Annotated in this window: 111 protein-coding genes, 2 tRNA genes and 4 pseudogenes (2 of these 117 only partly in view); 69 read left to right on the top strand and 48 right to left on the bottom strand. The window is 55.5% G+C overall.

Translation table 11 applies throughout. From position 1 onward, the window contains the following. The 5 genes from uxaC to AC559G_RS23530 form a co-directional block, all read left to right on the top strand. A protein-coding gene (gene uxaC, locus AC559G_RS23550; RefSeq protein WP_498915074.1) for a glucuronate isomerase crosses the window boundary here: on the top strand, nt 1-442 show its 3' portion. Its footprint begins 974 nt before the window's first position; 442 of the gene's 1,416 nt are visible here — the last part of the coding sequence; its start codon lies beyond the left edge, outside the window; it ends in the stop codon at nt 440-442. Nucleotides 443-566: 124 nt separating this feature from the next. Further along, complete coding sequence (locus tag AC559G_RS23545; protein ID WP_498915073.1) at nt 567-1,358, top strand: GntR family transcriptional regulator; 792 nt, start codon at nt 567-569, stop codon at nt 1,356-1,358. 81 nt (nt 1,359-1,439) lie between these two features. Continuing rightward, entirely contained in the window at nt 1,440-2,381 is a 942-nt protein-coding gene (ghrA, locus tag AC559G_RS23540; protein ID WP_498915072.1) for a Rossmann-fold NAD(P)-binding domain-containing protein, read from the top strand. A gap of 107 nt (nt 2,382-2,488) precedes the next feature. After that, entirely contained in the window at nt 2,489-3,226 is a 738-nt protein-coding gene (locus AC559G_RS23535) for a phosphatase (protein WP_498915070.1), read from the top strand. A gap of 43 nt (nt 3,227-3,269) precedes the next feature. Further along, on the top strand, nt 3,270-3,830 hold the full coding sequence (locus AC559G_RS23530) for a TorD/DmsD family molecular chaperone (protein WP_498915068.1): 561 nt from the start codon (nt 3,270-3,272) through the stop codon (nt 3,828-3,830). 73 nt (nt 3,831-3,903) lie between these two features. On the opposite strand, the gene AC559G_RS23525 is transcribed toward AC559G_RS23530, so the two are convergent. From AC559G_RS23525 to mdtH, 3 genes are all read right to left on the bottom strand, one after another. After that, the gene (locus tag AC559G_RS23525) at nt 3,904-4,467 is read right to left on the bottom strand and encodes a YceB family lipoprotein (protein ID WP_498915066.1); all 564 of its coding nucleotides are present in this window, start codon (nt 4,465-4,467) and stop codon (nt 3,904-3,906) included. 200 nt (nt 4,468-4,667) lie between these two features. Further along, nucleotides 4,668-5,312, bottom strand: a complete 645-nt coding sequence (gene grxB, locus AC559G_RS23520) for a glutaredoxin 2 (RefSeq protein WP_498915064.1) — start codon at nt 5,310-5,312, stop codon at nt 4,668-4,670. A 159-nt stretch (nt 5,313-5,471) separates the two neighbouring features. Further along, nucleotides 5,472-6,677 (bottom strand): MFS transporter, encoded by a 1,206-nt coding sequence (gene mdtH, locus AC559G_RS23515; protein ID WP_498915063.1) that lies wholly within the window; start codon nt 6,675-6,677, stop codon nt 5,472-5,474. 382 nt (nt 6,678-7,059) lie between these two features. Here mdtH and rimJ point away from each other — a divergent pair, with 382 nt between their 5' ends. The 4 genes from rimJ to murJ all read left to right on the top strand — a co-directional run bounded on the left by rimJ (nt 7,060) and on the right by murJ (nt 10,873). Next, nucleotides 7,060-7,644 carry a ribosomal protein S5-alanine N-acetyltransferase gene (gene rimJ / locus AC559G_RS23510; protein ID WP_095848856.1) on the top strand — a complete coding sequence of 195 codons (585 nt, stop codon included), beginning with the start codon at nt 7,060-7,062 and terminating at the stop codon, nt 7,642-7,644. An 8-nt stretch (nt 7,645-7,652) separates the two neighbouring features. Further along, complete coding sequence (locus tag AC559G_RS23505) at nt 7,653-8,294, top strand: YceH family protein (protein ID WP_498915061.1); 642 nt, start codon at nt 7,653-7,655, stop codon at nt 8,292-8,294. After that, the gene (locus AC559G_RS23500; RefSeq protein ID WP_498915059.1) at nt 8,291-9,211 is read left to right on the top strand and encodes a Gfo/Idh/MocA family protein; all 921 of its coding nucleotides are present in this window, start codon (nt 8,291-8,293) and stop codon (nt 9,209-9,211) included. Before AC559G_RS23505 ends, AC559G_RS23500 begins: the two co-directional genes overlap by 4 nt. A gap of 123 nt (nt 9,212-9,334) precedes the next feature. After that, nucleotides 9,335-10,873 carry a murein biosynthesis integral membrane protein MurJ gene (gene murJ / locus AC559G_RS23495; RefSeq protein WP_498915057.1) on the top strand — a complete coding sequence of 513 codons (1,539 nt, stop codon included), beginning with the start codon at nt 9,335-9,337 and terminating at the stop codon, nt 10,871-10,873. A gap of 113 nt (nt 10,874-10,986) precedes the next feature. Here murJ and argS read toward each other — a convergent pair whose 3' ends face one another. Further along, nucleotides 10,987-12,717 (bottom strand): arginine--tRNA ligase, encoded by a 1,731-nt coding sequence (gene argS, locus AC559G_RS23490; protein WP_498915055.1) that lies wholly within the window; start codon nt 12,715-12,717, stop codon nt 10,987-10,989. An 870-nt stretch (nt 12,718-13,587) separates the two neighbouring features. On the opposite strand from argS, the gene AC559G_RS23485 reads away from it, so the two are divergent. Further along, a complete protein-coding gene (locus tag AC559G_RS23485) occupies nt 13,588-14,151 on the top strand; it encodes a VOC family protein (protein WP_498915053.1) in 564 nt (187 codons plus the stop codon). Here AC559G_RS23485 and AC559G_RS23480 read toward each other — a convergent pair. Next, nucleotides 14,148-15,296, bottom strand: a complete 1,149-nt coding sequence (locus tag AC559G_RS23480) for a MalY/PatB family protein (RefSeq protein WP_498915051.1) — start codon at nt 15,294-15,296, stop codon at nt 14,148-14,150. The genes AC559G_RS23485 and AC559G_RS23480 overlap by 4 nt on opposite strands. A 106-nt stretch (nt 15,297-15,402) precedes the next feature. Between AC559G_RS23480 and cutC the strand changes: the two genes are divergently transcribed. Then, entirely contained in the window at nt 15,403-16,161 is a 759-nt protein-coding gene (cutC, locus tag AC559G_RS23475) for a copper homeostasis protein CutC (RefSeq protein ID WP_438598129.1), read from the top strand. A gap of 52 nt (nt 16,162-16,213) precedes the next feature. Here cutC and cmoB read toward each other — a convergent pair whose 3' ends face one another. The 5 genes from cmoB to AC559G_RS23450 form a co-directional block, all read right to left on the bottom strand. Further along, nucleotides 16,214-17,185, bottom strand: a complete 972-nt coding sequence (gene cmoB / locus AC559G_RS23470) for a tRNA 5-methoxyuridine(34)/uridine 5-oxyacetic acid(34) synthase CmoB (protein WP_498915049.1) — start codon at nt 17,183-17,185, stop codon at nt 16,214-16,216. Then, on the bottom strand, nt 17,182-17,925 hold the full coding sequence (gene cmoA, locus AC559G_RS23465; protein WP_498915047.1) for a class I SAM-dependent methyltransferase: 744 nt from the start codon (nt 17,923-17,925) through the stop codon (nt 17,182-17,184). Before cmoA ends, cmoB begins: the two co-directional genes overlap by 4 nt. Before the next feature lie 241 nt (nt 17,926-18,166). Beyond that, a complete protein-coding gene (locus AC559G_RS23460) occupies nt 18,167-18,562 on the bottom strand; it encodes an MAPEG family protein (protein WP_438598126.1) in 396 nt (131 codons plus the stop codon). Between the two features lie 102 nt (nt 18,563-18,664). After that, complete coding sequence (locus tag AC559G_RS23455) at nt 18,665-19,480, bottom strand: DUF72 domain-containing protein (RefSeq protein WP_498915045.1); 816 nt, start codon at nt 19,478-19,480, stop codon at nt 18,665-18,667. Between the two features lie 71 nt (nt 19,481-19,551). After that, entirely contained in the window at nt 19,552-20,124 is a 573-nt protein-coding gene (locus tag AC559G_RS23450) for a YecD family hydrolase (RefSeq protein ID WP_498915043.1), read from the bottom strand. Between the two features lie 140 nt (nt 20,125-20,264). Here AC559G_RS23450 and AC559G_RS23445 point away from each other — a divergent pair, with 140 nt between their 5' ends. The 7 genes from AC559G_RS23445 to ruvB all read left to right on the top strand — a co-directional run bounded on the left by AC559G_RS23445 (nt 20,265) and on the right by ruvB (nt 25,981). After that, nucleotides 20,265-20,633: an FmdB family zinc ribbon protein gene (locus AC559G_RS23445; protein WP_438596564.1), complete on the top strand. Its 369-nt coding sequence runs from the start codon at nt 20,265-20,267 to the stop codon at nt 20,631-20,633. A gap of 16 nt (nt 20,634-20,649) precedes the next feature. Then, a complete protein-coding gene (gene aspS / locus AC559G_RS23440; protein WP_498915042.1) occupies nt 20,650-22,431 on the top strand; it encodes an aspartate--tRNA ligase family protein in 1,782 nt (593 codons plus the stop codon). Beyond that, complete coding sequence (gene nudB / locus AC559G_RS23435) at nt 22,431-22,877, top strand: dihydroneopterin triphosphate diphosphatase (protein WP_095844539.1); 447 nt, start codon at nt 22,431-22,433, stop codon at nt 22,875-22,877. The genes aspS and nudB overlap by 1 nt, the downstream gene beginning before the upstream one ends. Nucleotides 22,878-22,896: 19 nt before the next feature. Beyond that, complete coding sequence (locus AC559G_RS23430) at nt 22,897-23,640, top strand: YebC/PmpR family DNA-binding transcriptional regulator (protein ID WP_438596562.1); 744 nt, start codon at nt 22,897-22,899, stop codon at nt 23,638-23,640. 64 nt (nt 23,641-23,704) lie between these two features. Next, nucleotides 23,705-24,226, top strand: coding sequence for a crossover junction endodeoxyribonuclease RuvC (ruvC, locus tag AC559G_RS23425; protein ID WP_095844537.1), 522 nt, complete (start codon nt 23,705-23,707; stop codon nt 24,224-24,226). A 113-nt stretch (nt 24,227-24,339) separates the two neighbouring features. Then, nucleotides 24,340-24,954, top strand: a complete 615-nt coding sequence (gene ruvA, locus AC559G_RS23420; protein WP_498915039.1) for a Holliday junction ATP-dependent DNA helicase RuvA — start codon at nt 24,340-24,342, stop codon at nt 24,952-24,954. A 19-nt stretch (nt 24,955-24,973) separates the two neighbouring features. After that, complete coding sequence (gene ruvB / locus AC559G_RS23415) at nt 24,974-25,981, top strand: Holliday junction branch migration DNA helicase RuvB (RefSeq protein WP_498915038.1); 1,008 nt, start codon at nt 24,974-24,976, stop codon at nt 25,979-25,981. A 50-nt stretch (nt 25,982-26,031) separates the two neighbouring features. Here the strand turns inward: ruvB and znuB are convergent, their stop codons facing one another. Together znuB and znuC are read right to left on the bottom strand one after the other, a co-directional pair. Beyond that, nucleotides 26,032-26,817 (bottom strand): zinc ABC transporter permease subunit ZnuB, encoded by a 786-nt coding sequence (gene znuB, locus AC559G_RS23410; RefSeq protein ID WP_498915036.1) that lies wholly within the window; start codon nt 26,815-26,817, stop codon nt 26,032-26,034. Continuing rightward, the gene (gene znuC / locus AC559G_RS23405) at nt 26,814-27,572 is read right to left on the bottom strand and encodes a zinc ABC transporter ATP-binding protein ZnuC (RefSeq protein WP_279027599.1); all 759 of its coding nucleotides are present in this window, start codon (nt 27,570-27,572) and stop codon (nt 26,814-26,816) included. The genes znuB and znuC overlap by 4 nt, the downstream gene beginning before the upstream one ends. Before the next feature lie 77 nt (nt 27,573-27,649). Between znuC and znuA the strand changes: the two genes are divergently transcribed. From znuA to lpxM, 3 genes are all read left to right on the top strand, one after another. After that, nucleotides 27,650-28,609, top strand: a complete 960-nt coding sequence (gene znuA / locus AC559G_RS23400; protein WP_438596565.1) for a zinc ABC transporter substrate-binding protein ZnuA — start codon at nt 27,650-27,652, stop codon at nt 28,607-28,609. Nucleotides 28,610-28,630: 21 nt separating this feature from the next. After that, a complete protein-coding gene (gene mepM, locus AC559G_RS23395) occupies nt 28,631-29,953 on the top strand; it encodes a murein DD-endopeptidase MepM (RefSeq protein ID WP_498915035.1) in 1,323 nt (440 codons plus the stop codon). A gap of 133 nt (nt 29,954-30,086) precedes the next feature. Beyond that, on the top strand, nt 30,087-31,055 hold the full coding sequence (gene lpxM / locus AC559G_RS23390) for a lauroyl-Kdo(2)-lipid IV(A) myristoyltransferase (RefSeq protein WP_498915033.1): 969 nt from the start codon (nt 30,087-30,089) through the stop codon (nt 31,053-31,055). A gap of 59 nt (nt 31,056-31,114) precedes the next feature. On the opposite strand, the gene pyk is transcribed toward lpxM, so the two are convergent. Both pyk and AC559G_RS23380 read right to left on the bottom strand, forming a co-directional pair. Beyond that, nucleotides 31,115-32,557, bottom strand: a complete 1,443-nt coding sequence (gene pyk / locus AC559G_RS23385; protein ID WP_095844529.1) for a pyruvate kinase — start codon at nt 32,555-32,557, stop codon at nt 31,115-31,117. A gap of 251 nt (nt 32,558-32,808) precedes the next feature. Continuing rightward, entirely contained in the window at nt 32,809-33,681 is an 873-nt protein-coding gene (locus AC559G_RS23380; protein WP_279027593.1) for a MurR/RpiR family transcriptional regulator, read from the bottom strand. Nucleotides 33,682-34,035: 354 nt separating this feature from the next. Here AC559G_RS23380 and zwf point away from each other — a divergent pair, with 354 nt between their 5' ends. From zwf to mdtI, 4 genes are all read left to right on the top strand, one after another. Next, nucleotides 34,036-35,511, top strand: a complete 1,476-nt coding sequence (gene zwf / locus AC559G_RS23375) for a glucose-6-phosphate dehydrogenase (RefSeq protein WP_438597959.1) — start codon at nt 34,036-34,038, stop codon at nt 35,509-35,511. A 126-nt stretch (nt 35,512-35,637) separates the two neighbouring features. Beyond that, complete coding sequence (locus AC559G_RS23370; RefSeq protein WP_498915031.1) at nt 35,638-36,279, top strand: bifunctional 4-hydroxy-2-oxoglutarate aldolase/2-dehydro-3-deoxy-phosphogluconate aldolase; 642 nt, start codon at nt 35,638-35,640, stop codon at nt 36,277-36,279. A 620-nt stretch (nt 36,280-36,899) separates the two neighbouring features. Then, nucleotides 36,900-37,268, top strand: coding sequence for a multidrug/spermidine efflux SMR transporter subunit MdtJ (mdtJ, locus tag AC559G_RS23365; protein ID WP_121525935.1), 369 nt, complete (start codon nt 36,900-36,902; stop codon nt 37,266-37,268). Then, entirely contained in the window at nt 37,255-37,584 is a 330-nt protein-coding gene (mdtI, locus tag AC559G_RS23360) for a multidrug/spermidine efflux SMR transporter subunit MdtI (RefSeq protein ID WP_438598073.1), read from the top strand. The genes mdtJ and mdtI overlap by 14 nt, the downstream gene beginning before the upstream one ends. 52 nt (nt 37,585-37,636) lie before the next feature. Here mdtI and AC559G_RS23355 read toward each other — a convergent pair whose 3' ends face one another. Continuing rightward, nucleotides 37,637-37,981 carry a RidA family protein gene (locus AC559G_RS23355; RefSeq protein ID WP_498915029.1) on the bottom strand — a complete coding sequence of 115 codons (345 nt, stop codon included), beginning with the start codon at nt 37,979-37,981 and terminating at the stop codon, nt 37,637-37,639. 137 nt (nt 37,982-38,118) lie between these two features. Here AC559G_RS23355 and yoaA point away from each other — a divergent pair, with 137 nt between their 5' ends. From yoaA to rnd, 5 genes are all read left to right on the top strand, one after another. Continuing rightward, nucleotides 38,119-40,023: a DNA repair helicase YoaA gene (gene yoaA, locus AC559G_RS23350; RefSeq protein ID WP_438598075.1), complete on the top strand. Its 1,905-nt coding sequence runs from the start codon at nt 38,119-38,121 to the stop codon at nt 40,021-40,023. A gap of 78 nt (nt 40,024-40,101) precedes the next feature. Further along, nucleotides 40,102-40,803 carry a tRNA (adenosine(37)-N6)-threonylcarbamoyltransferase complex dimerization subunit type 1 TsaB gene (gene tsaB / locus AC559G_RS23345; protein ID WP_416262425.1) on the top strand — a complete coding sequence of 234 codons (702 nt, stop codon included), beginning with the start codon at nt 40,102-40,104 and terminating at the stop codon, nt 40,801-40,803. 103 nt (nt 40,804-40,906) lie between these two features. Next, nucleotides 40,907-41,497: a Slp family lipoprotein gene (locus AC559G_RS23340; RefSeq protein WP_462616074.1), complete on the top strand. Its 591-nt coding sequence runs from the start codon at nt 40,907-40,909 to the stop codon at nt 41,495-41,497. 205 nt (nt 41,498-41,702) lie between these two features. Beyond that, on the top strand, nt 41,703-43,394 hold the full coding sequence (gene fadD / locus AC559G_RS23335; protein ID WP_498915102.1) for a long-chain fatty acid--CoA ligase: 1,692 nt from the start codon (nt 41,703-41,705) through the stop codon (nt 43,392-43,394). Between the two features lie 111 nt (nt 43,395-43,505). Continuing rightward, on the top strand, nt 43,506-44,627 hold the full coding sequence (gene rnd / locus AC559G_RS23330; RefSeq protein WP_498915026.1) for a ribonuclease D: 1,122 nt from the start codon (nt 43,506-43,508) through the stop codon (nt 44,625-44,627). 237 nt (nt 44,628-44,864) lie between these two features. On the opposite strand, the gene minE is transcribed toward rnd, so the two are convergent. The 3 genes from minE to minC are packed head-to-tail and all read right to left on the bottom strand — an operon-like array spanning nt 44,865 to nt 46,667. Further along, on the bottom strand, nt 44,865-45,134 hold the full coding sequence (gene minE, locus AC559G_RS23325; RefSeq protein ID WP_095844519.1) for a cell division topological specificity factor MinE: 270 nt from the start codon (nt 45,132-45,134) through the stop codon (nt 44,865-44,867). A gap of 3 nt (nt 45,135-45,137) precedes the next feature. Continuing rightward, nucleotides 45,138-45,950, bottom strand: coding sequence for a septum site-determining protein MinD (gene minD, locus AC559G_RS23320; RefSeq protein WP_438598924.1), 813 nt, complete (start codon nt 45,948-45,950; stop codon nt 45,138-45,140). A gap of 24 nt (nt 45,951-45,974) precedes the next feature. Beyond that, nucleotides 45,975-46,667 carry a septum site-determining protein MinC gene (minC, locus tag AC559G_RS23315; protein WP_462616081.1) on the bottom strand — a complete coding sequence of 231 codons (693 nt, stop codon included), beginning with the start codon at nt 46,665-46,667 and terminating at the stop codon, nt 45,975-45,977. Between the two features lie 136 nt (nt 46,668-46,803). Between minC and AC559G_RS23310 the strand changes: the two genes are divergently transcribed. From AC559G_RS23310 to AC559G_RS23295, 4 genes are all read left to right on the top strand, one after another. Then, entirely contained in the window at nt 46,804-47,076 is a 273-nt protein-coding gene (locus AC559G_RS23310; protein WP_438598922.1) for a YcgL domain-containing protein, read from the top strand. 206 nt (nt 47,077-47,282) lie between these two features. Further along, nucleotides 47,283-47,939 (top strand): fumarylacetoacetate hydrolase family protein, encoded by a 657-nt coding sequence (locus tag AC559G_RS23305; protein ID WP_095844515.1) that lies wholly within the window; start codon nt 47,283-47,285, stop codon nt 47,937-47,939. Nucleotides 47,940-48,266: 327 nt separating this feature from the next. Continuing rightward, nucleotides 48,267-48,713, top strand: coding sequence for a cysteine cluster protein YcgN (ycgN, locus tag AC559G_RS23300; RefSeq protein WP_438598487.1), 447 nt, complete (start codon nt 48,267-48,269; stop codon nt 48,711-48,713). A 133-nt stretch (nt 48,714-48,846) separates the two neighbouring features. Then, nucleotides 48,847-49,335, top strand: coding sequence for an OsmC family protein (locus AC559G_RS23295; RefSeq protein ID WP_498915022.1), 489 nt, complete (start codon nt 48,847-48,849; stop codon nt 49,333-49,335). A gap of 79 nt (nt 49,336-49,414) precedes the next feature. On the opposite strand, the gene AC559G_RS23290 is transcribed toward AC559G_RS23295, so the two are convergent. Both AC559G_RS23290 and dsbB read right to left on the bottom strand, forming a co-directional pair. Beyond that, a complete protein-coding gene (locus tag AC559G_RS23290) occupies nt 49,415-49,561 on the bottom strand; it encodes a hypothetical protein (RefSeq protein WP_165906990.1) in 147 nt (48 codons plus the stop codon). A 90-nt stretch (nt 49,562-49,651) separates the two neighbouring features. After that, a complete protein-coding gene (dsbB, locus tag AC559G_RS23285) occupies nt 49,652-50,182 on the bottom strand; it encodes a disulfide bond formation protein DsbB (RefSeq protein WP_095844512.1) in 531 nt (176 codons plus the stop codon). A 311-nt stretch (nt 50,183-50,493) separates the two neighbouring features. Between dsbB and fadR the strand changes: the two genes are divergently transcribed. Further along, nucleotides 50,494-51,213 carry a fatty acid metabolism transcriptional regulator FadR gene (gene fadR / locus AC559G_RS23280; RefSeq protein WP_438598485.1) on the top strand — a complete coding sequence of 240 codons (720 nt, stop codon included), beginning with the start codon at nt 50,494-50,496 and terminating at the stop codon, nt 51,211-51,213. Nucleotides 51,214-51,257: 44 nt separating this feature from the next. Here the strand turns inward: fadR and AC559G_RS23275 are convergent, their stop codons facing one another. After that, the gene (locus AC559G_RS23275) at nt 51,258-52,793 is read right to left on the bottom strand and encodes a SpoVR family protein (protein ID WP_438598484.1); all 1,536 of its coding nucleotides are present in this window, start codon (nt 52,791-52,793) and stop codon (nt 51,258-51,260) included. Nucleotides 52,794-53,446: 653 nt separating this feature from the next. Here AC559G_RS23275 and AC559G_RS23270 point away from each other — a divergent pair. Further along, the gene (locus tag AC559G_RS23270; protein WP_498915019.1) at nt 53,447-54,751 is read left to right on the top strand and encodes a D-amino acid dehydrogenase; all 1,305 of its coding nucleotides are present in this window, start codon (nt 53,447-53,449) and stop codon (nt 54,749-54,751) included. 63 nt (nt 54,752-54,814) lie between these two features. Further along, the gene (gene dadX / locus AC559G_RS23265; RefSeq protein ID WP_498915017.1) at nt 54,815-55,888 is read left to right on the top strand and encodes an alanine racemase; all 1,074 of its coding nucleotides are present in this window, start codon (nt 54,815-54,817) and stop codon (nt 55,886-55,888) included. Between the two features lie 3 nt (nt 55,889-55,891). Here the strand turns inward: dadX and AC559G_RS23260 are convergent, their stop codons facing one another. The 6 genes from AC559G_RS23260 to AC559G_RS23235 form a co-directional block, all read right to left on the bottom strand. Next, complete coding sequence (locus tag AC559G_RS23260) at nt 55,892-57,085, bottom strand: multidrug effflux MFS transporter (RefSeq protein WP_498915015.1); 1,194 nt, start codon at nt 57,083-57,085, stop codon at nt 55,892-55,894. A 100-nt stretch (nt 57,086-57,185) separates the two neighbouring features. Further along, nucleotides 57,186-57,746: a 3'-5' exonuclease gene (locus AC559G_RS23255; RefSeq protein ID WP_498915013.1), complete on the bottom strand. Its 561-nt coding sequence runs from the start codon at nt 57,744-57,746 to the stop codon at nt 57,186-57,188. A 63-nt stretch (nt 57,747-57,809) separates the two neighbouring features. Next, nucleotides 57,810-59,537: an ABC transporter permease family protein gene (locus AC559G_RS23250; protein ID WP_498915011.1), complete on the bottom strand. Its 1,728-nt coding sequence runs from the start codon at nt 59,535-59,537 to the stop codon at nt 57,810-57,812. Then, a complete protein-coding gene (locus AC559G_RS23245; protein ID WP_498915009.1) occupies nt 59,534-61,030 on the bottom strand; it encodes a periplasmic substrate-binding domain-containing protein in 1,497 nt (498 codons plus the stop codon). Before AC559G_RS23245 ends, AC559G_RS23250 begins: the two co-directional genes overlap by 4 nt. 18 nt (nt 61,031-61,048) lie before the next feature. Then, nucleotides 61,049-61,819, bottom strand: coding sequence for an ABC transporter ATP-binding protein (locus tag AC559G_RS23240; protein ID WP_498915007.1), 771 nt, complete (start codon nt 61,817-61,819; stop codon nt 61,049-61,051). A gap of 2 nt (nt 61,820-61,821) precedes the next feature. Further along, the gene (locus tag AC559G_RS23235; protein ID WP_498915005.1) at nt 61,822-62,628 is read right to left on the bottom strand and encodes an ABC transporter ATP-binding protein; all 807 of its coding nucleotides are present in this window, start codon (nt 62,626-62,628) and stop codon (nt 61,822-61,824) included. A 147-nt stretch (nt 62,629-62,775) separates the two neighbouring features. Here AC559G_RS23235 and AC559G_RS23230 point away from each other — a divergent pair, with 147 nt between their 5' ends. Further along, nucleotides 62,776-62,934 carry a hypothetical protein gene (locus AC559G_RS23230; protein WP_438598860.1) on the top strand — a complete coding sequence of 53 codons (159 nt, stop codon included), beginning with the start codon at nt 62,776-62,778 and terminating at the stop codon, nt 62,932-62,934. Between the two features lie 44 nt (nt 62,935-62,978). Here the strand turns inward: AC559G_RS23230 and AC559G_RS23225 are convergent, their stop codons facing one another. Further along, complete coding sequence (locus AC559G_RS23225) at nt 62,979-63,155, bottom strand: GhoT/OrtT family toxin (RefSeq protein WP_095844502.1); 177 nt, start codon at nt 63,153-63,155, stop codon at nt 62,979-62,981. Nucleotides 63,156-63,437: 282 nt separating this feature from the next. Between AC559G_RS23225 and AC559G_RS23220 the strand changes: the two genes are divergently transcribed. Continuing rightward, complete coding sequence (locus AC559G_RS23220) at nt 63,438-63,599, top strand: YqaE/Pmp3 family membrane protein (protein WP_095844501.1); 162 nt, start codon at nt 63,438-63,440, stop codon at nt 63,597-63,599. 88 nt (nt 63,600-63,687) lie between these two features. Here the strand turns inward: AC559G_RS23220 and nqrE are convergent, their stop codons facing one another. After that, entirely contained in the window at nt 63,688-64,284 is a 597-nt protein-coding gene (nqrE, locus tag AC559G_RS23215) for an NADH:ubiquinone reductase (Na(+)-transporting) subunit E (protein WP_438598859.1), read from the bottom strand. A 425-nt stretch (nt 64,285-64,709) separates the two neighbouring features. Here nqrE and AC559G_RS23210 point away from each other — a divergent pair, with 425 nt between their 5' ends. The 7 genes from AC559G_RS23210 to AC559G_RS23180 all read left to right on the top strand — a co-directional run bounded on the left by AC559G_RS23210 (nt 64,710) and on the right by AC559G_RS23180 (nt 70,163). After that, a complete protein-coding gene (locus AC559G_RS23210) occupies nt 64,710-65,213 on the top strand; it encodes a flavin reductase family protein (protein ID WP_462616089.1) in 504 nt (167 codons plus the stop codon). 44 nt (nt 65,214-65,257) lie between these two features. Continuing rightward, nucleotides 65,258-66,325 (top strand): LLM class flavin-dependent oxidoreductase, encoded by a 1,068-nt coding sequence (locus AC559G_RS23205; protein WP_498915002.1) that lies wholly within the window; start codon nt 65,258-65,260, stop codon nt 66,323-66,325. A 108-nt stretch (nt 66,326-66,433) separates the two neighbouring features. Continuing rightward, complete coding sequence (locus AC559G_RS23200; RefSeq protein ID WP_095844497.1) at nt 66,434-67,261, top strand: transporter substrate-binding domain-containing protein; 828 nt, start codon at nt 66,434-66,436, stop codon at nt 67,259-67,261. A 39-nt stretch (nt 67,262-67,300) separates the two neighbouring features. Next, nucleotides 67,301-67,963, top strand: a complete 663-nt coding sequence (locus AC559G_RS23195; RefSeq protein WP_095848852.1) for an amino acid ABC transporter permease — start codon at nt 67,301-67,303, stop codon at nt 67,961-67,963. 3 nt (nt 67,964-67,966) lie between these two features. Beyond that, entirely contained in the window at nt 67,967-68,623 is a 657-nt protein-coding gene (locus AC559G_RS23190) for an amino acid ABC transporter permease (RefSeq protein WP_498914999.1), read from the top strand. Continuing rightward, nucleotides 68,620-69,378, top strand: a complete 759-nt coding sequence (locus AC559G_RS23185; RefSeq protein ID WP_498914997.1) for an amino acid ABC transporter ATP-binding protein — start codon at nt 68,620-68,622, stop codon at nt 69,376-69,378. The genes AC559G_RS23190 and AC559G_RS23185 overlap by 4 nt, the downstream gene beginning before the upstream one ends. 23 nt (nt 69,379-69,401) lie before the next feature. Beyond that, nucleotides 69,402-70,163 (top strand): SDR family NAD(P)-dependent oxidoreductase, encoded by a 762-nt coding sequence (locus AC559G_RS23180; RefSeq protein ID WP_498914995.1) that lies wholly within the window; start codon nt 69,402-69,404, stop codon nt 70,161-70,163. A 40-nt stretch (nt 70,164-70,203) separates the two neighbouring features. Here AC559G_RS23180 and AC559G_RS23175 read toward each other — a convergent pair whose 3' ends face one another. Further along, entirely contained in the window at nt 70,204-70,932 is a 729-nt protein-coding gene (locus tag AC559G_RS23175; protein ID WP_498914993.1) for a GntR family transcriptional regulator, read from the bottom strand. Between the two features lie 290 nt (nt 70,933-71,222). On the opposite strand from AC559G_RS23175, the pseudogene tolA reads away from it, so the two are divergent. The 6 genes and pseudogenes from tolA to AC559G_RS23145 form a co-directional block, all read left to right on the top strand. Continuing rightward, nucleotides 71,223-71,507 (top strand): annotated as a pseudogene (gene tolA, locus AC559G_RS23170) (cell envelope integrity protein TolA); the annotation flags it as partial. Nucleotides 71,508-71,584: 77 nt separating this feature from the next. Next, nucleotides 71,585-71,773, top strand: a complete 189-nt coding sequence (locus tag AC559G_RS23165; protein WP_498914991.1) for a hypothetical protein — start codon at nt 71,585-71,587, stop codon at nt 71,771-71,773. Further along, a pseudogene (gene tnpB, locus AC559G_RS23160) lies at nt 71,770-72,116 on the top strand (IS66 family insertion sequence element accessory protein TnpB). The gene AC559G_RS23165 and the pseudogene tnpB overlap by 4 nt, the downstream one beginning before the upstream one ends. 31 nt (nt 72,117-72,147) lie before the next feature. Further along, a pseudogene (locus AC559G_RS23155) lies at nt 72,148-72,345 on the top strand (IS66 family transposase); the annotation flags it as partial. Beyond that, a pseudogene (locus tag AC559G_RS23150) lies at nt 72,322-72,490 on the top strand (IS66 family transposase); the annotation flags it as partial. The pseudogenes AC559G_RS23155 and AC559G_RS23150, both read left to right, overlap by 24 nt. A 167-nt stretch (nt 72,491-72,657) precedes the next feature. Continuing rightward, nucleotides 72,658-73,284, top strand: a complete 627-nt coding sequence (locus AC559G_RS23145; RefSeq protein WP_498914989.1) for a YagU family protein — start codon at nt 72,658-72,660, stop codon at nt 73,282-73,284. A 343-nt stretch (nt 73,285-73,627) separates the two neighbouring features. On the opposite strand, the gene AC559G_RS23140 is transcribed toward AC559G_RS23145, so the two are convergent. Together AC559G_RS23140 and yeaG are read right to left on the bottom strand one after the other, a co-directional pair. Beyond that, nucleotides 73,628-74,896, bottom strand: coding sequence for a YeaH/YhbH family protein (locus AC559G_RS23140; RefSeq protein ID WP_462616098.1), 1,269 nt, complete (start codon nt 74,894-74,896; stop codon nt 73,628-73,630). Nucleotides 74,897-74,962: 66 nt separating this feature from the next. Further along, nucleotides 74,963-76,897 (bottom strand): protein kinase YeaG, encoded by a 1,935-nt coding sequence (gene yeaG / locus AC559G_RS23135; RefSeq protein ID WP_438597926.1) that lies wholly within the window; start codon nt 76,895-76,897, stop codon nt 74,963-74,965. Nucleotides 76,898-77,331: 434 nt separating this feature from the next. Between yeaG and AC559G_RS23130 the strand changes: the two genes are divergently transcribed. Then, nucleotides 77,332-78,096, top strand: coding sequence for a MipA/OmpV family protein (locus AC559G_RS23130; protein ID WP_498914987.1), 765 nt, complete (start codon nt 77,332-77,334; stop codon nt 78,094-78,096). 188 nt (nt 78,097-78,284) lie between these two features. On the opposite strand, the gene AC559G_RS23125 is transcribed toward AC559G_RS23130, so the two are convergent. After that, on the bottom strand, nt 78,285-79,163 hold the full coding sequence (locus AC559G_RS23125) for a D-hexose-6-phosphate mutarotase (protein ID WP_498914985.1): 879 nt from the start codon (nt 79,161-79,163) through the stop codon (nt 78,285-78,287). An 86-nt stretch (nt 79,164-79,249) separates the two neighbouring features. Continuing rightward, nucleotides 79,250-80,245: a glyceraldehyde-3-phosphate dehydrogenase gene (gene gapA, locus AC559G_RS23120; protein ID WP_438597923.1), complete on the bottom strand. Its 996-nt coding sequence runs from the start codon at nt 80,243-80,245 to the stop codon at nt 79,250-79,252. A gap of 347 nt (nt 80,246-80,592) precedes the next feature. Between gapA and msrB the strand changes: the two genes are divergently transcribed. Together msrB and AC559G_RS23110 are read left to right on the top strand one after the other, a co-directional pair. Continuing rightward, a complete protein-coding gene (gene msrB, locus AC559G_RS23115; protein ID WP_498914983.1) occupies nt 80,593-81,006 on the top strand; it encodes a peptide-methionine (R)-S-oxide reductase in 414 nt (137 codons plus the stop codon). Between the two features lie 62 nt (nt 81,007-81,068). Beyond that, nucleotides 81,069-81,341, top strand: a complete 273-nt coding sequence (locus AC559G_RS23110) for a YeaC family protein (protein ID WP_095844478.1) — start codon at nt 81,069-81,071, stop codon at nt 81,339-81,341. Nucleotides 81,342-81,405: 64 nt separating this feature from the next. On the opposite strand, the gene pncA is transcribed toward AC559G_RS23110, so the two are convergent. The 3 genes from pncA to sppA form a co-directional block, all read right to left on the bottom strand. Beyond that, nucleotides 81,406-82,038 carry a cysteine hydrolase family protein gene (gene pncA, locus AC559G_RS23105; protein ID WP_498914981.1) on the bottom strand — a complete coding sequence of 211 codons (633 nt, stop codon included), beginning with the start codon at nt 82,036-82,038 and terminating at the stop codon, nt 81,406-81,408. 20 nt (nt 82,039-82,058) lie between these two features. Next, nucleotides 82,059-83,075, bottom strand: coding sequence for an asparaginase (gene ansA, locus AC559G_RS23100; RefSeq protein ID WP_498914979.1), 1,017 nt, complete (start codon nt 83,073-83,075; stop codon nt 82,059-82,061). A 201-nt stretch (nt 83,076-83,276) separates the two neighbouring features. Next, nucleotides 83,277-85,130 (bottom strand): signal peptide peptidase SppA, encoded by a 1,854-nt coding sequence (gene sppA / locus AC559G_RS23095; protein WP_498914978.1) that lies wholly within the window; start codon nt 85,128-85,130, stop codon nt 83,277-83,279. 162 nt (nt 85,131-85,292) lie between these two features. Here sppA and AC559G_RS23090 point away from each other — a divergent pair, with 162 nt between their 5' ends. Together AC559G_RS23090 and AC559G_RS23085 are read left to right on the top strand one after the other, a co-directional pair. Beyond that, nucleotides 85,293-85,844 (top strand): nitroreductase family protein, encoded by a 552-nt coding sequence (locus AC559G_RS23090; RefSeq protein ID WP_498914976.1) that lies wholly within the window; start codon nt 85,293-85,295, stop codon nt 85,842-85,844. A gap of 290 nt (nt 85,845-86,134) precedes the next feature. Then, nucleotides 86,135-88,060, top strand: coding sequence for a DNA topoisomerase III (locus AC559G_RS23085; protein WP_498914975.1), 1,926 nt, complete (start codon nt 86,135-86,137; stop codon nt 88,058-88,060). A 91-nt stretch (nt 88,061-88,151) separates the two neighbouring features. Here AC559G_RS23085 and AC559G_RS23080 read toward each other — a convergent pair whose 3' ends face one another. From AC559G_RS23080 to AC559G_RS23050, 7 genes are all read right to left on the bottom strand, one after another. Further along, the gene (locus AC559G_RS23080) at nt 88,152-88,547 is read right to left on the bottom strand and encodes an NUDIX hydrolase (protein ID WP_498914973.1); all 396 of its coding nucleotides are present in this window, start codon (nt 88,545-88,547) and stop codon (nt 88,152-88,154) included. A 42-nt stretch (nt 88,548-88,589) separates the two neighbouring features. Then, nucleotides 88,590-89,396 (bottom strand): exodeoxyribonuclease III, encoded by an 807-nt coding sequence (gene xthA, locus AC559G_RS23075; protein WP_498914971.1) that lies wholly within the window; start codon nt 89,394-89,396, stop codon nt 88,590-88,592. 98 nt (nt 89,397-89,494) lie between these two features. Beyond that, a complete protein-coding gene (locus AC559G_RS23070; protein WP_498914969.1) occupies nt 89,495-90,067 on the bottom strand; it encodes an LOG family protein in 573 nt (190 codons plus the stop codon). A gap of 176 nt (nt 90,068-90,243) precedes the next feature. Beyond that, a tRNA-Tyr gene (locus AC559G_RS23065) sits at nt 90,244-90,328 on the bottom strand. A gap of 92 nt (nt 90,329-90,420) precedes the next feature. After that, nucleotides 90,421-90,505 (bottom strand) — tRNA-Tyr (locus tag AC559G_RS23060). 209 nt (nt 90,506-90,714) lie between these two features. Continuing rightward, nucleotides 90,715-91,563, bottom strand: a complete 849-nt coding sequence (purU, locus tag AC559G_RS23055; RefSeq protein WP_279023142.1) for a formyltetrahydrofolate deformylase — start codon at nt 91,561-91,563, stop codon at nt 90,715-90,717. A gap of 70 nt (nt 91,564-91,633) precedes the next feature. Beyond that, nucleotides 91,634-92,098, bottom strand: coding sequence for a YchJ family protein (locus tag AC559G_RS23050; RefSeq protein ID WP_498914968.1), 465 nt, complete (start codon nt 92,096-92,098; stop codon nt 91,634-91,636). Between the two features lie 173 nt (nt 92,099-92,271). On the opposite strand from AC559G_RS23050, the gene rssA reads away from it, so the two are divergent. The 5 genes from rssA (at nt 92,272) to AC559G_RS23025 (ending at nt 97,813) form a co-directional block, all read left to right on the top strand. After that, nucleotides 92,272-93,186: a patatin-like phospholipase domain-containing protein gene (gene rssA / locus AC559G_RS23045; protein ID WP_498914966.1), complete on the top strand. Its 915-nt coding sequence runs from the start codon at nt 92,272-92,274 to the stop codon at nt 93,184-93,186. 105 nt (nt 93,187-93,291) lie between these two features. Continuing rightward, the gene (gene rssB, locus AC559G_RS23040) at nt 93,292-94,305 is read left to right on the top strand and encodes a two-component system response regulator RssB (RefSeq protein ID WP_498914964.1); all 1,014 of its coding nucleotides are present in this window, start codon (nt 93,292-93,294) and stop codon (nt 94,303-94,305) included. Between the two features lie 184 nt (nt 94,306-94,489). Further along, on the top strand, nt 94,490-95,407 hold the full coding sequence (gene galU / locus AC559G_RS23035; RefSeq protein ID WP_498914962.1) for a glycosyltransferase family protein: 918 nt from the start codon (nt 94,490-94,492) through the stop codon (nt 95,405-95,407). Between the two features lie 42 nt (nt 95,408-95,449). Then, nucleotides 95,450-96,793, top strand: a complete 1,344-nt coding sequence (locus AC559G_RS23030) for a UDP-glucose dehydrogenase family protein (RefSeq protein ID WP_438598431.1) — start codon at nt 95,450-95,452, stop codon at nt 96,791-96,793. A 9-nt stretch (nt 96,794-96,802) separates the two neighbouring features. Next, nucleotides 96,803-97,813, top strand: coding sequence for an NAD-dependent epimerase (locus tag AC559G_RS23025; protein ID WP_498914960.1), 1,011 nt, complete (start codon nt 96,803-96,805; stop codon nt 97,811-97,813). Nucleotides 97,814-97,988: 175 nt separating this feature from the next. Here the strand turns inward: AC559G_RS23025 and hns are convergent, their stop codons facing one another. Then, nucleotides 97,989-98,396, bottom strand: coding sequence for a histone-like nucleoid-structuring protein H-NS (gene hns / locus AC559G_RS23020; protein ID WP_279023148.1), 408 nt, complete (start codon nt 98,394-98,396; stop codon nt 97,989-97,991). Nucleotides 98,397-99,092: 696 nt separating this feature from the next. Between hns and AC559G_RS23015 the strand changes: the two genes are divergently transcribed. Continuing rightward, the gene (locus AC559G_RS23015; protein ID WP_438598429.1) at nt 99,093-99,683 is read left to right on the top strand and encodes a thymidine kinase; all 591 of its coding nucleotides are present in this window, start codon (nt 99,093-99,095) and stop codon (nt 99,681-99,683) included. 214 nt (nt 99,684-99,897) lie between these two features. On the opposite strand, the gene adhE is transcribed toward AC559G_RS23015, so the two are convergent. Continuing rightward, the gene (gene adhE / locus AC559G_RS23010) at nt 99,898-102,585 is read right to left on the bottom strand and encodes a bifunctional acetaldehyde-CoA/alcohol dehydrogenase (RefSeq protein WP_498914958.1); all 2,688 of its coding nucleotides are present in this window, start codon (nt 102,583-102,585) and stop codon (nt 99,898-99,900) included. A gap of 540 nt (nt 102,586-103,125) precedes the next feature. Here adhE and AC559G_RS23005 point away from each other — a divergent pair. The 6 genes from AC559G_RS23005 (at nt 103,126) to oppF (ending at nt 109,970) form a co-directional block, all read left to right on the top strand. Next, nucleotides 103,126-103,770 (top strand): YchE family NAAT transporter, encoded by a 645-nt coding sequence (locus AC559G_RS23005; RefSeq protein ID WP_095844459.1) that lies wholly within the window; start codon nt 103,126-103,128, stop codon nt 103,768-103,770. 626 nt (nt 103,771-104,396) lie between these two features. Beyond that, a complete protein-coding gene (gene oppA / locus AC559G_RS23000; protein WP_498914955.1) occupies nt 104,397-106,034 on the top strand; it encodes an ABC transporter substrate-binding protein in 1,638 nt (545 codons plus the stop codon). 79 nt (nt 106,035-106,113) lie between these two features. Next, nucleotides 106,114-107,034 (top strand): oligopeptide ABC transporter permease OppB, encoded by a 921-nt coding sequence (oppB, locus tag AC559G_RS22995; protein ID WP_095848849.1) that lies wholly within the window; start codon nt 106,114-106,116, stop codon nt 107,032-107,034. A gap of 13 nt (nt 107,035-107,047) precedes the next feature. Then, the gene (oppC, locus tag AC559G_RS22990) at nt 107,048-107,956 is read left to right on the top strand and encodes an oligopeptide ABC transporter permease OppC (protein WP_498914953.1); all 909 of its coding nucleotides are present in this window, start codon (nt 107,048-107,050) and stop codon (nt 107,954-107,956) included. Between the two features lie 8 nt (nt 107,957-107,964). Continuing rightward, a complete protein-coding gene (locus AC559G_RS22985; protein ID WP_498914952.1) occupies nt 107,965-108,972 on the top strand; it encodes an ABC transporter ATP-binding protein in 1,008 nt (335 codons plus the stop codon). Further along, nucleotides 108,969-109,970, top strand: coding sequence for an ABC transporter ATP-binding protein (gene oppF, locus AC559G_RS22980; RefSeq protein ID WP_498914950.1), 1,002 nt, complete (start codon nt 108,969-108,971; stop codon nt 109,968-109,970). Before AC559G_RS22985 ends, oppF begins: the two co-directional genes overlap by 4 nt. Nucleotides 109,971-110,037: 67 nt before the next feature. Here the strand turns inward: oppF and AC559G_RS22975 are convergent, their stop codons facing one another. Both AC559G_RS22975 and cls read right to left on the bottom strand, forming a co-directional pair. Further along, nucleotides 110,038-110,361 carry an HI1450 family dsDNA-mimic protein gene (locus tag AC559G_RS22975; RefSeq protein WP_095848845.1) on the bottom strand — a complete coding sequence of 108 codons (324 nt, stop codon included), beginning with the start codon at nt 110,359-110,361 and terminating at the stop codon, nt 110,038-110,040. 56 nt (nt 110,362-110,417) lie between these two features. Next, nucleotides 110,418-111,465, bottom strand: the 3' portion of a protein-coding gene (cls, locus tag AC559G_RS22970; RefSeq protein WP_438598734.1) for a cardiolipin synthase. The gene runs 413 nt beyond the window's last position; the window shows 1,048 of its 1,461 coding nt (coding positions 414-1,461); its start codon lies off the right edge, out of view — the gene reads right to left on this strand; it ends in the stop codon at nt 110,418-110,420.

Below are 111,465 nucleotides of genomic sequence, written 5' to 3'. Positions count from 1 at the left end.
CGGCACGATCGCCTGGCCGCTGGCGCGCCTGCTCGATAGCCTGGACGTTACCGATGAGCTGCCGAAAACCATTCTCTACTGCCTGAACCCCCGCGACAACGAAGTGCTGGCGACGATGGTAGGCAACTTCCAGGGCGAAGGCGTTGCCGGCAAGGTGCAGTTTGGTTCAGGCTGGTGGTTTAACGATCAGAAAGACGGCATGCTGCGCCAGTTGGAACAGCTGTCGCAGATGGGGCTGTTGAGCCTGTTTGTCGGTATGCTGACGGATTCACGCAGCTTCCTTTCGTATACTCGCCATGAATATTTCCGCCGCATCCTGTGCAATCTGATTGGGCAGTGGGCGGAAGAAGGGGAGATCCCCGACGATAGCGCGATGCTGGGCGAACTGATTCGGAATGTTTGTTTCAACAACGCGGCGCGTTATTTTGCTCCTGCCAGTTAACGGCCGGGCGTTGGCACGTCCACAGAAACGGTGGGCGTAATCTGGCCGTGCGCCTGTAATTGGCAGACCAATCGTGCCATAATTGCACCACTTTTTTCACTGCCGGCCCCAGCGCAAAGCAACGATGAAAATACAGCCTATAACCACGCAACCCGCGGCAGCGCTCCAGCGGCCTTATCAGGAGGTCGGGGGCATACTGCGTTCAATGATTTCGCAACAGCAGTATCGCATCGGCCAGCGCCTGCCGCCGGAGCGTGAGTTGGCGGAGACGTTGAACGTTTCACGCACCGTGGTGCGCGAGGCGTTGATCATGCTGGAAATAGAAGGGCTGATTGAAGTCAAACGCGGGGCGGGCATTTTCCTGCTGAAGAACCCGCTTGAGCATGCGCCCGGTGCGGCGCTCGACGCGCAGAGCAATAATGCCGGCCCGTTCGAAATGCTCCAGGCGCGCCAACTGCTTGAAAGCAATATTGCGGAGTTCGCCGCGCTGCAGGCCACGCGGGAAGATATCATCAAAATGCGTCAGGCGCTTCAGGTTGAGGAGTATGAACTGGCGCACAACGGCAAGGAAAGCGGCGATATGCAGTTCCACCTGGCGATTGCCGAGGCGACGCATAACAGCCTGATGGTGGAGCTTTTCAAGCATTCCTGGACATGGCGTGAAAATAACCCGATGTGGATGCAACTGCACAGCCGCCTGATCAACAACGATTACCGCAAAGAATGGTTGACCGATCACAAACAAATTCTCTCTGCCCTGGTGAAAAAAGACCCCGCTGCCGCCAAGCTGGCCATGTGGCAGCATCTGGAAAACGTGAAAAACCGCCTGCTGGAGTTTTCTGACGTCGACGACATCAACTTTGATGGCTACCTGTTCGAGTCCTGGCCGCTTAGCAACGCGGGTTCTGCTGACTGATGCCGGCCGGTATGAATGTGCTTGCATTGGTACTGAAATCAGGGAAGGCTAAAAGGCATTCGACGCGCAGAGATTCTGGTTATGGACATCATTTTCTACGATCGCACCACCGATCCCGATATCTGGTTTGCCGGGTTAACCCGGCGTTTGCCGCAGGCTAACGTGCGCCAATGGCTGTCCGGCGATCGGCGCCCGGCCGATTACGCACTGGTGTGGCGGCCGCCGTTCGACATGCTGGCGGGCCAGGCGCAGTTGAAAGGCATCTTTTCATTAGGCGCCGGGGTTGACGCCATTTTGCAGCAAGAGCGGGAAAACCCTGGCCTACTGCCGGAGGGCGTGCCGCTGTTTCGGCTTGAGGATACCGGCATGGCGCAGCAGATGCAGGAGTATGTGTTGAGCTATGCGCTGCGCTACTTCCGGCGCCTCGATGAATACCAACTGCAGCAACAGCAGGGGTGCTGGCAACCGCTGGCGCCCCATACCTACGCTGATTTTACCGTGGGGATACTGGGGGCGGGCGTGTTGGGTAAACGCGTTGCGCAGGCATTGGCGGCATTGGGGTTTAACGTGCGCTGTTGGAGCCGCAGCCCCAAGCAGATTGCGGGGGTGGCAAGTTATGCGGGTGAGGAACAGCGAACGGCTTTTCTGCACGGCGTAAAGTTGCTGATCAATCTATTGCCCAACACGCCGCACACTGCCGGCATCCTGAATAGTGCGCTATTTTCCCAACTGGCGCCGGGCGCCTACCTGATTAACATCGCCCGCGGCGCCCATCTGGTGGAAGACGATTTACTGTCTGCGTTGGTATCCGGGCAGATCACGGCGGCGGTGCTGGATGTTTTCGCCACCGAACCGCTGCCGGCGCAACATCCGTTTTGGCGTCATCCGCGTGTCACGCTAACCCCGCATATTGCCGCTATGACATTGCCGGAGCCGGCGATGGATCAAATAGTGGCCGCCATTCGCGCGCTTGAAGCCGGCGAGGCGCCGGCTGGCAGGGTTGACCGCCTGCGTGGCTATTGATGAGTTCATTTTTTGCATCGCGCCCGGCCGCCGTCTTTGACGGCAAAACCCCGTAGCCGGGCCGGCACGGCCCGCGAAGCACTGCGGGCAATTAAACAGGAGAGCCCATGTACCCCGTTGATTTACATATGCATACCGTCGCCAGCACCCATGCCTACAGTACGTTGCATGACTATATTGCCGAAGCCAAACGCAAAGGGATCGCGCTATTTGCCATCACCGATCACGGCCCGGATATGGCGGATGCGCCGCACTATTGGCACTTTATGAATATGCGGGTATGGCCGCGCCTGGTGGATGGTGTGGGCATCCTGCGCGGCATTGAGGCCAACATCAAGAACCTGGAAGGGGATATCGACTGTACCGGCCCGATGCTCAATGAGCTGGATCTGATCATTGCCGGCTTCCATGAGCCGGTATTGGCGCCGCAGGATAAGGCGGCCAATACTCAGGCGATGATCGCTACCATGGCCCAGGGCAACGTGCATATCATAAGCCACCCCGGAAATCCTCGTTATCCGATCGACATTGCCGAAGTGGCCGCCGCCGCCGCTAAATACAACGTGGCGCTGGAGCTGAACAACTCGTCATTCACTCATTCGCGCAAGGGCAGCGGGCCCAATTGCCGAGCGATCGCCGCTGCCGTGCGCGATGCCGGCGGCTGGCTGTCATTGGGCTCTGATTCACACATTGCCTTTTCATTGGGCAACTTCGCGGAGTGTGAACGTGTTATCGATGAGGTGGGGTTCCCGCAGGAGCGTATTTTGAACGTTAGCCCTCGCCGCCTGTTAAATTTTCTTGAGCAGCGCGGCAAACCGGCAATTGCGGAACTGGCGGATTTGTGACATCGTCACGCGAATTTTTTACGTTATTGAATAGGCCGCTATTATGAATGAATTTTCCATCGTCTGCCGCGTATTGGGGACGCTGTTTTACCGCCAGCCGCAGGATCCTTTGCTGGTTCCGCTGTTCACCCTGATTAAAGAGGGCAAGCTGCAGCAGAACTGGCCACTGGAACAGGACGCTCTGTTGGCTCGCTTGCAGCAAGACTGTGAGCCGTCGCTGCTGGCTGCGGATTTCAACGCCCTGTTCGTGGGCAGCGAATGCAGCGTGCCGCCATTCCGCTCCGCCTATGTCGAAGGGGCAGACGAAGCGCCGGTCAGGGCTTTTTTAGAGCAGCGCGGCATGCCGCTGGCGCCCGCGCCGGCCGACCATTTTGGCCTGTTGCTGTTGGCCGCCTCTTGGCTGGAGGACCAATCCCAGGAAGACGAAACGCAGGCGCAGATTACCTTGTTTGATGAATACCTGTTGCCGTGGTGCGGCCGTTTTCTCGGCAAGGTGGAATCGCACGCCACCAGCGGTTTTTACCGTACGCTGGCCGAAATCACGCGCGCAGCGTTGCAGGCGATGCGTGATGAACTGGCGGAGTATCAGCAGGACGAAGAGTAAGCATTTGAACATCGGGCGCAACAGCGCGCCCGTTTGGCGTTGCCCCGCTGGTGGTCGCGGGGCAAACGGTGAGTTAGTCGGTAAAAGGGATCACCAATTCACCCGGTTTCACTTCCAGCCCCTTCGCCAGTTTTCTTGCCAGCGCTTCGGTTTTGCTGTTTTCCGGGTTTAGCACATAGGCCGGTTTCTGATTGAAATAGCTCTTCAATGACTGGTTCAGATACGGCGTTAATGCTTTCATCACGGTATCCATTTTTTCTGGCTGCACTTTATAGTCGGTCAGTTCCATGTCTTTCAGGTACACTGCGCCTTGCTCACGATCGTAAACCGGCTGTGCCTTCAGCGACAGTTGCAGATCGGCTTCCTGCGGGCCGAGGATCGACGTAATGTTCACTTTGGCATTGCCAGACAGCGTAACCTTGCCCGGCTCGCTGCGGCCGATCTGGCTTTGCAACTGGGTTAGCACGATGTTGGCATCCACCAGCCCTGGCACCCCAATCTGTTTTTGGTAATCGTTATGCTTTTGCAGGTAGTCGTTTACTTCCTGCTCGCTGAGCGTGTACTGGGTCAGTTGGTTGCAACCGGCGGTGGCGCCGGCGAACACCAGGGCTGCCACGCCCATCAAAATCTTTTTCATTTAAGCCTCATCAAGCTGTCGGTGCAAAAAGCCGCTTAGTATACCCTGCGGCGCCCGCGGGCGAAACGGCAGGCCGTTGGGGGAACAATCGTGCGTGAGATGGCGGCGGGAGCCTATCGGAAAACGCTGAAACCAGGCGCTGGGGGAAGGCGATGGCAACGTGCAATGCCGGCGGCACCCGCCGTTGCCCATCGTGGTGATTATTGTTCCATATCCAACAGCAGTGGAATGTCGCTGCGTTCAGCCATGCGGTTACGATAGGCTTCCACATTGGCCGGTAAGGTGACGCCGGCGACGATCGACAATGAACGCAAGGTTGGGAACAGGTGAATATCATCGTCGGACAGCTCGCCGTTTACCGCCTCGGCGGAAACGATCAGCGGGGAAAGGCGCTGTAGATCTTCTTCAAGCTGGTTGATCAAATCAGCGCTGTTGGCTAAATGCGCCGCGAAGTCGCCAATGGCGGCCTCTTTCTTGTGGGTGAAGTATTGGCGCGCGCTGTCGGTGGCGAACTCTTCGAAATCGGCATGAGCAAAACGCGGCAAGAGTAATTTATTGGTGTAGCCGGTTTGATTCAGCCAATCGGCGATCGCCGGGTTGCTTGGCCCGGTCAGCACCGGTTTGCCGTCAAGTTGATCGACGTAATGCACGATGTCCATGCTTTCCGGCATGTATGTGCCATCGTCCTTTTGCAGGATGGGCGCCATTTTTTTGCCGATCATATTCATTGGCGTGGTTTCATCGTCGTTCAGCAGGGTAATCAGGCGGACCGGCAAATTTTTTAAGCCAAAAATCATGCGTGCCTTCACGCAAAATGGGCAATGGTCATAAATAAAGAGTTTCATATTTGCTCCCTTTCCTGTAACTGAGGTAACAGCAATGGTTACTATGGCATTGCGCAGTGGTTGAGCAATGTTGCTGCCAGATAATCTACTAATGATAGCGGTTTTGTGTGGTAATTACATATTTTATAGTGGGTTATTTGGCCCTGAGCGGGGCTGGGCTTAATGGCCGCGCAGTACCGCCGGTGCGGCCGAGCGCACCGTGAACTGCCGGTAAAGCGCCGCTAACGTGGCGAAACCGACGATCCCCAGCATCAGCCAGGGCATTTCCGGTATGCCCAGGGCGCGGCCGGTATCATACATCCAGCCGCCGCCGGCATAGCCCAGCGCCCCGCCAAGCGCCAGCCCCAGGCGGCTGAACCCCATGTAGCTGCCGCGCGATCGCGGGTCTGCCAACGCAGCGCTCAGGGTTTCGCGCGCCGGTTCGGCGATGATGGAACCCAGATAGAAGCAACAAATCAGGGTAAACAGCCCCTGCAAATGGGTCACCAGCCCGATAGGCAACAGGCTCAACGTCATCAGCAGCAAGCCGGCCATCAGGCGCTGTTCCAGCCGGAAGTGCTTTTCGCTCCAGCGCGCCAACGGGTAGAGCAATGTCAGCGACAGCGTGGCTTCGATAGCGTACATCCATTTCACCGCCGCCGCCGAGCCACTGACTTCATTAACCACAATAGGCAACATCAACATTACCTGCACGGCCAGCATGTAATAGCCGGTTAGCGTCAGCACGTAGGTCAGGAAGCGGCGATCGCGTACCACGCGTATGACGCCGTCTTTCATCGGTGCGCGCACGGTAGATATGCGGTACGCCGGCAGCAGCCAGGCGTTGCAACCGGCGGCGAGCACGAAAAGCCCGGCGCCGGCCCAACAAACGAAGTGGAAGTCATACTGCAATAGCCAACTGCCGATCAACGCGCCCACCACGGCGCCCGCGCTGTCTTGCATCATCAGCAGGGAATAAAAACGGCTGCGTTCACGTGGGCGCACCAGCTTGATGACCAGTGCGGTGCGCGGCGGATCAAACAGCGTACCGCCGAGGGCGGAAAGCAGGCAGGATGCCCACAGCAGCCAGGGTTTATCCGCCATCGCCATGGTGGCAAAGCCCGCGGCGCGCAGCAGCATCCCGCTCACAATCATCGGTTTTGCGCCGAAGCGATCGGCGATTGCGCCGCCAAACACCCCTAATCCCTGCTGCACCAGTTGGCGCAGCCCCAGCGCAATACCGACCACCAAGGCCGCCCAGCCGAGCTGATCGACAAAACGAATTGAAATAAGCGGAAAGACGACAAAAAAGCCTAAAACCACTAACAGGTTATCGAGTAATAAAAAGCCTTTACCCAAGCGCCGCGCTTGCGAGACCAAAGACATGCTTCACCACGAGCAACAATTAAAGAAGGAAGGGAGGAGAATAATCCTGCTATTTTGCGCCCAATATCGTTGTTCGGCTAGGGGAGTAGGGGGAATATTTTTTAGCTTAATCGGACTAGCACGCTGAAAATGCATAAAAATCACGAAAAATGCCTGAATGGCGATTTCCTGAGCGCCGGGGGTTTTACCTGTGGGGGCGGCTATGGGTATATTACCTATTAATATACCCTTCATACTTCAAGTTGCTGGTGTGTTGGCTTTCCTGCAACTCGAATTATTTTGGGTATATATTCTTTATTTTCATCTTGCCCGCACCGGCAAGGTGAAGCCCCGGTGGGCACGCCCTTTCTTTAAATGAATCGCTCAGACCACGAGGAAAATGATGTTTGGCTACCGCTCTGCATCACCCAAAGTACGCCTTGCCACCGACAGGCTGGTTGTCCGTTTAGTCCATGAACGGGATGCCTACCGCCTGGCCGATTATTACGCGGAAAATCGCGCCTTCCTCAAGCCCTGGGAGCCGGTGCGTGATGAAAGCCACTGCTATCCTTCCGGCTGGCAAGCGCGCCTGGGGATGATTGCGGATATGCAAAAGCAGGGCAGTGCCTACTACTTTATCTTGCTGGATCCTGATGAACAGGAAGTGCGCGGCGTGGCTAACTTCAGCAATGTATTGCGCGGCTCGTTTTACGCTTGCTTTCTCGGCTATTCGCTGGGGGAAAAGTGGCAAGGGCAAGGCCTGATGTATGAAGCCTTGCAGGCCGCCATTCGTTACATGCTGCGCCAACAGCGTATGCACCGCATTATGGCCAACTACATGCCGCATAACCGGCGTAGCGGTGCGCTGCTCACCCGCCTGGGTTTCGAGCGCGAAGGCTATGCCAAGGATTACCTGCTGATCGACGGTAAATGGCAGGATCACGTTTTGACCGCCTACACCAATAAAGAGTGGCTACCGCCACGCTGAGAGCTGACATGAAATATGAACTGAGCGCCCCGGAAGCCCGGGTTATCGGTTGCCTGTTGGAAAAGCAGGTCACCACACCGGATCAGTACCCGCTGTCGTTGAATGCCATCACGCTGGCCTGCAACCAAAAGACCAACCGCGATCCGGTGATGGAGATGGCTGAAACGGACGTGCAGCAAGTGATCGATTTGCTGCTAAAACGCCATTTCCTGCGCACGCTGAGCGGCTTTGGCAACCGGGTGGTGAAATATGAACAGCGCTTTTGCAATTCCGAATTTGGCCAGCTCAAGCTCTCGCCGGCTGAAGTGGCGGTGATCGCAGCGCTACTGTTGCGCGGGCCGCAGACGCCGGGCGAGTTGCGCACCCGCACCAACCGGATGTATGAATTTAGCGACGTCGGCGAAGTTGAACAAGTATTGTCCACCCTGGCCGAACGGGAAGACGGGCCGTTCGTGGCGCGGTTGGCGCGGGAGCCGGGCAAGCGGGAAAGCCGTTTTATGCACCTGTTCAGCGGCGCTGCGAGCGATGTGCCGCCGCCCGCGGAAGACGGCGGCGATAGCACATTAAGCGCGCGGGTTGCCCAACTGGAAGACGATGTTGCGGCGTTGAAGCTGCAACTGGCGCAACTGTTGGCGCGGGGGAATGCATGAGCAAGTTACGCATTGGTGTGGTAGGGCTGGGCGATATCGCGCAAAAGGCCTATCTGCCGGTGCTTAGCCAGGCGGCGGATTGGCAACTGGTCGGTGGCTTTTCCCCTAACCAGCATAAAGCGCAGGCAGTGTGCGACAACTATCGCATGGCGTGCTTCCCGCGCCTGGATATGCTGGCGCGGCAGTGCGATGCCGTATTCGTACACAGCAGCACCGCCAGCCATTATCCCGTCGTGCAGGAGCTGCTGAATCTTGGCGTACATGTGTATGTTGATAAACCGCTGGCGGAAACCCTCGAACAGGGCGAGCAGTTATTGGCACTGGCCGCCGCGCGCGGTAAAGGGCTGATGGTGGGCTTTAACCGCCGTTTTGCGCCGCTGTATCAGCAGCTAAAGCAGCAGATGCAGGCGCCGGCCGCTATCCGCATGGATAAGCACCGGGCCGACAGCGTTGGCCCGGGAAAGCTGCGTTTTACCCTGCTGGATGATTACCTGCATGTGATCGATACCGCGCTGTGGTTGGCGGGGAATGAAGGCAAACGGCTGAGCGGGGCGCTGCGCACCAACAAGGCGGGTGAAATGCTGTATGCCGAACACCATTTTCAGTGCGGCGAGGCGTGGGTGACCACCAGTATGCACCGCTGCGCAGGCAGCCAACGTGAAAGCGTGCAGGCGGTAACCGAGGGCGCGCTCTATCAAATCAATGACATGCGCCAGTGGCTGCGTGAGGATAAGCACGGCATTACCGAACAACCGGCGCCTGGTTGGCAAAGCACGCTGGCGCAGCGCGGCTTCACCGGCGCCATCCAGCATTTTATTGCGGCGGTCGGTAATCAGACGGCGCCGGACACCAGCGGCGAGCAGGCGTTGATGGCCCAGCGGGTGATCGAAACGCTGCTGCGCGAAGCCGGTGTGTAAGGTAACCCCATGTAACATATGGCGGTAGCTATTCTTTTGCAGATGCGTAAACTGACTCGGCATCCTTCACTGGCGCCTGCAGCTTGCAGGCGTTGATCTTTCAGTACACACCAGAAAAACCACATGAATCTATTAAAATCACTGGCCGCCGTAAGCTCCATGACGATGTTTTCACGGGTGCTGGGCTTTGCCCGCGATGCTATCGTGGCGCGCGTGTTTGGCGCGGGTATGGCAACCGATGCCTTTTTTGTGGCGTTTAAACTTCCCAACCTGCTGCGGCGTATTTTTGCCGAAGGGGCATTTTCTCAGGCGTTCGTGCCGATCCTGGCTGAATATAAAAGCCAGCAAGGCGAAGAGGCAACGCGTACCTTCATTGCCTATGTTTCCGGCCTGCTCACGCTGGTGCTGGCGTTGGTCACCGTGCTGGGCATGGCGGCGGCGCCCTGGGTTATCTACATCACCGCGCCGGGCTTTACCGATACGCCCGATAAATTCGCGCTGACTTCGGCGCTGCTGCGCGTGACTTTCCCTTATATTTTATTGATCTCGTTGGCCTCATTGGTGGGGGCGATCCTCAATACCTGGAACCGTTTTTCTATCCCGGCGTTTGCGCCAACCCTGCTGAACGTCAGCATGATTGGCTTTGCGCTGTTTGCCGCGCCGTATTTCCACCCGCCGGTGATGGCGCTGGCCTGGGCGGTGGTGGTCGGCGGCCTGTTGCAACTGTTCTACCAACTGCCGCATTTGAAGAAAATCGGCATGCTGGTGCTGCCGCGCATCAAGTGGCGCGATGCCGGTGTGTGGCGGGTGATGCGCCAGATGGGGCCGGCAATTCTGGGCGTGTCGGTCAGCCAGATCTCCCTGATTATCAATACCATCTTTGCTTCGTTCCTGGTGTCTGGCTCGGTCTCCTGGATGTACTATGCCGATCGCCTGATGGAGTTTCCCTCCGGCGTGCTGGGCGTGGCGTTGGGCACCATTCTGCTGCCTTCGCTGGCGAAGAGCTTTTCCAGCGGCAATCAGGCTGAGTATTCGCGCCTGATGGACTGGGGGTTGCGCCTGTGCTTCCTGCTGGCGCTGCCAAGCGCCATCGCGCTGGGCATCCTGGCGAAACCGCTGACGGTATCGCTGTTCCAGTACGGCAAATTCACGGCGTTTGATGCCGCGATGACCCAGCGCGCGCTGGTGGCCTATTCGGTGGGCTTGATTGGGCTGATCGTGGTGAAAGTATTGGCGCCCGGTTTCTATTCGCGCCAGGACATCAAAACGCCGGTCAGGATTGCCATCGTCACGTTGATCATGACCCAGGTGATGAACCTGGCGTTCATCGGCCCGCTGAAACATGCGGGGCTGTCGCTGTCCATCGGCCTGGCCGCCTGCTTGAACGCCTCGCTGCTGTATTGGCAATTGCGCAAGCAGAAGATTTTCCAGCCGCAGCCGGGCTGGGGCATGTTCTTTGGCAAACTGGTGATCGCGGTGTTGGTGATGTCTGCGGTGCTGGTGGCGCTGATGTGGGTGATGCCGGCCTGGGATCAGGGTTCGATGCTGGCGCGCCTGTTGCGCCTGGCTGCCGTGGTGGTTGCCGGTATCGTCGCGTATTTCGGCGTACTCGGGGTGCTGGGGTTCCGCCCGCGCGATTTTGCGCGCCGCGTTGTGCAGTGAGCGCCGGGGCGGGGGAATTTCCCTGCCGTGTTTAACATAGCGGTTTAAAAAAAGCCCCCTTATCGGCAACGGTAAGGGGGCTTTTTAACACCTGGCGGCCGCAGGGCCGGCGGTTACATGCGTTCGACGGTTTCGATACCCAAGGTGTCCAGGCCGGTTTTCAGCGTTTTCGCCGTCAGCAGCGCCAGCTTCAGGCGGCTTTGGCGCACGGCTTCGCTTTCTGCATTAAGGATTTGGCAGTCCTCATAGAAACCGGAGAACAGGCCGGCCAGATCGTACAGGTAGGCGCACATCACGTGCGGGGTGCCTTCACGCGCCACGGTGGTGATGGTTTCTTCAAACTGCAGCAGGCGGGTCGCCAGAGCGATTTCACGATTTTCGCTCAACTGCATCGGCAGGGTGAGATCGCTCTCTTCCAGGCCGGCGCGTTTGAATACCGAAGAGACGCGGGTATAGGCATACTGCATGTAAGGGGCGGTATTGCCCTCAAAGGCCAGCATGTTGTCCCAGTCGAAGATGTAATCGGTGGTGCGGCTTTTTGATAGATCGGCATATTTCACCGCGCCGATGCCAACCGCATTGATCAACTGCTGCAGTTCTTCGGCCGGCAGATCCGGGTTTTTCTCGGCGATAAGCCTGCCGGCGCGCTCAACGGCTTCGTCCAGCAGATCGGCCAGCTTAACAGTGCCGCCGGAGCGGGTTTTAAACGGCTTGCCGTCTTTGCCTAACATCATGCCGAACATATGGTGTTCAAGCGAGACTGAATCGGGCACGTAGCCGGCTTTGCGCACGATGGTCCAGGCCTGCATCAGGTGCTGGTGCTGGCGTGAGTCGATATAGTACAGCACGCGATTGGCGCCCAGCGTTTCGTAGCGGTATTTGGCGCAGGCGATATCGGTGGTGGTGTACAGATAGCCGCCATCCTTTTTCTGGATGATGACCCCCATCGGTTCGCCTTCTTTGTTTTTGTATTCATCCAGGAATACCACGGTGGCGCCTTCGCTTTCCACCGCCAGCCCTTTGGCTTTCAGATCGGCGACGATGCCTGGGAGCATCGCGTTGTACAGGCTTTCGCCCATCACGTCATCTTCAGTGAGCGTGACGTTCAGGCGGTTATAGGTTTTCTGGTTTTGCGCCATGGTGACGTCCACCAGCTTGCGCCACATCTTCAGGCAGTAGTCATCGCCCCCCTGCAGTTTCACTACATAGGCGCGTGCACGCTCTGCGAAGGCCGCGTCTTCATCATAGTGTTTTTTGGCTTCGCGGTAGAACTGTTCCAAATCCGCCAGTTCCATATCGCTGGCGCTCTCGTTTTGCATTTTTTCCAGATAGGCGATCAACATACCAAACTGGGTGCCCCAGTCGCCGACGTGGTTGGCGCGGATCACTTTATGGCCGAGAAATTCCTGCGTGCGGGCGGCGGCATCGCCAATGATGGTGGAGCGCAGGTGGCCGACGTGCATTTCTTTTGCCACGTTCGGCGCAGAGTAATCGATCACGATGGTCTGCGGTGCAACCGGCGTGATGCCAAGCTTCGGCGCGGCCAGGATACGTTCGGCCTGCTGAGCTACCCATGTGCCGTTCAGGAAGATATTGATGAAGCCAGGGCCGGCAATTTCTACTTTGCTGGCGATATCGCCAAGATCCAACAGTTGCACGACCTTTTCGGCCAATTGGCGCGGCGGCATGCCGAGTTTTTTGGCCACGGCCATCACGCCGTTTGCCTGATAATCACCAAACTGGGCCTTAGCGGACTGGCGCACCTGCGCTTCGCAATCGGCTGGCGCGCCTGCGGCAATCAGCGCCTGGCTGATTTTATCTGAAAGAAGAACCTGAATATTCACCGGGTTACCTTAAATGACGAACGAGGGACGCGGCCGCGCCCCTCCGGATTCAATGCGGGTTAACTGGCCGTGTTGAGAAACGGCGGCCAACCACAAAACAGCGCATAATTGTAACTGATCTACAGCGCCGCGTCAGTAGTTGCCGCGCAGGAAGCGGTGCTGGGGGAGCGAAATGCTGAGGCCTTGGCGGTGGGTGATTGATAGGACAGATATCTGTTACAAACCCGACAACCGGTTGGTTAACTAAAAATAATAAATACGCGTTAGTGTTTTTTATTATGACGGTCAGAACTGAGCGTGTTATTGCGGCGCGTTTTGAAATGCCGGTAAATCGCATAGCTAGCGACCACGATCAGAACTAAGCATATCGTTAAGAGCAACATGTTTATCTATCCCGTATTTTTAACATTTCGTCAAAGTAGCCTAATAGTAATTTTGAATCAATTAGCCGGAACGCATTTAAGATAAGTCTCATCATGGGTAAATAACAAGTGCAATAAAAACATGTATATAGGGTGTTTTTTGGTCATTTTTTATCGTAAAGTTAATATTAAGCTATTAAATGATGATTAGTGGCAGTTAACTGCTATTTTTTTCGTGGCATATCGCTGGTATAGGTCGTCTGGCGCTAACGTAATACTCTGATATTTTAGGGTGTTCCTGGTGAGATAAATCTTAAAGTTGAAATGAAAATGGCATGGCGCTGGCGGTTTCAATAAAGTGCCGTTTTTGTTGTGTCTTTATTTTTTGTGGGATTAAAGAACGCAAAGCCGTAAATCCTGGCACAGCAACATGCGCTGCGCGTGGATACGCACAGCGTAAACAGGTAAATTAGGCGCCCATGGTCTTTTGTTTACTATCGGGAGAGTTATGGCCCCTTTATCAGCCGTTGCAGAGCTGAATGATTTAGCGCTGGATTTACCGCGTTTTACCCTGGCGCTGGCGCAATTTGCCGACAAGCTCGATCTGGATTTGTCTTTGTTTACCGCCGATCACATCGCCGTGCGTTGCCACCAGAATGCCACCGCAGAACGCTGGCATCAGGGGCTGCTGCAGTGCGGCACGCTGTTATCGCAAGCCATGATTAACGGGCGGCCGATTTGCCTGTTTGATTTGGCGACGCCGTTGCAGATTGGGCCGTGGCAGATCGATTGCGTTGAGCTGCCGTATCCCGGTGAGAAGCGCTATCCCCATGAAGGCTGGGAACATGTCGAACTGGTGATCGGCGGCGAGCCGGCCGCGTTATACGCCAATGCGCTGCAACACTTGCCGGACGCGGCGTTGCTGGCGCCCGGCATCAAGCTGAAATACAGTGCGCCAAAAGGGGAAGGGGAACGCCTGGCCAATCCGACGCTGGCGATCAGCGACGGCAGCGTGACCCTCAAATTCCATCCATATTCTATTCGCGAGGTGGTCGCCAGCGAACGCGGTTAAGGCGTCAGTGCAGCGATTGCCTGTTCCATGCGATCGAGCGCTTTATCAAGCAGTTCACGCCGGCAACCGAAGTTGAGCCGTACAAAATGGCGGTTGCCGAATTCCAGCCCGGGGCTGAGCCCCACGCCGGCTTGTTCAAAGAACGCGTGTGGGTTTTCTACCGGCAGCCCGCTGCAATCACACCAGGCCAGATAGGTGGCCTCTATCGGCTGCAACTGCAAGCCGGGCATGGCGTTGATCCGTTGGCTAACGCGATCGCGGTTAGCCCGCAGATAGTCCAGCAGTTCACCCAGCCAGGCTTGGCCATCACGGTAGGCGGCATGGGCGGCGGCCAGCGCCAACACGTCCACCGGCGGCACAAGGCCGCTGCGTTGGCGGTTAAAGCGCTGGCGCAATGCCGGATTGGGGATAATCGCCATTGCTGCGCCTAAGCCGGCGATGTTAAAGGTTTTCGACGGTGCCATTAATGTGATGCTGCGCTGTTCGGCGTCGGCGTTGAGGCTGGCGAAAGGAATATGGCGCAGGCCCGGCTCCAGCAGCAGATCACAGTGGATTTCATCGGAACAGACAACCAGATCGTGCCGTTGGGCAAAGGCGTGTTGCGCCAAGAGTTCATTGCGGCGGTAAACGGTGCCGCCGGGGTTTTGCGGATTGCACAGCATCAACAGCCGTTCTTTGCCGGTGAGCTGGGCTTCGGCGGCCGTGAGATCGATCACCCAGCGCCGCTGGCGCAGCGCCAACGGAATGGCAATCTGCGAGCGGCCGGAAAATTTCGCCGCTTTGCGAAAGGGCGGGTAGATGGGGTTGGGCGCCAGCGTGCCTTCCCCCGGCGCGCTGAACGCCTGCACACACAGGTTAAGGCCGCTGATAAGCCCCGGTAGAAACACCAGCCATTCCGCTTTGATGTGCCAACCGTATCGCTCTACCATGCGCTGGACAAACACCGCGCTCAGATCGGGCGAAGGGTGGCCGTAGCCAAATACACCGTGTGCGACGCGCTGTTGCAGCGCCGCAATCACGGCCGGCGGCGAGCGAAAATCGGTGTCGGCCACCCACAGCGGAATAATATCGCGGCCATGATATTTATCCCATTTAACGCTGTCACTGTGACTGCGGTCTATCTGTTGATCAAAATTGAATGCCATAGTGTTTCTCCTAAGCCCAGGATGAGTGGGAGAGATCTTGAGCCTACGCGAGAATTCTTGTGGATAACAACTGCGTTGTATTTTGGCCGTCATTGAGGAGGTAATGATGATAAAACTGGAAGTTTGCTGCTATAGCGTCGCGTGTGCGCTGACGGCTGAACAGGCGGGGGCCGATCGCATTGAGCTGTGCGCCAGCCAGAGTGAAGGGGGGCTAACGCCGAGCTATGGCGCATTGCGCCTGGCCAAAGCGCAGGTTAAGGTGCCGGTGCACCCGATTGTGCGCCCGCGCGGCGGCGATTTTTGCTACGGTGAGGAAGATTTTGAGGTGATGAAATACGATATCGCCCGGATCCGTGATATGGGCTTCCCCGGCGTGGTGTTCGGTATTCTGGATCAAGACGGGCACATCGATTTGCCGCGCATGCGCGACATGATGGCGCTGTGCGGCCCGATGGCCGTGACCTTTCACCGCGCGTTTGATATGTGCCAAAACCCGATGGTGGCGCTTGAGCAACTCACGCAGCTTGGCGTGGCGCGCATTCTGACCTCTGGGCAACAGCAAAACGCCGAGCTTGGCCTGCCGCTGCTGCGCGATCTGGTTTACGCCAGCCAGCGGCCGGTGATTATGGCCGGTGCCGGGGTGCGGTTGAGCAATCTGCAGAAGTTTGTTGATATCGGCATTCAGGAGTTGCATAGCTCATCGGGGCACAGCATCCCTTCGTTTATGCGTTATCGCAAAGCGGGGGTCACCATGTGCGCAGATAACGATTTTGATGAATTCAGCCACTATTGCGTGGACGGGGATATGGTGGCGGCGATGAAAGACGCGCTGTTGCAAGCCAACCCGCTGGCAAAAAGCCTGTAGCGAATAGGGCGACGCAACGGCAGGCGTTTTCACCTGCCGTTGCATATTAGGCCTAGGGTTTTCTTGCCACCAGCACGGCACGCAGCGGCGCCGGGTAGCCTTCCACGGTTTTACTGTGATCGTCGGGATCGAGAAAATCCGCCAGCGACTCGCTGGTCATCCAACCGGTGCGGCGCTGTTCTTCCGTGCTGGTGACGCACACATCCGCCACTTTCACATCAACAAATCCGCATTTTTCCAGCCAGGATTTCAGAGCCTCGGTCGACGGAATAAAGTACACGTTGCGCATCTGCGCGTAGCGATCACCCGGTACTAACACCTGATGGCGATCGCCTTCCACCACTAACGTTTCCAGCACCAGCTCACCGTCATGCACCAACTGGTTTTTCAACTGGTAGAGATGATCCAGCGGTGAACGGCGGTGGTAGAGCACGCCCATGGAGAACACGGTGTCGAACGCCGCCAGTTCCGGCAGTTGTTCAATGCCCAACGGCAACAGGTGCACGCGCTGGTCGCCGCCCAACAGTTTGCGCACCGCCTCGAACTGGCACAAAAATAGCTGCATGGGGTCAATGCCCACCACCAAATGGGCGCCTGCACCGACCATACGCCACATGTGGTAGCCGCTGCCGCAGCCGACATCCAGGATCGTGCGGCCGGCCAGTGGGGAAATGTGCGGTAGCACACGATCCCACTTCCAGTCCGAATGCCATTCGGTGTCGATATCAATGCCGTACAGCGAGAACGGCCCTTTGCGCCAGGGCATCAGGTTACGCAGCATCTTCTCAATGCCTTCCCGCTGGCCGGCAGACAACGGCTGCTCCAGCGCGGCACACACACCGTTTTGCAGATCCAACTGAGTGGGCGTGAGGGCCGGCAGATGCTCAACGGCGTTAAACCACTGTTTGAATTTGCCGTGCAGCGATTCGCGCTGCCAACTGCTTATCTGCGCCGGCAGGGTATCCAGCCAGTGGCTAAGCGGGCTTTTCGCGATGCGCTGATAAAAATCGCCAAATTCAATCATGCCGCATCCTCCGCTTTCAGGGCGATCAGCGAACCGAAGTTGAAGCACTGGAACCAGACTTCCGCATGCTGGAAGCCCGCCTGTTGCAAACGCGCTTTATGCACCTGCACGGAATCGGTCAGCATCACGTTTTCCAGCATGCTGCGCTTCTGGCTGATTTCCAGCTCGCTGTAGCCGTTAGCACGCTTGAAATCGTGATGCATGTTGAACAGTAGCTCGCCGACATTGGCGTCTTCAAAACTGAATTTTTCCGACAGCACCAGCGCGCCGCCTGGGCGCAGGCCGCGGTAAATTTGCTGCAGGATACGCAGGCGGTCGGCCGGTTCGAGGAATTGCAGGGTAAAATTGAGCACCACCATAGAGGCGTTTTGAATGTCGATGTCCAGAATATCGGCTTCAATGACTTCAACCGGTGTGTCGGCGCGGAAGGCATCAATATGGCGGCGGCAGCGTTCAACCATTGCCGGCGAGTTATCAACGGCAATGATGTTGCACCCCGTTACCCGGATACTCCGGCGCATTGACAGCGTTGCGGCGCCGAGTGAACACCCCAGATCATAGACCTGGCTATCGGGCTGGACGAAACGTTCGGCCAACATACCAATCATGGAAATGATGTTGGAGTAGCCGGGAACGGAGCGCTGAATCATGTCGGGGAAGACTTCAGCGACCCGCTCGTCAAAGGTCCAGTCGCCCAGTTTGGCGATGGGCGCAGAAAAAAGGGTATCGCGGTTTGGCATAGCGGCAAATCAGATAAGAATTCGAGGGGGCATATTCTAGCAGATAACCGCAGTAAGCATGTATACCCTTCATACTTCAAGTTGCAGGTGTGTTGGCTTTATTACTCTTGGCCCATCCAGGGCCATTGCCCCAATGGGGGCGCTGACGGCTGCGTATACCCCGTCAATTTTATGCCGGGCCGGGAAAATTAGCCGGCGGCCAGCAGGCCGCCTGAAAGATGCACCGGCGGGCGTGTGCCGGTTAATACAGGGTGAAAATCAGTTCCCAGGGCAGATAGAACAGGTTGGCTAACACCATCAGTACCAGTGAAAGATAGGTGGCGGCCATGCCCGAGCGGCGCCAGCGAATTTCCCGGTTTTGCAGGCCGTAGTAGTGGAGCAGCCGCCCGGCAATCAGCAGCAAGCCGCAAATATGAATCATCCAGACTTGCGCGCCGTTCATTTCCATCAGCACCAGCAGCACGGCGGCAATCGGGATATATTCCACCGCGTTGCCATGCACCCGGATCGCCGTTTGCAGTTCGTAAAAGCCGCCATCGCCATAGGCCACGCGGTACTGCATTCTGAGTTTCACTACGTTATAAGAGAGTTTTATCAACAACAATGCGCCGAGCACCACATAAAGCGCGCTTACCATTTCCAACTCCATTCCCTAACCAAAACTGGCATTGAGCATGATAGCCGTCATTCTGAAAACTGTCGCGCGGAAAAACAGAAATTTATCCCCCAGGGCAGTGGGTTAAAACAGCGAGTCCTGTTCCGGCCAATCCGGCGCGGAGGGCAAGGTTGGGATCGCCTGGCGCAAGCGTTGCCAGATCTTCTGCGCCTGCTGGGGGGAGTCGCCGTTGTCCGGCGTATGGATAAACAGATAGGGCTGATACTGCTGTTGCCATTGGGGCAGCTTCTGTTGCCAGGGTTCAAACCAACGCAGGTTGTCTTCCAGCCGATCGCCGCCGATAAAACGCACCAGCGGGTTTTTGGCGGTCACCAGCGCATGCACTGGCACCTTGGGTTTTTTCTGTTGCGCATCACGTACCGCCGGGCTGGTGGGGGCGGCGTGATGCACCGGGCGGCTGTCCATCACCACGCGGTTGATGCCACGCTGATGTAAACCCTGATTAAGCTGCCGTTCGGCTTCCCCTTTGGCATAGAATTCCGGGTGGCGCACTTCAACGCCGTAGGTAAATTCATTGGGCAGCGCGTCGAAAAAGGCCCACAGGGCGGGCAATTCGGCCGGGCTGAATGCGGCGGGCAGTTGCAGCCACAGTTGGCCGATGCGCTGATGCACCGGGGCCAAACAGTGGTAAAATGCCTGAATTTCCGCCGCGCAGTTGCGCAGCGCCGCTTTATGGCTGATGTCGGCCGGGAACTTAAAACAAAACCGGAAGTTATCATCGGTCATGTCGCGCCAGCGCTGCACAATTTCCTGCCGGGGCAAAGCATAAAAAGTGGTATTGCCTTCTACGCAGTTGAAATAGCGGCTGTAGTCCGCCAGATCGCGTAGCCCAATGCGGTTCCAGGCCGGGTGTTGCCATTGAGGTAAGCCGATATACATCAACGCCGTTCTTTTCCTTTATATATTATGTGATGCTGGGCAAGGCCGCGTTCATCACGCTGCCCCGGCCGTTACAGCGCCGCAAGGATTTCGCTGGTGCTGCGTACCCGAGCCAGGCGTGGGAAGATATGGTCAAACGCAAACTGGTGCATTTCGGCGTTTTGCGCGCTGCACATGTCTTCGGCAATCACCAGCTCATAGCCATGTTCCCAGGCGGCACGGGCGGTGGATTCTACACCGATATTGGTGGATATGCCCCCCAGCACCAGGGTTTTGATACCGCGGCGGCGCAACTGCAGATCAAGCTCGGTGCCATAGAACGCCCCCCACTGGCGTTTGGTGATCAAAATGTCGCTGTCGCTAACCGCCAGGGTTTCCGGCTGTTCCCACCAGGCAGCGGGCAGCCCGCCGGCCGGCTCCGGCACCGGGCGGTCGACCGCCTGTTTGAGCGCATCGGCAAAGGCGGCAGACCAGCCTACCCGTACCAGGAACACCGGGGCGCCAAGCGCGCGAAAACGCCCGGCCAGATGGGCGGCGTGGGTGACGACCTGTTCCGCGCTGTGTGGGCCGCCGGCATAGGGCAAGATGCCTTTTTGCAAATCGATCAACACCAGCGCGGTGGTTTGGGCATGAAGTGTCAGCATTAGGATAATTCCATTGATAAAAATCGCATGATAACGGTGTGCCGGGCGGCCGGCACAACCTGTAACCCTGGCCGGCCCGGCGAGAGAGCTTACGATTATGTGCAAATTCTGCCGCAAGTTAATGCTAAATTTGTTAATCAATGTATTGTTTCGGCTATTACCCGCGATTTAGTGTATCAACAATGCCGTGTTCGCACTTATCGACCGGGGGAATTTCCTTTATAATGCCAGCCTTTTTTCAACACTCTTTAATCAAACGACCTATGCCGATTTACGAATATGCATGTGGTGCTTGCAATCATCGGTTAGAGAAATTGCAGAAATTTTCCGACGCGCCGCTGACAGTCTGTCCGGCGTGCGGGCAGCCCGCGTTGGCGAAATTGATCTCCGCCGCCGGTTTCCAACTCAAGGGCACCGGCTGGTATGCGACAGATTTTAAACCGGGTAGTAAAGGTTCATCAGATAATAGCCGGGCCAAGGGTAACCCATCTGGCTCGGAGTCGGCTTAAGCCAAAAGGATAGCGTATGCGTACTGAATATTGCGGGCAGTTGAATCTGTCCCACGTGGGCCAGGAAGTCACTTTGTGTGGTTGGGTCAACCGCCGCCGCGATCTGGGCGGCCTGGTCTTTATTGATATGCGTGACCGTGAAGGCATCGTGCAGGTGTTCTTCGATCCCGATCAGAAAACCGCTTTCGACAAAGCGTTCGAATTGCGCAACGAATTCTGCATCCAGATCGTCGGTACCGTGCGGGCGCGTCCGGGCAGCCAGATCAATAAAGATATGGCCACTGGTGAAGTGGAAGTGTTCGCCCATCAGCTTGAAATCATCAACCGTTCCGAGCCGCTGCCGCTGGACTCTAACCAGAACAACACGGAAGAAGCGCGTCTGAAGTACCGCTATCTGGATCTGCGCCGCCCGGAAATGGCCGATCGCCTGAAAACCCGTGCCAAAATCACCAGCTTTGTGCGCCGCTTCATGGACAGCCACGGTTTCCTGGATATTGAAACCCCGATGCTGACCAAAGCGACGCCGGAAGGCGCGCGTGATTACCTGGTGCCAAGCCGTGTGCACAAAGGCAAGTTCTATGCGCTGCCGCAGTCGCCGCAGCTGTTCAAACAGTTGCTGATGATGTCTGGTTTTGATCGCTACTACCAGATTGTTAAATGTTTCCGAGATGAAGACCTGCGTGCCGATCGTCAGCCGGAATTTACCCAGATCGATGTTGAAACCTCGTTCATGACCGCCGAACAGGTGCGTGAAGTGATGGAACAACTGGTGCGTGAACTGTGGCTGGAAGTGAAGGGCGTGGATCTTGGGGCCTTCCCGATCATGACCTTTGCCGAGGCGATGCGCCGTTACGGCTCCGACAAGCCAGACCTGCGTAACCCGCTGGAATTGGTGGACGTGGCCGATCTGGTTAAAGATGTCGAATTCAAAGTGTTTGCTGGCCCTGCCAACGACGCTAAGGGTCGGGTTGCGGTAATCCGTGTGCCGGGCGGCGCGCAGTTGACGCGTAAGCAAATCGACGAATACGGCGCGTTTGTCGGCATTTACGGCGCGAAAGGCCTGGCCTGGCTGAAGGTGAACGATCGTGCTGCCGGCATGGAAGGCGTACAAAGCCCGATCGCCAAGTTCCTGAGTGCGGAAGTGCTGGAAGCGATCCTGGCGCGCAGCGGTGCGCAAAGCGGCGATATTCTGTTCTTCGGCGCCGACAGCGCCAAGATTGTGACCGACGCCATGGGGGCGCTGCGCCTCAAGCTGGGCCGCGATCTGGCACTGACCCAGCTCGACAGCTGGCAGCCGCTGTGGGTGATTGACTTCCCAATGTTTGAAGACGACGGCGAAGGCGGCCTGGCGGCTATGCACCACCCGTTTACTGCACCGCGTGACACCTCGCCGGAAGAACTGGCCAAGGATCCCACCGCGGTCACGGCCAACGCCTATGACATGGTGCTCAATGGCTATGAAGTGGGTGGTGGTTCGGTGCGTATCCACCGCAGCGAAATGCAGCAAACGGTGTTCAGCATTCTGGGCATTGACGAACAACAGCAGCGTGAGAAATTCGGCTTCCTGCTGGATGCGCTGAAATACGGTACGCCGCCGCATGCCGGCCTGGCCTTTGGCCTGGATCGCCTGGTGATGCTGCTGACCGGAACGGAAAACATCCGTGACGTGATCGCATTCCCGAAAACTACCGCTGCCGCCTGTCTGTTGACCGATGCGCCAAGCTTCGCCAACCCGGCATCGTTGCAGGAATTATCCATTAGCGTAGTGAAAAAAGCCTCAGAGCAAGAGAGCGAGTGATGAATTACAAGCGGCCCGAGTCGATTCTGGTGGTGATTTATGCGCAGTCCAGCGGCCGGGTGCTGATGTTACAACGGCGTGATGATACCGAGTTCTGGCAGTCGGTTACCGGCAGCCTGGAAGCGGGCGAGTCAGCGTTGCATGCCGCACGGCGTGAGGTCAGGGAAGAAGTCGGCATCGATATCGAAGCAGAGAATCTGCCGTTGTTCGATTGCCAGCGCTGTGTGGAGTTTGAACTCTTTGTCCATTTGCGACATCGCTATGCGCCGGGAACCACGCGCAATAAAGAGCATTGGTTCTGTCTGGCGTTGCCCGAAGAGCGGGTGCCGGTGATCACCGAGCACAACGCTTATCAATGGCTTGCGGCGGCGGATGCCGTCAAACTGACCAAGTCATGGAGCAACCAGCAGGCGATTGAAGAGTTTGTGATTAATTCAGTGCAGTAGTCCTTTTGGAGATATTTTTATGGCAGGTCATAGTAAGTGGGCCAACACAAAACACCGCAAAGCAGCACAGGATGCCAAACGCGGTAAGATTTTCACCAAGATTATTCGTGAGCTGGTGACGGCCGCCAAACTCGGTGGCGGCGATCCGGACGCTAACCCGCGCCTGCGCGCAGCCATGGACAAAGCGCTGTCCAACAACATGACGCGCGATACCATGAACCGTGCAATCGCGCGCGGCGTTGGCGGCGATGATGATTCCAACATGGAAACCATCATTTATGAAGGCTACGGCCCTGGTGGCACCGCCGTCATGATCGAATGCCTGAGCGATAACCGCAACCGCACCGTGGCGGAAGTGCGCCACGCGTTCAGCAAAGCCGGCGGCAACCTGGGGACCGACGGTTCCGTGGCCTACCTGTTCAGCAAGAAAGGCGTGATCACTTACGCACCGGGCCTGGATGAAGACGCAGTGATGGAAGCGGCGCTGGAAGCCGGCGCCGAAGACATCATTACCTATGACGACGGCGCTATCGACGTTTACACCGCTTGGGAAAACCTGGGTGAAGTGAAAGACGCTCTGACTGCGGCCGGTTTTGTCGCTGAAGCGGCGGAAGTGTCGATGATCCCATCGACCAAAGCCGATATGGATGCCGAAACCGCGCCGAAGCTGCTGCGCCTGATCGATATGCTTGAAGACTGCGACGACGTGCAAGAGGTTTACCACAACGGTGAAATCTCTGACGAGGTGGCGGCAACGCTGTAATGCGATTTTTGCGCGCAACGGCCAACCGGCGCCTAGCCGCGCCTGACACAGGGTGGATGTAGGGATGGCGATCATACTCGGTATCGATCCTGGTTCGCGCATCACCGGCTATGGCCTGATCCGCCAGCAAGGCCGCCAGTTGACCTATGTCGCCAGCGGCTGTATCCGCACCGCGGTGGATGACATGCCAACGCGGCTGAAGCTGATTTATGCCGGCGTTAGCGAGATCATCACCCAGTTCAAACCTGATTTCTTCGCCATCGAACAGGTGTTCATGGCCAAGAACGCAGATTCTGCGCTAAAGCTCGGCCAGGCGCGCGGGGTGGCGATCGTCGCGGCGGTGAACCAAAATCTGGAAGTGTTTGAATATGCGGCACGCCAGGTGAAGCAAACCGTGGTCGGCACCGGGGCGGCGGAAAAGAGCCAGGTACAGCATATGGTGCGTTCGCTGCTCAAGCTCTCTGCCAGCCCGCAGGCCGATGCCGCCGATGCGCTGGCGATCGCCATCACCCACTGCCACCTGAGCCAGAACGTGCTGCGCATGCGGGAAGGGCGCTTGAATCTGGCGCGCGGGCGGTTACGCTAAAACAAAATTTGCGTTAACACAGGCTGGATATTCATCCAGCCTTTTTTATGGTATAAGCTGTAGCAGCAAAACGCGGCGCTCAGCCGTGTAGATCAATCCGAGCAGGAGGATAAATGATAGGTCGTCTCAGAGGGAATATTCTGGAAAAGCAGCCGCCGCTGGTGTTGCTGGAAACAAACGGCGTAGGTTATGAAGTCCATATGCCGATGACCTGTTTTTATGAACTGCCGGAGCTGGGCAAAGAAGCGATTATTTTTACCCACTTTGTGGTGCGTGAAGACGCGCAACTGCTGTATGGTTTTAACGATAAACAAGAGCGCGCCTTGTTTCGCGAACTGATCAAGGTTAACGGCGTGGGCCCGAAGCTGGCGTTGGCGATTCTGTCGGGCATGTCTGCGCAGCAGTTCGTGAGTGCGGTCGAACGCGAAGAGATCGGCGCGTTGGTCAAATTGCCGGGCGTGGGTAAGAAAACCGCCGAGCGTCTGGTGGTCGAAATGAAAGATCGCTTTAAAGGGCTTAATGGCGATCTGTTCAATAACAGTAGCGAAATCAGCCTGCCTGCCGCCGCGCAGAAAACGGCGGAAATAGACGCCGAAGCCGAGGCCGCTTCTGCGCTGGTGGCCTTGGGCTATAAGCCGCAAGAAGCCAGCCGGATGATCAACAAGGTGGCCAAAGCGGGCGCCGACTGTGAAACCCTGATCCGCGACGCCTTGCGCGCCGCCCTGTAAGGCCCAGAAGGGATAGAAGATGATTGAAGCCGATCGCCTGATTTCTGCCGAACCCATCAGCGAAGAAGAGGTGCTGGATCGCGCCATTCGCCCCAAGCTGTTGGGGGAATACGTCGGGCAACCGCACGTGCGTGAGCAGATGGAAATCTTTATCCAGGCAGCCAAGCAGCGCGGCGATGCGCTGGATCACCTGCTGATTTTCGGCCCGCCGGGGCTGGGTAAAACCACGTTGGCGAATATTGTTGCCAATGAGATGGGCGTCAATCTGCGTACCACCTCGGGCCCGGTGCTGGAGAAGGCGGGCGATTTGGCGGCGATGTTGACTAACCTTGAACCGCACGACGTGCTGTTCATTGATGAAATTCACCGCCTTTCGCCGGTGGTAGAAGAGGTGCTGTATCCGGCGATGGAAGATTATCAGTTGGATATCATGATCGGCGAAGGGCCGGCGGCCCGCTCGATTAAGCTGGAACTGCCGCCGTTTACTCTGGTGGGGGCAACCACGCGTGCCGGCTCGCTGACTTCACCGCTGCGCGATCGCTTTGGCATTGTGCAACGGCTGGAGTTTTATCAGGTGGTCGATTTGGAGCACATCGTCGCGCGTAGCGCCAACTGCCTGGGGCTGAATCTGTCTGGCGATGGCGCGCACGAAATCGCCCGCCGCGCGCGCGGTACGCCGCGTATCGCCAACCGTTTGCTGCGCCGGGTGCGCGATTTTGCGGAAGTGCGGGCCGGCGGGCTGATGAATGGCGATGTGGCCGCACAGGCGCTGAACATGCTCAATGTGGATGCCGAAGGGTTTGATTACATGGACCGTAAACTGCTGTTGGCGATTATCGAGAAGTTCACCGGCGGGCCGGTCGGGCTGGATAACCTCGCGGCGGCGATTGGGGAAGAGCGGGAAACGATTGAAGATGTGATTGAACCTTTCCTGATCCAACAAGGGTTTATCCAGCGTACTCCGCGCGGGCGCATGGCGACCAACCACGCGTACAAACATTTCGGCATCGCGCCCAACGACGCTTAACGGGTTTTACCCCAGCGTCTTCGCACAATGCGAAAGCGCTGGGCAATTCACTATCCCCGCTGTTTTTTCATCAGGCTCAACACAAACAGGATGGCGGCGCTCAGCACCACCGAAGGGCCGGCCGGCGTGTCATAAAACGCCGAGAAGGTCAGCCCGCCGGTGACCGCAATTACCCCCAGCAGCACCGCGTAACCGGCCATCTGCTCCGGCGTGCGGGCAAAGCGGCGGGCGGTGGCCGCCGGAATAATCAGCAACGAAGTAATAATCAGCGCGCCGACGAACTTCATGGCCAGCCCGATGGTTAACGCGGTTACCAGCATCAGCACCGTGCGCGCCCGCGCCAGGTTCACGCCGTCGACATGAGCCATTTCCGGGCTGATGGTCATCGACAGCAGATCGCGCCATTGCCACCACAGTACCAGCAGCACGACCGCCACGCCGCTGGCAATCATGCCGATATCGCTCAGGGTCACCGACAGCAGATCGCCAAACAGGTAGGCCATCAGATCGACACGGACGTTGGACATCAGCGCCACCACCACCAGGCCGAGCGACAGCGCGCTGTGCGCCATAATGCCCAGTAGGGTATCAACAGAGAGTTGCGGGCGGCGCTCCAGCCAGACCAGGATCAGCGCCAGCACCAACGTAACGGCAATCACCGCATAGAATGGGTTTACGTCCAGCAATAACCCGAACGCCACGCCGAGCAGCGACGCGTGCGCCAGCGTATCGCCGAAGTACGACATACGGCGCCATACCACAAACGAGCCCAACGGGCCGGCCGCACCCGCCAACAAGGCGCCGGCCAGCCAGCCGGGTAAGAGCAGTTCAATCATGCCTCGCGGCCCCCGGTTTTTTTCAACACAATTTTTCCTTGCAGATCGTGACGGTGATTATGGTGGTGGCGATAAATCGCCAACTGCTCGGCGCCGCGGTTGCCGAACATGGCAATGAATTCCGGGTGTGTGGAAACCACTTCCGGTGTGCCGGAGCAGCAGATGTGTTGGTTGAGGCACAGCACCTCATCGGTTTTTGCCATCACCAGGTGCAGATCGTGCGAGACCATCAGCACCGCGCAGCCCAGCTCTTGGCGCAGCCGATCGATAAGGTCATACAGCGCAACCTGGCCGTTAACGTCCACCCCCTGGGTGGGTTCATCCAGCACTAACAGCTGTGGCCGGTTGAGCAACGCCCGCGCCAGCAGTACGCGCTGGTTTTCACCACCGGAGAGTTTTTGCATCGGCTGTTCAAGCAGATGTGCGGCGTGCACGCGTTTTAGCGCAGGCAAGATATCGGCTTTTTTCACCCCGGGCTTGAGGCGCATAAAGCGGCTGACGGTCAGCGGAAGGGTAGCGTCCAGGTGCAGCTTTTGCGGCACATAGCCAATGCGCAATCCCGGAAGGCGTTCAATGGTGCCTTCGGTGGGTTGCACCAGCCCAAGCACCACGCGCACCAGCGTCGATTTGCCCGCCCCGTTGGGGCCCAGCAACGTCAGGATGCGCCCCGGCTGCAGGTTAAGCGATACGTTCGCCAAAACCCGCCGGTTGCCGAAGGCCACGGAAATATTTTTTAGCGTTGTCAGTGTAGACATGTCTTGATTACGTTTGCAGAAATTACCGAATGTTATAATATCACGCACTGCCGACGAAAACGATGGGATAACTGATGATGGTACAGAAAAAGAGATGGTTACGAAATGCCTTGCTGGCCAGCGCGCTGATGGTGGCCGGCAGCGCTTCTGCCGCGGTGCTCACCTCAATCCGCCCGCTGGGTTTTATTGCCTCGGCAATCGCCGATGGCGTAACGGAAACGGAGGTGCTGCTGCCGGATGGGGCGTCGCCGCATGATTTCGCGCTTCGCCCTTCGGACATCCAGCGCCTGCGCGCCGCCGATCTGGTGATTTGGGTTGGGCCGGATATGGAGGCCTTCCTGACCAAAGCGGTAGCGCCGCTGCCGGCGAACCGGCAACTGGCGATCAGCGAACTGGCGGCCGTGAAACCGCTGTTGATGAAAGGCGATGATGACGACGATCACGATCATCATCATGACCATGGCGAAGCGGCAGATAATCATGCTGAACATGACCACGATCATGACGATGGCCATCACCATGGTGCATATAATTTACACGTCTGGCTGTCGCCGGAGATTGCGAAACTGACTGCGATCGCAATTCACGACAGATTATTGGAACTTATGCCGCAAAATAAGGACAAATTAGACGCAAACCTGCGCCAGTTCGAGAATCTGCTGACGCAAACTGACAAAAATGTTGTTAATATGCTTACGCCTGTGCAGGGCAAGGGATATTTTGTTTTTCACGATGCTTATGGCTACTTTGAGAAACACTACGGGTTGAGTCCGTTGGGCCATTTCACCGTTAATCCCGAAATTCAGCCCGGAGCACAGCGTTTACACCAAATTCGAACACAGTTGGTTGAGCAGAAAGCCGTATGTGTTTTCGCTGAGCCACAATTCAGGCCAGCCGTAATCAATGCCGTTGCCAAGGGAACCGCTGCGCGTTCTGGAACGCTGGATCCGCTGGGCATGGGCATCGCATTGGGGAAAGACAGCTATGGTAACTTCCTGACCGCCTTGTCGAACCAATACGTGAGCTGCCTGAAGTAAAGCTTATGAGGATAATATCGAGTGCAGCAGATAGTCAGAACTATCTCTCTGGCGTATAACAACCTGCCACGGCCCCATCGCGTTATGCTGGGGTCGTTGACAGTCGTGACATTGGCCGTAGCGGTTTGGCGGCCTTTTGTTTATCACCCAGAACAGAACCCCATCGTTAAAACCGTCGAATTAGAATCCAGCCAGTTACGCTCTTTGCTCCCCGAAGCCAGTGAACCGATCGATGCCGATCAACCCACCCCCGATGACGACATTCCCCAGGATGAACTGGATCAGAAAGTCGCGGGCGAAGACGGCGTGCATGAATATGTGGTTTCTACCGGTGATACGCTCGGCAGCATTTTGACGCAGTACGGCATCGATATGTCTGACGTGACGCTGCTGGCTTCGCAAAACCGCGATTTGCGTAACCTGAAAATCGGCCAGCAACTGTCATGGACGGTCAATGACGCCGGCGATCTGCAACGCCTGACCTGGGAAGTCTCACGCCGTGAGAGCCGCACCTACGATCGCGTTGGCAATAATTTCAAAGAAACCCAGGAAACCCAGAAGGGTGAATGGCGCAACCACGTGCTGAACGGCCAACTGAACGGCAGTTTTGTCAACAGCGCGGCGGAAGCCGGCTTGAGCCGGGCGGAAATCAATGCCGTGATCAAAGCGCTGCAGTGGCAGCTCGATTTCCGCAAGTTGCGCAAAGGCGATCAGTTCTCGGTGTTGATGTCGCGCGAGCAGTTCGAAGGCAAGAATGAGCAAAGCCAACTGCTGGGGGTGCGCATGCGCACCGGCGGTAAAGACTATTACGCGATTCGTGCTGAAGACGGCAAATTCTACGATCGTCAAGGCTCCGGCCTGGCGCGCGGGTTTATGCGTTTCCCCACCATGAAGCAGTTCCGTATCTCCTCCAACTTTAACCCGCGCCGGGTCAACCCGGTGACAGGGCGCATCGCGCCGCACAAGGGCGTCGATTTCGCCATGCCGGTGGGCTCGCCGGTGCTGGCGGTTGGCGATGGTGAAGTGGTTATCGCCAAGCGCAGCGGCGCCGCCGGCAACTACGTGGCGATCCGTCACGGTCGCCAGTACACCACGCGCTATATGCATCTGAAAAAACTGTTGGTGAAACCAGGGCAGAAGGTAAAACGAGGCGATCGCATAGCGCTTTCCGGCAACACCGGGCGCTCCACCGGCCCACACCTGCACTATGAATTCTGGATCGGCCAACAGGCGGTTAACCCGCTGACGGCTAAACTGCCGCGTTCCGAAGGGTTAAGCGGTAAAGATCGCAGTGATTATCTGGCGCAGGTGAAAGAAGTGGTGCCGCAGTTGCAGTTGAACTGATTCCTCATCGCCTGATCTTTTCTTCATCGGCCCGTGGCGGGCCGATGTTTTTTTATTGGTGATTTGGCGGGTTAATTGTAAATTCATCATCTGCAATTATTATTAGCCAAATCGCTGCGTTAAGAGTTTGTGCATGCAAAACGATAAAAAATCCAACGTTGAGTTTATTCCTCAATTCCAGAAAGCCTTTCTCCACCCGCGCTATTGGGGCGCCTGGCTTGGCATCGGGCTGATGGCCGGTGTTTCGCTGGTGCCGGCGCGGCTGCGCGATCCTGCCTTGGGGGCGATAGGTAAACTGGCCGGCAAAGTGGCCAAAGGCGCACGCTGCCGGGCGCGCATCAACCTGCTGTATTGTTTGCCTGAACTGCCGGAGGAGGAGCGCGAACGGATTATCGACCAGATGTTCGCCACTGCGCCGCAGTCTATGGTGTTGATGGCGGAGTTGGCCTGCACCAGCCCGGAAAGGGTGTTGCGCCGCGTGCGTTGGCACGGTGAAGCGGTGTTGGAAAAGATCCGAGCTGAGGGGCGCAATGTGATTTTCCTGGTGCCGCACGGCTGGGCGGTGGACGTGCCGGCCATGCTGCTGGCCGCGCGTGGGCAGCCGATGGCGGCGATGTTCCATAACCAAAGCAACCCGTTGATTGACTATGTGTGGAACGCGGTGCGGCGTAAGTTCGGCGGGCGTATGCATGCACGTAACGATGGCATTAAGCCGTTTATCAGTTCGGTGCGCCAAGGCTATTGGGGCTACTATTTGCCGGATCAGGATCACGGCGCCGAGCACAGTGAGTTCGTTGATTTCTTCGCCACCTACAAAGCCACCTTGCCGGCGGTTGGCCGGCTGAAGAAGGTGTGCCGGGCGGCGATCGTGCCGTTGTTCCCGGTGTATGACGGCAAAACCAGCATGCTGGATATTTATATCCATCCGCCGATGGACGATCTGGACGGTACTGACGATGTCTATATCGCACGCCGGATGAATGAAGAGGTTGAGAACCTGGTGCGGCCGAACCCGGAGCAGTACACCTGGATCCTCAAGCTGTTGAAAACCCGCAAGGAAGGGGAGATTGAACCCTACTCGCGTGATGATCTGTACCGTTAGCCGGCGGTAAAAAAAATGCCAGCCGGTATGGCTGGCATGTTGCACGGCTTGCCGTTGGGTTATTCCACCAGCAAAATACGCACGGTATTGGTGGTGCCGATGGTGCCCATGATATCGCCCTGGGTTACCAACACCAGATCGCCAGACACCAGGAAGCCGCGATCGCGCAGGCGGTTGATGGCGTCATCGGCCGCCTCGGCACCGTCGGTGTGGCTGTCGTAATACACCGGCGTCACGCCGCGGTACAACGCCGTCAGGTTAAGCGTGCGCTCGTGCCGCGACATAGCGAAGATCGGCAGGCCGGAGCTGATGCGCGACATCATTAGCGCCGTGCGGCCGGATTCGGTCAGCGCGATGATGGCGGTGACGCCTTTCAGATGGTTGGCGGCATACATCGACGACATGGCGATCGCCTCTTCAACATTATCGAACTCCGCATCCAGCCGGTGTTTAGAAATATTGATGCTCGGGATCTTTTCTGCGCCCAGGCAAACGCGCGCCATCGCGGCAACGGTTTCCGCCGGGTATTGGCCGGCGGCGGTTTCCGCCGAGAGCATAACGGCATCGGTGCCGTCCAGTACGGCGTTCGCGACGTCCATCACTTCGGCGCGGGTTGGCATTGGGTTGGTGATCATCGATTCCATCATTTGGGTGGCGGTAATCACCGCGCGGTTGAGCTTGCGGGCGCGGCGGATCAGTTTTTTCTGGATACCTACCAGCTCCGGATCGCCGATTTCAACCCCCAGATCGCCGCGGGCCACCATCACCACGTCGGAAGCCAGAATGATGTCGTCCATCGCCTCATCGGTACAAACGGCTTCGGCGCGCTCGACTTTCGATACGATTTGCGCGTTGCAGCCGGCATCACGCGCCAGACGGCGGGCATAGTTAAGATCTTCGCCGGTGCGAGGGAAAGAAACCGCCAGGTAATCAACGCCAATTTTGGCTGCGCTGACGATATCGGCCTTGTCTTTTTCCGTTAGTGCTTCTGCCGACAGGCCGCCGCCCAATTTATTGATACCTTTATTATTCGACAGCGGGCCGCCCACCGTGACTTCGGTAAATACCCGCATACCTTGCACTTCAATGACTTTCAACTGAACGCGGCCATCGTCCAGCAGCAGCACATCGCCGGGGACGACATCGGCAGGCAGGCCTTTATAGTCGATGCCGACTCTTTCTTTGTCGCCTTCGCCTTTGGAAAGATTGGCGTCCAACACAAACTTGTCGCCGACGTTGAGGAAGATTTTGCCTTCTTTGAAGGTGGATACACGGATTTTCGGGCCCTGAAGATCGCCAAGAATAGCGACATGACGCCCCAACTTGGCGGCAATCTCACGCACTTTGTTTGCGCGTAGCAGGTGATCTTCCGCCGTGCCGTGAGAGAAATTTAGCCGAACTACGTTTGCGCCAGCGGCAATAATCTTTTCCAGATTATTGTCACGGTCAGTAGCCGGACCCAGGGTGGTAACAATTTTGGTTCTTCTGAGCCGTCTGGACATGCATTACTCCGTTGACTGGTGAAGCAAATAATAGTGATGCGATTATCTTGGATAACCAACGCAAAGATGAATGCCGCTTCACTGGCGCATGCGATCCCCTGGGGTTATCCGTATATTATGTATCGGCTGCGAGCCGCGATGCGGACTGGCTGGCAGGCGCATGGCGGATCACAGCCTAACACGGTACAGCCAATGATGCCGCCGGGCAAATACACCTTATCATGCCGCCTGCTGGCGGTGCTTATCGCGTATCAAGGTTCAAAGCCGTTGGGCAGAACCACGCCTTTATCAAAGCGCGATTCTTTCAACGCTTCCTTGACCCGCTTCAAGTTATCTCTGAATTTCGCGCCGCGGCGCAGGGTGAAGCCGGTCGCCAAAACGTCGATCAGTGTCAACTGCGCGATGCGTGAAACCATCGGCATATACACATCCGTATCCTCAGGCACATCAAGCAACAGCGCCAGCGTGGCTTCGTGGGCGAGGGGGGTATCGCGGGAGGTAATAGCAATCACCGTGGCGTCGTTTTCGCGCGCCAAATGCGCCAGCTCCACCAGGTTTTTTGTGCGGCCGGTATGGGAGATCAGCACCACCACGTCACCTTCTCCCGAGTTCATGCACCCCATGCGCTGCATCACGATATCATCGAGGTACACCACCGGGATGTTGAAGCGGAAGAATTTGTTCATGGCATCGTGCGCCACCGCCGCCGAAGCGCCCAGGCCGAAAAAAGAAATTTTCTTGGCCTGGGTGAGCAGATCCACCGCGCGATTAATGGCGGCAATGTCCAGGTTGGTTTTGACCGCATCCAGGCAGGCCATCACGGATTCGAAAATTTTACTGGTATAAGCGTCTACACTGTCATTTTCTTCCACGTTGCGATTTACGTACGGCGTGCCGTTCGCCAGGCTTTGGGCCAGATGCAGTTTGAAATCGGGGAACCCTTTGGTGTCGAGGCGGCGGCAGAAGCGGTTGACCGTCGGTTCACTGACGTCGGCCATGCGCGCCAACGTCGCAATGCTGGAGTGAATGGCGGTTTGCGGTGAAGCCAGTATGACCTCGGCAACTTTCCTTTCAGATTTGCTCAGGAGCTCCAGATGGCTCTGGATCTTTTCCAGCGTATTCATATTGGCGGGAGTCCCTCATGGGTTTTGTCGATTTCAGTTAAAGGAGAAATCAATACCGGTTTAGTGAAAATATACTACGTGCTGGTAACCGTTGGCAGTACTGACTGAGCGCATACTGGGTTTTTTCATCAGAATATGACTTGTGTCTAACTTTCATAACGGTAATCAAGCGCCAAAAAAGACAGAAAATTACAGTTTTCCCTGTGGAGGGCAGGTTTGGCGCCGTTTGCGGTGTTAACACCAGAGTTTATGGGGCTTTTTGGCGTTTTTGATCCGGGTTTACTGGCCGTAGGCAAAGAGAGTACATTAGTAATGTAAGAAAATTACAAATATCCTGCAACGAGGAGATTGAACATGGCGGTAACCTCTACAGCCCAGGCATGCGACCTGGTTATTTTCGGCGCGAAAGGTGATTTGGCGCGCCGTAAGCTGCTGCCTTCCCTGTACCAACTAGAAAAAGCCGGCCACATCCACCCAGAGACCCGCATTATCGGCGTGGGCCGCGCGGATTGGGATAAAGAAGCCTACACCAACGTGGTGAAGGAAGCGTTGACCACATTCATGAAAGAAGATCTGGATGATGCGCTGTGGGCGACGTTGAGCGAGCGCCTGGATTTTTGCAACCTGGACGTTAACGACAGCAAGAATTTCGTCAAACTGGGCAAATTGCTGGATCAGAAGCACCGCACCACCATCAACTATTTCGCCATGCCGCCAAGCACCTTCGGCGCCATCTGCAAAGGGTTAGGGGAAGCCAAGCTGAATAAAGAGCCGGCGCGGGTTGTGATGGAAAAACCGCTCGGCACCGATCTGGCCTCTTCACGCGTGATCAACGATCAGGTGGCGGAGTATTTCGACGAATGCCAGGTCTACCGTATCGACCACTATCTGGGCAAGGAAACGGTGCTCAACCTGCTGGCGCTGCGTTTCGCCAACTCGCTGTTTGCGTCCAATTGGGATAACCGCACCATCGATCATGTGCAGATCACCGTGGCGGAAGAGGTGGGTATTGAAGGGCGCTGGGGCTATTTTGATCAGGCCGGCCAGATGCGCGATATGATCCAGAATCATCTGCTGCAGATCCTGACGATGATCGCCATGTCGCCACCGGCGGATTTGACGACTGACCGTATTCGTGACGAGAAAGTGAAAGTGCTGCGCTCGCTGCGCCGCATCGATCAGAGCAACGTGCGCGAAACCACCGTGCGCGGCCAGTATACGTCCGGCTTTGTGCAGGGCAAAAAAGTGCCGGGCTATCTGGAAGAGGAAGGGGCGAACAAAAGCAGCAACACTGAAACCTTTGTCTCCATCCGTGTGGATATCGATAACTGGCAGTGGGCCGGCGTGCCGTTTTATTTGCGCACCGGTAAGCGCCTGCCGACCAAATGTTCGGAAGTGGTGGTGTACTTTAAAAACCCACCACTCAACCTGTTCCGCGATTCCTACCAACAGCTGCCGCAGAACAAACTGACCATTCGCCTGCAGCCGGACGAAGGGATTGAGATCCAGGTATTGAACAAAGTGCCGGGCCTGGATCACAAACACCGCTTGCAAACGACCAAGCTGGATCTGAGCTTCTCTGAAACCTTCAATCAGGCGCATGTGGCCGACGCCTACGAGCGCTTGCTGTTGGAAACCATGCGCGGTATCCAGGCGTTGTTTGTCCGGCGTGACGAAGTGGAAGAAGCCTGGAAGTGGGTGGATTCCATTATGGACGCCTGGAAAGCGGACAACGAGGCGCCGAAGCCTTATCAGTCCGGCACTTGGGGGCCGGTGGCTTCGGTGGCGATGATCACCCGCGACGGCCGGTCATGGAACGAATTTGAGTAGCTAATGCGTTACCGGCATTTTTTTACCGGTATTATGCAAGCCTGAGGTCCTGTTGCCGCGCCCTTGGCGGGCGTGGCAATAGGGGCGTGCGATACCGTACACCAACCTCACTAATGGAGCCCTAAAATGAAAAACTGGAAAACCAGCGCAGAGCAGATCCTCACCGCTGGCCCGGTCGTCCCTGTGATTGTGATTAACCAACTGGAACACGCAGTGCCGTTGGCAAAAGCGCTGGTTGCCGGCGGTGTGAAGGTGCTGGAAGTAACGCTCCGCACCGCGTGCGCCCTGGAGGCCATTCGCGCCATCGCCAAAGACGTGCCTGATGCCATTATCGGCGCCGGCACCGTGATCAATCCTCAGCAGTTGCAAGACGTTACCGATGCCGGTGCACAGTTCGCCATCAGCCCTGGGCTGACGGCCGATTTGCTGCAAGCCGCCACCGCAGGCATCATCCCGCTGATCCCGGGCATTAGCACTGTTTCCGAACTGATGCTGGGGATGGATTACGGCCTGCGTGAATTCAAGTTCTTCCCGGCGGAGGCCAATGGCGGGGTGAAAGCGCTGCAGGCGATTGGCGGCCCGTTCCCGCAGGTGCGTTTCTGCCCGACCGGCGGCATCACGCCGAACAATTACCGTGACTACCTGGCGTTGAAAAGCGTGCTGTGCATCGGCGGCTCCTGGCTGGTGCCGGCCGACGCGCTGGAAAAAGGCGATTACGCGCGCATCACCGAACTGGCGCGCACGGCGGTCGCCGGCGCAAGCGCTTAACCGCAACTCGTCTGCTGATGCCAACCTCACGGGGTTGGCATTTTTTTTATCCCCGCCTGGATACCCATTAGCCGATTCAACGTGGCGCGCCGGCCCGCAGCCCGACAGGCTTGCGCTGTAATTTTGTACAACCCTTGCCGCTACCGTGCTATCCGCAGCACCACGATTTTTCATTTTTCAAAACAGTAACGTTATTATTTTTAAACGCTTTTTCCTTATTGATTGCTGAAAACGGTAGTTTGCTTTATTAAATCGACTATGGTACAACTGATGCAGCTGAAAATTTTATATTGATGAGGATATTGGGCAAATCGCACGGTGTGCGGCTGAAGATAGAGAATAATTATGATGATAACTAATGGAATTACCCCCAGAACTTCTGGTTGCCAGCTTTTCCTTTCCGCCATTCTTGCCAGTGAACATCACTGGTCCAGCGAGCTATAGCGTCTTTCTCCCTTAACCGGTGCTGATGGCAGATCTGCCATTGCGTGTCGCCGGGAAAAATACCTTGATTACGTTTGGGTCAGTTTATCCCCAGAGATCTCCGTATCCGTTATGGATGAGATAAATCGGGATAAATATACCTTTGCGTGCGTTATTCGCCGTTTGGGGGAAAAATAATGATTTATTGGATTTTTTTAGCATTAGCCATTGTGACCGAGATTATCGGCACGCTTTCGATGAAATATGCCAGCGTGAGTGGCGGCATTACCGGGCACCTGGTGATGTACATGATGATTACGGCTTCGTACATGTTGCTGTCGGTGGCGATAAAACGCGTCGCGTTGGGGGTCGCCTACGCCCTGTGGGAAGGCATCGGCATCCTGCTGATTACCGTATTCAGCGTGGTGTGGTTCGATGAGCCGATCTCCCCGCTGAAAGTGTTGGGGCTGGCAACGCTGGTCGCCGGTATTCTGCTGGTGAAATCTGGCACCTGCAAGGCACGAAAACCGGGCAACATTTCGGGTGGCGGCCATGCAACAGCTTGAGTGGTTTCATATTGGCTTTCTGGCATTGGCTATCGTGCTGGAAATCATCGCCAACATTTTTCTTAAAATGTCCGACGGCTTTCGCAGAGTATGGCTGGGGGTTTTATCGCTGCTCTCGGTGCTGGGGGCCTTCAGCGCGCTGGCGCAGGCGGTCAAAGGCATTGATCTTTCGGTGGCTTATGCGTTGTGGGGCGGTTTTGGCATCGTGGCGACCGTGGCCGCAGGCTGGATCCTGTTCGGGCAACGTTTGAACCATAAAGGCTGGATCGGGCTGGCCCTGCTGCTGTTGGGGATGGTGATCATCAAGCTGGCCTAGCCGCCAGCGTTTAAAACCGCGGTGGTGGTCATACCCCCCGCGGTTTTGCGGTTTATTGCGCGGCGATGATTTTAATTTCCACCTTGTATTTGGGGTTCATCAACGTCGCCTGCACGGTGCAGCGGACCGGCGCACAGCCTGCGCTAACCCAGGCATCCCAGGCGGCGTTCATGGCGGCGAAGTCGGCGGCGTCGGCCAGGAAAATCGTGACGTCGAGAATGCGGCTTTTATCCGATCCCACCCGGGCCAACAGCACATCAACGGCCGCAAGGGCATTCGCCGTTTGCGCGGTGGCATCCTCATCCAGATTGTCTGGCACGCTGGTGTAATAAACGGTGCCGTTATAGATCACGGCTTCGGACCAGCGCTGTTCCGCATCGATACGTTCAATACTCATGTCGGTTTTCTCCCGGTTAATCATCCCCCTAGGGTAGCACAGCCATCGCCTGGCGTGGGGCGCGATCAAGACGGTGGTAGCCGTGGCAGGCCATGCTTGGCATAATCACCGCTGAATGTTCCTGGCAGAGAGATAGCGTGGCAGACGATTTTGCAACAGACGGCGCATTGGCGCAGGCAATCAACGGGTTTAAACCGCGAGAATCCCAACGGCTGATGGCCAACGCGGTGGCGGAGGCGATCAATTTTAAACAGGAATTGGTGGTGGAAGCGGGGACCGGCACCGGCAAAACCTTTGCTTACCTGGTTCCGGCGCTGCGGGCCAACCGTAAAGTCATCATCTCCACCGGCTCCAAGGCGCTGCAGGACCAGCTGTACGCGCGCGATCTGCCAACGGTTGCAAAGGCGATAAAGTTCAAAGGCAAACTGGCGCTGCTGAAAGGGCGTTCCAATTACCTGTGCCTGGAGCGGCTGGAACAACAGTCAATGGCCGGCGGCGAGTTGGCCGGGCAGGCGTTGATCGATCTGGTTCGGCTGCGCACCTGGTCTTCGCAGACCACTGAAGGGGATATCAGCACCTGCAGCGACGTGGCTGAAGACAGCTTTGTCTGGCCGCTGGTGACCAGCACCAATGACAATTGCCTGGGAAGCGACTGCCCGCTTTACAAAGACTGCTTTGTGGTGAAAGCGCGCCGCCGGGCGATGGACGCCGACGTGGTGGTGGTGAACCATCACCTGTTCCTGGCGGATATGGTAGTGAAGGAGAGTGGCTTTGCCGAGCTGATCCCCGACGCCGACGTGATGATTTTCGATGAAGCGCACCAGATCCCTGATATCGCCAGCCAGTATTTCGGCAAACAGCTGACCAGCCGCCAATTGCTGGACCTGGCCAAAGACATCACCATCGCCTACCGCACCGAAGTGCGCGATATGGCGCAGTTGCAAAAAAGTGCCGATCGCTTAAGCCAAAGTACCCAGGATTTCCGGCTGGCGCTGGGTGAGCCCGGTTTTCGCGGCAACCTGCGCCAGGTGATGGGGCAGCCCAATGTGCAACGGGCCTTGCTGCTGCTCGATGATGCCCTGGAGCTATGCTATGACGTGGTAAAAATGGCCCTTGGCCGTTCGGCGTTGCTGGATGCCGCCTTTGAGCGTGCCACGCAGTACCGCGCGCGCCTGAAGCGCCTGAAAGAAATTAATGAACCTGGCTTCAGTTATTGGTATGAATGCAGCTCACGGCACTTCGTGATGGCGCTGACGCCATTGACGGTTGCTGAACGTTTCCGTGAACTGCTCAATGAAAAGCCGGGCGCCTGGATTTTTACTTCCGCCACGCTGTCGGTGAATGAACAAATGGGGCACTTTACCGAGCGCCTGGGGTTGAACAAGGCCAAAACCTTGCTGTTGCCTAGCCCGTTCGATTATGCCAACCAGGCGTTGCTGTGCGTGCCGCGTTTCCTGCCTTCGCCGAACCAACCCGGCGGCGCACGCCGGCTGGCCCAGATGTTGCGCCCTTTGATTGAGGCCAACCAAGGGCGCTGTTTCTTCCTATGTACTTCACACCAGATGATGCGCGAACTGGCGGAGGAATTCCGCGCCAGTATGACTTTGCCGGTGCTGGTGCAGGGCGAAACCAGCAAAGGGCGCTTGCTGTCGCAGTTTGTTGAAGCGGGCAATGCCTTGCTGGTGGCCACCAGCAGTTTCTGGGAGGGCGTGGATGTGCGCGGTGACGCGCTATCTTGCGTCATCATCGATAAGCTGCCGTTCACCTCACCGGACGATCCACTGCTCAAGGCGCGGATTGAAGATTGCCGCCTGCGCGGCGGCGATCCTTTCAATGAGGTGCAACTGCCCGACGCGGTGATCACCCTCAAGCAGGGCGTTGGCCGCCTGATCCGCGATACTGATGATCGCGGCGTACTGGTGATTTGCGATAACCGCCTGGTGATGCGCCCGTATGGCGAGGTGTTTCTCAACAGCTTGCCACCAACGCCGCGCACCCGCGATTTGGCCCAGGCCATCGCCTTTTTGTGCGGCGCCGCTTAGCGGATAGGCTCGGTTCCGCGGCTGTGCTACAATGCGCGCCCTGATTGAAACCCATTGATTTTCACGCCAGAGGTTGGCATGTCCACGCGAATTTTAGCGATCGATACGGCAACGGAAGCCTGTTCCGTTGCCATTTGGAATCAAGGCGAAACCCGCGCCCTGTTTGAACTTTGCCCACGCGAACATACGCAACGCATTCTACCGCTGGTTGAGCAGGTATTGGCCGAGTCCGGCCTGTCGCTTTCGCAACTGGACGCCCTGGCGTTTGGCCGTGGGCCGGGCAGCTTCACCGGCGTGCGTATCGGGATTGGTATCGCGCAGGGGCTGGCATTAGGGGCCGATCTGCCGATGATAGGTCTTTCCACCTTGCAGACGATGGCGCAGGGCGCGTGGCGGGTCAGCGGCGCACAGCGGGTATTGGCCGCCATTGATGCCCGGATGGGCGAAGTGTACTGGGGCCAGTTTGAACGCCAGGCCGATGGGCATTGGCTGGAAAGCGAAGGCGAAGCGGTACTTTCGCCCCAGCAGGTGCAGGAAAGGGCGGCGCGGCTTTCCGGGCAATGGGCTACGGTGGGCACTGGCTGGCAAACCTACCCCGATTTGGTGGCCGGCCAGACGCTGGCAATCAGCGATGGGCAAATACTGCTGCCACATGCGGAAGATATGCTGCCGTTGGCGCTCCAGGCCTGGCAACAAGAGGCGGTGGTCAGCGTAGAAAACGCGCAGCCCACGTATTTGCGCAATGAAGTGACCTGGAAAAAGCTGCCGGGGCGAGAATAAGATGTCATCTGGTTGTGCTACCGTTGAGGTAACGCTGACCTGCGGCGGCAACTTGCCGGAATAATTGGGGTCTAATTAGCGGGTATTTCAGGAGATTACCACGATGCGAACCCGTACTGTAATGAACAAATGGCTGTTGGCCGCGGTGGTCGGCAGCGCGTTGGCACTGTCTGGTTGTGTGAGCGTGCCGGATGCCATTAAAGGCACCACCGAAACGCCGGTAACGGCGCTTTCGTCGGTGCAGGCAGCGCCGAAAACCTTCAGCGGCGCGGAAGGGCGCTTTGGCGGCAAGGTGGTTGGCGTCGCCAACGATCGCGGCAGAACGGTGCTTGAGATAGCGGCATTGCCGTTAGATGGCGCAGCGCGCCCGCTGCTCGGCGAGCCGTCGCAGGGGCGGCTGTTGGCTTCGGTAAACGGTTTCCTCGACCCGGTGGATTTCAAAGGGCAGATGGTGACCGTCGTCGGGCCGATTACCGGTTTGCATCCGGGCAAAATCGGCAATACGCCGTATGACTTCGTCACGCTGAATGTTACCGGTTATAAGCGTTGGCGCCTGGTGCAACAGGTGATGATGCCACCCGCTCCAATGGGGCCGTGGGGCTGGCGTCATGGCCCATGGGGCCCCGGTTGGGGGCCAGGCTACGGCTGGTACGGCCCAACCCCAGCGCAGGTTCAAACCATCGTGACGGAATAGACAAGGCGTAGTTTGCCCTTGTGAATAAGGCGGCTTAGGCCGCCTTATTCTTTTAGCGGCATAAACCGTTAGCAATTAGTGATATGCATCGCAACCTGAATATTGTTTAAAACAGAATCTGGTATGATGAGTTAAAATATTGTTAATTTGCGGTTGCGCGTTAGAGGCTGCGATAATGATGAGTAATGATTTCAGGAGTAATACCTTGGATAAGGTCTGGTTAAAACGCTACCCGGCAGATGTTCCGGCGGAAATAAATGCCGATCGATATACGTCTTTAGTGGATATGTTTGAACGCGCCGCGGTGCGTTATGCGGATCAACCGGCGTTCATCAACATGGGCGCGGTTATGACTTTCCGCAAGCTGGAAGAGCGCAGCCGGGCCTTCGCCGCTTATCTGCAAAATTCGCTGGGGCTGAAGCCCGGCGATCGCGTCGCGGTGATGATGCCCAACCTGTTGCAATACCCGATCGCATTATTCGGCATCCTGCGCGCCGGGATGGTGGTCGTCAACGTTAACCCCCTCTATACGCCAAGGGAACTGGAACACCAGCTTAACGACAGCGGCGCCGCGGCGATTGTCATCGTTTCCAACTTTGCCCACACCCTGGAAAAAGTGGTTTATAAAACCCAGGTGAAGCATGTGATCCTGACGCGCATGGGCGATCAGTTGTCCACGGCCAAAGGGACGCTGGTGAACTTTGTGGTGAAGTATATCAAGCGCCTGGTGCCAAAATACAACCTGCCGGACGCCATCTCTTATCGCGCGGCCTTGCAGCAGGGGCGGCGGCTCCAGTATGTGAAGCCGGCGATTACCAACGACGATCTGGCCTTTTTGCAGTACACCGGCGGCACCACCGGCGTGGCCAAGGGGGCGATGCTCACCCACCGGAATATGCAGGCTAACCTGGAGCAGGCGAAAGCCGCTTATGCCCCGTTATTGCAGGGCAACCAGACGCTAGTGGTGACGGCATTGCCGCTGTATCACATTTTTGCGCTGACGGTGAACTGCCTGCTGTTTATCGATCTGGGGGCCAACAACCTGCTGATTACCAACCCGCGCGATATTCCTGGGATGGTCAAGGAGCTGGCGAAGTATCCCTTTACCGTGATGACCGGCGTAAACACGTTGTTTAACGCGCTGCTGAATAATACGGATTTTTGCCGGCTCGATTTTTCCACCCTGCGGTTGTCGGTGGGCGGCGGTATGTCGGTGCAGAAGGCCGTGGCGGATAAATGGCAAAGCATTACCGGCAGGCACCTGCTGGAAGGCTACGGCCTGACGGAATGTGCGCCGCTGGTGACCGGCAACCCTTATGATCTTCAGCGCTACAGCGGCAGTATCGGTTTGCCGGTGCCTTCAACCGAAGTTCGCCTGCTGGACGACGCCGGGCGTGATGTGCCTGCTGGTTCGCCGGGTGAACTGTGGGTAAAAGGGCCGCAAGTTATGTTAGGCTATTGGCAACGCCCTGAAGGGACGGCAGAAGTATTGCAAGACGGCTGGCTTGCCACCGGTGATATCGTTACCGTGGATGATGAAGGTTTTATCCGCATTGTCGATCGTAAAAAAGATATGATCCTGGTTTCCGGGTTTAACGTTTATCCCAACGAGATCGAAGAGGTGGTTAGCCAACATCCCAAAGTATTGGAATGTGCGGCCATCGGTGTGCCGAGCGATGCCTCCGGCGAGGCGGTAAAGATCTGCGTGGTGAAGAAAGACGCCTCGTTGACGGCTGAAGAGCTACAGGCGCATTGCCGCCGGCACCTGACAGGGTATAAAGTGCCTAAATTCGTTGAGTTTCGCAGTGAGCTGCCCAAATCGAACGTGGGTAAAATCTTGCGGCGTGAGCTGCGCGATGAGCAAAAAACACCGTTGGCGGCTGATGCTGCCGCATAGCGGGTTCATGCGCCGCCCGGAGTTTTTTCCAGACAGTAATTATCAACAACGCCGGTGTATTGCCGGCGTTGTTATGTTGTGAATCATACAAATAGCAAAGAGAATGATGTTTTGAATTATCAGTTGATCACTACAGACGCCGGGTTGCAGCAGGTCTGCGAGCAGGCGAGAAACCATGGCCAGATCGCACTGGACACCGAATTTGTCAGAACGCGCACCTACTACCCGCAGTTGGGTTTGATCCAATTATACGATGGTGAACAACTCTCGCTGATTGATCCGTTGCCGATCGTGGAATGGCAACCGTTCGTCGATCTGCTGGCGGACAGCGGTGTGGTCAAGTTCCTGCATGCCGGTAGCGAAGATTTGGAAGTGTTTCTCAATGCGTTCAAAACCCTGCCGGCGCCGTTGGTGGATACCCAGATCCTGGCGGCGTTTTCCGGCCGTTCATTATCCTGCGGTTTCGCCAGCCTGGTGGCGGAATACATGGGGGTTGAACTGGATAAGAGCGAGTCGCGCACCGATTGGCTGGCCCGCCCGTTAACCGAAAAGCAGTGCGTTTACGCCGCCGCCGATGTGTTCTACCTGTTGCCTATGGCAAAGCGCCTGGTGCAGGAAACCGAAGAAGCGGGGTGGACGGCGGCGGCAGCCAATGAGTGCCTGCTGCTGTGCCAACGCCGTAGCGAGGTGCTGGCGCCGGAATTGGCTTACCGTGAAATCGCCAACGCCTGGCAACTGCGCCCGCGGCAGTTGGCCTGCCTGCAAAAACTGGCGGCGTGGCGCCTGAAGCAGGCGCGTGAGCGCGATCTGGCGGTGAACTTCGTTGTGCGTGAGGAAAACCTGCTGCAGGTGGCGCGCTATATGCCATCTTCACTGGGGGAACTGGACTCCCTGGGGCTGAGCGGCCCGGAGATCCGCTACCACGGCAAAACGCTGCTGGCACTGGTGGCCGAAGCCAACGCGCTGGACGACGCTGCGCTGCCTGCGCCATTGGCGAATCTGGTCGATCATCCCGGTTATAAAAAGGTGTTTAAGGATATTAAAGCGGCGATTGCCGCCGTCAGCGAGCAAAGCGGTTTAAGCAGCGAGCTGCTGGCTTCACGCCGCCAGATTAATCAATTGCTGAACTGGCATTGGCAATTGAAATGCAGCGATAGCCAACCGGAATTAATCAGCGGTTGGCGCGGTGAGTTATTGGCCGAAGCGCTGCAGAATATTTTGAAAAATTATTAAACAAACTAAATTGATAATGGAGCAGCGGCAACTCTGCTTCATCATTATTTTAATGAAATAGTTTCTTTCAGGTAATTTTATCGCCATGATGAACTCTAAGGGAAAAATAGGCGAGCTTAACTGAGATTAATCCCAAAGAGAAATAGACGGTAATTTAACTGGTGCAGAGAATATAACTGGATGCACATACAGCCCCCTCCTGCAAAATATGCCGGGAGGGGATTGAATGTGCTGCTATCATTTAGCCGTTTCTTCCGATTCCGGTAACGTTACGTTAAGTTCAAGAACCGAAATATCATCCCCTTTCTGCTCAAACTGCACGTGCAGCATCTCAGGGTCAATTTGAATGTATTTACAAATGACGGCTAAGATATCACGTTTCAAATCAGGCAGATAAGGGGGCTCACTGTCCCCACGGCGACGTTCTGCAACGATAATCTGTAACCGTTCCTTGGCTACACTGGCTGTCGTTTTTTTGCGGGACAGAAAAAAATCTAACAAAGCCATGGTTTATCCCCCAAAAAGGCGTTTCAGGAAACCCTTCTTCTCTTCTTCGATGAAGCGGAAAGGGCGTTCTTCTCCTAATAAACGGTGAACGGTATCCTCATACGCCTTACCGGCGTCTGAGTCGTTGTCCAGGATCACTGGTTCGCCCTGGTTGGACGCACGCAGCACGGATTGGTCTTCAGGAATGACGCCTACCAGCGGGATACGCAGGATTTCCAGCACGTCTTCCATGCTCAGCATGTCGCCCCGGTTGACGCGGCCAGGGTTGTAGCGGGTGAGCAGCAGGTGTTCCTTGATCGGCTCTTCGCCTTTTTCAGCGCGGCGCGATTTGGACGACAGAATGCCGAGAATACGGTCGGAGTCACGCACCGAAGAGACTTCAGGGTTGGTGGTGATCACCGCTTCATCGGCAAAATACAGCGCCATCAGCGCACCGGTTTCGATGCCGGCCGGTGAGTCGCAAACGACGAAATCAAAATCCATCTCGTTAAGGCCGTTCAGCACTTTTTCAACGCCTTCGCGGGTCAACGCGTCTTTATCACGCGTTTGCGAGGCGGGCAGGATGTAAAGGTTTTCGGTGCGTTTGTCTTTGATTAACGCCTGATTCAGCGTGGCATCACCCTGAATCACGTTGACGAAATCATAAACCACACGGCGCTCGCAGCCCATGATCAGGTCAAGGTTACGCAGGCCGATATCGAAATCGATCACCACGGTTTTCTTACCTTTCTGGGCAAGGCCGGTTGCGATGGCCGCGCTCGAAGTGGTCTTGCCAACGCCCCCTTTACCCGATGTAACAACAATAATGCGTGCCATGAATGGATTCCTTGTCAAAAGGGCTTAATTTAACGGTTGTATGGTTAAAACGTTATCCAACAGGCTAAGCCGCGCAGCCTGACCGAAGTAATCGGACGGGATCTGATCGCTTAACCAATACTGCCCTGCGATAGAGACTAGCTCAGCCCCCAGGTGCGTGCAAAAAATCTGGCAGTGGGTGTCGCCGGAGGCGCCTGCCAGTGCACGGCCGCGCATCATGCCATAGATGTGAATGTTGCCATCGGCAATCAGTTCAGCACCTGCGCTGACGCTGCTGGTGACGATTAAATCGCTGTTGCGGGCATAAATTTGTTGGCCGGAACGGACAGGGGTGCTGATGATGCGTGTTTTGGCAATGGCCGGCTCTTCAACCGGCGCCGGCACTGGTTCGGGTGCGGCCATTTTCTGGCCCTTGCCCTCACTCAGCAGCGGCAGCCCTGCACGGGCTATGGCGCGTTTTTGCTGCTCATCTTTGCATCCGCTGATGCCGACAACGCGCAGACCTGCCGCAGCGACAGCCTGTTGAAGTTCCTTCCAGTCCGCATTGCCGTTTAGCGCTGCGACGTTGATAACAACAGGCGCGTTTTTCAGGAAAGCTGGAGCTTGATCCACTTTTTCCTGCAACGCCAGACGTATTACCTCGGGTTCTGAATTATGCAAATGAACAACCGATAGGGTAAAACTGCTGCCTTTTAGCTCAATTGGCGATTGTGACATCTATCCTGACTCAGTTTCAGCAACTTTAAATCCCCGGAATACCTCTCGGGGTACGATATTCCGATGTACTATATGCATGTTATAGTCAGAGTTATATCCAGGCAAGATACCGTTCCAATTAATTAGAGTTAAAAAAATGCTTTGTGTGATCTATAGAAGCCCAAAACGCGATCAAACTTATCTTTATGTCGAAAAAAAAGACGATTTCTCTCGGGTGCCGGAAGAACTGCTGAAAAGTTTTGGCGCGCCCCAGTTTTCCATGATGCTGAATCTGGCCGGGCGTGAAAAATTAGCCAATGCGGATATTGATAAAGTAAAAACGGCCCTGCAAGAGGAAGGGTTTTATCTGCAGTTCCCGCCGCCGGTGGAAAGTCTATTAAACCAGCACGTGGGCGCTAAAAAAGCGTAATCAGCGGCGCCCTGGCCCATCGTGCCGCAGCCGCAGTACGATAGGCGTCAGCACCGAATGATATGCAGGTAAAGCGTGATTGGTTTATGGTAACGTTTCTGTTTCATGCACTGCGTGTGCACCTTAACCTATCGGCGCAGCGGCATGCATCGGCTTATTTTCAGGGGCGCGGTTGATCCGGCCCTATTTTCGTCAGGAGAAGCGGTATGTATCAACATCGAGACTGGCAGGGCACGTTGCTTGATTTTCCGGTAAACAAAGTGGTGTGTGTGGGCAGCAACTATGCCGATCACATTAAAGAGATGGGCAGTGCCGTAGCCGCTGAACCGGTGGTGTTTATCAAGCCGGAAACCGCGCTGTGCGACATCCGCCAGCCGGTGGCCATTCCTAAAGGCTTTGGCCCGGTGCATCACGAGGTGGAGCTGGCGGTGCTGATCGGCACGCCGTTGAAACAGGCTAATGAAGATCGCGTCGCGCGGGCGATTGCCGGCTATGGCGTGGCGCTGGATTTAACGCTGCGCGAGCTACAGGCTTCGTTCAAGAAAGCGGGGCAGCCGTGGGAAAAAGCCAAAGGTTTTGATGGCTCCTGTCCGATCTCGGGCTTTATCCCGGTGGCGGAGTTTGGCGATCCGCAAAATGTGGATTTGTCTCTGACGGTGAATGATGAAGTGCGCCAGCAGGGCAACACGCGCGACATGATCACGCCGATTCTGCCGTTGATCAGCTATATGAGCCGCTTCTTTACTCTGCGCGCGGGGGATATCATCCTGACCGGCACGCCGCAGGGCGTTGGCCCGATGAACTCCGGCGATATGCTGAAAGTTTCCGTTAATGGCAAAACGCTGACCACCCGCGTTATCTAGCATTGGTTCTGCCGCCGCGTGGCGGCGGCAGGGCTGCTTTTCCGCTATAATAGCTATCAGTGTGTTTTTTAACTGAATTACGCTTTACTGCTTTGATTCTCTTAGGCTTTTATTTCCATTCTGCGGCGGGTTTCGCTATAGTCCCGCCCTTGCGCCTGCTTGCGGGCTTTTTATTGGCTTATACTCTAAATAATTCGAGTTGCAGGAAGGCGGCGACACAGCGAATCCCCAGGAGCTTACTCAAGTAAGTGACTGGGGTGAGCGAGGAAAGCCAACACACCTGCAACTTGAAGTATGACGAGTATAGATTTATTACCGGATTTCACCATGTCACAACGCCCTTTTTGGCAAACCAAAACCCTGGCGGAAATGTCAGAACAAGAGTGGGAGTCGCTGTGCGACGGCTGCGGGCAGTGTTGCCTGAATAAACTGATCGATGAAGACACCGATGAGATTTATTTCACCAACGTGGCCTGCAACCAATTGAACATCAAATCCTGCCAGTGCCGTCACTACGATCGCCGTTTTGAGCTGGAAGAGGACTGCATCAAGCTGACGCGGGAGAATTTGGTGACCTTCGACTGGCTGCCGCCAACCTGCGCCTACCGGCTAATCGGCGAAGGCAAGCCGCTGTATGCGTGGCACCCGCTTATCAGCGGTTCCAAAGCCGCCATGCATGGCGAGCGCATTACCGTGCGCCATATTGCCGTGCGTGAAAGCGAGGTGGTCGATTGGCAGGATCATATTTTGAACAAGCCTGACTGGGCGAGATAACGGCGCCCGGTTGGTGTTAATTTCGGCCATGGATGCCCCCCATTAAATTTTCATTAAACGCCCAGTTGTTGATTTAACAGAGGCTGTTTCTGCGCGCGTGGCAATCGCGCCGGATGGGGCATAGGAGAAAGTGATGGCAGAGAAGCAGCATACTTACCGGGTCAACGTGCTCTGGACGGGGAATGAGGGTAGCGGCACCGCCAATTATCGTGGCTACAGCCGCAACCATGAAATCAATGCGGCAGGCAAACCGCCCGTCTTCGGTTCGGCGGATCCGAGCTTCCGTGGGGATCCGGCGCGCTGGAACCCGGAGGAACTGCTGCTGGCTTCGCTCAGCGCCTGCCATAAGCTCTGGTATCTTGGCCTGTGCGCCGCCGCTGGCGTCACGGTGGTGGCTTATCACGATGAAGCCGAGGGCGTTATGCTGGAAGAAAGCAGCGGCGCCGGCCAATTCTCATCGGTTACGCTGCGGCCCCGGGTTGAGATAACGGCTGATTCGGATCGCCAAACCGCCCTGGATTTGCATCACAAGGCCCACGACATGTGCTTTATTGCGCGCTCAGTGAATTTCCCGGTGAATAACGAGCCGGAAATTTCCGTGCGCAGCGGCGCGGTTTCTTAATCGGCACGCCGATTTTCTGCTGATGCGATAGCGGGCCGGCCACGCCGGCGGCCGAGTTCAATGTTATGTAAATTACGGGCTATTGGCAGGGGGAAGGCTTCATTTCCAACCGCAGGTTCAGTAGGCTGTGGCTATATTCCCGCTTGCGAGAAAGCCAACAATGAAAATGGTGCGCCTGTTTGCGATAGCTGGAGCACTGATCGTGCTCGTCTATTACTTCACTCATCTTTAAGCCGCCGTCAGGCTGATATTTATGGCGACGGCAGAGCCCATTAAAAACGGTGCCGCCAGGGCACCGTTTTTAATTATCGGCCTATCAACGGCCGAACAGATCGCGTTTGCGCGGGCGGACAAACTGGCTCAGCAGCACAATCACGCCAACCACCAGGAAGGCGGCAAAAATACCGACCAGCCATTGCGGCATCTCTAACGTCAGGAATTGCCATTGGCGTACAGAGCAATCGCCTGATGCTTCGAATACCGCCGGCAGCCATTTATTCAGCGGCAGCCAGGATGGGAAGCTGACGAAAAAGTCGCAGGTATTGAATGGCGAAGGGTGCAACTGGATCATGGTGTGTTTCCAGGCCAACTGCACCCCTTCCCACGCGCTGTAGATCCACAGCAGGATAGCGGCATAGCGCAGCGGGGTTTTCGGCGCGACGGCGCCAAGCAGACCCGCCCCCAAAATACCAAACAGGGCGCAGCGTTCATAAATACACATCACGCAAGGCTGTAGCAGCATGACGTGCTGAAAATAAAGCGCAGCCAGCTCCAGCAGCAGCGCAATCAATGCCATCAGCAGCCAGGCACCACGCCCGCGCGAGCAGCGGTTAAAAAATTGCAACATAATGATCGCTCTTCCATGTAGTAAGCAATTGAACGGGCAGTGTAAACCAATTCAACCCTGCTGCCAGCTATCGATAGCGGATTCTGTGTAAAAAAGCGTTCCAAAGCGGGGTTTAATGGCGCAGATATACCGGGGGCGCCCTCGGTGCTGCCGGGCAGGGAATGGGGCATTTGGCATTTTCGCTCGTTTTTTGCCGGTTTATGCACACTTTCGTTTAATGTTTTTTGCTCAGGCTATGTCATGCCGGAGGCGATCTGGTATGATCAGCTGATTCTACTTTCTGATTATCGTCGTTACGGAATATCAAATACATGGTCATCAAGGCGCAAAGTCCTGCCGGTTTCGCGGAAGAGTATATTATCGAGAGTATCTGGAATAATCGCTTCCCCCCTGGCTCTATTTTGCCTGCGGAACGTGAGCTTTCAGAGTTGATCGGCGTAACGCGCACTACCTTGCGTGAAGTTTTACAACGTTTAGCGCGTGATGGCTGGCTGACCATTCAGCACGGCAAACCCACCAAGGTCAACAACTTCTGGGAAACGTCCGGCCTGAATATTCTTGAGACGCTGGCGCGCCTTGATCACAACAGCGTGCCGCAGCTTATCGACAACCTGCTTTCCGTTCGCACCAACATCGCCTCCATCTTTATCCGCGCTGCGGTGCGTAACCATCCGGAGCAGGCGCAGGAAGTGCTGGCTAAAGCCGCCGAAGTTGAAGATCAGGCCGATGCGTTCAACCATCTGGATTACGAGATTTTCCGCGGCCTAGCGTTCGCTTCCGGCAACCCGATTTACGGCCTTATCCTGAACGGGTTGAAAGGGTTGTATACGCGTGTGGGGCGGTATTATTTTTCGAACCCGGAAGCGCGCAAGCTGGCGTTAAGCTTCTATAACAAACTTTCCACCTTGTGCCATGAGCGGCTGTATGAACAGGTGATGGACACGGTGCGCAGTTACGGTAAAGAAAGTGGCGCCATCTGGCACAGCATGCAAGGCACGATGCCAAGCGATCTGACAGAGGCCCGCCGTTAAGCGGCCCTTTCGGGCCGCTTGGCAATGGTAGGGGATATTAGCGTTTAAAGTGGCGCAGGCCGCGCCGGGCAGCGTTCCAGCAGCTCAACGCTGTTATCCTCGTTTTGCTGCTCAAGGATCACATCAAACCCCCACAGCCGGTGCACATGCTTCATCACCTCGCGGCGGCTTTTATCCAACGGTGCACGATCCTGCGGGATATAGCGCAACGTCAGCGAGCGGTCACCACGCAGATCCACATTCCAGATCTGGATATTCGGCTCAAGGTTGCTGAGGTTATACTGTGCCGAAAGCTCTTGGCGTATTGCGCGGTAGCCCGATTCGTTGTGAATGGCCGATATCTCCAGGAAATTGTTGCGATCGTCATCCAGCACGGTGAACAGCCGGAAGTCGCGCATGATTTTTGGTGACAGGAACTGGCTGATGAAACTTTCGTCCTTGAAATCGCGCATGGCGAAGTGCAGCGTATCCAGCCAGTCTTTGCCGGCGATATCCGGGAACCAGTAGCGGTCTTCTTCGGTGGGCGCCTGGCAGATGCGCTTGATGTCCTGGAACATGGCGAAGCCCAGCGCATACGGATTAATACCGCTGTAATAGGGGCTGTTGTAAGGCGGTTGGTACACCACGTTGGTATGGCTATGCAGGAACTCCAGCATAAAGCGATCGGTAACCCGCCCTTCGTCATACAGGTGGTTAAGAATGGTGTAGTGCCAGAAAGTGGCCCAGCCTTCGTTCATCACCTGGGTTTGCTTTTGCGGGTAAAAATACTGGCTCACCTTGCGCACAATGCGCAGCACTTCGCGCTGCCACGGTTCCAGCAGCGGGGCGTTCTTCTCCATAAAGTAGAGAATATTTTCCTGCGGCTCGCTTGGGTAGCGGCGCACCTGTTCCGGCACTGCCTCACGATCAACGCGCGGCAAGGTTTTCCATAGTGAGTTCACCTGGCTTTGCAGATATTCTTCACGGCTTTTCTGGCGCGCTTTCTCTTCCTGCAGTGAAATTTTTTGCGGGCGCTTGTAGCGATCGACGCCGTAGTTCATCAATGCATGGCAAGAGTCCAGCAACTTTTCCACTTCATCCATGCCATAGCGCACTTCGCATTGGCTGATGTAGTTACGAGCAAACAGCAGGTAATCCACAATGGAGCTGGCATCCGTCCAGCTGCGGAACAGGTAGTTATTTTTGAAAAACGAGTTGTGCCCATAGCAGGCATGCGCCATGACCAGCGCTTGCATCGTGATGGTATTTTCTTCCATCAGATAGGCGATACAGGGATTGGAGTTAATCACAATCTCATAGGCAAGCCCCTGTTGCCCGTGCTTATAACGCTGTTCTGTCTCGATGAATTTTTTGCCGAATGACCAGTGGGTATAGTTGATCGGCATCCCAACGCTCGAGTAAGCATCCATCATCTGCTCGGAGGTGATGATCTCAATCTGGTGTGGATAGGTGTCAAGCCGGTAGTGCTTGGCTACGCGGTCAATTTGCTCCAAGTAAACTTGCAGCAGATCGAACGACCAGTCTGGTCCGTCGCTCAGACGTTTGTCATCCTTAACCTTTTCATATGTTGAAGTAGTCATCAGCGCACCCTCGTTATTAACGGGCTATGCTCATTACGGCGAGCCCTAATTACAAGCGTAGCTCAATCTGGCCGTAGCGAATAATCATATATACTCGTCATACTTCGAGTTGCAGATGCGTTGGCTTTCCTCACTCACCCCAGTCACTTACTCCAGTAAGTTCCTGGGGGTTCGCTGCGTTGCCGCCTTCCTGCAACTCGAATTATTTAGAGTATAAAGTTTAAAAATTCAACGGAATGGCGTTGACGGCGTAAAGGGCGGGCAGATGCGCTGAGTTTTTTCTGCTACCGGCATACCGATCCTCACCAACACAAAAATCTCTAAATTCGCCATTTTGTTAGCATATTGGTCTAATAAAATGCCAGTGAGCGTTTGATGCTGTCTGTTAGCCGCTTGTTATTCAGTGGCGCTTTTTGATTGATGGCTTTGCTGTCATTGCTAGCATGTTAGCCGTAATTTTCTTCGATACCGGCCATTGGGCACTATCTTATCGCTATTTTTTCCTGGCTATTGCAAAAGCATAGTGCTTGAAGGATAAATGAAATGTGACGGTATCGTGTCTAATGGTTAATTTTTTGTTTGGAGATTTCCTCTGAGCTAATCCTTGGTGAGCAGAGGATTATGCTTGGGGCGGCCTGAGCGTGGAGTCTGCTATGCGAGTGGTGATTTTAGGTAGTGGCGTTGTGGGCGTGGCGAGCGCTTGGTATTTGGCGAAAGCCGGTCATGAAGTGACAGTGATTGAGCGCCAACCCGGGCCGGCGCTTGAAACCAGCGCGGGTAATGCCGGGCAAATCTCGCCGGGCTATGCCGCTCCCTGGGCTGCGCCGGGGGTTCCTTTAAAGGCCGTCAAATGGATGTTCCAGCGCCATGCGCCGTTGGCGATCCGCCCGGACGGCAGCAGCTTCCAACTGCGCTGGATGTGGCAGATGCTGAAGAACTGCGACACCGCACATTATATGGCGAACAAAGGGCGTATGGTGCGCCTGGCGGAGTACAGCCGCGATTGTTTAAAAGCGTTGCGCCAGGAAACCGGCATTCAGTACGAAGGGCGGCAGGGGGGCACTTTGCAGCTATTTCGCACGGCCCAGCAGTTTGAAAATGCGGCCAAGGATATCGCGGTGCTAAAAGACGCCGGCGTGCCGTATAAACTGCTGGAAGCCGCGCAGTTGGCAAGCGTTGAGCCTGCCCTTGCACAGGTGGCGCACAAGCTGACCGGCGGCCTGCAATTGCCGAATGATGAAACCGGCGACTGCCAACTGTTTACCCAACGGCTGGCGTTGATGGCGCAACAGGCGGGCGTCACCTTTTGCTATAACCGCAGCATTGACCGTTTGTTGGTGGAAGGCGATAGCATCGTCGGCGTGCAATCTGGGGATGAGGTATTCACCGGTGATAGCTATGTGGTGGCGCTGGGTTCTTATTCCACCGGGCTGCTGCGCGATCTGGTCGCGATCCCGGTCTATCCGCTGAAGGGTTTTTCACTGACGATCCCCATCGCCAGAGAGGCCGATGCACCGGTTTCCACCGTGTTGGATGAAACCTATAAAATCGCCATTACCCGGTTTGATCAACGGATCCGCGTGGGCGGCATGGCTGAAATTGTCGGCTATAACACCGCGCTGGAACAAAAGCGGCGCGCCACGCTGGAAATGGTTGTGCGCGATCTGTACCCCCACGGCGGCCACGTTGAACAAGCCACCTTCTGGACCGGCCTGCGGCCGATGACCCCGGACGGCACGCCGGTGGTAGGGCGCACCCCGGTGAAAAACCTGTTTCTGAATACCGGCCACGGCACGCTGGGTTGGACCATGGCCTGCGGCTCGGGGCAACTGCTGGCCGATTTGATCTCCGGCACGTCGCCGGCTATCCCGTTTGAGGATTTGTCGGTGGAGCGTTATCGTACGGGTTATGGCAAGCAGGGGGCGGTGCCGCACAAAAGCGCGCACCCTGTGCGCTAACCTTAATTATCGCTGCCGCCGTGGGCGCTCCATGGCGGCATCAACAGGCTCTAAGGAGAGGCCATGCCCCGCCCAATTACAGCAACACTGCACCTTTCTGCGTTTGAACACAATTTGCAGGTTATTCGCCGCCATGCGCCACAGGCCAACATTTGGGCGGTGGTGAAGGCCAATGCTTATGGTCATGGCCTCCAGCGAGTGTGGCACCGCCTGGCGCAAGCCGATGGTTTTGCCTTGCTGGATTTCGCCGAGGCGATAATGCTGCGCGAGGCGGGCTGGCAGGGGCCGATCCTGCTGCTGGAGGGGTTCTTCCGGGCGGAGGATTTAGCGCTGATCGACCGTTACCGGTTAACAACCGCCGTGCACAGCGCCTGGCAACTGCAGGCGATTGCCGAAGCCAACCTTACGGCTCCGCTGGATATCTATCTGAAAGTCAACAGCGGCATGAACCGCCTGGGCTTCCCTCCTGCGGAGTTACAGGCAAGCTGGCAGCGGGCGCGCGGCATCAGCAATATCCGTTCCATTACGCTGATGAGCCACTTCGCCACCGCAGATGGCCCGGAAGGGGTTGAACAACAGATTGCGACTATTGAGCAGGCGGCCAACGGTATGGATCTGCCGCGCTGCCTGGCGAACTCGGCGGCGACGCTCTGGCACCCTGAAACCCACGGCGATTGGATCCGGCCCGGCATTATTCTGTATGGCGCATCGCCGACCGGTAACTGGCGCGATATCGCCGGTTTCGGCCTGCAGCCGGCGATGACGCTCAGCAGTGAGATCATCGGCGTGCAACTGGTGCAGCCCGGTGCGCGCGTAGGCTATGGCGGCCGTTATACCGCCAGCGGTGTACAGCGCGTGGGCGTGGTCGCCTGCGGGTATGCCGATGGCTATCCGCGCCATGCGCCCACTGGCACGCCGGTGTGGGTGGATGGCGTGCTGACCCGCACGCTGGGCACCGTATCGATGGACATGCTGACGGTGGATTTAACGCCGTGCCCGCAGGCGAATATCGGCGCAGAGGTGGAACTGTGGGGGCGGCGGTTGCCGGTTGATGATGTGGCCGCCGCAGCCGGAACGCTAGGTTACGAACTGCTGACGGCATTAACGGCGCGGGTGCCGGTGGTGGCCGGCCAGTAAACCTTAGGCAATCTTCTCAATATGGCTGGTGCTTTGGCGACTGAGCTTGCGCGCGTGCAGCGCCAGCAGGCAACTGGTCAGCATCACCAGCGCCAGCGCCAGCTTGGGTGGCAATGGCAACGTCATCGCGATAAGCCCTAGCGCGGCACCGCCCGCCATCTGCACAAAGCCCACCAGCGCAGAAGCGACACCGGCCTCCGTCGAGTAAGGCTCCAGCGCATAGCTGGTGGCCGGGCCCATGACAAACGCCAGCCCGGCGCAGGACGAAGCCACCGGCAGCATATAGGCCAGCCAATGGGTTTGCGCGCCAGCCGGCAGCAAGCTCACGCCCAGAAACAGGCCAATGGCGCCCAGCAGCATCAACATGCCGCCGGTGAACAGGCAAACCGGGCGGCCGATTTTACGGATGATGCGGTTAGCGAAGAAGGTCACGAACATAATCCAGAACCCATTGGCGCCAAAAGCGAGGGAGAATTGCAGCGGCGTCAGGCCGGCGGTGCCCATCAGCACATTGGGTGCCAGCGAAACATAGGTCAGCGCCATCCCCATCGCCCCGGCGTTAACCAGGGTGAATCCCAGAAAACGGTGATCGCTGAAGATACGGGCATATTGCCGCAACGGCAGCCCACGCACCGGTTGGGTGCCCTCGGGGCGCGTTTCCGGGAAGCGCAGGGCAATCAAGATCATCACCGCCAGGGCGTAGCTCATCAGGAACCAGAAGGGCGCGCGCCAACCGAAGTTTTCCGCCAACAGGCCGCCTAGCAGCGGCGCCAGTGCCGGAACGATATTCAATGTGCCGTTAAGGAAACCAAACGCGCGCGCGGCATCATCGCCGCTCATGCGATCACGCACGCCGCTGTAACAGACGACGGAGGTGCAGCAGACCGCCACCCCTTGCAGCAGGCGGGAAGCGATAAATACCCCCGGCGAGGTGGCCAGCGCCGCCATGGCCGAGCCCGCCATATAGAGCGCAATCCCCATGATGGCGATCGGTTTGCGGCCATAGTTATCCGCCAGCGGGCCGGAAATGATTTGCCCAATGCCCAGCACCAGGATAAAAAGCGGGATGCTGGACTGAATCAGCGTTTCGCTACTGTTCAGGCCGCGCGCAATAGCCGGGATAGTGGGCAGGTAAAGGTCGATCCCCAACGGCCCGAACAATACCAGGCTCAGAAGAAGAAAAAGGTATCTTTGCATAACAAGTCAGCACATCCGAGTGACAAAGGTGAGTAGAGTAGTGACCCTCGCCAGAAAAAGAAAGAAGTAAAGCACAAACCCTGTGCGGTAAAGGCAAGGTTTATGACACGGGCGCTTTCCGATAATACAGGGCTGAAATGGCGTCCGCCACATAGCGAGCCTGATGCTTGGCATCGTCCAGCGCCCGGTGGGGAGTACCTTCAAACGGCCGCTCTTTTTTCGGGTTGAAACCGTGCAGTTCCGCCAGGGTAATGATGGTGCGCACATCCTGCGTATCCCAAAAGCGCCAGGGGCAGGGCAGCTCAAGCTGTTGAAACGCATGTTCCAGGATCGCGCAGTCAAACTCCTTGCCGTTACCCCATACTTTGACGCTGTCCGTGGCATTCATATGAATAAAACGGCTGAAACTGGATAACACGCGTTTGAGGGTTTCGCTGCCGCCAAAGGCCAACTTGCGCGCCTCGTTGGATTGCCTGGCCCACCAGGCTACGCTATCGAGGCTGATGGTGCGCCCGGGTTGCGCTTTCTGGCAACTGACGGCGGCTTCAAACTCGGCGCCCAGTTGGCCGGTTTTCGGATCGAAAAATACGGCGGCGACAACCAGGATCACCGCGCTGGGCACGGTGTCCAGGGTTTCAATATCTAACATCAGGTGGTGCATGGGTGATCCCGGCTGGCGTAAGTTTGGGCGGTATATTACCGCAAAGCGAGCCAGGATGCGCGTTCAGCCACGCCGCTGGCCCGAGAGATTAGCCAGGGATATCGCCAGGATCGATAGCAGGATCAGCGCGGCGATCGGCGGCAGAACTACCCAGGGCGCGCGTTCGATATAGGGCATGCCTTCAGCCAGAAGCAGCCCCCAATCCGCGCTCGGCGGCTGGGGGCCCAGGCCGAGGAACCCCAGCGCCGCCAACGCCAGTGCGATCCCCGGCAGGCGCAGCATGGCATGGCGCAGCAGGGCCGGCATGATCGCGGGCAGCAGGTAGTGGGTGTGCGTGCGGAGCGGGCCGATGCCCAAGACCGGCAGCATTCGGATATAAGCCTGCCGGCGCGTTTCCTCCAGCAACGAAGCGCAATGTGCAGCCAACGGCGCCCAACTGACCAACAGCGCCGCCACCGCAGCGCCATAGGCGCTGGGGCTGGTGATGGCGATCACCAACAGCCCGGCAATGATCGGCGGCGTGGCGTTCGCCAGCTCAATCAGCCCGCAGGCCAGGCGCGGCAGCATGCCGAACACCAGCCCCAACAGCAGCGCAGCAAAGCTCACGGCCAGCGCCAGCAGGCAGGTATTGAGCGCGCCGTGGGCCACACGCGCCAGAATATCGCGGCCGGTGGCGTCCGCGCCGAACGGCAACGCCAGGCTGGGGGCCTGCAGGCGCAGATGCAGGGAAGAAAAGGGATCGCGCAGCAGGCCGGTAGCCACCATCAGGCCCAGCAACAGCGCGGCGATGATGGCGATCGGCAGCGCTTTGCCATCCTGCCGCCGTGGCGGCGTATTCGGCAGCACGGCGGCAATCCGCGCCAGCAAGAGGTAATGCAGTGCTTGCCCAGCCAGACCGGCACAAAAGGCGATCGCCAGTAACAGCAAGAGGCCGCACTGCAAGGCCGGCAAATCCTGGGCGATAGCGGCGCCCAGCGTTGCCCGCCCCAGGCCGGGGATGGCAAACACCTTTTCCACCGCCACAGCGCCGCCGGTCAGACCGATCATTACCAGGCCGATCTGCGGCAGCAGCGCGGGCAGGGTGCGTTGCAATACGGCCTGCAGGCTGCGATACCAAGGGATCCCCGCCAGGTGCCATGTCTGCAGCCAGCGCTCATTGAAGGTGGCGCTGAGCCCATCGCTGAACAGCAGGCCGAGCAGCCCCCCGGCAGGCAGGCCAAGCGCCAGCGCGGGCAGCACAACGTTATTCAGGCTTTGCCAGCCGTATGGCGGGAACCAGCGCAGCCAGACCGCCCCCACAATCAACACCAGCGACGCCAGCAAGAACTCAGGCAGCGCTGTTAATGTGACGGCCAGCGTGCCCGTCGCGCGTCGGCTATTGCCGTGTAGCCCACGCCACAGCGCTGGTAACGCCAGCAGCAGCGCCACAATCAAGGCCAACGCCAACGCATAACCCATTAACGCCAGGGATACTCCGGCAGCCTGCATCATTCCCGGCAATACCGGTTGCCCCGAGATCCACGAGTTGCCGGCATCCCCCTGAAACAGATGATAAACCCAGCGGCCAAACAACGCCCATGGGCCGTCATCCAGATCGTAACGCTGGCTAATGGCGGCCAGCGCTTCCTGGGTGGCTTCTTGATCGCCCGAGCGGGCGCGCAACAGGCTGAGAGCCGGATCGCGCCCGGATAACCAGGGCATTAGGCCGACAAACAGCCCCATCGCCAGCAGGGCAGCCAGGCGGGAGAGCTGCGGCAGCAAGGCATGCCTGACGGTTTTCATCGCAATCATGGTGCAATCATGCTGGCTGGTGTGACCAATACGCGCTCACGCGGATCGCGCGCGGCATGCCGCATGTTGGCGGCTTCCCCCTGTATCACCCGTTCATGCAATAGCGGAATGGCCGCGTGGGTGGCAAGAATTTTGTTCTCCGCCGCCATAATCGCCTGGCGGCGCTGTTGGCCGGCCGGGAGCGATGCGGCCTGCGCCAGCGCAGCATCCACCTGGTGATCGCACAGTTGTGAAATGTTGAAGGAGCCGTGGCAGGCAAAATCACTGTACATATAAGCCACCGGATCGCCTGAATCCAGCACCGTTGCGCGGGAAAGAATAAAGGCGTCAAACTTGCCGGCCAGGGCATCCGCTTCGATATGCGCGTATTCACGCACTTCCTGTTTCACCTCAAAGCCGGCGGCGGTGAGCTGTTGCGCCAGAAACACAGCGACTTCCGGCAGCTCTGCACGATCGCTGAAGGTGGCCAGCGTGATGGTTTTGCCGCCGATCGCGGCAGGTGCTGCGGCGGGCGGTGCCTGGCGTAACGCGGCGGCCCAGGGCAATGCCGGGCCAAGCAGGCCGGCGGCTATATCGGCGCGCCCTTCGTAGACGTTATCGATCAGCGGCTGGCGTTGGACGGCGGCCGCTGCTGCCGCCCGCACGGCCGGATCGTTGAAGGCGCCGTGGCGGGTATTCAGATACAGGGTGTTGGTGCGCGGCATGGGGACTTCATGGATCAGTGCCGGGTCAATCAGCGGCAGTTGCGAAATGGGTAGCGCTTCCACCAAATCGGCGCTGCCGGTCCGCAAGGCGGCGGCACGGGCGGTGCTGTCGGGCACAAAGCTGACGTCGATCCCTGGCGCCGCGGCTTTCTCCCCCCAATAGTTATCGAACCGTTGCAGGCGGGCGCTGCTGGTGCCGTTGATCTCGGTCAACACGTAAGCGCCGGTGCCGGCACGCAGTGGGTTAACCGTGCCGTTGGCGCCATATGCCCTGGCAGCCAGGATCGCGAGCTGCGGGCTGGACAGGCGCTGGGGAAGCAGCGGATCGGGTGTGGCGCTGCGGATAATCACGGCGTTATCGCCGTCAGCGCTGACGGTCAGTTCCACGCCGTCCAGAATCCGCGGTTTTGGCGCGGCCTGCATGGCGGCCTGGAGTGAGCGCACCACGCTATGGGCATCGAATGTGCTGCCGTCATGGAACTGAACGCCTTGGCGCAAACGAAAACGCCAGCTCTGTGCGTCCAGCGGTTGCCATTCGGTCGCCAGCGCTGGCTGTATATCGCCGTTGTCGTCTAATATCACCAACGTTTCGCTATTGCTCCAACGCGAAAGTTTGAACGCATCATCACTCAGCGGCGTTAAGCCCGAACGCGGCGGTTGTAGCATCGCCAGGCGAATGCTTTTTTCATTTGCGCTGGTTTCTTCGGGGGCAGCAGGATCAAAGCAGCCGCTGAGTAGGACGCTGCTGACCATCAGGCAGGCGGGGCCAATAAAACGCAGGGGTAACATCAATAGCTCCTTCCGGGGTTAAATGTGGGTAGGCAGTTGCGGTATCGCGGCGATCAACGCATGGGTGGCCGCATGCTGGGGGTGTTGCAGCAATGCGTGGGTGGGGCGATCTTCGACGATCGCGCCATGATCCATCACCAGGGTTCGCTGGCACAGGGCTGCGACCAGCGAAATGTCGTGTGAGACGATCAACATGCCCATTTGCTGCTGCTGCGCCAGGCGGCGCAGCAGCGCGATCATTTGCTGGCGCAGCGGCAGATCCAGCCCGCTCACCGGTTCATCCGCCAACAGAAAACGGGGCTGCAAGGCGATAGCGCGTGCTAATGCCACGCGTTGCGCCTGGCCGCCGGAAAGTTCATTTGGGCGCGCATGCGCCAGCCGTTGAGGCAGTTCAACCTGTTCCAGAACCCGTTCGGTGATCGCCTGGGCATTTTCCTGCGGTGCGAGTTGGCGCAACGGCGCGGCGATAAGCTGCGCCACGGTATGGCGCGGGTTCAGTGAGGCATGGGCATCCTGGGGCACGTATTGCACCAGCCGGCGATATCCGAGTAACCGGCGCGGCCTGGCGGCCTCCAACAACTGTCCCTGGCAATGAATGTGCCCGCCGTCTGCTGTTTCAAGCGCCAACAGGAGTTTTAACAGGGTGGATTTGCCGGCCCCGGAGCAGCCGACCAGCCCGATGCATTCGTCGGCGTAGATATTCAGGTTTACTCCCGCCACCCCGATAGCCTGCGGTGAATAACGGCGGCTGACATTTTGCATACTGATAAACGGCATTTCGGCGCGCATGGTTATACCGCCTGGCGCAAGCCGCTATGAGCCTGATACATCTGCCGGGCCGCCGTAACCAGGCTATGGGTATAGGCATGGGTGGGCCGCTGCATGATTTGGCCGATCGGGCCTTGCTCAATCTGCTGGCCGCCGGCCAAGATAACGGCGCGTTGGCACAGTGCACTGGCAACGGTGACATCATGCGTGATAAACAGCAGCCCTCTGCCGCTGGTGTGATTAGCATACTGGCGTAAAAGCTCAATCACCTGATGCTGGCTGACCATATCCAGTGCGGTAGTGGGCTCATCGGCGATCAGCAGGCGCTGTTGCCCGCTCAACGCCAGGGCGGCGCAGATTCGTTGGCATTGCCCGCCTGATAGCTGGCTGGGGTAGCGCGGCATAATGGCGCTGGGTTCCTGGCCTAGCGCCGCCAGCAGTTCGCTGGCGCAGGCATCGGCTGCCCGGCGGCTTATTCCCTGTTGATAGCGCAACGCCATCCCCAACTGTTTGCCAACGCTAACCAGTGGATTCAAGGTGGTGAAAGGATCTTGAAAAATCGCGGCTACCAGCGCAGCGTTGCGTTGCTGCAAGCGTTGGCCGCCGACTTCCCGCCCGCACACGCGGATAGAACCGCTTAGGACGGCATTGGGCGGTAGCGTCCCCAGAATGGCGCTCGCCGTGAGTGATTTGCCTGAGCCAGAGGCGCCCAACAAACACAGGCTCTCACCGTGTTGCAGTTCAAAACTCAATTTGTTGATTTTGGTTTTGCCATCCAACACCAACGTAAGGTTGTTGACGGCCAGCAGCGGTGGAGCGTGTCGATCCATGATGATATCTACAGGGTATTAAGTTATGTAATAACATAACATTTCATCTCAGAGATGACCATAGTCACCGCGCCTTTTGTTTTGCATGGGCGAATCGGCGTTATTCACGGTATGATAGATAAAAGCGACGGTTAGGTTGGGATTGGGGTGAAGACGTTTATTTTCGTTTTGTGCATGATCGGCTATGTGCTGGTGATCGGCTATCTTGGCTTGTTTGTCACCGACAAGATCTGCGAGAGCGCCGACAATTTCAGTAAACTCTGCCGGTTGGTGGACATTTCAGAGCCGCATATACCCAAAGGCTAATCAGGCCGCAGTGGATGGCAGAACCAGGCCGAGTGATAGCCGGTTCAGAATAATGAAAAAAGTAAAACCACTGGCAGGCTAAGTGGCCAGGTCAGGCCGATGATTAACGCGCTGATGCAGCGGATTTTGATCGTATCCCGGCTAACCAGGTAGGTAAAAACCATGGAAAATACAAGGCCAAATAAGTAAAAGTATTGTGTTGCTACCCAAAGTTGCGACATGAAAACAGGCTCCTCTTATTATTTTGGCGGCGATTCTAGGAGCAGCCAGCCAGATAATCAATGCTTCATTTTATCTTTGTTATAGCCGCAAAAGTGTCGGGTAGGTCGGAAAAAACCTTTAAGTTTGTGTGTTATTTCCCCGGTGGCGTAATAGGTTTTGCTATCCCGATTGAAATAATGGCGTTACGGGCATGGCTGATGCTGAGAATATTCTGATAAGCGTTTGATAATATTAAGTAGCTGTAATATGTTGAACATACGGAAATCACGCAAGGAGATATTATGGGTTTTTGGCGGATTGTGTTTACCATTATTTTGCCACCATTGGGCGTACTGCTCGGGAAGGGCTTCGGCTGGGCATTCATCCTTAACATTATTTTGACACTGCTGGGTTATATTCCGGGGCTGATCCACGCATTCTGGGTGCAGACCAAGCAATCGTAAGCGGCAGTATGAGGCGGAAAGCGCCTCCAGAACTTTCAGCGGGGAGTGTGGCGACACGCTCCCCGTTTATATTTTCAAGCGGCCAGGTTTAAAGCTTGATCCCGGCAAAAGACATGAAACCAAGCGACATCAGCCCGGCGGTCATAAAGACACTGCCCAACCCCTGCAACCCTTTAGGCATATTGGCGTATTTCATTTTCTCGCGCAGGCCGGCTAGCGACACGATCGCCAGCAGCCAGCCGATACCGCAGCCGGTGCCGTAGACAAAAGATTCAGTGAAATTATATTCGCGCTGCACCATAAAGATGGTCGCGCCGAAAATCGCACAATGGATAGTCAGTAATGGTAAAAAGGTGCCCAGTGATTGGTGCAACGACGGAACGTAGCGATCTAGCAGCATTTCGAGGATTTGCACCAGCGCAGCCAGCACGCCGATAAAGGTGATGAAATCCAGGAAACTGAGATCGACGCCTTCAATGATGGCGTTTTCCCGCAGCAGGTAATGATAAATCAGATTATTCAGCGGGGTGGCGATCGCTAACAGCAGCGTAACGGTTACGCCCAGTTTAAATGCCGTATCTACCTTTTTCGATATCGCCAGGAAGGTGCACATACCCAGGAAGAAATTAAGAGCCATGTTTTCAACAAAAACTGCGCGCAAAAAAATCCCCAAGTAGTTTTCCATATCACCTCCTATTGCTATGAGCGGGCATAATAACACGCGGCAAACCCAGCCGTCTTTGACCAAGCGCCGGTTTGGCGCACCTGATACTGCGGCGAGTTTCCCTGTACGGAACTGGCGTAAACAGCGAGGTTTTTAACCCTCTGGCTTAATTCATTGCGCCGATAAAAGCATCGGAGAATAGCCCGAAACTGCCGTTTCCCGGCAGAAGCGATACCGTTGTGAAATTATGGTAACTTGTTGAATGTAAAGAATATATTTATGCATATGAATTTCATATGGCGTAAAATTAAACAATTTATTGACAATCAAACCCTGCCTGACGAATGATGAATACATAAATTTAACATTGTTGACAATCTACCATATTGCTGGGGTGGAGTATCAATAATCAACGTTATTGAACGGTGTTTTGCGGGGTCAGGTTGATGAATCACGTCAAAGATAACTTTCTCCATTGTATGCGGCGGCTGGCCACCACGGTCTGTGTTATCACCTGCCGGCATGAAGACGTCCCTTACGGCATTACCGCCACCGCGGTGACTTCCTTATGTTTTGATCCTGTTGCCGTTCTGGTGTGCATCAACAGTTCGTCCAGCCTGTTAACGCCATTGCTGTCGCAGAAAAAATACTGCATCAACCTGCTGAATAAAGAGCATGCCGCTGTTTCGCAACGCTTCAGTACACCGCAGCCGCCGCATGAACGCTTTGCCACCGGCGAATGGCGCAGCAACCCGGCGGGTGTACCATACCTGGCCGACGCCCAGGCGCTGCTGTTTTGCGAACTGGATCAAAGCATACCTTATGCCACACACCACATTGTGATCGGCCGGGTGAGCGACTGCCAATACCGCCATGAGATTGCACCGCTTATCTACCAGAATGGCGCTTACGTCACTTCTGTCCCGTTATCCAACGCCGGCTCGGATTAGCCATTTTTGTGCCGGGCCAACCATTAGCAAAGCAGGAGAAAAAGATGCAACTCGGATTATTTAGCCTGATGACCTTGCGTGATCATCCGGCGGGGGTGAAGGGCGTTATGCGCGATACCCAAACCATGGTGAAGACGGCGGAAGAAGTGGGGTTTGATATTGCGTGGTTTGCCGAACATCATTTCGCCAATTACTCCAGCAGCCCGTCGCCGCTGCTGATGGTGGCCAACGCCGCTGGCTGGACGACCAAAATCAAGCTGGCGCCCGGCGTATTGGTTTTGCCGCTTTACCACCCGCTGCGTTTGGCACAGGAAATTGCCGCCGTTGACGCCATGACTGATGGCAGGCTGGTTTTGGGCATGGGCACCGGCTATCAGCAGTATGAGTTTGACCGTTACCATGTGGCGTTGGATAAGAAGGTCGACATTTTCCTTGAATACTGGGATGTGATTGAGCAGGCCCTGGTCACCGGGGAAGTGGAATACAACGGCGAGCATATTTCGATTCCTCATACCACGTTTGCCATCAAATCCTATCAGTCGCCGTTGCCGCCTTTATTTGTTACTACATCGCATCCACGGTTGTTGGCGCGGCTGAATAAATGGCGGGCGGTGCCGTTCCATGCTGCCAGCACGCTGGGCTCACCGGTCTTGTATAAAATGGTCGAGGGGCTGAACCAAAGCTGGGAGAACCTGGGTGAGAACCCTGCCACTAAGCCGTTGGCCATTATGCAATATGTCCACGTGACCGACAGCCGTGCTGAAGCATTGGAGGCAGCCGAACGCGCGCGTTATGTTGGCCGCATGGCAAATCATTTACGCAAGGCGCAATTGCCGCTCGACGCCGATGGCTACATCCGCAACGAAGCCTTTGACGGGGAATATACCCTGGAGCGATATGCCGACAATATGGTGGTCGGCGATGCCTATCAGGTGGCTGAAAAGATGATTGCTGATATTAAAAAGCTAAATCCGTTAAATTACACCTGTAATTTCCAGTTTGGTTGTATGCCGTTAGCGCGGGCGCAGAAATCGCTCTATCGCTTCAGTAAAGAAGTCATACCGTTAATTGAGAAAGAATTAGGCCCGATTGCTGATATCGGCCGTAAATAATTAGACCTGCCTGTTTGTTACCGATTATTGCCTTGCATGAGAAGTGACTCGGACGAATGTTAATGGAGCTATAGCTATTATTAATTAAACCATCGCGGGGAATTTATTATGTTTAATCATACGAAAAAGTCAGCCGTTTTTATTGTGTTAACAGCCTTGTTTCTTACCCATGCGGCCCAGGCCGAATCGACGCTGGATGCTGTTATTAAAGCCAAGAAATTACGCTGTGCCGTGGTGCTTGATTCCCCGCCTTCAGGGTTTATGACGCCTGACAATAAACCTGATGGATATGATGTGGCCTATTGCCAGGATATGGCGAAATCCCTGGGGGTGGAGCCGGTTATTGTTCAGACGCCGGCTTCAGATCGTATCCCTGCGCTGGTCTCCAAACGGGTGGATATTGTCGTTGGCTCGACCACCATCACACCGGAGCGGGCGATGACGGTGGCATTCACCCAGCCCTATGTGAATTACACCGTTACCGTAGTAACGCGCAAAGACACCGGCATCACCAATTACGAACAGCTGCGCGGCAAAAAATTGGGGGCGGTCGTGGGTTCTACCTTCGAACAGCTGTTTAACAAAGAGTTGCAGGGGCGTTGGAAAGATAGCGGCACCAGTTACATCGGGTTTGCCAGCGATACTGAAACCTTTATGGCGCTGCAGCAGGGCAAAGTGGATGCAATTTTGCAGGCCTCCGCCGTTTATAACACCTTGGCGGCCAGCGGCCAGTTCCCGACGTTTGCTACCGGCGGCCTGGCACCGCTGGCGGATATGGATGGGCTGGTGGTTCGCCGGGGCGATCAGGAATTCCTCAATTGGGCCAAAGTGTTTGTCTGGCATCAGGTGGTTTCTGGCCGCTATGCCGAGCTGTATAAAAAATATATGGGGGACGGCCCACTGCCTGCTCTGAATATGCCAGGCGTGGACTTCTAGACCGCACGCTGTATCCGTATGATTAATCAGGGTGTGCCCATGCAGGATTATCAATTTTACTGGTCGATTGTTTTTGCCGCCTTGCCGCAATTATTGTCCGGCGCCTGGGTTACATTGCAGATAACACTATTATCCGTCGTCTTCGGTATGGTGTTTGCCATACCGATGTCTGTAGCGCGGCAATCCAAGAAAGGCTGGGGCTATTATATTTCCAGCGGGTGGGTTGAATTATCCCGCAATACGCCGGTTTTGTTCCAGGTTTATCTGATGTATTTCGGCCTTGGCGCATTGGGAATAAATATCTCAAGTTACCTTTCGGTGTTAATTGCCATCACCTTTAATAATGCGGGGTATCTGGCGGAAATATTCCGTGGCGGGCTGAAAGCCATTCCGCGCCAGCAAATGGCGACGGCACGATCATTGGGCATGAATCAGCGCCAGGCTTTTCAGCATGTGATTTTCCCGCAGGTATTTAAGGTGGTGTTTTTGCCTTTTGTAACCCAAGCCGTGTGGGCAATGCTGAACACGTCGCTGGGGATGCTGGTGGGCCTGCGGGAACTCTCTGGCGCAACCCAGTATGCGCAGTCGGTTAGTTTCCGTACCTTTGAGTTCTTCATTGTCACCGCCGGCATTTACTACGCTATCGCTAAAATCATTCAGTTTGCTGCGATGGGCGCCTTCAGACTGATGTATCGGAGGTAAAAGATGCAATTTGTGCTTGGATATCAGCCGCTACAGTGGGCCGACAGTTGGTTTCTGCTGCAGGGCGCGTTGAATACCCTGGCGATGGCCGGCACTGCCGGGGTGATTGGCACAGTGCTTGGCATCCCGCTCGGCTGGGCTCGCGCCGCGTCATTTAGCTTTCAATTATTAAGCGCGCCGTTGGTGGATATTTTCCGCAGTGTGCCGATGATTATCACGCTGATTGTCTTCAATAGCCTGTTTTCTATGCTCAATATGCCGCTTTCGCCTTATGTACTGGGCAGCTTGGCGTTGGGGATCTGGATGGCGGTGGTTACGTCTGAAGTGGCGCGCGCTTGTTTCCAGTCAGTGCCTCGTTCCTTCCGGCACAGCGCGCGTTCGCTGGGGATGAGCGCCTGGCAGGAGCTATGGCATATCTCGTTGCCACTGGCGCTGCGCAATGGCCTGAGTGCCTGGGTGGGGCTGCTGCTGAGCCTGATTAAGGACAGTGCACTGGCGGGCGTGATCGGTTATGTCGAGTTCATGCGCGCCACGCAGACGTTGATTACCCGCACCCATGAAACCTGGTTGCTGCTGTTGGGCACCGGTCTGTTTTATTTCCTCATCTGTTATCCCATTTCCCGTTACAGCCGTTATCTGGAGGAGAAGGTGGCCATATGATTGAAATCAAAAATGTGCAGAAAACCTATGGGGCGGTCAGCGTGCTGAAAGGCATCGATCTCACCATTGATAAAGGTGAATTGGTTTGCCTGATCGGCGCCAGCGGATCGGGAAAATCCACGCTGCTGCAGTGTATTAATGGGCTGGAAAATATCCAGGGCGGCGAGATTGTTGTTGATGGCGTCAGCGTGCATGCCGGCACGACCAATATCAACCAACTGCGCCGCAAACTGGGCATCGTTTTCCAGCAGTACAACGCCTTTCCCCACCTCAATGCGCTGGAGAATGTCGCGCTGGCGCCGCAGGTGGTGGCAAAGATGGGGAAAAAACAGGCCACGGCGCTGGCGCACAAACACCTGGAGCACGTTGGCCTGGGCGCGAAAGCCAGGATGATGCCGTCCCAGCTTTCCGGCGGCCAGCTACAGCGTTTGGCGATTGCACGGGCGCTGGCGATGGAACCCTCATACATGTTGTTTGACGAGGTGACTTCAGCGCTCGATCCCGAACTGGTGGGAGAAGTGCTGGCGACCATGCGGCTGCTGAAATCGGAAGGTATGACCATGGTGGTGGTAACGCATGACATCAACTTCGTGCGCGAATCCGCCGATCGTGTGGCATTCCTGCATCAGGGTAATGTGTGTGAAATCGGCAGCGCCGCGCAGGTGATCGACCAACCCGCACAGGAACAGACACGCAAATTTTTGCGGCGTGAAAGCCGCGGTGAACAAGGCCGCGTGAGCGGCAGCAACGCATAGCGTTTTTTGAGGATATTGCGAACATGATGACATTCGATCTGACGGGCAAGACAGCATTGGTTACCGGCGGTGCCAGCGGCATTGGCCTTGAAACCGCAAGGTTAATGGCGCGTAGCGGCGCCCAAGTGGCGATTAACTACCTACCGGATGATCCACGAGCAGGCCAGGTACTGGCTGCGTTGCAAGAAGAAGGGCTAGCGGTGATCGGCGCGCCGGGCGATCTTGCCGATCCTGAACAGGCAACGGCGATGGTGCAACAGGCCATCGCTGATTTGGGGCACCTGGATTTGTTGGTGAACAATGCCGGTACGCCGGGGGTAAGCAAACCGATTCCGATACAGGATCTGGGCGCGGTGAGCGAAGAGTTATGGCAGACGATAATGAACGTTAACTTGATGAGTGTATTCCGCTGTTCCAAAGCGGCGGCGGCCGGCCTGAAAGCTAGCTGCGGGGCGATTGTCAACACCGCGTCGATTGCTGGGTTCGGCTCGATTGCTAGCACCATTGCCTACAGCGCATCCAAGGCTGCTGTGATCAACCTAACCAAGAATTTGGCCCATGCGTTGGCGCCGGAGGTGCGGGTGAATGCGGTGGCGCCCGGTTCAGTAGAAAGTTCGTGGGCGATCGAATGGTCTGATGAGCGGCGGGCCAGCACTATCGCCGCCACGCCGTTAAAACGCTGGTGCGTGCCGCAGGATGTTGCCGAGCTGATAGTTTATCTTGGCTTTGCCGGCAGTATGATCACCGGCCAAACGGTAATTATTGACGGCGGCGTCTCGCTGTAGCCGTGTCTGGCAGCCGTTTTATTGCCCGCTAGCACGTGTGTTAGCGGGCAATGTTATTTGCAGCCGTTTGCTCTTTTGCCAGCAGCGCCATATATCGCGCCACTGCCTTGGCAAATTTGTCTTTCCAGATGAGCAGTGCTTTATCAATATCCCGCGCTTTAATCGCATCAAGTAGCCCCACAACGTAATTAATGGCGTCGGACTCACGTTCCGTGTAGACGATACCGGTGAGGTTATTGAAACGCTGCACCTCCACCGTGGTTTCTGCAAAATAGCGCGCGCAGCGCGCCAACCCGCTGGCGGCAACAATGGTTTCCTGGAACTCAAGATCGTTTTGAATGGTGGGCTGCTGGTTTTCCTGGCGCGCCAGTTTTACTGCGGCATGCGCCATTTTTTCCAGCGCTTTCATCACCTCTGGCGCCGGCAGTTTCGGGTTAGCGTGAAAAGCTTTCAGCGCCAGTTCGCCTAATGCGGAACGGATCGCATAGACTTCCAGGATATTGGCCGGCTCCAGTTTTGCCACGACGGCCCCGCGGTTGGGACGCATTTCCACCAGGCCTTCCTGGCTCAAGCGGCGCAGCGCTTCGCGTATTGGATGGCGCGATACGTTAAGCTCGTCAGTGAGATTTTTTTCAATCAAACGATCGCCAGGCTTAAACAACCCCTTGATAATGGCGTTGCGGATCTGATCGGCGGCGTGTTCCGAGCTGGCGGTATTGTTGACTGGTACGAGTATTTTCCTGCTTACGACATCTTTTTTTATTGCCATAATGGATCCAGGCGCCCCCCATTAAACGAACAAAATCAGCATAGCACGTCTCGGGCTGGCAAGGTAGAAATTGGTAGATTGTCTACAATTTTCCGGAAGGCAGCACCCATGGCTCGACGGTTTGTTTGTGTTCCGTATAATTGAATGAGGTTTTCCAAAGGGATCTTACTGATGAAAGGGCGTTTCATTATTGCTGTTTGCCTGTGCATGTCTCTACTTTCTGCTTGCAATACCAAGCCTGGTAACGTCCGGTTGATGACCTATTTAAAGGCCTCACCGATTCTGGTAGCAAGGCCACAAGTCCAGATAGTAAGGCAAGAAACTACATGTATGTCATTATGCAAGCGATTCAATTACACATGGTAGATATTGAGCGATTCGCGGGTAAGACATGTAATCTTAAAGTTAACTTGGATAGCAGTGGCAAAGTGACGAATATAACCGCGCTCGAAGGTGACCCTTTACTATGTGAAGCAGGAATAAACGGTATTAAGGCGGCGGATATTCCAGCCCCACCAGATGATGAGGTTTATCAAGCTTTCAAAACATTTATTATCGAGCTTAGGCCTTTGTAATTGATTTGATTCTGTTGAAAAAAACGTAAGCGTCAAGCCAGTGCCGCCTTTCCGAATCCGAAATATCTGACACGATAGTGTCCACCAAATTATCCCTGCTGGCATTGATGACGGCGCATCCGGTCATGAACCGCTGGCGCATCCGTTACCCCCCGGCCGACGACAATATCTCGTGTGAGGTCGTTTTTCGGCATGGAACGCTGCGGCTTAGCGGGAACATCAACAATGTGTTCCTGAACCTGCTGATACAGGCGGTGAAACGATGATATCACTCCCGTCCAGGCACCAAGATTTGGCTGGTCGCTGGAGCCACCGTCATGCGCAAGTCCTTCAATGGGCTGGGCGAGCAGACGCATGCGCTGGACGAAACCCGTTCTCCGTCCACCTGTTCATCTCCGGGGGACGCCGGGGCGTACGGTCAAAATCCTCTGGGTGAATGCTGATGGCATGTGCCTGTTTGCCAGTCGGCTGGAAGAGGGCCGGTTCGTCTGGCCCGCTGTCCGCGACGGCAAAGTCGCCATTACCCGCTCACAGTTGGCGATGCTGCTCGACAAGCTGGACTGGCGTCAGCCGAAAACACCCTGTCTTAACGCACTGACAATAAAGTAAAAAACACATGGTAGCATGATAAAATGAGGCCATGCGTCAGGACTATCTCGCCCGTATCGCAGAACGGGAAGCCAAACGCGGTCTCGTCGAAGAGGCTGAGGCGTTCCTGCATTCGGTACGGGCTCGCACAGAAGAGAAAACCGAGCGCCGGCGTGCGCAGGTGGAAAAGCTGAACCGAATGCTGTTCGGTACCCGCTCCAAAAAGCTGCGCCAACAGGTGGAACAGGCCACTGTTCAACGCGCTGAATGAGTGGATAGAGGAAAAATCGGCCAGGTTGTCGAAAAAGTTCCGGTTGGGTGAGGCGTTCGGCTACGTGCTGAACCAGTGGGATGCGCTGTGCTACTACTGGGGTGACGGACTGGCTGAACCGGAAACAACCCGGTGGATTAAACCAGCCCTGACATCCTCGCTTCGGCGGGGTCTTTGTTTGTGAAAAAAAATTTATCAGAATGGAATGAAAACTGTGATCTGAATCAAAATGATATACATCCAACTTAAGGGATATTAAGTATGTAAATATTACTTTCAAGTGGCGGTTTTATGGCATTAAGAGACTTTTTTGTACAGACAGAACCTCGTAGACGGCATTATGGTGTTGCATTGTTTATTGGGGTTATTTCAGGTGTGGTTTCGGCATTTGTAAAATGGGGCGCTGAAGTACCCCTTCCTCCGCGTAGTCCTGTGGACATGTTTACCAGTGCGTGTGGGCCAGAATCATTAATTAGAGCAGCTGGGCAGATCGATTGCTCAAGGAACTTCCTCAACCCTCCGTATATTTTTCTACGCGATTGGCTGGGATTGGCAGACCCTAATGCAGCTGTCTATACCTTCGCTGGGCATGTTTTTAACTGGGTTGGCGTAACACACATCATATTCTCCATCGTGTTCGCTGTTGGGTATTGCGTCGTTGCAGAAGTGTTTCCTAAAATTAAGTTATGGCAGGGGCTGCTAGCTGGCGCCCTTGCACAGCTATTTGTCCATATGATTTCATTCCCACTTATGGGCTTAACTCCACCACTTTTCGACCTGCCATGGTATGAAAACGTTTCTGAGATCTTTGGTCACTTAATATGGTTCTGGTCTATTGAGATAATTCGCCGTGATCTCCGAAACAGGATTACGCGTGAACCTGACGCAGAGATTCCTCTAAATTCCGCGTTCAGATAAACTGAGCAACACACATCAAGAACCCGCCAACAGTGCGGGTTTTTCCTTTTATATGACAGCGGTAGCGGTAAGGGAAAAATATCCGTTCAGTTTCAAGTTATTTGAGGCTTAAGTGAACGGCATTAACCTGTTACGGTTGGTTTTTCTGGGGTTGTTTGGTCGGAATGAGAGGATTCGAACCACCGCCCCCATGACGGTGTTTTAACCAATGGAAACAAAATTTGTTCCCCAAAACTCAACGCAACTTATTGATCAATAACGATCTTCAACATCACTCAAAAACATAAAGAAACAGCCAGAAAACCGAGGTTAACTGGCTGTTTTTATTGGTCAAATATACATTTCACACAGTCTGCTTGCGAAAAAGCTCGCGGAAGACCGGGTAAATATCGTCAGGCTCGCGAATATGCTGCATGGCGAAGTTTTCGAAGTTGCTTTGCAGATCTTCATACTCCCGCCACAGGGTTTGGTGGGCCCGGCGGGTAATTTCGATATAACTGTAGTAACGCACCATTGGCAGGATCTTCTTCGCCAACAGTTCGTGACACAGCGGTGAGTCATCGGCCCAGTTATCGCCATCCGAGGCCTGTGCCGCATAAATATTCCATTGGGCAGGATCGTAACGCTCTTCAACCACCTCGTTCATGAGTTTCAGCGCGCTGGAGACGATCGTGCCGCCGGTTTCCTGCGAGTAGAAAAACTCTTGTTCATCAACCTCTTTGGCCTGGGTATGGTGGCGGATATACACCACGTCAACGTTCTTGTAGGTCCGGCTCAGGAACAGATAGAGCAGGATATAAAAACGTTTGGCCATATCCTTGGTGGCCTGATCCATTGAACCCGAAACGTCCATCAGGCAAAACATCACCGCCTGGCTGGAAGGTTCCGGGCGCCGCTCGAAGTTTTTGTAGCGCAAATCGAAGGTATCAATAAACGGCACTCTTTCGATCTTCTTGCGCAGTTCGGCAATTTCCTTGCGCAGGCGTTCCTCCTCCAGCAGTTGCACCGGTTCGGTGCTTTCCAACTGCGCAAGGCTATCTTCAAGCTCATGCAGTGCGCGCCGTTTGCCGGCGGTCATGGCCGTGCGCCGCGCCAGAGAGTTCTGTAGCGAGCGCACCACGCTGATATTGGCCGGCACGCCGTTGGCGGTGTAGCCGGCACGGTGGGTTTTGAACTCCGTCAACTGCTTGTACTGGTTCTTTTTCAGGTTAGGCAGCGCCAGATCTTCGAACAGCAGGTCAAGATACTCATCCTTGGAGATTTGGAACACGAACTCGTCCTGGCCTTCGCCGTCTTGCCCCGCGTTGCCTTGGCCACTGCCGCCGCCCGCTCCCCCTTGCGGGCGCTCCACGCGATCGTTTTGCACAAAGTGATCGTTGCCGGGATGAACGCGGTGGCGTGTGCCACCGCGGCCCTGATGGAACATCGGTTCGTTGATATCGCCAGTCGGGATCGAGACGGACTCCCCACTGTCTACGTCGGTGACCGAACGCTTGTTGATGGCTTCGGCAATCGACTGTTTGATTTGCGACTTGTAGCGGCGTAAGAAGCGCTGGCGGTTCACCATGCTCTTATTTTTACCGTTAAGCCGACGATCAATAAAATACGCCATACTTCCCCCAAACAACGTTGCCAACTTCCTCCCAGGCCACTTCATTCCGCCGCTGCGTAGCCGGCATTATGAAGATTTTCTCACCCGCAGGTACCATTCGCACAACAAGCGGACCTGTTTGCGGGTATAGCCTTTTTCCATCATACGATCGACGAAATCGTCGTGTTTCTTCTGCTCATCCGTTGAGGTCTTAGCATTAAAGGAAATGACCGGCAGCAACTCCTCGGTGTTTGAGAACATTTTCTTCTCGATGACCGTGCGCAGCTTTTCGTAGCTGGTCCAGTTCGGGTTGCGGCCGTTGTTATTCGCGCGAGCGCGCAGTACAAAGTTGACGATTTCGTTGCGGAAATCTTTTGGATTGCTGATCCCCGCCGGCTTCTCGATTTTTTCCAATTCAGCGTTGAGGGATTCGCGATCGAACAGTTGCCCGGTATCCGGATCACGGTACTCTTGATCCTGGATCCAGAAGTCAGCGTAGGTCACATAGCGATCAAATATGTTCTGACCATATTCAGAGTAGGATTCCAGGTAGGCGGTCTGGATCTCTTTGCCGATAAACTCGGCGTATTTCGGGATCAGATAGCCCTTCAGGAACTCCAGGTATTTCTCCGCCACATCCTGTGGGAACTGTTCACGTTCGATCTGCTGTTCCAGTACGTAGAACAGGTGCACCGGGTTGGCCGCCACTTCGGTGTGATCGAAGTTAAACACCCGGGAAAGGATTTTGAAGGCAAAACGGGTGGAAAGGCCGTTCATCCCTTCATCAACGCCGGCATAGTCGCGGTATTCCTGGTAGGACTTGGCTTTCGGATCGGTGTCTTTCAGGCTTTCGCCGTCATAGACGCGCATCTTCGAGTAGATGCTTGAGTTTTCCGGCTCTTTCAGCCGTGAAAGTACGGTAAAGCGCGCCAGCGTTTCCAGCGTGCCAGGGGCGCACGGGGCATGAGCCAACTCACTGTGATCGAGCAATTTGTCGTAGATTTTGATTTCTTCCGACACCCGCAGGCAGTAAGGCACCTTAACGATATAAACGCGGTCGAGGAACGCTTCGTTGTTTTTGTTGTTACGGAAGGTCACCCATTCCGATTCATTGGAGTGGGCCAGGATAATGCCGTTGAACGGCAGGGCGGAGATGCCTTCAGTCCCGTTGTAGTTGCCTTCCTGCGTGGCGGTCAGCAGAGGGTGCAGCACTTTGATCGGGGCTTTGAACATTTCCACAAATTCCATGATCCCCTGGTTGGCGCGGCACAGGGCGCCGGAGTAACCGTAGGCATCCGGATCGTTCTGAGCGTGGTTTTCCAACTTGCGGATATCCACTTTACCCACCAGCGCAGAAATATCTTGGTTGTTTTCGTCGCCCGGCTCGGTCTTGGCGATGGCGATCTGTTCCAGGATGGAAGGGCGCACCTTCACCACCTTGAACTTGGTAATGTCGCCGCCAAACTCATGCAGGCGTTTGGCGGCCCAAGGGGACATGATCGTGCCGAGATAGCGTTTGGGGATGTTGTATTCTTTTTCCAGAATATTGGCATCTTCCTGTGGGTTGAACAGGCACAGCGGGTGATCGTTGACCGGGCTGCGCTCACCGTTGGCGCTCAGGGTATAGATGGGAACGCGCTGCATTAGCGCCTTCAGGCGTTCCGCCAGGGATGATTTACCGCCGCCCACCGGGCCCAGCAGGTAAAGGATTTGTTTCTTCTCTTCCAGCCCTTGAGCGGCATGTTTCAGGTAGGAGACAATCTGTTCGATGGCCTCTTCCATGCCGTAGAATTCTTCAAATGCCGGATAGCGTGCAATCACGCGGTTGGAGAACAAGCGCGACATGCGCGAGTCAAGCGCGGTGTCTACCATGACTGGTTCACCGATAGCCATGAGTAGGCGTTCCGCCGCATTGGCATATGCACTGCGATCTTGCCGGCAGATGGCAAGAAACTCCTGCAGTGTGAACTCTTCGTCCTTGGCAGCTTCGTAGCGCTGGCGGTAGTGGTCAAATATGTTCATGGCGATGCCCGTCCTTTCGTTATTAGCACAGGTTAAAGGGAGCGTGTGATCGTGTTCTTGCCCCCGAAAGAAGAGGTTATACCTGAGTACAGCAACCCGTATGCCAACTTGTGCGTCTTATTATCGCGAGTCGCGCTGTTTTGCCACTGGGCTCAGGATAAATACTCCTCCTTATTTAAGCGTAGTTGGCATAGCAAAATTTTTCCTGCCAGCTAAAAAGCTTTTTTTAAGACATATCAATGACTCAGTTATTTTAAGGGTGCTAACGGCCCTGGCAGGCGCGGGCTGGGTAGCAAAATTTCACATTCATGACATGAGTTAGACACATTGCAAAATTAATTTATCCGTTTTTATTTGTTTTTTAATGTAAAGATTGAACCATTAACCGGGTGTTCACATAGAATAGCGGGGCTATTAACCCTGTCATTAATGAAATGGACGACAAATTTGTGAAGATATCTCGGTTAAATACGTTGGCGGTTATCGCTGCTGCACTGCTTGGTGCGCAAGGCGCACAGGCGGGAACCTGGTCAATCGGCGCTTCCGCGTTGGTCAGCCCGAACCCGTATCGTGGCTATCAGGAGCGAGTTTATCCTGTTCCTATCATCAATTATGAAGGCGACGACTTTTTCTTTCGCACGCTCAGCGCCGGCTACTACCTGTGGAAAGATCCACAAAATCAGCTGAGCCTGACCGCCTATTATTCCCCGTTGAGTTTTCGCACCCGCGATACCGACGACGGTCAGATGAAGCGCCTGGATGCGCGCCACGGCACGCTGATGGCCGGCGTTCTTTACTCACATCAAGCGCAATGGGGTACGCTGCGCACTGCGTTTGCCGGCGATACGCTGAATAACAGCAATGGCCTGGTTGGGGATTTGGCTTATATTTACCCGATTAAATTGGGCGTCTGGAGTCTATCGCCGGCCGTGGGCGTGGGCTGGAACAGCAAAAAGCAAAACCAGTATTATTATGGCGTCAGCGGTGCGGAAGCTGCGCGCAGTGGATTGACGCAGTATAAGCCGGGCGATAGCTGGGCGCCTTATCTAGAGCTGGTTGCCAACTACCAGATCAATAAAGACTGGAATGCTTTCTTTATGGGCCGTTATATCCAGTTATCTGATGAAGTGAAAGATAGCCCGATGGTGGATAAATCGTACACCGGGCTGCTTTGGACCGGCGTTCGCTATACCTTCTAAGGCGGTGGTGCGCCAACATTGTGCGCTAGTTGCACTGCATTGGTGCTTTAATGGGTTTGTGCACCAATAAGGCGCTATCCGGCTGTGTAGGTATGTTTGCGGTGCTAGTTGCCTGCTTCATCAACAGGGGCCGAAATCGCCAGGCCCCTGTTTCAACGGCGCGTGTTTCACCGTTTTGGCGGTTAGGTTTAACTAGCCTGTTTGCGGCTGCGTAGCGTCACGGCTAGGCGTGCAGGCTGTGTGGCGGTGGCAATCATTGGCTTGTTGATGCGCCCGGTTTCTACGCATACCATGGTTTTGTAACCGTCGTTCGCCATATCGGCCATGCTACAAGAAAGCTCCACACCGGGGTTCCAGGCAATCACATCACTCATGTGGTGGTGATGAACTTCCAGCGTGCGTTGCAGCGTGGGATCGTTGATCAGGCTGTAAGATGCCGGTTGGGTGTAAATGCGATCGGTCTGGCCGTTGAAGGCCAACTCTCCAGCGTGTTGCGCTTCGGCGCCGTTAAGCACTTTATCAATGTAGTGTTCACCCAGGCCGGCAACGGTGACCGTATCAATATCCCCAATTTGGAAATAACTGTGTAGCGCCGCGGTGGTCTGGAAATCGCCGTGAGCTTCGAGCTCAATTTCACATTCTGCCCCCAGCTTGAAGCGGGCGAGTAGGGTGAAGGCGTGTGGCCACAACTTGCGGGTTTGTTCGTTGTCTTTCAACGTGAACGTCAGGATAACGCCGTCATCGTTTTCATCATGCGCTGTCAGGCTCCACGGCTGGTTACGGGCAAAGCCGTGCGAAGGTTTCCCCGCCGGGCCAAACCATGGCCAGCAAATCGGCACACCGCCACGGATCGCATTGCCTTGTTTGAACGGGGTATTTTTGCTGAGCCAAATCACCGGCGCTTCGCCGCTCGGCTGCCAGGCCAGCAGATGCGCACCTTGCAATGCAACCGCCGCACGGACTTTCGGGTGAGAGATAACAATCAGAGGGAGCTCATCCAACTGGCGCTGGCTGATGTACGGGGAAATTTGTTCAGTGACGGGTAGGGTAAAGATTTTTTCGTTCATCGTTAATGCCCTTAATTATTCGCAACTGCAAACAATAAAAAGGGCGACATAAATGTCGCCCTCGTCATCAACAGCACATCATTCCATTATTTGGAGATGTGAGCGATCAGGTCCAGAACTTTGTTAGAGTAGCCGGTTTCGTTATCGTACCAAGAAACCAGTTTCACGAAGTTATCGCTCAGCGCGATACCTGCTTTAGCATCGAACACGGAAGTGCAAACTTCACCGTTGAAGTCGGTAGAAACCAGATCTTCTTCAGTGTAGCCCAGAACGCCTTTCATTGGGCCTTCGGATGCGGCTTTAACCGCAGCTTTGATCTGTTCGTAAGTCGCTGCTTTTTCCAGACGTACGGTCAGGTCAACTACAGATACGTTCGGGGTAGGAACGCGGAAAGCCATACCGGTCAGTTTGCCGTTCAGTTCTGGCAGAACTTTACCTACTGCTTTAGCAGCACCGGTAGAAGAAGGGATGATGTTCTGGCCAGCGCCACGGCCGCCGCGCCAGTCTTTGTGAGACGGGCCATCAACGGTTTTCTGAGTCGCGGTAGTTGCGTGAACGGTAGTCATCAGGCCTTCGATGATGCCGAAGTTGTCGTTGATAACTTTTGCCAGCGGTGCCAGGCAGTTGGTGGTGCAGGAAGCGTTGGAAACGATGTCCTGGCCAGCATATTTTTCGAAGTTTGCACCGCGAACGAACATTGGAGTGGCATCTTTAGATGGGCCAGTCATAACCACTTTCTTGGCGCCAGCAGTGATGTGTTTGCGTGCAGTTTCGTCAGTCAGGAACAGACCGGTAGCTTCAGCAACAACGTCAACGCCTACTTCGTTCCACTTCAGATTTGCCGGATCACGTTCTGAGGTAACACGGATGGTTTTGCCGTTAACAACCAGGTGGCCGTCTTTAACTTCTACCGTGCCTTTAAAACGGCCGTGAGTAGAGTCATACTTCAGCATGTATGCCATGTAGTCAGCGTCCAACAGATCGTTGATTGCTACGATCTCGATGTCAGAACGTTCCTGAGCAGCACGGAAAACAATGCGACCGATACGGCCAAAACCGTTGATACCTACTTTGATAGTCATATATTCCACCAGCTATTTGTTAGTGAATAAAAGGTTGGTTGTAAAATTACAAAAACCTCACCAAGCGTCAAGCGGAATCGTGTCAATAATTGCGGCAAATCAAAGCTGGAAGCCCTATTTGCACGCTTATTGCACATTCCATTTATGCACGGCCTCATTTTTCCACGAGGTCAAGCCACTAAGTTTAAAGAACAACATGGCATTATATGTGATCCAGGTCACATATAATGCCTGCGTAACCTTTATGCCCTACAGTTTAGGCCAAAATCGTCTGCAATGTTGTTAATTTTTTGTTATTATTACTCATTGTTTTCGTTGAGATAATCTATTTGTCGAGAAAACCACCGATGGCTAAAGAGACCCCAAAACATCAAAGCGTTACGGAACTGAATGAAATTCAGCGTTATGTTACCCAGGAACGCGGTACGGAAGCGCCGTACAGCGGCAAATTGCTGCATAACAGCCGCTCTGGCATCTACCACTGCCTGTGTTGCAATGCGCCACTGTTCTATTCCGACAGCAAGTATGATTCCGGTTGTGGTTGGCCCAGCTTTTATCAGCCAGTTGCTGATAACGCCATCCGCTATATTGATGATTATTCACACAATATGCACCGGGTTGAGATTCGCTGCGGCCAGTGCGATGCGCATTTGGGGCATGTTTTCCCCGATGGCCCGCAGCCGACAGGGGAACGTTATTGTGTGAATTCGGCGTCGTTACGCTTTACCGACGGCGAGAGCGGCGAAAAGATCGCCGGTTAAGCAGTAACCATACAAACAAAATCGATTCAGCAAATTATTCATCTGGAAGCGAGACAGTATTGATGGATGTGAAAGATCTGATCGCGGCGATGACGCCGGAAGTTTATCAGCGGCTTGCGCGTGCTGTTGAATTGGGCAAATGGCCGGATGGCGTTGCTTTGACGCCGGAGCAAAAGGAAAACAGCCTGCAGGCTGTGATGCTGTGGCAGGCGTTGAACAACGTCGAGCCGCAGCACATGAGCATTGGCACCGACGGCCAAATCGTTATGAAGAGCAAGCAGGAATTGAAGCTGCAGTTTGCTGAACAGCCGCTGGCCAAGCTAAAACCACAGTGAGCCCTGCTGTTCGGGCTTGCGTTGGTAGACTGCAGAGCAGGGCGCCGGCCGCACCCTGTATTGCTCACTGCTGCACAAAGGCGGCCAGGGTAATCAACTCGGCCCCGGCTTGGTGTATCGTCTGTAAGGCCCGTTCACTGTCATCGGGTTGCAGATTGACGCCGCGGCAGCCGTCAACGATTACCTGCACGGCGTAACCCAACAGCAGTGCGTCGAGCACGGTGAATTTCACGCAGTAGTCGGTCGCCAGCCCCATCACCGCCAACTGGCGGATGTTATGCGCCTTTAGCCAGCCGTCAAGCGCTGTGGCCGCCCGGTGGCCATTGTCAAAGAAGGCGCTGTAACTGTCGATGGCCGGATCCAATCCCTTTTTAACCACCTGCGTTATAGCCTGCTGATGTAGCTGCGGGTGAAAAGCCGCGCCGTGGCTGCCCTGCACACAATGCACCGGCCACCAGATCTGCGGCAACCCTTCCAGTTCGCCCAGGGTACCTACTTCGCTATGCGAATTGACGGCAAAGCTGCGGTGGTCGGCAGGGTGCCAATCCTGGCTAGCGACAACCGGCTCCCCGCGCGCCGCGCTGGCGGCCATCGCCTGATTCGCCACGGCAATCGTGGCGTCGCCATTCTTTACCGCCAGCGCACCACCGTGGCAAAAGTCATTTTGCAGGTCAATCAGCAACAGCGCTGTATTCATCGTTACCGTCCTCGGTCGGTTTAGCCGGCAATGCTCATTTCCCCGCGCAGATCCATTTGCATCTGAGCGCGGATCTCTTCAGGCGAAAGCGGCTGGCTTAACAGGTAATGCAGTTTGGTGAGCGCCGCTTCAACCGTCATATCAAAACCGCTCACCACGCCGGCATGGGCGAGTGCATTACCGGTGGCGTAGCCGCCCATGTTAACTCTGCCGGAGATGCACTGGGTGAGGTTTACCACCACGATGCCACGCTCGGCGGCCGCACGCAATTCATCAAGCAGTTCGGGTTTTTGCGGGGCATTGCCGACGCCATAAGAGCGCAGGATTAACGCCTTGACCGGTTGCAGCAAGAAGTTACGCACTACCGCACCGGAAATCCCCGGATAAATGGTGACCACGCCGATGGGCTGCGGCGTAATGGCATGCACCTTGAGCGTGCCATGGCAGGCGGGCGCGCTGATGCCGTTATGACGGCGGATATGGATGCCAGCCTCCAGCAGCGGCGGCAGGTTGGGTGAAGCAAAGGCGTCGAAGCCATCGGCATGGGCCTTGGTGGTGCGGTTGCCGCGGAACAGCTTGTTGTTGAAAAACAGGCTGACTTCATTCACCGGGTGGTTAGCTGCCAGATACAGCGCGTTGAGCAGGTTGGTTTGCCCATCGGAGCGCAGTTCCGCCAGCGGTATTTGTGACCCTGTCACGATTACCGGCTTATCCAGGTTCTCCAGCATGAATGAGAGGGCCGAAGCGGTGAACGCCATGGTATCGGTGCCATGCAAAATAACGAAGCCGTCGTAGCTGTCGTAGTTCTGTTTAATGTCGTCGGCAATGTGCTGCCAGTCTTCCGGCGTCATATCGGAAGAATCGATCAGTGGTGCGTATTCGTGGATGGTAAAGTCCGGCATTTCCGGGCGATGGAACTCGGGCATCAATGCCAACTGGCGCTGCAGGTGGCCAGAAACCGGGATATAACCCTGTTCGGAGCGCTGCATGCCGATGGTGCCGCCGGTATACGCAACGTAAATGCATTTTTTTTGCATAGCTGGAATTCTGATAAACATAAGATGCGGTGAATTATAGGGGGATAACGGCAGAAAAAAAGGGAATCGTCGGCCGGCAGGCCATTATCTTATATAGCCACAGCGCGGGAATGGCCATTGCTGCGGCGACTAACGCTGCAAGAAAAACCCCCGCATTTTCATGCAGGGGTTGTATCAAACGCAGGACATCCGGTTTATGGCTTACCGGATATCACCGCACGTCAGGCAGATGGCATAGCGGTTTTGCGGATCGTTCAGATTATTGAACAAGCCCGCCTGTTCGTTCACGCTCACGGCCACAGAGGCCAACGGGGCAGGCAGCAGCGCTTGCAACGCCGTTGGCAGCATCGCGTGGATTGACGCGCCAAACTGGCCCAGCACCATATCGGTCAGGCTTGGCGTATCAACAAACCAGTTGAGCTGCCATTGCGGCAGTTTTGCCAACTGAGCGGCCTTGCTCACGGCATCATCAAAATCACCCAATTGATCCACCAGGCCGTTGGATTTGGCATCGCTGCCGATCCAGACATGGCCCTGTGCGATTTTGTCTACCTGTTCCGGCGTCATTTTGCGCGAATTGGCGACCAGGTCCAGGAAGTGGCGATAACCGCTTTCAATGTTCATCTGCATCATCTGCGAGAATTCAGGCGGTAACGCTTTGGTCACGGCCAGATCGGCCAGCGGCGAAGTCGCCACGCCATCGGTATGCACACCAACGCTGTCAAGCGTGTTTTCATAAGTGTTAATCACCCCGAAAATACCAATTGAACCGGTAAGGGTACTGGGGCTGGCAATGATGTAGTCCGCCGGCGTCGAAATCCAGTAACCGCCAGAGGCCGCCATCCCACCCATGGAAACCACTACCGGTTTGCCAGCCGTGCGCACCGCGGCCAGTTCGGCACGGATCACTTCAGAGGCGCTAACGCTGCCGCCTGGGCTGTTAACACGGAACACCACTGCCTTGATGGCTGGATCCAGGCGAGCCTGGCGCAGTTCCGCCGCGGTGGTATCACCGCCCACCTGGCCTGGCGCTTGCTCGCCGTCCATGATGGCGCCGTTGGCGAAGATCACGGCAATCTGGCCGCCTTGATCCGGCGTTGGCTTCGGCTGGTAATCATAAATGCTGACGGCATTGAAGTCGTTGGCCTGTTTGTCCCAGCCGAAGTCTTTGATCAGGTGATCTTCAATCACTGTACGCGTCGCCAGTTCGTCCACCAGTTTGTTGTCCAGCGCATATTTCGCCGTATCACCGCCGGCGGCCTGCATGCCGCTCAAAATGCCGCTTGCGCCGGGGAACAGCTGTTCCGGTGTTATTTGGCGATTGGCCGACACGGTGTTCAGGTAGTTCTGCCATAGCCCGCCAACCCAGCGGCTGTCGGCGTCACGTGCGGCGGGGGACATGTCATCACGAATCAGCGGTTCAACGGCGGATTTGTAGGTGCCGACGCGGAAGATGTTGGTGGTGACCTTCAGCTTGTCCAACAGCGACTTGTAATACAGATTGTTGCTGGCAAAACCGTGCAGATCGACCGCACCCTGTGGCGACAGGTAAACTTTGTTGGCATAGCTGGCCAAATAGTATTGCGTTTGGTTGTAGCTATCGCCGATGGCGTAAATCGGTTTGCCGCTATCGCGGAATTCGCGCAGCGCTTTGCCGATATACTGCAGCGAAGGCTGATCGGTGCCGACAAAATCATTCAACTGCAGCACCATCCCGGTAATGTTCTTATCATCCTTCGCCGCGCGAATGGCATTGACGACGTCAAACAGCGAGTTCTCCTGCAGCCGGTTACTGGAGGCTCCCAGCAGTTCGCGGCCCCATTGGCGTACTTTATTATTTACCGTTGGCTCATCAACCACCACGCCGCTCAGATTGACCAGCAGGGCGCCGCGTGTGGGGGTAACCGGCGGGCCGCTTTGGAACGCAAGATAAATGCCGACCCCGACCAGGATCAGCAAAACTAAAAACAGATTGAGCACCAGCTCCCTAATAAAGTTCAGCAGACGCCATGTCCACCTGAAAATACTGGCCAAAATTCGCCACAATGTGCGCATGAGTTCTCCAACGTAAGTTGAGGTTGTCCCGCTATCCTAATGAGCGGTTGAGCAAATGTCAGCTTTAAATCATGGATTGCATCAGGGTGCCTGGCCAGGCTGTAACTCGCCGTTTAGCTATGCTAACGTGTGCCAAATCAAAGTGATTATCAGGAGTTTACGATGGATGCGCTGGATCTGTTACTGAACCGCCGCTCGGCCTCACGCCTTACCACGCCTGCGCCCAACGGAGATGTGCGCCAGAATATCATCAACGCCGGGCTGCGCGCGCCGGATCACGGTGCGCTGCGGCCGTGGCGTTTCGTCATGATTGAAGACGCCGGCCTGGCGCGTTTCAGTCAATTGTTACAAACTGCTGCAAAGCAGGATAACCTGGATCAAGCGGCGCAGGAAAAGGCGAAGCAGGCGCCGTTTCGCGCACCGCTGATTATCACCGTTATCGCACACTGTACCGAAAGCCATAAGGTGCCGCACTGGGAGCAGGTCGTTTCCGCCGGTTGCGCGGTGCAGGCGATGCAGATGGCGGCGTTGGCGCAGGGGTTCAACGGCATCTGGCGCACCGGCGCCTGGACGAAACATGCGCTGGTGCGTGAAGCCTTCGGCTGCCGCGAACAGGATGAGATTGTCGGTTTTCTCTATCTGGGCACGCCGCAGTTGAAAATGGAGACAAAAGTTGTCGCGCCGGACAGCACGCCTTTTGTCAGTTATTTCTGATAGCGACTGCGCAGGAGCTCGGTAAAATACTCCGCACCGTGCAAATGTGCATTGTTTTTGCGCAGGCCGTTCCGTTATTGCCGGCCTGTGCGTATCCATCCCGCCAGCGTGCGTTACCCTGTGATATTCTGCCCGTATGCCAACGGCTGGCGAACAGCTGGGGCAGCGGTATGGCCGAATGGCACACGGGCTGCGCACGTAACCGGGGGGCGCCGCAACGGATTGATGGCCGTGATAACGATGTTGAACAAGAGAATGATGATGACGTACAGCCAGAGTAACGGTGAATAATGCGACTGTTTATTGCCGAGAAACCGAGTTTGGCGCGCGCCATTGCCGATGTATTACCCAAGCCGCATCGCCGCGGCGAGGGCTTTATTGCCTGCGGCAGCAATGATGTGGTGACCTGGTGTGTGGGCCACCTGCTAGAGCAGGCGCAGCCGGATGCTTACGACAGCCGCTATGCGCGCTGGTCGCTGGCGGATTTACCGATTATTCCGGATAAGTGGCGCCTGCAGCCGCGCCCTTCGGTCAGCAAACAGCTGAATGCAATCAAAAAGCTGCTGCAGGAAGCGGACGAAGTGGTACACGCAGGCGATCCCGACAGAGAAGGGCAACTGCTGGTGGACGAAGTGCTGGATTACCTGAGCCTGCCGCCGGAAAAGCGCCAGGCGGTGCGCCGCTGCCTGGTCAACGATCTTAACCCGCAGGCGGTGGAACGGGCCATTGAACGCTTGCGCGACAACCGCGATTTCATCCCGCTGTGTGTTTCCGCGTTGGCGCGTGCGCGCGCCGATTGGCTGTACGGCATCAATATGACCCGCGCCTATACGCTGCTGGGGCGTAATGCCGGCTACGACGGGGTGCTGTCCGTTGGTCGGGTACAGACGCCGGTTTTAGGGCTGGTGGTGCGGCGTGACGAAGACATTGAAAATTTCGTCCCGAAGGATTTCTTCGAGGTGAAAGCCCACATCGTTACCCCGGCCGATGAGCGTTTCGTGGCGCTATGGCAGCCAAGCGAATCCTGCGAGCCTTATCAGGATGAAGAAGGCCGCTTGCTGCACCGGCCGCTGGCCGAGCACGTAGTCAAGCGCATTGAAGGCCAGCCGGCGATTGTGACGGCGTATAACGATAAGCGCGAAACCGACATCGCGCCGTTGCCGTTTTCCCTTTCCACGCTGCAGATTGAAGCGGCCAAGCGCTATAACCTCAGCGCGCAGCAGGTACTGGATATTTGCCAGCGGTTGTACGAAACCCACAAATTGATTACCTATCCGCGCTCCGATTGCCGCTATCTGCCTGAAGAGCACTTCGCCGGCCGGCATGCGGTATTAAATGCGATCGGCGTGCACCAGCCGGAACTCTACCCGCAGCCGGTGATCGACAGCGAGCGCCGCAACCGCTGCTGGGACGACGGCAAGGTGGATGCTCACCATGCCATTATCCCTACCGCGCGGGCCAGCAAAGCGAATCTCAGCCACGATGAACTGAACGTTTATGGCCTGATAGCCCGCCAGTATCTGATGCAGTTCTGCCCTGAAGCCGTGTTCCGCAAGTGTGTGATCGAACTGGATATCGCCGGCGGCAAATTTATCGCTAAAGCGCGCTTTCTGGCGGAAGCCGGCTGGCGCACGTTGTTGGGCAGCAAAGAACGGGATGAGGAAAATGAAGGCGCACCGCTGCCGGTGGTGGCAAAAGACGACGAGTTGCTGTGTGAACGCGGTGAGGTTGTTGAGCGTCAAACTCAGCCGCCGCGGCCGTTTACCGACGCCAGTTTGCTGTCTGCCATGACCGGGATTGCGCGCTTTGTGCAGGATAAGGCGTTAAAGAAAATTCTGCGTGCCACCGATGGCTTAGGTACCGAGGCTACGCGCGCCGGGATCATTGAACTGCTGTTCAAACGCGCATTTTTGTACAAAAAAGGGCGCTATATCCACGCCAGTGAAGCGGGGCGTGCCCTGATTCACTCACTGCCGGAGCAGGCGGCGCGGCCAGATATGACGGCGCACTGGGAAGCGACGCTGACGCAAATCAGCGAAAAGGCCTGCCGCTATCAGGATTTCATGCAACCGTTGGTTGAGACGCTGCAAGCGCTGATTTTTCAGGCTAAGCAGAGCCGGGCAAGCATGGCATTCCGTGGCATTCAACCGCCGCCGAGCAGCGGGGGCAAGAAGCGGAAAAAACGGGCCGCCCGGCAACCGGAAAAAAGCGAATAGCCCGCCTGCGGATGGCAGTCGTACACAACATGCCCTTTATGGGCATGTTGCCAAGTCATATTTGTGACGTTGTCACGTTAAGCCGGCAGCGTTAGGCCCTGTATGCGGCGATGTAGGCTTCCAACAGCGGCACGTCGGCGGGGGCCAAAGGGTATTCACGCGCTTGTTCAGGGGTAACCCAGGCAAACGCTGAATGGCAACGGTGCTGCATTTCCCCCTCAAACTGGTCGATCCGCCAGGCATGCAGATGAATAACCCGCGTGGCTTGTGCCCAAGCGTGGCTGGCGACGTATCCCCCAATGCTGGCCGTGATGCCCAATTCCTCATGCAGTTCACGCATCAACGCCTGCGGCTGGGTTTCCCCCGGCTCAACCTTGCCGCCGGGGAACTCCCACAACCCGGCCTGATCGTAATCGCCGGCGCGCTGGGCCAGTAAAATGGTGTCGCCCTGCTCAATAATACCGGCAACGACGTCAATAATTTTCATGGTGTTTGCCGCAGTGAACCCGGCCTGGGCCGGGTTTAAGGGTTATAACGCGAATTCAGCCCAGACGGGCGCATGGTCGGAGGGTTTTTCCATGCTGCGGATCTGATAATCGATGCCGGTCGCTGTGCAACATGCCGCCAGTGGGGGGCTGGCCAGCAGCAGATCGATACGCAGGCCGCGGTTATCATCAAAGCCTTTCGAGCGGTAATCAAACCACGAGAACTGATCGTTACGCTCAGGGTTGGCGTGGCGGTAGGTGTCAACCAAGCCCCATTGCAGCAGGCGCGCCATCCACTCGCGCTCTTCCGGCAGGAAAGAGCATTTACCGGTGCGCAGCCAGCGTTTGCGGTTCTCTTCGCCAATGCCGATGTCGTAATCCGTTGGGCTGATATTCATATCCCCCATGATCAGCACCGGGCTTTCCGCCGAGAGTTGCTGTTCCAGGTAATTCTGCAGATCCTGATAAAAGCGTGTTTTGGCCGGGAACTTGACCGGGTGATCGCGGCTTTCGCCCTGCGGGAAATAGCCGTTGATCACCGTCAGCGTACCCTGTGGGGTGGGCAGATCGGCCATGATGATACGGCGCTGTGCCTCTTCGTCATCAGTGGGGAAACCACGGCGCACAGCCAGCGGTTCCGCTTTCGTCAGCAAAGCCACCCCGTAATGGCCTTTCTGGCCGTGGTAGAACACGTGGTAGCCGTACTGGCTCACGTCTTCCAGCGGGAACATGTCGTCATGCACCTTGGTTTCCTGCAGGCCGATCACGTCGGGCTGGTGCTGTTCGATAATCGCCGCCAACTGGTGTGGCCGTGCGCGCAGTCCATTGATATTAAAAGAAACAAATTTCATCAGCGGTATCGTTTTGGCAAGAAAATGTAGGGGGATAGTAGCAGAGTTTAGGGGGGATGTAACGATGGCCGGCGGTTTTCACACCCGGCCATAGCGGGTTATTTTGCCCAGCGGTCGTAATTCTTGGGTTGGTAGTCATCAAACTGTTGCAACAGGGTTTGCGCCGACTCGCTAAGAAACAGGGTAGCCAGATAGTCATGGCGCATAAAGCCCTGATTGGCAACGTGTTTCAGAAAGTTGCTCAGCGGTTGATAGAAACCCTGGACATCCAGCAGGCCGACGGGTTTGCTGTGGTAACCGATTTGGCCCCAGGTCCAGATCTCGAACAGTTCTTCCAACGTGCCGATGCCGCCTGGCAGGGCGATAAAGGCTTCCGCCAGTTCGGCCATCCGGGCTTTGCGTGTGTGCATATCGGGCACCACTTCCAGCTTGGTCAGGCCACGGTGGGCGGTCTCTGCTTCCACCAGGCGTTCTGGGATAATGCCAATGGCTTCGCCGCCGGCTTCCAATACCGCATCCGCGACGATCCCCATCAACCCTTTCTTACCGCCGCCATAGATCAGGCGCCGCCCCTGCGTTGCCAGCGTGTGGCCCAGTTCCCGAGCCTGAGTGGCATAGGCGGCGTTAACGCCTTCGCTTGCGCCGCAAAAAACGCAGATATTATTACGCATGCACTGTTTCCCTTAACTGCTGTAAAGAAGCCAGTGGTATAGCGAATTGCGAGGCGTAGTTCAAGTGATTCGGTGTGGCTGCATGGCTTCATGCCTGTATCGCATGGCTTCCAAAAAGTGTGAAGGAGGCAAGAATTGTGAGGGAAATGGCGTCGCACGAACTGCAGGATTGAATTTGGTGGTGGGGGAAGGATTCGAACCTTCGAAGTCTGTGACGGCAGATTTACAGTCTGCTCCCTTTGGCCGCTCGGGAACCCCACCAGGGGATATTGCATGATTTTAAATTTTCGTATTGGTCATGGCTGATGCAAATACGGTAGTACGCAGTTGTCTTCCTTCGTGAAGAAGGAGAGTGGTGGTGGGGGAAGGATTCGAACCTTCGAAGTCTGTGACGGCAGATTTACAGTCTGCTCCCTTTGGCCGCTCGGGAACCCCACCACGAAATTCGTGGTTAACGAATTTTACTTTCAGGAAGCTGACCGGCTTCCTGCTCTCTGTGACGGCGTTGCCGCTATCTCGGAAAGCGGGGCGCATCATATCAAATGAAACGCGACTGTAAAGCCTTGAAATGCAGAAAATGAATTGTTTGCCGTTTTTTTATTCTTAGCGGTGCTTCCTTGAACGAAAGGCACCGCCGTGTTAGGCAATTACAAAATTACCGTGCGGTTGCCGTAGACAAATATCCGCTGTGCCAACACTTTATCCAATGCCCGGCTCAGAACGTTTTTTTCCACATCGCGCCCGGCGCGCATCATATCGTCCGCGGAGAATGTGTGATCAACGTTGATCACGTCCTGCATGATAATTGGGCCTTCATCCAAATTGTCATTCACATAGTGCGCGGTGGCGCCGATGATCTTAACGCCGCGTTCATAGGCCTGATGATAAGGGCGCGCGCCGATGAAGGCCGGCAGGAACGAATGATGGATATTGATCACCTGGTTCGGGTAGTGCTGCACAAAGGCTGGGGTGAGCACACGCATGTATTTTGCCAGCACCACGTAATCCGGTTGGTATTGGTCGATCTGGGCGATCATCTGCTGATCGTGCTGTTCGCGCGTCAGGCCTTCGTGGCTGACCAGATGGAAAGGAATATCGAAGCGCTCGACCAATGTTTGCAGTGTGTCGTGGTTGCCGATAACCGCGGCAATCTCCACATCCAGGCCGCCGTAGGCGCTTTTCATCAGCAGATCGCCCAGGCAGTGCGCCTCTTTGGTGACCAGGACGACGATACGGCGGCGGCCGGCGCTTTGCAGCTCGCGCACAGAGCCTGACGGCAGTGCTTCATCCAGATCGGCCAGCAGTTGGGCGTCGTTGAATACGCCTTCAAGTTCGGTGCGCATAAAGAACCGGCCGGTGCGGTGATCGACAAACTCATTGTTCTGCACGATATTGAGCTGGTGCTGGAAACAGATGTTGGTGATTTTGGCGATCAGCCCTTTGGCGTCTGGGCAGATGGTGCGTAAAATTTTTCTTTGTACGTTTTGGTGTGGCATAGGAATGAAAATCCTGTCTGTGACTCAATACCTGCGCTGCAGGTGATGTTTTAACACGGGTAGCAGGCGACTAGCGCCCGCAACACTTCTTGTATTTTTTGCCAGAACCGCAAGGGCAAACTGCATTTCTGCCAGGCCGTGGCTTGGTACCGTCGATATAGTACCAGCGTTGGTCAAGGCGAAGGAAGCGTGAGCGTTCATGAATGGCCTGTGTTTCCCCGCTGCCAAGATCGACAAAGCGAGCGATAAACTCAACAAAGCCCTCTTGCGGGTGACTTCCCGCTTCCTCACTGATAACTGTCAGGCCAAGCCATTCGGTATCTGCAAAACCACTGTGAATGGCATCAAGCCACTGTTGCGCATGGCAATCCGGGTGCCAAGTGGCAATCAGATAGTCGGCGTGGTGCTTAACATAGGCGCTAAAGCGCGAACGCATTAGATGGCCAGGGGTGGGAGCATGCTGCGTGCCGTTGATAAAGGGGGCACAGCATGCGCTATACTCCAGTCCGCTGCCGCAAGGGCACAATTCAGACAAAATAACTCCTGTGTGTGCTGGCCGGTATTCCCGACCATGGCTGTTATGTAAGGGGGATTTATCGTATATGTTACCCCATAACGATTCAATTGTAGCAAGGTGCGGTGGGTGTAACGGCGGCTTCACGGCCTATTGCGGTGCACAGCCGAAAATTTGGTGGAAAAGGCAGGGTTATGCGGCAGATTAAAATTGGGCTGGCATTGGGTTCCGGTGCGGCAAAGGGCTGGGCGCATATCGGCGTGATCAACGCGTTAAAGAAACTGGGAATAGAGGCCGATATCGTCGCCGGCTGTTCGATGGGTGCGCTGGTGGGCGCGGCCTATGCCTGCCACCGCCTGCCGGCGGTGGAAAGCTGGGTGCGTTCGTTTAGCTATTGGGATGTGATCCGCTTGATGGATTTATCCTGGCAACGCGGCGGTTTGTTGCGCGGCGAGCGGGTATTCAACGCGGTTGCCCAATTGCTGCAGGTGGATGACATTGCGCAGTGTTCGCGCAAATTTGCCGCCGTGGCGACCAACCTGAGCACCGGGCGCGAGCTGTGGCTGACAGAAGGCGATCTTAACCAGGCGGTGCGCGCTTCCTGTAGCATTCCCGGCCTGCTGTCGCCGGTGTGGTTTAATGGTTACTGGCTGGTTGATGGTGCGGTGGTTAATCCGGTGCCAATATCGTTAACCCGCGCACTGGGCGCCGACATCGTCATTGCGGTTGATCTGCAACACGACGCGCACCTGATGCAGCAGGATCTTTTTTCCATGCGCAGTGAAAGCGAGGACATCGGCAGCATCGTTGGCGATGGGGCAACTCGCAACTGGCGGAGCCGTTTACGGGCGCGTATCGGCAAGGTGGTGCAAAAAAAACCTTCGGTCACGCCAACGGCGATGGAGATTATGAGTACCTCGATTCAAGTGTTGGAAAACCGCATCAAGCGGGCGCGTATGGCCGGGGATCCGCCGGATGTGCTGATCCAGCCCTATTGTCCGCAAATATCAACGTTGGATTTTCACCGCGCCAATGAAGCGATCGCCACCGGGGAACTGGCGGTCGAAAAACAAATTGATATGCTATTGCCTTTGGTTAAGAACAAGTAAAGCACGGTTCAGCGATGGAACTCAACGGTCAGTTCGATATCAGACAAGCACAAGTGACCATTTTGGGCCACTATTACCTAAGGAAATAGGCATGGGGCTCAACCGATGGTATTACCACTGACTCACAAACGTATTCTGATCGTCGAGGACGAGCGGGTGTTTCGTTCTGTGCTGGTTGCCTACCTGCAGTCCTTGGGCGCGGATACCATTGAAGCGACCAACGGTTTGCAGGCTCTTGACCTGTTGGAAGAAAGCTGGCCCGATCTGATATTGTGCGATCTTGCCATGCCGGAAATGGGCGGTATCGAATTTGTCGAACACCTGCGGCTAACGGGGGTGAAGATCCCGGTCCTGATCGTCTCCGGCACGGATAAAATGGCGGATATCGCCAAGGTATTGCGCCTGGGCGTACAGGATGTGTTGCTCAAACCGCTTAAGAATCTCGATATTCTGCGCGAGGCGGTCTTCACCTGCCTGTACCCAAACGTTTTTACCTCGTTGGCGCTTGAAGAAATCGAACTGTTTCAGGATTGGGAGGCGCTAAGCAAAAATCCGGACGAGGCGGTAAGGCTGCTGAAACAACTGCAACCGCCGGTTCAGCAGAGTATTGCCAACCGCCGGGTCAATTATCGCCAACTGACGACCACGGAACACCCCGGCCTGGTGCTGGATATTGCCGCATTATCGGGTAGCGATTTGGCCTTCTACTGCCTGGATGTTACCCGGGCCGGCGATAATGGCGTATTGGCCGCTTTATTATTACGCGCATTATTTAATGGGTTGTTGCAAGACCATTTGGCAAACCAGCAACATCGTTTGCCGCAGATGTCCACTTTGCTAAAGCAAGTTAATCAATTATTGCGGCAGGGTAAATTGGCCGGGCAATTCCCATTGTTGGTTGGCTACTATCACACCGAATATAAAAATCTGCTGCTGGTTTCTGCAGGTTTGCATGCCAATCTAAATACTGGGAATAATCAAATCCAGCTGAGCAATGGGGTGCCGCTCGGTATGCTAGGGGCCACTTACATGAACCAAATCAGCCACCGTTGCGACGCCTGGCAGTGCCAGGTATGGGGTACCGGCGGCCGTCTGAGCCTGATGTTGAGTGATGAATAAAAAATACCAGTAGTCAGACGCATCTCATTTTATTTAAGATTAAGCTCCCCGCGCTGGGTAATTGTCCTAATTTCTTCCTATTTACTCTCAGGTTAATACGCAGCAGGCATAAACTGGTATACTCCGAGAGTTTTTGTATGGCAGATAAAGCTCATAATCTGAGCCAGAATCAAGAGAGGAAATAATGTCTGCTTTAAACCGTAAAGTCAGAAAAGCAGTGATCCCGGTTGCCGGATTGGGAACGCGCATGTTACCGGCTACCAAAGCCATCCCCAAAGAGATGCTGCCGCTGGTTGATAAGCCCCTGATCCAATATGTCGTCAGCGAATGCATCGCCGCCGGCATCAACGAAATCGTCCTGGTTACGCACTCCTCCAAGAATTCAATCGAAAACCATTTTGATACCAGCTTTGAGCTGGAAGCCATGCTGGAAAAGCGCGTTAAGCGCCAGTTGCTTGATGAAGTCCAGTCCATTTGCCCGAAAGGCGTGACGGTTATGCAGGTACGCCAGGGCGTCGCCAAGGGGTTAGGGCATGCCATTTTATGCGCCCACCCGTTGGTTGGCGATGAGCCGGTCGCGGTGGTGCTGCCAGACGTCATTCTGGATGAATACAGCGCTAACTTGAAAAAAGACAACTTGCACGAGATGCTGCAGCGTTTCGAGCAAACCGGCATTAGCCAGATTATGGTTGAGCCGGTGCCACACGAAAGCGTCGGCAGCTATGGTATTGCCGACTGCAAAGGCCACCAACTCAAACCGGGCGAAAGCGCGCCCATGGTAAGCGTGGTGGAAAAACCCTCTCCGAATGAAGCCCCCTCCAATCTGGCCATTGTTGGCCGCTATGTGTTGTCTGCGGATATTTGGCCGCTGTTGGCCAAAACGCCGCCGGGCGCCGGCGATGAGATCCAACTCACCGACGCTATCGATCTGTTGATGGAACAAGAACCGGTTGAAGCCTATCACTTGAAGGGCGTCAGCCATGATTGCGGTAACAAACTGGGGTATATGCAGGCGTTTGTGGAATACGGCATGCGTCATGCCACGCTTGGCACTGATTTTTCTCACTGGCTGCAGCAGATTGTGCCAGCCAGTAAGAAGTAATTTTTAACCTTTGTCTTTAATTTTAAAAACTAGGATTTTCCAATGAAAGTAACAGTTTTTGGTATTGGCTATGTCGGTCTGGTACAGGCGGCGGTGTTGGCTGAAGTGGGCCACGATGTCATGTGTATCGACGTTGACGAAAAGAAAGTCGAGAACCTGAAAAAGGGGAATATCCCGATTTATGAACCCGGTTTGACGCCGCTGGTGCAGCAGAACTACGAAGCCGGCCGCCTGCATTTCACCACCGATGCCAAAGCTGGCGTGGAACATGGCGTTATCCAGTTTATCGCCGTGGGTACGCCGCCTGATGAAGACGGCTCTGCCGATCTGAAGTACGTTACTGCCGTTGCGCGCACCATCGCAGAAAACATGAACGATCACAAAGTGGTTATCGATAAATCCACCGTGCCGGTAGGGACTGCGGATAAAGTTCGCCAGGTGATGACCGAAGCGCTGAAAAAACGCGGCAGCAATCTGTCTTTTGACGTGGTTTCCAACCCGGAATTCCTGAAAGAAGGCGCCGCGGTGGCCGACTGCATGCGCCCAGAGCGCATCGTTATCGGGACCGACAATAAAGACGTGATCGAACCCATCCGTGAACTGTACGAGCCGTTCAACCGTAACCACGATCGCATGATCCTGATGGATATCCGCAGCGCGGAGCTGACCAAATATGCCGCCAACTGCATGCTGGCGACCAAAATCAGCTTTATGAACGAAATCTCGAATCTGGCAGAAATGCTGGGTGCGGACATCGAAAAAGTGCGCCAGGGTATCGGTTCTGACTCCCGTATCGGTTATCACTTCATTTACCCGGGCTGCGGCTACGGTGGTTCATGCTTCCCGAAAGATGTGCAGGCACTGATTCGCACCTCCGAAGCCATTGGCTACCAGCCTAAGTTGCTGCAGGCGGTGGAACAGGTTAACTATCAGCAAAAATACAAGCTGAGCCAGTTCATCAAACATTACTTCGGTGAAGATCTGAACGGCAAAACCTTTGCTCTGTGGGGGCTGGCCTTCAAACCGAATACCGACGATATGCGTGAAGCTTCCAGCCGCGTGCTGGTTGAAACGCTCTGGGCTGCCGGCGCCAAGGTACAGGCTTACGATCCAGAAGCGATGAACGAAGCACAGCGCATCTATGGCAACCGTGACGATCTGAAACTGATGGGCACAAAAGAGGCCGCGCTGCACGGCGCCGACGCCTTGGTGATCTGCACGGAATGGCAAAGCTTCCGTGCGCCAGACTTTGATGTCATCAAGGGCGCGCTGAAAAACCCGGTAATCTTCGACGGCCGTAACCTTTACGATCCAGAGCGTCTGGAAAGCCGTGGCTTTACCTATTACGGTATCGGCCGCGGCGCATCGGTGAAGTCTATCTTTTAAGAGGTGCGTATGAACTTCCTGGTTACAGGCGTTGCCGGCTTTATTGGTTACCATGTCGCCGAGCGCCTGTTGGCCGCCGGGCATCAGGTTGTCGGTATCGACAACCTGAATGATTATTACGATGTCAGCTTAAAGCAGGCGCGTCTTGCCTTATTGACTGATAAACCTGCGTTCCGGTTTATTAAACTGGATTTGGCCGATCGGGAAGGGATGGCGGCGCTGTTTGCCGAGCATAAATTTCAGCGGGTGATTCATCTTGGCGCACAGGCCGGGGTGCGTTATTCGCTGGAAAATCCGTTGGCATATGCGGATTCAAATTTGGTTGGCCATTTAAACGTGCTGGAAGGTTGTCGCCATAATAAGGTCGAGCATTTGGTTTATGCATCGTCCAGTTCGGTTTACGGGTTAAACCGTAAGTTACCGTTCTCTACCGATGATTCGGTCGATCATCCGGTGTCGTTGTATGCGGCAACAAAAAAAGCCAATGAGTTAATGGCGCACAGTTACTCGCATTTATATGGTTTGCCCACCACGGGGCTGCGTTTCTTCACCGTGTATGGCCCGTGGGGGCGCCCGGATATGGCGCTGTTTAAATTCACCAAGGCAATATTGGCGGGTGACAGCATTGATGTATATAACCACGGTGAGATGCACCGTGATTTTACCTATATCGATGATATTGCCGAGGCGATCGTGCGTTTACAGGCCATTGTGCCGCAGCCCAATGCGGATTGGACCGTTGAGCACGGCTCACCGGCTAGCAGTTCCGCGCCGTACCATGTCTATAATATAGGCAACAGCAGCCCGGTGAAGCTGATGGAATATATCAGCGCGCTGGAACATGCCCTTGGCATTATTGCCCGTAAAAATATGCTGCCCATGCAACCCGGCGATGTGCTGGATACCAGCGCAGATACCGAAGCGCTTTATCAGGCGATTGGTTTTAAGCCTGCGACCAGCGTAGAGGAAGGTGTTAAACGCTTTGTTGAATGGTATAAATCTTTTTACAAAGTGCAGTAGCGCAGGGTATTAAACAATACTGTAAAAGGGGGCTTTGGCTCCCTTTTTCTTTTACCTGTTTGCCAGCCGGGAATAAAAGCAGGGCCTGGCTACGCCACACAGAACGCGGCGGGGCGGACTTGGATAAACAAAAAGGCTCCACAAAGGGAGCCTTTTTTACACGCAGAAGAAACGATTACAGCAGGAAATCTTCCAAAGATTTACCCTGTTCTTCGATAGCTTTTTTAATCACCGCAGGAGTACGGCCTTGGCCGGTCCAGGTTTTCAGTTCGCCATTTTCATCTTTGTATTGGTATTTAGCCGGACGAGCCGCACGTTTGGTTTTACCGGCTGATTTGGTTGCTGCCATGGTTTGCAACAGTTCGTTTGGATCAATACCGTCAGCAATCAGCATTTCACGATATTGTTGCAGTTTACGCGTACGTTCTTCAATTTCAGCGCGCGCCTGGCTTTCTTCCTCACGACGTTCATTCACGACAACTTCCAGTTTCTCAAGCATCTCTTCCAGCGTTTCCAGGCTGCATTCTCTTGCCTGTGCACGTAGAGTACGGATGTTGTTCAAAATCTTTAATGCTTCGCTCATTGTCCTAGTCTCAAATTATATTGGTGGGGGCATGTCCGGATAATAATAGAGTGCTATTTTATTTTCTGCAATAGCCAAATTGCGAAGAGTTGTCAGATTTTCCTTAAAGAAACGTTTATTTAGATTCGGCTGGCAAATATAGATGGCTTTTGGGGCTATTACCCGCTTCCTGTTAAAGCCAACTTTCCGACTATGTGCACTGTGTCAGACCAGGGAAAAGCCTTTCGTTACCGGGTTATAATAACTGTTTATATATAATTCTGTGGGCTAAATCACGCTCATTCTCTTACAGACAGTGTAAAGCATAGGGGTATTCGTAAAGGTTCTGTCAGGAAGTGTCACTGTCAAGATAAGGATTAAATTGCCATCAGCCCGGCGGGCGCCATTTAATAGGCAAGGCTTATGACCTTTGCAATAATCATTCTTCGGTATCAGTACGGTTACCTATAGCCGCACGCGCCGGCATTACCCCTGTGGTTTAATCATTAGCAGCAATTAATAGTGTTCTGGGATTAGGCTTGGTCAATTGATGTAAAAATGCGGCAGGCGCCGCAAGGCGCGTTCCGCCATTTATTGCATACAGAGGCTTATTAATTTAGTTAAAATTGATTCCGCACCGCTGAACATCATCCTGCGCCTATGTTACACTCGGGTATCTTTTCTTTGCGTGTTTTTTATACTGTTGGGGTAGGGCCGATGGCTCAGCTTTATTTCTATTACTCTGCTATGAATGCAGGGAAATCCACTGCGCTATTACAATCTTCATATAATTATCAAGAACGTGGTATGCGCACGCTGGTGTTCACCGCTGAAATCGATCATCGCTTTGGCGTCGGGAAAGTCAGCTCGCGTATTGGCCTGTCATCACAAGCGCAGCTCTATAATAATGATACCGACTTTTACACAATAATTAATCAGGAGCATCAACAGCAAACGGTTCACTGCGTGTTGCTTGATGAAAGCCAGTTCCTGACCAAAGCGCAGGTTGCGCAGTTGTGTGACGTCGTTGACCAACTGAATATTCCGGTTTTGTGTTATGGCCTGCGTACCGACTTTTTAGGTGAACTATTTACGGGTAGCCAATACCTGTTGGCCTGGGCCGATAAGCTGGTTGAGCTGAAAACCATTTGCCACTGCGGGCGCAAGGCAAACATGGTGCTGCGTTTAGATGAGAATGGCCGGGCGGTTCATGCGGGGGAACAGGTGGTGATTGGTGGCGATGAAAGCTACCTGTCGGTGTGCCGTAAGCACTATAAGGAAGCGATCCAGGCCGCGAGAGCGGGCTAAAAGGCGTCTACAAGCCCCGTGAGCAGGGGGATCGTTGTACCGGTACTATGGCTTTGCTCAACGCGTTTCGCCGCCCCAGAAGGCCGCTGAGCCGTCGTTGCGCGGGGTCTATTTTTAGAGGGGCTATTGGGGCGTATGTGTGGTTGATTCGCCGCGATAACAGGAATAAAAAAACCCGCCGTGATGGCGGGTTTTTTGTCAGCTTATGTAAGCGTTACTTTTTTGCTTTTTTCTCAGCTTTCTCGGCTTTGGCCGTTGGCAATTCAACCACGGTGTTTGCCGCCTGCTCATGGACTTCGTTGTACTCACGCCCATAATAGGTATCCATCATGATTTGCTTGAGTTCGGCAATCAGCGGATAGCGCGGGTTAGCGCCGGTACATTGGTCATCAAACGCATCTTCGGACAGCTTATCGATCTTCGCGAGGAAGTCGGCTTCCTGTACGCCTGCTTCACGAATTGAAGCCGGGATGCCCAGTTCGGTTTTCAGCTCTTCCAGCCAAGCCAGCAGTTTCTCGATTTTCTGCGCCGTACGGTCGCCTGGCGCACTCAGGCCCAGGTGATCGGCCACTTCGGCATAGCGGCGGCGAGCCTGCGGACGATCGTACTGGCTGAACGCAGTCTGTTTGGTTGGGTTGTCATTGGCGTTATAGCGAATAACGTTGCAGATCAGCAGGGCGTTAGCCAGGCCGTGTGGAATGTGGAACTCTGAACCCAATTTGTGGGCCATGGAGTGGCACACGCCCAGGAAGGCGTTGGCAAATGCGATACCGGCGATAGTCGCTGCGTTATGCACACGCTCGCGGGCGATCGGGTTTTTCGCCCCTTCTTTGTAGCTGGCCGGCAGGTATTCTTTCAGCAGTTTCAGTGCTTGCAGCGCCTGGCCGTCAGAGTATTCATTCGCCAATACGGAAACATAGGCTTCCAGTGAGTGGGTTACCGCATCCAAGCCGCCGAAGGCGCACAGGGATTTCGGCATGTTCATCACCAAGTTGGCGTCGACAATAGCCATATCCGGGGTCAGAGCGTAGTCAGCCAGTGGGTATTTCTGGCCGGTGGCATCATCGGTAACCACCGCAAACGGCGTCACTTCTGAACCCGTACCGGAGGTGGTGGTGATGGCGATCATCTTCGCTTTCACACCCATTTTCGGGAACTTGTAGATACGTTTACGGATATCCATAAAGCGCAGCGCCAGATCCGCGAAGTGGGTTTCCGGATGCTCATATAGCACCCACATGATTTTGGCTGCGTCCATCGGTGAACCGCCGCCCAGCGCGATAATGACGTCTGGTTTAAAGGCGTTCATCTGCTCTGCGCCCCTGTGCACGATGCTCAGGGTCGGATCGGCTTCCACTTCGAAGAAGACCTTGGTTTCGATGCCATGATGCTTCAGCACCTTGGTGATCTGATCAGCGTAGCCATTGTTGAACAGATAGTTGTCGGTCACGATGAAGGCGCGTTTTGCACCGTCGGTTGCAACTTCTTCCAGCGCGATCGGCAGTGAGCCGCGGCGGAAGTAGATGGATTTTGGAAGTTTATGCCACAACATGTTTTCTGCTCGCTTCGCTACAGTTTTCTTGTTGATCAAGTGTTTCGGGCCAACGTTCTCGGAGATGGAGTTACCCCCCCAGGAACCGCAACCCAGCGTCAGCGACGGAGCGAGTTTAAAGTTGTACAGATCGCCGATACCACCTTGTGAAGCCGGGGTGTTGATCAGGATACGTGCGGTTTTCATTTTGTCGCCGAAGAAGGCAACGCGAGCCGGCTGGTTGTCCTGGTCGGTGTACAGGCAAGAGGTGTGGCCGATCCCGCCCATGGCAACCAGTTTTTCTGCTTTAACCACGGCGTCTTCGAAGTCTTTAGCGCGATACATCGCCAGGGTAGGCGACAGTTTTTCATGCGCGAACGGTTCGGATTCATCGACCACTTTCACTTCGCCGATCAGCACTTTGGTATTGGCTGGTACGGTAATGCCCGCCATTTCGGCGATTTTGGGTGCCGACTGGCCAACGATGGCCGCGTTCAGGCCGCCGTTTTTCAGGATGATGTCCTGTACCGCTTTCAGCTCTTTACCCTGCAACATGTAGCCGCCATGGGAGGCAAAGCGCTCGCGCACGGCATCATAAACCGAATCAACCACGATAACGGATTGTTCAGAAGCACAGATAACGCCGTTATCAAAGGTTTTTGACATCAGAATAGAGGCGACCACACGCTTGATATCGGCGGTTTCGTCTACCACGACCGGGGTGTTGCCGGCGCCAACGCCAATTGCCGGTTTGCCGGAGCTATAGGCGGCTTTCACCATGCCCGGGCCGCCGGTGGCCAGGATCAGGTTGATATCAGGGTGGTGCATCAACTGGTTGGACAGCTCAACGGAAGGTTGGTCGATCCAACCGACGATATCTTTTGGCGCCCCGGCGGCAATGGCCGCCTGCAATACGATATCCGCCGCCTTATTGGTGGCATTTTTGGCGCGTGGGTGTGGTGAGAAAATGATACCGTTGCGGGTTTTCAGGCTGATCAGCGCTTTGAAGATAGCGGTAGAAGTTGGGTTGGTGGTTGGGACGATACCGCAAATCAGGCCGATGGGCTCTGCAATCGTGATGGTACCGAAAGTGTCATCTTCAGATAAGATGCCACAGGTTTTTTCATCTTTATATGCGTTGTAGATATATTCGGATGCAAAGTGGTTTTTGATCACTTTGTCTTCGGTGATCCCCATTCCGGATTCTTCAACGGCCATTTTGGCCAGAGGAATACGGGCATCGGCGGCGGCGAGGGCAGCAGCACGGAAGATTTTATCAACCTGCTCTTGGGTGAAGTTGGCATACTCACGCTGGGCTTTTTTGACGCGGGCAACAAGCTCGTTCAATTCAGCGACATTTGTTACAGCCATAGTGCTCTCCTGATAATGTTAAACTCTTTCAGTAAATAAGCCGTGCAAGCAACAAGTATAGACAGGATAAGTGGAAAGGGGCCCGCGCCCATGCCCTTCCTGGCCTGTACCGCTGATTTACTTAAAGAGCTTTGCCCTGCGTGTTAGGGGAGCCGTAGCAAAAGTGGCGAACAGCGGGCCGTTGCTGTTCATCGCTCTGACTACGACCAAGAGCTTACCCTATTATGAGGGGGCAATTTTGTGACGTACGTCATAAAAGTTTCATGCTGACACCATTCAGCAATGAATTAATGCGCATACGTTACTATCTGCAGTGAGGCGCCTGTCATTTTTAACCTAAAACAGTAAAAAACCACATATGGCGTTAACTGCAGCGTAATATTTTGTTCCCTGAGCCGCGGAGAGATAAAAATGCAATTTTCCGCGGATGGATCCGTAAGAGCAATTCGATTACATTAGCGCGTCGTGTAGCCTCGATGTGTCCGGTAGCGGTTACCTTTATAGCAGCCTTAGGTGGCAGTGTTCAATGTGGGGTGATTCGTGAGCCAGTCTCTGTTGGATTTTTCCGGTTATATTAAATTCTTTGTCGGCCTGTTCGCCCTGGTCAATCCGGTGGGCATTCTGCCGGTATTTATCAGCATGACCAGTTACCAGGCAGAGGCGGGGCGCAACAAAACCAACCTGACCGCCAATTTGTCGGTGGCGATCATCCTGTGGATCTCGCTATTTCTCGGCGGCGGCATCCTGAACCTGTTCGGTATCTCTATTGATTCTTTCCGCATCGCCGGCGGCATTCTGGTGGTGACAATCGCCATGTCGATGATCAGCGGCAAGCTGGGGGAAGATAAGCAAAACAAGCAGGAAAAATCAGAAAGCGCAATCCGTGAAAGCATCGGTGTGGTGCCGCTGGCATTACCCTTAATGGCCGGCCCGGGGGCGATCAGTTCAACTATCGTCTGGAGTTCGCGTTACCACAGTTGGCAAAACTTGCTGGGTTTTACCCTGGCTATTGCTCTGTTTGCTTTCTGTTGCTGGCTGTTGTTCCGGGCTGCACCTTTGCTGGTGCGTTTATTGGGGCAAACCGGTATTAACGTTATTACACGTATTATGGGGCTACTGCTGATGGCGTTGGGCATTGAATTCATTGTTACTGGCATCAAGACAATATTCCCTGGCCTGCTTTAAGCTGCAGGCTATTTATCCTGGCATGTGGCGTTGATGCTTCACTTTTTAAAATAAATTTTAATTTTTAAATTAATTTAACCTGCTGTAATAAAGTGCATTGAATGCCTCTTATTTCATCATCCTGCACTGTGGTAGGGCAGGTGTCTATTAATGTTCAATCCTGGTGGCGCAGTTAGTGGCATGGCTGCCGTTTTATCCTTCCGCATCTTCCCATTCACCATTGGCGTCACCTTTCCCCTATCTTTTATAAGGCTTGTTTCGGATAAGAACCGATGTTATTAGTGTTAGATTGCTAATCATTGGTTGTTTATTCTTTCACCACGGGCTTTGCCGTATAAAAGTTTGTTTAACCACAGGGCGCGCGTTTAGGGCGGTGTGTGGCGTTTTCGGCCCACCTATCGCCAGCTATTTATGGGGCGCTTTCATGTTAGCTCCAGGAATAAAACGGCGCCATAAAAAGTGCCTTCGATAATAGCTCGGCGAACCTCAGCCTTGTTGGAGGTCAACTCAGGGCCTGTGTGAATATTGCGGCGTTGCTTGATTCGCAGCGTTGTGAATGGCGGCCTGATAACCAGGCCTGGCTCCAACGCCATGATGGGATGGCGATAATAAAATGGGGTAATAATATGACCAACATCACAAAACCATCGCTCCTGGCTGCCGGCATGATTGCCGCGCTGGCCGGAGCCGGCAGCATAAACGCATTGGCTGCTGAGGTTCCTTCAGGGGTGCAATTGGCCGAAAAACAGGAAATCGTCAAAAACAACGGCGCGGAGGTGCAGTCGCTTGATCCGCACAAGATTGAAGGCGTGCCGGAAAATAACGTCACCCGCGATCTGATAGAAGGCCTGGCGAATAACGATCTCAACGGCGCCATCATACCCGGCGTGGCGGAAAGCTGGGACAACCAGGATTTTAAGGTTTGGACTTTCCACTTACGCAAAGATGCCAAATGGTCTAATGGCCAGCCGGTGACGGCGCAGGATTTTGTTTATAGTTGGCAACGGATCGTTGATCCGCAAACGGTATCACCCTATGCCAGCTATCTGCAATCTGCTCATGTGGTAAACGTCGATGACATTATCGCCGGCAAAAAAGACAAATCAATGCTGGGGGTGAAAGCGCTCGACGATCATACCTTCCAGGTCACCTTAAGCGAGCCGGTGCCTTACCTGGTGGAAATGACCCCGCACTATGCGATGAAGCCGGTCTATAAAGAGGCGGTGGAAAAATACGGTGAAAAATGGACCTTGCCGCAGAACTATGTCAGCAACGGCGCCTACAAATTGAAAGAATGGGTGGTTAACGAGCGCATAGTGCTGGAGCGAAATCCTGAATATTGGGATAACGCGAAAACCGTGATCAACAAGGTGACTTTCCTGCCGATAACCTCCGAGGTTACTGACGTTAACCGTTATCGGGCCGGTGAAATTGACATGACCTATAACTATTTGCCGATAGAACTGTTCCAGAAGCTGAAAAAAGATATCCCCAACGAGCTGCACGTCGATCCCTACCTCTGCACCTATTACTACGAAATGAACAACCAGAAAGCGCCGTTTACCGACGCCCGCGTGCGCGAAGCGCTGAAACTGGGGCTCGATCGCGACATCATCGTTAACAAAGTCAAAAACCAGGGCGACTTGCCGGCCTACAGCTTTACTCCGCCTTATACCGACGGCGCCAAACTCACCCCGCCGGCATGGTTTGGCTGGACGCAGGAGCAGCGTAATGAAGCGGGCAAAAAGCTACTGGCGGAAGCCGGCTATGGCCCTGGCAAACCGCTGACGTTCTCGCTGCTGTACAACACCTCTGATTTGCATAAAAAACTGGCGATTGCCGCCGCAGCCATCTGGAAGAAAAATCTGGGCGTGAACGTCAAACTGGAAAACCAGGAGTGGAAAACGTTCCTGGATACCCGCCACCAGGGCACCTTTGATGTTGCGCGCGCGGCCTGGTGTGCCGATTACAACGAGCCCAGCTCATTCGTGAATATCATGCAGTCAAACAGCAGCAGCAATACCACGCACTACAAAAGCGCGGCCTACGATCGCCTGATATCGGATGTTTTAACCGTAAAAACCAAAGATGAACGTGCCGCCCTGTATCAGAAAGCGGAAACGCAGTTGGATCAGGATTCGGTGATCGTGCCGGTCTATTACTATGTCAATACCCGGCTGGTGAAACCCTATGTCGGCGGCTATACCGGCAAAGACCCGCTTGATAACGTGTACGATAAAAACCTGTACATCATCAAGCATTGATACGGTCAGCGCCGGCGGCGTTTACCGCTGGCGCATAAGGCAATAAGAAGCCGTTATCAGGCTGCAAAGGGCTAAGGCAATGCTTAAGTTTATATTTCGTCGTTTATTGGAAGCGATCCCGACACTGTTTATCTTGGTCACCCTTTCATTTTTCATGATGCGGTTGGCGCCCGGTAGCCCGTTTACCGGGGAGCGGAGCTTACCGCCCGAGGTGATGGCCAACATTGAAGCCAAATACCATTTAAACGATCCGCTCTGGAAACAGTACGGCCAGTATTTGGCGCAGTTGGCGCATGGGGATTTTGGCCCGTCATTCAAATACAAAGACTATTCGGTTAACGATCTGGTGGCGGCCTCTTTCCCGGTATCCGCCAAACTCGGGGCGGCGGCATTCTTGCTGGCAGTGATCCTCGGGGTGAGCGCAGGGGTGGTGGCTGCGCTAAAGCAGAATAGCAAATGGGATTACACCGTGATGGGGTTGGCCATGACCGGCGTGGTGATCCCCAGCTTTGTGGTGGCGCCGTTGCTGGTGCTGATCTTCGCCATCATCCTGAAATGGCTGCCGGGTGGGGGGTGGAACGGCGGTGCGCCGAAGTTTATGATCCTGCCGATGGTGGCGCTTTCGCTGGCTTATATTGCCAGCATTGCGCGCATCACGCGTGGCTCGATGATAGAAGTGCTGCATTCCAATTTTATCCGCACCGCCCGTGCCAAAGGCCTGCCAATGCGGCGCATTATTTTGCGCCATGCGCTGAAACCGGCGCTGCTGCCCGTGTTGTCGTACATGGGGCCGGCGTTCGTCGGCATTATTACCGGTTCGATGGTGATTGAAACGATATTTGGCCTGCCGGGCATCGGCCAGCTGTTCGTTAACGGGGCGCTAAACCGAGATTATTCGCTGGTGTTAAGCCTGACGATTCTGGTCGGCGCGTTGACCATTCTGTTCAATGCGATCGTGGATGTGCTGTATGCCGTCATCGATCCGAAAATACGTTATTAATCGGAGCGCCGGTATGATCCTAAAGAAAAAAAACGGCGCGGCTTTGGCGCAGTTTAGCGAACAACTCGACGTGGAAGGGCGCAGCCTATGGCAAGACGCCCGCCGCCGCTTCATGCGCAACCATGCGGCGGTTGGCAGCCTGCTGCTGCTGGCGTTGATCGCACTGTTTGTGGTGTTGGCGCCGTGGCTGTCACCCTTTCGCTATGACGATACCGATTGGGAAATGATGTCGGCCGCGCCGAACCTGGCCTCCGCCCACTATTTCGGCACCGACTCCTCCGGCCGTGATTTGCTGGTGCGTGTGGCGATTGGCGGGCGTATTTCGCTGATGGTCGGTATTGCGGCCGCGCTGGTGGCGGTGATCGTCGGCACGCTGTATGGCTCGCTGTCCGGCTATCTTGGCGGCAGGATCGATTCGCTGATGATGCGGCTGTTGGAAATCCTCAATTCTTTCCCGTTTATGTTTTTCGTTATTTTGTTGGTGACTTTTTTCGGCCAAAACATCCTGCTGATTTTTGTGGCGATCGGCATGGTTTCCTGGCTGGACATGGCGCGTATCGTGCGTGGGCAGACGCTGAGCCTTAAGCGCAAGGAGTTCATTGAAGCGGCGCAGGTGAGCGGGGTGTCGACCCGCAACATTGTGCTGCGCCATATCGTGCCCAACGTGCTGGGCGTGGTGGTGGTTTACGCTTCCCTGCTGGTGCCGAACATGATTCTGTTTGAGTCCTTTCTTAGCTTCCTGGGGCTCGGCACGCAGGAACCATTAAGCAGTTGGGGCGCGCTGCTGAGCGATGGCGCCAACGCGATGGAGGTGTCTCCCTGGCTGTTGATGTTCCCGGCGGCCTTTCTGATTGTCACTCTGTTCTGTTTCAACTTTATCGGCGATGGCCTGCGCGATGCCCTCGATCCGAAAGACCGCTAAGGAGTGCCATGATGAGCACGCTTGATCATCTAATGCCGCAAACATCCACACCGCCGTTGCTGGTGGTCAATGATTTGCGGGTGCGTTTTTCAACCCAGGACGGCGAGGTTACCGCGGTGAACGCGCTGAACTTTGAACTGGGGTGGGGGGAAACGCTGGGGATTGTCGGTGAGTCCGGCTCCGGCAAATCGCAAACGGCTTTTGCGCTGATGGGGCTGCTGGCCGGCAATGGGCATATTACCGGCTCGGCAACCTTTAACGGCCGTGAAATTCTCAACCTGCCGGAACGCCAGCTCAATAAACTGCGCGCGCAGGAAATTGCGATGATCTTTCAGGATCCGATGACGGCGCTTAACCCCTATATGCGCGTGGGTGAACAACTGATGGAAGTGCTGATGCTGCACAAGCACATGGGCAAAAGCGCAGCGTTCGAGGCTGCGGTGCACATGCTGGACGCGGTAAAAATGCCCGAGGCGCGCAAGCGCATGCGCATGTACCCGCATGAGTTCTCCGGCGGGATGCGCCAGCGCGTGATGATCGCCATGGCGTTGTTGTGCCAGCCGAAGCTGCTGATTGCCGATGAACCGACCACCGCGCTGGATGTGACCGTGCAGGCGCAGATCATGGCGTTGCTACGTGAGCTGAAGCGGGAGTTCAACACCGCCATCATCATGATCACGCACGATCTGGGCGTGGTGGCCGGCATTTGCGATAAGGTGCTGGTGATGTACGCCGGCCAGACGATGGAGTACGGCAGTGCGCGCGACGTCTTTTATTCGCCGAGCCATCCGTATTCGATTGGGCTGCTGAATGCGGTACCGCGTCTGGACGCCGAAGACGGCTCCCTGGCGACTATCCCCGGCAATCCGCCCAATTTGCTGCGGTTGCCTAGCGGGTGCCCGTTCCAGCCGCGTTGCCCGTATGCGATGGCGCAGTGCGCCAGTATGCCGCCGTTAACGCCGTTTGCAAAAGGGCGCCGGCGTGCCTGTTTTAAACCGACGGAGGCGCTGGTATGAGCACAGTAGATGATAAGGCGGTGCTGCTGGAGGTGGACGATCTGAAGGTCCATTTTCTTGTACATGATGCCAAACGCTGGTTCTGGCAGCCGGCAAAAACCCTGAAAGCGGTGGATGGCGTTACGCTGCGTCTGCTTGCCGGGGAAACGCTCGGCGTGGTGGGGGAGTCCGGCTGCGGTAAATCCACCCTTGCCCGCGCGTTGATCGGCCTGGTGAAGGCCACCGGCGGCCGCGTCAGCTGGCTTGGGAAAGACATGCTCGGCCTGAGCGCTGCCGAATTGCATCGGGTCCGTGGCGATATCCAGATGATATTTCAGGATCCGCTGGCGTCGCTAAATCCGCGAATGAACATCGGCGAAATCATCGCGGAGCCGCTGAGCACGTATTTTCCTAAAATGCCGCGCCAGGAAGTGAAAGCCAAGGTCAAAGCGATGATGGAGAAGGTGGGTCTGCTGCCGAACCTGATCAACCACTATCCGCATGAGTTTTCCGGCGGGCAGTGTCAGCGCATCGGTATTGCGCGGGCGTTGATTCTGGAGCCGCGGCTGGTGATCTGTGATGAGCCGGTTTCAGCACTGGATGTTTCCATTCAGGCGCAGGTGGTGAACCTATTGCAGCAGTTACAGCGTGAGATGGGGCTAACGCTGATTTTTATTGCGCACGATCTGGCGGTGGTTAAACACATTTCCGATCGCGTACTGGTGATGTATTTGGGGCATGCGGTGGAGCTGGGAAGTTACGAAGAGGTCTACAATAATCCGTTGCATCCCTACACCAAAGCGCTGATGGCGGCGGTGCCAAGCCCGGATCCGGATAAGGAAAGAGAGAAACAGGTGCAATTGCTGGTGGGGGAACTGCCATCGCCGATTAACCCGCCTTCCGGCTGTGTGTTCCGCACCCGTTGCCCGATTGCCGGGCCGGAATGCGCGGTTACGCGCCCGTTGCTGGAAGGCAGTTTCCGCCATGCGGTTTCCTGCCTGAAGGTGGATCCGCACTAGGCGGGTTGCGGCAACGGCCTGCCCGCTTAACGTGGGGCAGGCCGTTAACGCAATGCGGTGCTGGCAGCTATTCTTTCCACAAGATATGGCAGAGCTTGTGAGCCTTTTCGCGGCAGATCAGCACGCGGGCGAACACGTCGTTGATGGGTTCGCCGTCAGCTTCCGCCAGCCCAATCACCACTTCGGCAAAGAAATCGGGGTTCAGATCGTAATCCACGTGCTCTTGCCAGTCTTCCGCAGGATCATACAGTTCGGCGCCGCCGCGCTCTTCAAACTGCAGGTTGAACAGCAGAATATCCGCCGGATCCAGATTATCGCCGGCGAGCTCGAGGAAAATGTCGTAAGCCTGTTCCAGCGTTTCGTCTTCGGTAAGGCGGTTATTCAAATCCATAAATAAAATCCTGAGAAAAATGATTTGGCGTTATTAAAGCACGCCCGCCGCCGCTTTTACAGCAATGGACTGAAAAAGTAGAACAGGCGTTCAACGATACGGTGCCAGAAGGGCCGCTTCAGCCATTGGGCAGGATCCAGCAACTGTGAGCGGGCGATATAATCATCTTGCACGCAGGCCAGGTCGCTGCCGAAGCCGTCATCGTCGATAACCAGCGTGATTTCAAAGTTAAGCCACAGGCTACGCATGTCCAGGTTAACCGTGCCGACCAGGCTAAGCTGGCCGTCGACCAACACGCTTTTGGTATGCAACAGGCCGCCTTCGAACTGATAGATTTTCACCCCGGCTTCCAGCAGCTCGGAGAAGAACGCGCGGCTGGCCCAACGCACCAGCATGGAGTCGTTTTCGCGCGGCACAATAATACTGACGTCTACGCCGCGTAGCGCGGCGGTGCAAATGGCGTGCAGCAGATCGTCGCTGGGCACAAAGTAGGGCGTTGTCATAATGAGCTGCTCACGTGCGGCATATACCGCTGTCAGCAGCGCCTGGTGGATCATCTCTTCCGGGAAGCCGGGGCCGGAGGCAATCACCTGGATAGTATGGCCGCTCTCCTGTTCGAACGGCATGATGTTGACGTCCGGCGGCGGCGGTAGAATGCGCTTGCCGGTTTCAATTTCCCAGTCGCAGGCATAGACGATCCCCATGGTGGTGGCCACCGGGCCTTCCATGCGCGCCATCAGATCCACCCACTGGCCGACGCCGGCGTCCTGTTTGAAGTAGCGCGGATCCACCATGTTCATGCTGCCGGTATAGGCAATATAGTTGTCGATCAATACCACTTTGCGGTGCTGCCGCAGATCCATCCGGCGTAAAAACACGCGGAACAGATTGACCTTGAGCGCCTCGACGACCTCGATGCCGGCATTGCGCATCATGCCCGGGTAAGCGCTGCGGAAAAATTGCAGGCTACCGGCAGAATCAAGCATCAGGCGGCAGTGCACGCCGCGCCGTGCGGCGGCCATCAGCGATTCGGCAACCTGATCCACCAGCCCGCCGGGCTGCCAGATATAGAACACCATCTCAATATTGTTGCGTGCCAGTCCA

Origin of the sequence: Gibbsiella greigii (assembly GCF_039540155.1) — a bacterium.
Classification (GTDB): domain Bacteria; phylum Pseudomonadota; class Gammaproteobacteria; order Enterobacterales; family Enterobacteriaceae; genus Gibbsiella; species Gibbsiella quercinecans.
This window is presented reverse-complemented; position numbering and strand designations above follow the sequence as displayed.

What these genes read in the sequence shown, in the direction of transcription:
- AC559G_RS23545 (WP_498915073.1), top strand. Translation starts at nt 567, where the DNA reads ATGAAAATACAGCCTATAACCACGCAACCCGCGGCAGCGCTCCAGCGG.
- ghrA (WP_498915072.1), top strand. Translation starts at nt 1,440, where the DNA reads ATGGACATCATTTTCTACGATCGCACCACCGATCCCGATATCTGGTTT.
- AC559G_RS23535 (WP_498915070.1), top strand. Translation starts at nt 2,489, where the DNA reads ATGTACCCCGTTGATTTACATATGCATACCGTCGCCAGCACCCATGCC.
- AC559G_RS23530 (WP_498915068.1), top strand. Translation starts at nt 3,270, where the DNA reads ATGAATGAATTTTCCATCGTCTGCCGCGTATTGGGGACGCTGTTTTAC.
- AC559G_RS23525 (WP_498915066.1), bottom strand. Translation starts at nt 4,467, where the DNA reads ATGAAAAAGATTTTGATGGGCGTGGCAGCCCTGGTGTTCGCCGGCGCC.
- grxB (WP_498915064.1), bottom strand. Translation starts at nt 5,312, where the DNA reads ATGAAACTCTTTATTTATGACCATTGCCCATTTTGCGTGAAGGCACGC.
- mdtH (WP_498915063.1), bottom strand. Translation starts at nt 6,677, where the DNA reads ATGTCTTTGGTCTCGCAAGCGCGGCGCTTGGGTAAAGGCTTTTTATTA.
- rimJ (WP_095848856.1), top strand. Translation starts at nt 7,060, where the DNA reads ATGTTTGGCTACCGCTCTGCATCACCCAAAGTACGCCTTGCCACCGAC.
- AC559G_RS23505 (WP_498915061.1), top strand. Translation starts at nt 7,653, where the DNA reads ATGAAATATGAACTGAGCGCCCCGGAAGCCCGGGTTATCGGTTGCCTG.
- AC559G_RS23500 (WP_498915059.1), top strand. Translation starts at nt 8,291, where the DNA reads ATGAGCAAGTTACGCATTGGTGTGGTAGGGCTGGGCGATATCGCGCAA.
- murJ (WP_498915057.1), top strand. Translation starts at nt 9,335, where the DNA reads ATGAATCTATTAAAATCACTGGCCGCCGTAAGCTCCATGACGATGTTT.
- AC559G_RS23485 (WP_498915053.1), top strand. Translation starts at nt 13,588, where the DNA reads ATGGCCCCTTTATCAGCCGTTGCAGAGCTGAATGATTTAGCGCTGGAT.
- AC559G_RS23480 (WP_498915051.1), bottom strand. Translation starts at nt 15,296, where the DNA reads ATGGCATTCAATTTTGATCAACAGATAGACCGCAGTCACAGTGACAGC.
- cutC (WP_438598129.1), top strand. Translation starts at nt 15,403, where the DNA reads ATGATAAAACTGGAAGTTTGCTGCTATAGCGTCGCGTGTGCGCTGACG.
- cmoB (WP_498915049.1), bottom strand. Translation starts at nt 17,185, where the DNA reads ATGATTGAATTTGGCGATTTTTATCAGCGCATCGCGAAAAGCCCGCTT.
- cmoA (WP_498915047.1), bottom strand. Translation starts at nt 17,925, where the DNA reads ATGCCAAACCGCGATACCCTTTTTTCTGCGCCCATCGCCAAACTGGGC.
- AC559G_RS23460 (WP_438598126.1), bottom strand. Translation starts at nt 18,562, where the DNA reads ATGGTAAGCGCGCTTTATGTGGTGCTCGGCGCATTGTTGTTGATAAAA.
- AC559G_RS23455 (WP_498915045.1), bottom strand. Translation starts at nt 19,480, where the DNA reads ATGTATATCGGCTTACCTCAATGGCAACACCCGGCCTGGAACCGCATT.
- AC559G_RS23450 (WP_498915043.1), bottom strand. Translation starts at nt 20,124, where the DNA reads ATGCTGACACTTCATGCCCAAACCACCGCGCTGGTGTTGATCGATTTG.
- AC559G_RS23445 (WP_438596564.1), top strand. Translation starts at nt 20,265, where the DNA reads ATGTATTGTTTCGGCTATTACCCGCGATTTAGTGTATCAACAATGCCG.
- aspS (WP_498915042.1), top strand. Translation starts at nt 20,650, where the DNA reads ATGCGTACTGAATATTGCGGGCAGTTGAATCTGTCCCACGTGGGCCAG.
- nudB (WP_095844539.1), top strand. Translation starts at nt 22,431, where the DNA reads ATGAATTACAAGCGGCCCGAGTCGATTCTGGTGGTGATTTATGCGCAG.
- AC559G_RS23430 (WP_438596562.1), top strand. Translation starts at nt 22,897, where the DNA reads ATGGCAGGTCATAGTAAGTGGGCCAACACAAAACACCGCAAAGCAGCA.
- ruvC (WP_095844537.1), top strand. Translation starts at nt 23,705, where the DNA reads ATGGCGATCATACTCGGTATCGATCCTGGTTCGCGCATCACCGGCTAT.
- ruvA (WP_498915039.1), top strand. Translation starts at nt 24,340, where the DNA reads ATGATAGGTCGTCTCAGAGGGAATATTCTGGAAAAGCAGCCGCCGCTG.
- ruvB (WP_498915038.1), top strand. Translation starts at nt 24,974, where the DNA reads ATGATTGAAGCCGATCGCCTGATTTCTGCCGAACCCATCAGCGAAGAA.
- znuB (WP_498915036.1), bottom strand. Translation starts at nt 26,817, where the DNA reads ATGATTGAACTGCTCTTACCCGGCTGGCTGGCCGGCGCCTTGTTGGCG.
- znuC (WP_279027599.1), bottom strand. Translation starts at nt 27,572, where the DNA reads ATGTCTACACTGACAACGCTAAAAAATATTTCCGTGGCCTTCGGCAAC.
- znuA (WP_438596565.1), top strand. Translation starts at nt 27,650, where the DNA reads ATGGTACAGAAAAAGAGATGGTTACGAAATGCCTTGCTGGCCAGCGCG.
- lpxM (WP_498915033.1), top strand. Translation starts at nt 30,087, where the DNA reads ATGCAAAACGATAAAAAATCCAACGTTGAGTTTATTCCTCAATTCCAG.
- pyk (WP_095844529.1), bottom strand. Translation starts at nt 32,557, where the DNA reads ATGTCCAGACGGCTCAGAAGAACCAAAATTGTTACCACCCTGGGTCCG.
- AC559G_RS23380 (WP_279027593.1), bottom strand. Translation starts at nt 33,681, where the DNA reads ATGAATACGCTGGAAAAGATCCAGAGCCATCTGGAGCTCCTGAGCAAA.
- zwf (WP_438597959.1), top strand. Translation starts at nt 34,036, where the DNA reads ATGGCGGTAACCTCTACAGCCCAGGCATGCGACCTGGTTATTTTCGGC.
- AC559G_RS23370 (WP_498915031.1), top strand. Translation starts at nt 35,638, where the DNA reads ATGAAAAACTGGAAAACCAGCGCAGAGCAGATCCTCACCGCTGGCCCG.
- mdtJ (WP_121525935.1), top strand. Translation starts at nt 36,900, where the DNA reads ATGATTTATTGGATTTTTTTAGCATTAGCCATTGTGACCGAGATTATC.
- mdtI (WP_438598073.1), top strand. Translation starts at nt 37,255, where the DNA reads ATGCAACAGCTTGAGTGGTTTCATATTGGCTTTCTGGCATTGGCTATC.
- AC559G_RS23355 (WP_498915029.1), bottom strand. Translation starts at nt 37,981, where the DNA reads ATGAGTATTGAACGTATCGATGCGGAACAGCGCTGGTCCGAAGCCGTG.
- tsaB (WP_416262425.1), top strand. Translation starts at nt 40,102, where the DNA reads ATGTCCACGCGAATTTTAGCGATCGATACGGCAACGGAAGCCTGTTCC.
- AC559G_RS23340 (WP_462616074.1), top strand. Translation starts at nt 40,907, where the DNA reads ATGCGAACCCGTACTGTAATGAACAAATGGCTGTTGGCCGCGGTGGTC.
- minE (WP_095844519.1), bottom strand. Translation starts at nt 45,134, where the DNA reads ATGGCTTTGTTAGATTTTTTTCTGTCCCGCAAAAAAACGACAGCCAGT.
- minD (WP_438598924.1), bottom strand. Translation starts at nt 45,950, where the DNA reads ATGGCACGCATTATTGTTGTTACATCGGGTAAAGGGGGCGTTGGCAAG.
- minC (WP_462616081.1), bottom strand. Translation starts at nt 46,667, where the DNA reads ATGTCACAATCGCCAATTGAGCTAAAAGGCAGCAGTTTTACCCTATCG.
- AC559G_RS23310 (WP_438598922.1), top strand. Translation starts at nt 46,804, where the DNA reads ATGCTTTGTGTGATCTATAGAAGCCCAAAACGCGATCAAACTTATCTT.
- AC559G_RS23305 (WP_095844515.1), top strand. Translation starts at nt 47,283, where the DNA reads ATGTATCAACATCGAGACTGGCAGGGCACGTTGCTTGATTTTCCGGTA.
- ycgN (WP_438598487.1), top strand. Translation starts at nt 48,267, where the DNA reads ATGTCACAACGCCCTTTTTGGCAAACCAAAACCCTGGCGGAAATGTCA.
- AC559G_RS23295 (WP_498915022.1), top strand. Translation starts at nt 48,847, where the DNA reads ATGGCAGAGAAGCAGCATACTTACCGGGTCAACGTGCTCTGGACGGGG.
- AC559G_RS23290 (WP_165906990.1), bottom strand. Translation starts at nt 49,561, where the DNA reads ATGAGTGAAGTAATAGACGAGCACGATCAGTGCTCCAGCTATCGCAAA.
- dsbB (WP_095844512.1), bottom strand. Translation starts at nt 50,182, where the DNA reads ATGTTGCAATTTTTTAACCGCTGCTCGCGCGGGCGTGGTGCCTGGCTG.
- fadR (WP_438598485.1), top strand. Translation starts at nt 50,494, where the DNA reads ATGGTCATCAAGGCGCAAAGTCCTGCCGGTTTCGCGGAAGAGTATATT.
- AC559G_RS23275 (WP_438598484.1), bottom strand. Translation starts at nt 52,793, where the DNA reads ATGACTACTTCAACATATGAAAAGGTTAAGGATGACAAACGTCTGAGC.
- AC559G_RS23270 (WP_498915019.1), top strand. Translation starts at nt 53,447, where the DNA reads ATGCGAGTGGTGATTTTAGGTAGTGGCGTTGTGGGCGTGGCGAGCGCT.
- dadX (WP_498915017.1), top strand. Translation starts at nt 54,815, where the DNA reads ATGCCCCGCCCAATTACAGCAACACTGCACCTTTCTGCGTTTGAACAC.
- AC559G_RS23260 (WP_498915015.1), bottom strand. Translation starts at nt 57,085, where the DNA reads ATGCAAAGATACCTTTTTCTTCTTCTGAGCCTGGTATTGTTCGGGCCG.
- AC559G_RS23255 (WP_498915013.1), bottom strand. Translation starts at nt 57,746, where the DNA reads ATGCACCACCTGATGTTAGATATTGAAACCCTGGACACCGTGCCCAGC.
- AC559G_RS23250 (WP_498915011.1), bottom strand. Translation starts at nt 59,537, where the DNA reads ATGATTGCGATGAAAACCGTCAGGCATGCCTTGCTGCCGCAGCTCTCC.
- AC559G_RS23245 (WP_498915009.1), bottom strand. Translation starts at nt 61,030, where the DNA reads ATGTTACCCCTGCGTTTTATTGGCCCCGCCTGCCTGATGGTCAGCAGC.
- AC559G_RS23240 (WP_498915007.1), bottom strand. Translation starts at nt 61,819, where the DNA reads ATGCGCGCCGAAATGCCGTTTATCAGTATGCAAAATGTCAGCCGCCGT.
- AC559G_RS23235 (WP_498915005.1), bottom strand. Translation starts at nt 62,628, where the DNA reads ATGGATCGACACGCTCCACCGCTGCTGGCCGTCAACAACCTTACGTTG.
- AC559G_RS23225 (WP_095844502.1), bottom strand. Translation starts at nt 63,155, where the DNA reads ATGTCGCAACTTTGGGTAGCAACACAATACTTTTACTTATTTGGCCTT.
- AC559G_RS23220 (WP_095844501.1), top strand. Translation starts at nt 63,438, where the DNA reads ATGGGTTTTTGGCGGATTGTGTTTACCATTATTTTGCCACCATTGGGC.
- nqrE (WP_438598859.1), bottom strand. Translation starts at nt 64,284, where the DNA reads ATGGAAAACTACTTGGGGATTTTTTTGCGCGCAGTTTTTGTTGAAAAC.
- AC559G_RS23210 (WP_462616089.1), top strand. Translation starts at nt 64,710, where the DNA reads ATGAATCACGTCAAAGATAACTTTCTCCATTGTATGCGGCGGCTGGCC.
- AC559G_RS23205 (WP_498915002.1), top strand. Translation starts at nt 65,258, where the DNA reads ATGCAACTCGGATTATTTAGCCTGATGACCTTGCGTGATCATCCGGCG.
- AC559G_RS23200 (WP_095844497.1), top strand. Translation starts at nt 66,434, where the DNA reads ATGTTTAATCATACGAAAAAGTCAGCCGTTTTTATTGTGTTAACAGCC.
- AC559G_RS23195 (WP_095848852.1), top strand. Translation starts at nt 67,301, where the DNA reads ATGCAGGATTATCAATTTTACTGGTCGATTGTTTTTGCCGCCTTGCCG.
- AC559G_RS23190 (WP_498914999.1), top strand. Translation starts at nt 67,967, where the DNA reads ATGCAATTTGTGCTTGGATATCAGCCGCTACAGTGGGCCGACAGTTGG.
- AC559G_RS23185 (WP_498914997.1), top strand. Translation starts at nt 68,620, where the DNA reads ATGATTGAAATCAAAAATGTGCAGAAAACCTATGGGGCGGTCAGCGTG.
- AC559G_RS23180 (WP_498914995.1), top strand. Translation starts at nt 69,402, where the DNA reads ATGATGACATTCGATCTGACGGGCAAGACAGCATTGGTTACCGGCGGT.
- AC559G_RS23175 (WP_498914993.1), bottom strand. Translation starts at nt 70,932, where the DNA reads ATGGCAATAAAAAAAGATGTCGTAAGCAGGAAAATACTCGTACCAGTC.
- AC559G_RS23145 (WP_498914989.1), top strand. Translation starts at nt 72,658, where the DNA reads ATGGCATTAAGAGACTTTTTTGTACAGACAGAACCTCGTAGACGGCAT.
- AC559G_RS23140 (WP_462616098.1), bottom strand. Translation starts at nt 74,896, where the DNA reads ATGGCGTATTTTATTGATCGTCGGCTTAACGGTAAAAATAAGAGCATG.
- yeaG (WP_438597926.1), bottom strand. Translation starts at nt 76,897, where the DNA reads ATGAACATATTTGACCACTACCGCCAGCGCTACGAAGCTGCCAAGGAC.
- AC559G_RS23130 (WP_498914987.1), top strand. Translation starts at nt 77,332, where the DNA reads ATGGACGACAAATTTGTGAAGATATCTCGGTTAAATACGTTGGCGGTT.
- AC559G_RS23125 (WP_498914985.1), bottom strand. Translation starts at nt 79,163, where the DNA reads ATGAACGAAAAAATCTTTACCCTACCCGTCACTGAACAAATTTCCCCG.
- gapA (WP_438597923.1), bottom strand. Translation starts at nt 80,245, where the DNA reads ATGACTATCAAAGTAGGTATCAACGGTTTTGGCCGTATCGGTCGCATT.
- msrB (WP_498914983.1), top strand. Translation starts at nt 80,593, where the DNA reads ATGGCTAAAGAGACCCCAAAACATCAAAGCGTTACGGAACTGAATGAA.
- AC559G_RS23110 (WP_095844478.1), top strand. Translation starts at nt 81,069, where the DNA reads ATGGATGTGAAAGATCTGATCGCGGCGATGACGCCGGAAGTTTATCAG.
- pncA (WP_498914981.1), bottom strand. Translation starts at nt 82,038, where the DNA reads ATGAATACAGCGCTGTTGCTGATTGACCTGCAAAATGACTTTTGCCAC.
- ansA (WP_498914979.1), bottom strand. Translation starts at nt 83,075, where the DNA reads ATGCAAAAAAAATGCATTTACGTTGCGTATACCGGCGGCACCATCGGC.
- sppA (WP_498914978.1), bottom strand. Translation starts at nt 85,130, where the DNA reads ATGCGCACATTGTGGCGAATTTTGGCCAGTATTTTCAGGTGGACATGG.
- AC559G_RS23090 (WP_498914976.1), top strand. Translation starts at nt 85,293, where the DNA reads ATGGATGCGCTGGATCTGTTACTGAACCGCCGCTCGGCCTCACGCCTT.
- AC559G_RS23085 (WP_498914975.1), top strand. Translation starts at nt 86,135, where the DNA reads ATGCGACTGTTTATTGCCGAGAAACCGAGTTTGGCGCGCGCCATTGCC.
- AC559G_RS23080 (WP_498914973.1), bottom strand. Translation starts at nt 88,547, where the DNA reads ATGAAAATTATTGACGTCGTTGCCGGTATTATTGAGCAGGGCGACACC.
- xthA (WP_498914971.1), bottom strand. Translation starts at nt 89,396, where the DNA reads ATGAAATTTGTTTCTTTTAATATCAATGGACTGCGCGCACGGCCACAC.
- AC559G_RS23070 (WP_498914969.1), bottom strand. Translation starts at nt 90,067, where the DNA reads ATGCGTAATAATATCTGCGTTTTTTGCGGCGCAAGCGAAGGCGTTAAC.
- purU (WP_279023142.1), bottom strand. Translation starts at nt 91,563, where the DNA reads ATGCCACACCAAAACGTACAAAGAAAAATTTTACGCACCATCTGCCCA.
- rssA (WP_498914966.1), top strand. Translation starts at nt 92,272, where the DNA reads ATGCGGCAGATTAAAATTGGGCTGGCATTGGGTTCCGGTGCGGCAAAG.
- rssB (WP_498914964.1), top strand. Translation starts at nt 93,292, where the DNA reads ATGGTATTACCACTGACTCACAAACGTATTCTGATCGTCGAGGACGAG.
- galU (WP_498914962.1), top strand. Translation starts at nt 94,490, where the DNA reads ATGTCTGCTTTAAACCGTAAAGTCAGAAAAGCAGTGATCCCGGTTGCC.
- AC559G_RS23030 (WP_438598431.1), top strand. Translation starts at nt 95,450, where the DNA reads ATGAAAGTAACAGTTTTTGGTATTGGCTATGTCGGTCTGGTACAGGCG.
- AC559G_RS23025 (WP_498914960.1), top strand. Translation starts at nt 96,803, where the DNA reads ATGAACTTCCTGGTTACAGGCGTTGCCGGCTTTATTGGTTACCATGTC.
- hns (WP_279023148.1), bottom strand. Translation starts at nt 98,396, where the DNA reads ATGAGCGAAGCATTAAAGATTTTGAACAACATCCGTACTCTACGTGCA.
- AC559G_RS23015 (WP_438598429.1), top strand. Translation starts at nt 99,093, where the DNA reads ATGGCTCAGCTTTATTTCTATTACTCTGCTATGAATGCAGGGAAATCC.
- adhE (WP_498914958.1), bottom strand. Translation starts at nt 102,585, where the DNA reads ATGGCTGTAACAAATGTCGCTGAATTGAACGAGCTTGTTGCCCGCGTC.
- oppA (WP_498914955.1), top strand. Translation starts at nt 104,397, where the DNA reads ATGACCAACATCACAAAACCATCGCTCCTGGCTGCCGGCATGATTGCC.
- oppB (WP_095848849.1), top strand. Translation starts at nt 106,114, where the DNA reads ATGCTTAAGTTTATATTTCGTCGTTTATTGGAAGCGATCCCGACACTG.
- oppC (WP_498914953.1), top strand. Translation starts at nt 107,048, where the DNA reads ATGATCCTAAAGAAAAAAAACGGCGCGGCTTTGGCGCAGTTTAGCGAA.
- AC559G_RS22985 (WP_498914952.1), top strand. Translation starts at nt 107,965, where the DNA reads ATGATGAGCACGCTTGATCATCTAATGCCGCAAACATCCACACCGCCG.
- oppF (WP_498914950.1), top strand. Translation starts at nt 108,969, where the DNA reads ATGAGCACAGTAGATGATAAGGCGGTGCTGCTGGAGGTGGACGATCTG.
- AC559G_RS22975 (WP_095848845.1), bottom strand. Translation starts at nt 110,361, where the DNA reads ATGGATTTGAATAACCGCCTTACCGAAGACGAAACGCTGGAACAGGCT.